At 42.5% G+C, this 104,124-nt stretch carries 77 protein-coding genes and 3 pseudogenes; 47 read left to right on the top strand and 33 right to left on the bottom strand.

The genetic code is table 11. From position 1 onward, the window contains the following. Window positions 1-30: 30 nt before the first annotated feature. The 5 genes from FD12_RS12635 to FD12_RS12615 form a co-directional block, all read right to left on the bottom strand. A complete protein-coding gene (locus tag FD12_RS12635; protein ID WP_056983381.1) occupies window positions 31-567 on the bottom strand; it encodes a hypothetical protein in 537 nt (178 codons plus the stop codon). Further along, window positions 551-1,375, bottom strand: coding sequence for a hypothetical protein (locus FD12_RS12630; protein WP_056983380.1), 825 nt, complete (start codon window positions 1,373-1,375; stop codon window positions 551-553). Before FD12_RS12630 ends, FD12_RS12635 begins: the two co-directional genes overlap by 17 nt. Before the next feature lie 373 nt (window positions 1,376-1,748). After that, on the bottom strand, window positions 1,749-1,943 hold the full coding sequence (locus tag FD12_RS12625) for a helix-turn-helix domain-containing protein (RefSeq protein WP_054747011.1): 195 nt from the start codon (window positions 1,941-1,943) through the stop codon (window positions 1,749-1,751). 157 nt (window positions 1,944-2,100) lie between these two features. Then, a complete protein-coding gene (locus tag FD12_RS12620) occupies window positions 2,101-3,441 on the bottom strand; it encodes an MATE family efflux transporter (RefSeq protein WP_054747013.1) in 1,341 nt (446 codons plus the stop codon). Between the two features lie 90 nt (window positions 3,442-3,531). Further along, entirely contained in the window at window positions 3,532-4,236 is a 705-nt protein-coding gene (locus tag FD12_RS12615; RefSeq protein WP_056983379.1) for a GntR family transcriptional regulator, read from the bottom strand. A gap of 516 nt (window positions 4,237-4,752) precedes the next feature. Between FD12_RS12615 and FD12_RS12610 the strand changes: the two genes are divergently transcribed. Genes FD12_RS12610 through FD12_RS12600 form a run of 3 tightly spaced genes read left to right on the top strand, consistent with a single transcriptional unit; the run spans window position 4,753 to window position 8,735 of the window. Further along, window positions 4,753-6,375, top strand: a complete 1,623-nt coding sequence (locus FD12_RS12610) for a mannitol dehydrogenase family protein (protein WP_056983378.1) — start codon at window positions 4,753-4,755, stop codon at window positions 6,373-6,375. A gap of 30 nt (window positions 6,376-6,405) precedes the next feature. Beyond that, window positions 6,406-7,830, top strand: coding sequence for a glucuronate isomerase (uxaC, locus tag FD12_RS12605; RefSeq protein ID WP_056983377.1), 1,425 nt, complete (start codon window positions 6,406-6,408; stop codon window positions 7,828-7,830). Between the two features lie 23 nt (window positions 7,831-7,853). Beyond that, complete coding sequence (locus tag FD12_RS12600) at window positions 7,854-8,735, top strand: aldose 1-epimerase family protein (protein WP_056983376.1); 882 nt, start codon at window positions 7,854-7,856, stop codon at window positions 8,733-8,735. A gap of 576 nt (window positions 8,736-9,311) precedes the next feature. On the opposite strand, the pseudogene FD12_RS12595 reads toward FD12_RS12600, so the two are convergent. Then, a pseudogene (locus FD12_RS12595) lies at window positions 9,312-10,751 on the bottom strand (MFS transporter). A 561-nt stretch (window positions 10,752-11,312) separates the two neighbouring features. Here FD12_RS12595 and FD12_RS12590 point away from each other — a divergent pair. The 3 genes from FD12_RS12590 (at window position 11,313) to FD12_RS12580 (ending at window position 15,733) form a co-directional block, all read left to right on the top strand. Continuing rightward, entirely contained in the window at window positions 11,313-12,305 is a 993-nt protein-coding gene (locus FD12_RS12590) for a D-isomer specific 2-hydroxyacid dehydrogenase family protein (protein ID WP_054747015.1), read from the top strand. A 217-nt stretch (window positions 12,306-12,522) separates the two neighbouring features. Next, the gene (gene gntK, locus FD12_RS12585; protein ID WP_056983375.1) at window positions 12,523-14,061 is read left to right on the top strand and encodes a gluconokinase; all 1,539 of its coding nucleotides are present in this window, start codon (window positions 12,523-12,525) and stop codon (window positions 14,059-14,061) included. Window positions 14,062-14,185: 124 nt separating this feature from the next. Then, complete coding sequence (locus tag FD12_RS12580; protein ID WP_056983374.1) at window positions 14,186-15,733, top strand: glycoside hydrolase family 30 protein; 1,548 nt, start codon at window positions 14,186-14,188, stop codon at window positions 15,731-15,733. 204 nt (window positions 15,734-15,937) lie between these two features. On the opposite strand, the gene FD12_RS12575 is transcribed toward FD12_RS12580, so the two are convergent. The 3 genes from FD12_RS12575 to FD12_RS12565 form a co-directional block, all read right to left on the bottom strand. After that, complete coding sequence (locus tag FD12_RS12575; RefSeq protein WP_056983373.1) at window positions 15,938-17,470, bottom strand: MFS transporter; 1,533 nt, start codon at window positions 17,468-17,470, stop codon at window positions 15,938-15,940. Between the two features lie 25 nt (window positions 17,471-17,495). Continuing rightward, window positions 17,496-18,797, bottom strand: coding sequence for a glycoside hydrolase family 28 protein (locus tag FD12_RS12570; RefSeq protein WP_056983372.1), 1,302 nt, complete (start codon window positions 18,795-18,797; stop codon window positions 17,496-17,498). 230 nt (window positions 18,798-19,027) lie between these two features. Continuing rightward, the gene (locus FD12_RS12565; RefSeq protein ID WP_056983371.1) at window positions 19,028-20,098 is read right to left on the bottom strand and encodes a PfkB family carbohydrate kinase; all 1,071 of its coding nucleotides are present in this window, start codon (window positions 20,096-20,098) and stop codon (window positions 19,028-19,030) included. A gap of 368 nt (window positions 20,099-20,466) precedes the next feature. Here FD12_RS12565 and FD12_RS14430 point away from each other — a divergent pair. From FD12_RS14430 to FD12_RS12520, 9 genes and pseudogenes are all read left to right on the top strand, one after another. Then, window positions 20,467-21,884: pseudogene (locus FD12_RS14430) on the top strand (glycoside-pentoside-hexuronide (GPH):cation symporter). 18 nt (window positions 21,885-21,902) lie between these two features. After that, window positions 21,903-23,447: a glycoside hydrolase family 43 protein gene (locus FD12_RS12555; protein WP_056983370.1), complete on the top strand. Its 1,545-nt coding sequence runs from the start codon at window positions 21,903-21,905 to the stop codon at window positions 23,445-23,447. A gap of 105 nt (window positions 23,448-23,552) precedes the next feature. Further along, window positions 23,553-24,767 carry an ROK family transcriptional regulator gene (locus FD12_RS12550; protein WP_054747023.1) on the top strand — a complete coding sequence of 405 codons (1,215 nt, stop codon included), beginning with the start codon at window positions 23,553-23,555 and terminating at the stop codon, window positions 24,765-24,767. Between the two features lie 257 nt (window positions 24,768-25,024). Continuing rightward, window positions 25,025-26,455, top strand: a complete 1,431-nt coding sequence (locus tag FD12_RS12545; protein ID WP_056983369.1) for a sugar porter family MFS transporter — start codon at window positions 25,025-25,027, stop codon at window positions 26,453-26,455. Further along, a complete protein-coding gene (locus FD12_RS12540) occupies window positions 26,452-27,129 on the top strand; it encodes an SGNH/GDSL hydrolase family protein (protein ID WP_056983368.1) in 678 nt (225 codons plus the stop codon). Before FD12_RS12545 ends, FD12_RS12540 begins: the two co-directional genes overlap by 4 nt. Before the next feature lie 192 nt (window positions 27,130-27,321). Further along, window positions 27,322-28,947, top strand: coding sequence for a tagaturonate epimerase family protein (locus FD12_RS12535; protein WP_054747025.1), 1,626 nt, complete (start codon window positions 27,322-27,324; stop codon window positions 28,945-28,947). An 18-nt stretch (window positions 28,948-28,965) separates the two neighbouring features. After that, window positions 28,966-30,387, top strand: a complete 1,422-nt coding sequence (gene uxaC, locus FD12_RS12530) for a glucuronate isomerase (RefSeq protein ID WP_056983367.1) — start codon at window positions 28,966-28,968, stop codon at window positions 30,385-30,387. Between the two features lie 208 nt (window positions 30,388-30,595). Further along, the gene (locus tag FD12_RS12525; protein ID WP_056983366.1) at window positions 30,596-31,624 is read left to right on the top strand and encodes a LacI family DNA-binding transcriptional regulator; all 1,029 of its coding nucleotides are present in this window, start codon (window positions 30,596-30,598) and stop codon (window positions 31,622-31,624) included. Between the two features lie 119 nt (window positions 31,625-31,743). Beyond that, on the top strand, window positions 31,744-32,916 hold the full coding sequence (locus FD12_RS12520; protein ID WP_056983365.1) for an acetate/propionate family kinase: 1,173 nt from the start codon (window positions 31,744-31,746) through the stop codon (window positions 32,914-32,916). Between the two features lie 80 nt (window positions 32,917-32,996). Here FD12_RS12520 and FD12_RS12515 read toward each other — a convergent pair whose 3' ends face one another. Then, window positions 32,997-33,830 carry an undecaprenyl-diphosphate phosphatase gene (locus FD12_RS12515; protein ID WP_056983364.1) on the bottom strand — a complete coding sequence of 278 codons (834 nt, stop codon included), beginning with the start codon at window positions 33,828-33,830 and terminating at the stop codon, window positions 32,997-32,999. Between the two features lie 213 nt (window positions 33,831-34,043). Between FD12_RS12515 and FD12_RS12510 the strand changes: the two genes are divergently transcribed. From FD12_RS12510 to FD12_RS12495, 4 genes are all read left to right on the top strand, one after another. Next, the gene (locus FD12_RS12510) at window positions 34,044-34,307 is read left to right on the top strand and encodes a type II toxin-antitoxin system Phd/YefM family antitoxin (protein ID WP_054747027.1); all 264 of its coding nucleotides are present in this window, start codon (window positions 34,044-34,046) and stop codon (window positions 34,305-34,307) included. Continuing rightward, window positions 34,301-34,567, top strand: coding sequence for a Txe/YoeB family addiction module toxin (locus FD12_RS12505; protein ID WP_056983363.1), 267 nt, complete (start codon window positions 34,301-34,303; stop codon window positions 34,565-34,567). The genes FD12_RS12510 and FD12_RS12505 overlap by 7 nt, the downstream gene beginning before the upstream one ends. Window positions 34,568-34,668: 101 nt before the next feature. Continuing rightward, the gene (locus tag FD12_RS12500; RefSeq protein ID WP_225427275.1) at window positions 34,669-35,049 is read left to right on the top strand and encodes a response regulator transcription factor; all 381 of its coding nucleotides are present in this window, start codon (window positions 34,669-34,671) and stop codon (window positions 35,047-35,049) included. 88 nt (window positions 35,050-35,137) lie between these two features. After that, complete coding sequence (locus FD12_RS12495; protein ID WP_054747029.1) at window positions 35,138-35,434, top strand: HMG-box domain-containing protein; 297 nt, start codon at window positions 35,138-35,140, stop codon at window positions 35,432-35,434. 206 nt (window positions 35,435-35,640) lie between these two features. On the opposite strand, the gene FD12_RS12490 is transcribed toward FD12_RS12495, so the two are convergent. Together FD12_RS12490 and FD12_RS12485 are read right to left on the bottom strand one after the other, a co-directional pair. Next, entirely contained in the window at window positions 35,641-36,204 is a 564-nt protein-coding gene (locus FD12_RS12490; protein WP_054747031.1) for a C40 family peptidase, read from the bottom strand. A 458-nt stretch (window positions 36,205-36,662) separates the two neighbouring features. After that, complete coding sequence (locus FD12_RS12485) at window positions 36,663-37,679, bottom strand: aldose epimerase family protein (protein ID WP_056983362.1); 1,017 nt, start codon at window positions 37,677-37,679, stop codon at window positions 36,663-36,665. Between the two features lie 320 nt (window positions 37,680-37,999). Here FD12_RS12485 and FD12_RS12480 point away from each other — a divergent pair, with 320 nt between their 5' ends. From FD12_RS12480 to FD12_RS12455, 6 genes are all read left to right on the top strand, one after another. Beyond that, a complete protein-coding gene (locus FD12_RS12480; RefSeq protein ID WP_056983361.1) occupies window positions 38,000-38,185 on the top strand; it encodes a hypothetical protein in 186 nt (61 codons plus the stop codon). A 66-nt stretch (window positions 38,186-38,251) separates the two neighbouring features. Beyond that, window positions 38,252-39,334 (top strand): GntR family transcriptional regulator, encoded by a 1,083-nt coding sequence (locus tag FD12_RS12475; protein WP_054747033.1) that lies wholly within the window; start codon window positions 38,252-38,254, stop codon window positions 39,332-39,334. 236 nt (window positions 39,335-39,570) lie between these two features. After that, window positions 39,571-40,956 carry a sugar porter family MFS transporter gene (locus tag FD12_RS12470; RefSeq protein WP_054747036.1) on the top strand — a complete coding sequence of 462 codons (1,386 nt, stop codon included), beginning with the start codon at window positions 39,571-39,573 and terminating at the stop codon, window positions 40,954-40,956. A 692-nt stretch (window positions 40,957-41,648) separates the two neighbouring features. Beyond that, window positions 41,649-43,073, top strand: a complete 1,425-nt coding sequence (gene araA, locus FD12_RS12465) for an L-arabinose isomerase (protein ID WP_054747038.1) — start codon at window positions 41,649-41,651, stop codon at window positions 43,071-43,073. 247 nt (window positions 43,074-43,320) lie between these two features. Continuing rightward, window positions 43,321-43,881 (top strand): sugar O-acetyltransferase, encoded by a 561-nt coding sequence (locus tag FD12_RS12460; protein WP_056983360.1) that lies wholly within the window; start codon window positions 43,321-43,323, stop codon window positions 43,879-43,881. Window positions 43,882-43,896: 15 nt separating this feature from the next. Continuing rightward, complete coding sequence (locus FD12_RS12455; protein ID WP_056983359.1) at window positions 43,897-44,754, top strand: aldo/keto reductase; 858 nt, start codon at window positions 43,897-43,899, stop codon at window positions 44,752-44,754. Window positions 44,755-45,150: 396 nt separating this feature from the next. On the opposite strand, the gene FD12_RS12450 is transcribed toward FD12_RS12455, so the two are convergent. Then, window positions 45,151-45,972, bottom strand: a complete 822-nt coding sequence (locus tag FD12_RS12450; protein ID WP_054747042.1) for a ZIP family metal transporter — start codon at window positions 45,970-45,972, stop codon at window positions 45,151-45,153. Window positions 45,973-46,169: 197 nt separating this feature from the next. On the opposite strand from FD12_RS12450, the gene FD12_RS12445 reads away from it, so the two are divergent. The 6 genes from FD12_RS12445 (at window position 46,170) to FD12_RS12420 (ending at window position 51,299) form a co-directional block, all read left to right on the top strand. Beyond that, the gene (locus FD12_RS12445) at window positions 46,170-46,829 is read left to right on the top strand and encodes a histidine phosphatase family protein (protein WP_054747116.1); all 660 of its coding nucleotides are present in this window, start codon (window positions 46,170-46,172) and stop codon (window positions 46,827-46,829) included. Window positions 46,830-47,015: 186 nt separating this feature from the next. Continuing rightward, window positions 47,016-48,641 (top strand): ABC-F family ATP-binding cassette domain-containing protein, encoded by a 1,626-nt coding sequence (locus tag FD12_RS12440; protein WP_056983358.1) that lies wholly within the window; start codon window positions 47,016-47,018, stop codon window positions 48,639-48,641. A gap of 138 nt (window positions 48,642-48,779) precedes the next feature. Continuing rightward, window positions 48,780-49,178: a hypothetical protein gene (locus tag FD12_RS12435; protein ID WP_056983357.1), complete on the top strand. Its 399-nt coding sequence runs from the start codon at window positions 48,780-48,782 to the stop codon at window positions 49,176-49,178. Between the two features lie 237 nt (window positions 49,179-49,415). Continuing rightward, window positions 49,416-49,733, top strand: a complete 318-nt coding sequence (locus FD12_RS12430) for a PadR family transcriptional regulator (protein ID WP_056983356.1) — start codon at window positions 49,416-49,418, stop codon at window positions 49,731-49,733. Next, on the top strand, window positions 49,726-50,358 hold the full coding sequence (locus tag FD12_RS12425) for a DUF1700 domain-containing protein (RefSeq protein ID WP_054747044.1): 633 nt from the start codon (window positions 49,726-49,728) through the stop codon (window positions 50,356-50,358). Before FD12_RS12430 ends, FD12_RS12425 begins: the two co-directional genes overlap by 8 nt. Further along, the gene (locus FD12_RS12420; RefSeq protein WP_054747046.1) at window positions 50,355-51,299 is read left to right on the top strand and encodes a DUF4097 family beta strand repeat-containing protein; all 945 of its coding nucleotides are present in this window, start codon (window positions 50,355-50,357) and stop codon (window positions 51,297-51,299) included. Before FD12_RS12425 ends, FD12_RS12420 begins: the two co-directional genes overlap by 4 nt. Window positions 51,300-51,425: 126 nt before the next feature. On the opposite strand, the gene gap is transcribed toward FD12_RS12420, so the two are convergent. The 4 genes from gap to FD12_RS12400 form a co-directional block, all read right to left on the bottom strand. Further along, window positions 51,426-52,448: a type I glyceraldehyde-3-phosphate dehydrogenase gene (gene gap, locus FD12_RS12415; RefSeq protein WP_054747048.1), complete on the bottom strand. Its 1,023-nt coding sequence runs from the start codon at window positions 52,446-52,448 to the stop codon at window positions 51,426-51,428. A 629-nt stretch (window positions 52,449-53,077) separates the two neighbouring features. After that, on the bottom strand, window positions 53,078-54,490 hold the full coding sequence (locus FD12_RS12410; protein ID WP_056983355.1) for an MFS transporter: 1,413 nt from the start codon (window positions 54,488-54,490) through the stop codon (window positions 53,078-53,080). Window positions 54,491-54,505: 15 nt separating this feature from the next. Then, window positions 54,506-55,744, bottom strand: coding sequence for a Fic family protein (locus FD12_RS12405; protein WP_054747052.1), 1,239 nt, complete (start codon window positions 55,742-55,744; stop codon window positions 54,506-54,508). 274 nt (window positions 55,745-56,018) lie between these two features. Continuing rightward, a complete protein-coding gene (locus FD12_RS12400) occupies window positions 56,019-56,888 on the bottom strand; it encodes a DegV family protein (protein ID WP_056983354.1) in 870 nt (289 codons plus the stop codon). A 703-nt stretch (window positions 56,889-57,591) separates the two neighbouring features. Here FD12_RS12400 and FD12_RS12395 point away from each other — a divergent pair. After that, a complete protein-coding gene (locus FD12_RS12395) occupies window positions 57,592-58,911 on the top strand; it encodes an MFS transporter (RefSeq protein WP_054747054.1) in 1,320 nt (439 codons plus the stop codon). 547 nt (window positions 58,912-59,458) lie between these two features. Here FD12_RS12395 and FD12_RS13950 read toward each other — a convergent pair. Both FD12_RS13950 and FD12_RS12385 read right to left on the bottom strand, forming a co-directional pair. After that, window positions 59,459-59,611, bottom strand: a complete 153-nt coding sequence (locus FD12_RS13950; RefSeq protein ID WP_156404079.1) for a hypothetical protein — start codon at window positions 59,609-59,611, stop codon at window positions 59,459-59,461. Window positions 59,612-59,832: 221 nt separating this feature from the next. After that, window positions 59,833-60,162 (bottom strand): hypothetical protein, encoded by a 330-nt coding sequence (locus tag FD12_RS12385; protein WP_054747058.1) that lies wholly within the window; start codon window positions 60,160-60,162, stop codon window positions 59,833-59,835. A gap of 213 nt (window positions 60,163-60,375) precedes the next feature. On the opposite strand from FD12_RS12385, the gene FD12_RS12380 reads away from it, so the two are divergent. Further along, entirely contained in the window at window positions 60,376-61,683 is a 1,308-nt protein-coding gene (locus FD12_RS12380; RefSeq protein ID WP_056983353.1) for a hypothetical protein, read from the top strand. 170 nt (window positions 61,684-61,853) lie between these two features. On the opposite strand, the gene FD12_RS12375 is transcribed toward FD12_RS12380, so the two are convergent. The 3 genes from FD12_RS12375 to FD12_RS12365 all read right to left on the bottom strand — a co-directional run bounded on the left by FD12_RS12375 (window position 61,854) and on the right by FD12_RS12365 (window position 65,651). Beyond that, window positions 61,854-62,684 (bottom strand): hypothetical protein, encoded by an 831-nt coding sequence (locus tag FD12_RS12375; protein ID WP_054747066.1) that lies wholly within the window; start codon window positions 62,682-62,684, stop codon window positions 61,854-61,856. Between the two features lie 13 nt (window positions 62,685-62,697). Next, on the bottom strand, window positions 62,698-63,513 hold the full coding sequence (locus FD12_RS12370; RefSeq protein ID WP_054747069.1) for a hypothetical protein: 816 nt from the start codon (window positions 63,511-63,513) through the stop codon (window positions 62,698-62,700). A gap of 392 nt (window positions 63,514-63,905) precedes the next feature. Then, a complete protein-coding gene (locus tag FD12_RS12365) occupies window positions 63,906-65,651 on the bottom strand; it encodes a phospho-sugar mutase (RefSeq protein WP_056983352.1) in 1,746 nt (581 codons plus the stop codon). A 328-nt stretch (window positions 65,652-65,979) separates the two neighbouring features. Between FD12_RS12365 and FD12_RS12360 the strand changes: the two genes are divergently transcribed. Then, on the top strand, window positions 65,980-66,999 hold the full coding sequence (locus FD12_RS12360) for a LacI family DNA-binding transcriptional regulator (protein WP_054747071.1): 1,020 nt from the start codon (window positions 65,980-65,982) through the stop codon (window positions 66,997-66,999). On the opposite strand, the gene FD12_RS12355 is transcribed toward FD12_RS12360, so the two are convergent. After that, window positions 66,980-67,819, bottom strand: coding sequence for a DegV family protein (locus FD12_RS12355; protein ID WP_054747072.1), 840 nt, complete (start codon window positions 67,817-67,819; stop codon window positions 66,980-66,982). The two genes, FD12_RS12360 and FD12_RS12355, sit on opposite strands and share 20 nt — an antisense overlap. 139 nt (window positions 67,820-67,958) lie before the next feature. On the opposite strand from FD12_RS12355, the gene FD12_RS12350 reads away from it, so the two are divergent. From FD12_RS12350 to FD12_RS12340, 3 genes are all read left to right on the top strand, one after another. Beyond that, entirely contained in the window at window positions 67,959-68,267 is a 309-nt protein-coding gene (locus tag FD12_RS12350) for a DUF7671 family protein (protein ID WP_186825949.1), read from the top strand. A 109-nt stretch (window positions 68,268-68,376) separates the two neighbouring features. Next, window positions 68,377-70,287, top strand: a complete 1,911-nt coding sequence (locus FD12_RS12345; RefSeq protein WP_082622268.1) for a S53 family peptidase — start codon at window positions 68,377-68,379, stop codon at window positions 70,285-70,287. A 13-nt stretch (window positions 70,288-70,300) separates the two neighbouring features. Further along, window positions 70,301-72,238, top strand: a complete 1,938-nt coding sequence (locus FD12_RS12340; RefSeq protein WP_056983382.1) for a S53 family peptidase — start codon at window positions 70,301-70,303, stop codon at window positions 72,236-72,238. Between the two features lie 392 nt (window positions 72,239-72,630). On the opposite strand, the gene FD12_RS12335 is transcribed toward FD12_RS12340, so the two are convergent. Both FD12_RS12335 and FD12_RS12330 read right to left on the bottom strand, forming a co-directional pair. Continuing rightward, complete coding sequence (locus FD12_RS12335) at window positions 72,631-72,852, bottom strand: P8 family protein (RefSeq protein ID WP_008855235.1); 222 nt, start codon at window positions 72,850-72,852, stop codon at window positions 72,631-72,633. Window positions 72,853-72,938: 86 nt separating this feature from the next. Continuing rightward, entirely contained in the window at window positions 72,939-73,316 is a 378-nt protein-coding gene (locus FD12_RS12330) for a glycine cleavage system H family protein (protein ID WP_056983351.1), read from the bottom strand. 124 nt (window positions 73,317-73,440) lie between these two features. Between FD12_RS12330 and FD12_RS12325 the strand changes: the two genes are divergently transcribed. From FD12_RS12325 to FD12_RS12315, 3 genes are all read left to right on the top strand, one after another. Further along, window positions 73,441-74,457 carry a lipoate--protein ligase gene (locus FD12_RS12325; RefSeq protein WP_056983350.1) on the top strand — a complete coding sequence of 339 codons (1,017 nt, stop codon included), beginning with the start codon at window positions 73,441-73,443 and terminating at the stop codon, window positions 74,455-74,457. Between the two features lie 202 nt (window positions 74,458-74,659). After that, entirely contained in the window at window positions 74,660-83,989 is a 9,330-nt protein-coding gene (locus FD12_RS12320) for a DUF7601 domain-containing protein (protein ID WP_056983349.1), read from the top strand. Between the two features lie 727 nt (window positions 83,990-84,716). Continuing rightward, window positions 84,717-85,748 carry a ketopantoate reductase family protein gene (locus tag FD12_RS12315; protein WP_054747093.1) on the top strand — a complete coding sequence of 344 codons (1,032 nt, stop codon included), beginning with the start codon at window positions 84,717-84,719 and terminating at the stop codon, window positions 85,746-85,748. A gap of 93 nt (window positions 85,749-85,841) precedes the next feature. Here the strand turns inward: FD12_RS12315 and FD12_RS12310 are convergent, their stop codons facing one another. Both FD12_RS12310 and FD12_RS12305 read right to left on the bottom strand, forming a co-directional pair. Then, window positions 85,842-86,768 (bottom strand): anti sigma factor C-terminal domain-containing protein, encoded by a 927-nt coding sequence (locus FD12_RS12310; RefSeq protein ID WP_056983348.1) that lies wholly within the window; start codon window positions 86,766-86,768, stop codon window positions 85,842-85,844. After that, window positions 86,761-87,252 carry an RNA polymerase sigma factor gene (locus tag FD12_RS12305; protein WP_056983347.1) on the bottom strand — a complete coding sequence of 164 codons (492 nt, stop codon included), beginning with the start codon at window positions 87,250-87,252 and terminating at the stop codon, window positions 86,761-86,763. The genes FD12_RS12310 and FD12_RS12305 overlap by 8 nt, the downstream gene beginning before the upstream one ends. A 176-nt stretch (window positions 87,253-87,428) precedes the next feature. On the opposite strand from FD12_RS12305, the gene FD12_RS12300 reads away from it, so the two are divergent. The 6 genes from FD12_RS12300 to FD12_RS12270 all read left to right on the top strand — a co-directional run bounded on the left by FD12_RS12300 (window position 87,429) and on the right by FD12_RS12270 (window position 94,862). Beyond that, entirely contained in the window at window positions 87,429-88,691 is a 1,263-nt protein-coding gene (locus FD12_RS12300) for a glycoside hydrolase family 28 protein (protein WP_054747095.1), read from the top strand. Next, a complete protein-coding gene (locus FD12_RS12295; RefSeq protein ID WP_054747097.1) occupies window positions 88,688-89,536 on the top strand; it encodes a GRP family sugar transporter in 849 nt (282 codons plus the stop codon). The genes FD12_RS12300 and FD12_RS12295 overlap by 4 nt, the downstream gene beginning before the upstream one ends. A 258-nt stretch (window positions 89,537-89,794) precedes the next feature. Continuing rightward, window positions 89,795-91,834: a DUF5776 domain-containing protein gene (locus FD12_RS14250; RefSeq protein ID WP_056983345.1), complete on the top strand. Its 2,040-nt coding sequence runs from the start codon at window positions 89,795-89,797 to the stop codon at window positions 91,832-91,834. Between the two features lie 67 nt (window positions 91,835-91,901). Continuing rightward, a complete protein-coding gene (locus tag FD12_RS12280) occupies window positions 91,902-92,201 on the top strand; it encodes a hypothetical protein (RefSeq protein WP_054747103.1) in 300 nt (99 codons plus the stop codon). Between the two features lie 468 nt (window positions 92,202-92,669). Further along, on the top strand, window positions 92,670-93,443 hold the full coding sequence (locus FD12_RS12275) for an SDR family NAD(P)-dependent oxidoreductase (RefSeq protein WP_056983344.1): 774 nt from the start codon (window positions 92,670-92,672) through the stop codon (window positions 93,441-93,443). 87 nt (window positions 93,444-93,530) lie between these two features. After that, a complete protein-coding gene (locus FD12_RS12270; RefSeq protein ID WP_054747105.1) occupies window positions 93,531-94,862 on the top strand; it encodes a gluconate:H+ symporter in 1,332 nt (443 codons plus the stop codon). Between the two features lie 269 nt (window positions 94,863-95,131). Here the strand turns inward: FD12_RS12270 and FD12_RS12265 are convergent, their stop codons facing one another. From FD12_RS12265 to FD12_RS14320, 6 genes are all read right to left on the bottom strand, one after another. Beyond that, complete coding sequence (locus tag FD12_RS12265; protein WP_054747106.1) at window positions 95,132-96,136, bottom strand: LacI family DNA-binding transcriptional regulator; 1,005 nt, start codon at window positions 96,134-96,136, stop codon at window positions 95,132-95,134. A 214-nt stretch (window positions 96,137-96,350) separates the two neighbouring features. Beyond that, window positions 96,351-97,325 carry a bile acid:sodium symporter family protein gene (locus tag FD12_RS12260; RefSeq protein WP_186825976.1) on the bottom strand — a complete coding sequence of 325 codons (975 nt, stop codon included), beginning with the start codon at window positions 97,323-97,325 and terminating at the stop codon, window positions 96,351-96,353. Between the two features lie 34 nt (window positions 97,326-97,359). Further along, window positions 97,360-99,108, bottom strand: a complete 1,749-nt coding sequence (ilvD, locus tag FD12_RS12255; protein ID WP_056983343.1) for a dihydroxy-acid dehydratase — start codon at window positions 99,106-99,108, stop codon at window positions 97,360-97,362. 477 nt (window positions 99,109-99,585) lie between these two features. Beyond that, on the bottom strand, window positions 99,586-100,854 hold the full coding sequence (gene ilvA / locus FD12_RS12250) for a threonine ammonia-lyase IlvA (RefSeq protein ID WP_056983342.1): 1,269 nt from the start codon (window positions 100,852-100,854) through the stop codon (window positions 99,586-99,588). A gap of 499 nt (window positions 100,855-101,353) precedes the next feature. Further along, window positions 101,354-102,067 carry a hypothetical protein gene (locus tag FD12_RS12245; protein WP_225427367.1) on the bottom strand — a complete coding sequence of 238 codons (714 nt, stop codon included), beginning with the start codon at window positions 102,065-102,067 and terminating at the stop codon, window positions 101,354-101,356. A 131-nt stretch (window positions 102,068-102,198) separates the two neighbouring features. Then, entirely contained in the window at window positions 102,199-102,333 is a 135-nt protein-coding gene (locus tag FD12_RS14320; protein ID WP_263862419.1) for a hypothetical protein, read from the bottom strand. Between the two features lie 478 nt (window positions 102,334-102,811). On the opposite strand from FD12_RS14320, the pseudogene FD12_RS12240 reads away from it, so the two are divergent. Beyond that, window positions 102,812-104,082: pseudogene (locus tag FD12_RS12240) on the top strand (thiamine pyrophosphate-binding protein); the annotation flags it as partial. Window positions 104,083-104,124 lie beyond the last annotated feature (42 nt).

Genomic DNA, 104,124 nt, shown 5'->3' with positions numbered 1-104,124 from the left:
CGAAAACCTACATTTCTTTCTGCCGAAAACCTACATTTTTAAACTGCCCTTGACATTCAAACAAAGCAAAATGATCAATGCAAGATAATCATTGACAAATATGGCTAGAATATAAAAGAGTTCACCTAGGAAGCCTAAAAATAATGCTGTATTGACCATCATTACGACTAGCGCAAAGAAAAATGACCACTCCAAAATTCCTTTTCCAACGAACAACTGATTACAGAATGAACCAAACAACATGTAGATTGAGCTGAAAAGAAGCACATCCACTGAAAGATTTTTTTCATACTGGCATAAAACGAATTGTCGTGATGTCCGATAATAAACGAGATACGGTCTTCGATTTACCAGCTCGTAACAAATAAAGATATTAGCAATAACTGGGCCAAAATAGAAGATTGAAAAGAAGCCGCCAGTTGTTGAAAATAAGGCTCTCCAGACGGCTAACCCAGTGGCATTTGGCGGGACACTGGTATTTTGAGTCCAATTCATAACTAAAAGAATCACCAGTGCGATAACGCCGATAATTCGATATATTAATTTTTTCTTAGTTGAGATAAACATACCTTCCTCTCAATTTCAGCCAAAAATTTCCAACAGCGATGATGCTGCTACATATGACAAGATAACTTATGAGGGCTGAAAAATAAGTTCCCCAATCATACTCAATAAAGGGCTGAATGAAGTAGGTTGAACTATTGGGCATTGCTACCATGAAGAACCAGATGCCCAAGGAAATTGGATGAACTAGGATAGGTTTCTTTAGTAAGAGTGCCAAGACGTGCACGACTACTGCAAAAAGGCCAAAGCTCATACTAACGACAACGATAAATGAAATATACGCTAAATTTGGATGAAGTAGTTCTAATTTTAATAAATGAGAATATTTAACCGAATCTTCTAAATCCATAAATGATTGACCATTATGAAACAGTAATTCCGCTATGACAAAGTCAAGGCCAAATAGGACGATGAAGAAGACTGTAAATATGGAAAATTGGGTAAGTTCGCTAACACCTAAATATTGTTTGAATTTTGTGTATCGGGAGGTGTAAATGTAATTGCTGTCATTTCGGTTATTATCAATGATTCGTTGGGCACTAATTAGGATTAAATATAAAGGTAAAAGCCAAATGATTATTATTTGTAAAAACTGTCCTGAAGTGTTGCCTGACAAAAAGGTGGTCATTGTTGGATGATAAATATTTTGGTAAGACAAGTGTCTATGTGTCTGTTTTGCGTAATTCCAAAACATATAATAGTTCCCATACCAAGTAATTAACTCCCCTAAAATAACAACAATGAATAAGAAGATAATGGTGAATATGCTTCGCTTTGAGCTTTTAATAGAATTGAGTTCAGATGATAGCAATTCTCTTTGCCTCCTATGTATGCTGAAGAAGCGGGTTCTTCAGCTTAAGTGCGCTTTCTGGAAATGACAGATTATTGCTATATTAAGTCATTAAGTCGCCTTAAAAATTGTTGCGTCCAAAAATGGATGATTCCTGCTGCCTTGGTGTAGAAATTGAGCATTCAAGAGCAAGAATTGTTTAAATAATCGATGACTATTTCTGTAAACATTATTAAGGCTAATCGATGTTTTGACTAGCAAGTATCGCTTGACACAAAACAATCGCTTAATGGCGCCTATGGACACCTGATTCATTATACTTATGAGGTTTTGAGACAAAAAATCCTAGAGAAAGATCATCTAGGATGAGGTATAAATATTATGATTTCCAATTCTAAAACAATAATTGATTGATGTCACAACGAAACAATCTACTAAGGATGACTAAGTTGTCGATATCTGGATAAGTATAGTTGTGCTCCCATTGAGAAATCGCTTGACGAGTTACACCAAGCGCAGTGGCAACGACTGCCTGTGATAATGCCTGTTCTTCTCGTAGTTTCCTAATGTTATCACCAATATTTAACATAAAACCTCCTACATCAACTTTAGCTAATCTTTACTTAATCATAGACAAATGATTTTTCTGTGAAAGATCATTGAAAGAAATGTAAAGATGATGTGAAGCTTGATTAGAGGAGCATAAAGCTTAATCACTTATTAAATTCATGTTGTTTGCGATTGGCCTACATCTCCCCCAACTGATCTTTACCAAACAATTGGCGGACCATCAACACGCAGTATATCAATGAAATTGCCCAAGCTAATGGATTTGAGTAACAGATTGCCACGAATCCCGCAGAGCCCATTGCAATGAAACTGCCAATTGAACGACCAAACAATTCGCCAAAGCCGGAAATGATGGCATACAGGCTGTGGCCCCAGCCTTGGAGCGTGTTTCTGAAAATCATGAGTAATCCATGGATGGGAAAGAAAAATGAAATGATCGTTAAATACTCAACGGCACTTTTGGTGGTGGAAGGGGAGCTGGATCCGAGGACCATTGTTACCAAGAAGGTTTTCGACAAATTTACGATTCCAAAAGCCACAACTGAATAGACGATTTGAATTAAAATCCCGTTAGTAATGCCCTGTTTGATTCGCTGACCATTGTGGGCGCCAAAGTTTTGAGCCTGATAGGTTGCCATGGCCGCCCCGACACTTTCCATTGGAAGGGTGAATAACTGTCGAATTTTGTCCGCAGCTGATTGAGCCGCAACGATGCTTGAGCCTAATCGATTGATGGCATCTTGCATGATGATGGCTCCGATTGCGGAGACACAGTATTCAAATCCCATTGGAATGCCGACACCACACATCCGTTTAATAGCAGTTAATGAAAAGTGCCAATTAGTTCGATTGAGGGACAATTTTGACTTGCCAACGAAGAATAAACTGATGTTGAGCAGGCCGCCGACAAACTCACTGATTACTGTCGCCCAGGCGGCTCCGGCAATTCCCATGTGGAATTCAAGAATGAAGGCCAAATCAAGAATGACGTTTAAAACCAGCGAAACGGTTAAGAAATGTAACGGGTGGATGGAATCGCCAAATGCCCGCAGTGCCGCTGCCGAATAATTATAGAGAATATTTGCAGGGATGCCGACAAACGAAATGATTGTAAACGCGAGCGTCATTTCCATGATATTAGCGGGCGTATTTAACAATTTCAGTAAGGGTGCTGCTGCGAAAATCATCACCGGTGTCAAAATGAGAGCAACAATTGCGCTTAACCAAATCCCATTCGTGAAGTAGCGTTTAGTAGCCTGATCGTCATGGGCACCGATACTTTGAGAGAGGGGAATACTATAGCCGATCGAGCTTCCCTGAATAAAACCAATGATCAAGAAGCTAAGTGGATAGTAGGCGCCAACCGCGGCAACCGCATCAACGCCGATCAACCGGCCAACGATCAACGTATCAATAAAGTTGTAGAGTTGCTGAAAGAGCGATCCACCAACCAGCGGTAACGAAAAGATAATCAGGCGGGTGAGGGGGTTGCCCTGGGTTAAGTCTTGTTTATTCATAGCACTAGCAAGCCTTTCATACAGATTTAATAGAACAGGTGGCCGAAAACGGCGAAAAGTTTTCGGCCACCTGTTCTGTAAGTAAATACGTTATTTTGCGTGAGAAGTTGATTTGGAATCGACATCCCCATCATAATTCCTGAAATAATCTGGATAAGCTTCCAACACCTGCCGTCGTTCCAGCAGCATCAAGTGCAGATGCTCGTTAACAAGATATTCCAAGTCATCGATATCTTTGCCAATCACCGCATCAAAAATATTTTTATGCTGGGTATAAATGGTGCTCCAATTTAAGTCCATTTCTTTCAGGCGAAGGCGACGGAAGCGATTGAGTTGAGTATTGTTGATCTGCAGCCAATCCCAAACAGTGTCTTTATTAACGACCTTGTAAAATTCGTGGTGGAAGTCCTGATCCAAATCAAAGAAACTGTCAGGATTAATTTCGCTGGCCGTTTTGTCCTGTTCAGCCAAGTTCTTTCTTAAAACGTTCAGTGAAGTCTCAGAAATGTTGGCTGCGGCATTCAACATGATCTTTGGTTCGATGCACTCCCGAACGAATCTGGCGTCCTTAGCATCTGCCATATCAATTCTGGTGATGTAGGTGCCACTTTGGGGAATCACTTCGATTAACCCTTCCCGTTCAATCCGGATAATCGCTTCTCGCACAGGGGTTCTGCCCAACCCAAGCTCTTGAGAAATTGTCTTTTCAGATATTTTTTGACCTGGGATGTAATCAAAGTGAATGATTTTATATTTAATTTCATGGTAAGCGTCACTGCGCATATTGTCCATCATCGTAATCTCCTTTATATCACACACATTATAGCATACTGATCAAGATTATTGAGGGGGAAAAAGGTTCCTGTTGACAATCTGATATATCAGAATATAATGAATCTGTAAGCGGATTCAGCATACTAGTGTATTAGTTTCACTTTGCGTTGGTTATGGTGTGTTGATTTGGGTGGATTAGAATAGGCTGCGTAAAGCTGAAGTTTGTGCGTAAGCACCTCGATCTCTAACCGCTTTGCTTCGCTCACTTGTATTAGGACAGCTGCGCTAGGCAGAAATTTCCACATAAGCACCTCAATCATAAATCCTCAAAACCAGGATTTATGATTGAGGAGACTTATGTTCCAATTTCTAAGCGCCTAGCTCCGCTCACTATTTTTAGGACAGCTGTGTAAAGCAGAAGTCTGCGTGTAAGCACCTCGCACAAAAATTCCCAAAACCGGAATTTCCATACGAGGAGCCTTACACTCCGACTTCTAACCGCTTTACTACGCTCACTCATTTTTTAGGAGGATTACAATGGTAGAAATCACCGATAATTATTTAACGAATAAAAAGGAATTTACCGATGCCGGCATTAAAGTTCCTAATTACGACATTAAAGCTAAGACTGGGGCAACCCGGTGGGTTCACTTTGGTGGCGGAAACTTATTCCGGGCCTTTCATGCCGCAATCGCAAACCAGTTACTTGATTCAGGCGACCTTGATTCAGGCATTGTCGTTGCCGAAACCCATGATAAGGGGGTTGTTGACGATGTTTACCGGAAGTTCAACAACCGAATTCTTCGCGTGATTACTCATGAAGATGGTCAATTCGAAAAAGAATTATTCGCATCAGTTTCGGATGCCCTATTCTTCGACCAAAGCAATCCTGATGGCTGGAAGAAGCTCTTCAAGATTTTTGAAAATCCAGCCCTTCAATTAGCAACCTTTTCAATTACAGAAAAAGGCTATAACCTTTGGGACAGTCAAGGCAACTTATTGCCAATGATTAAAGATGACATTAAAAATGGCCCTAAAGCACCTAAGAACAACATGGCCTCATTAACAGCATTGATGTTCGCCCGTTTTGAAGCCGGCAAGTACCCGATGGCCCTCTTGAGCACGGATAACTTCTCACAAAACGGCGAAAAGCTTGAAAAGAGTGTCTTGACCATCGCTGAAGGTTGGGCGGAAAATGGCTTAGTTCCTTCAGAATTCATCGATTACTTGAAGGACGACAAAGCTGTTAGCTTCCCACTTTCAATGATTGATCGAATCACTCCTAATCCTTCCGAAGCCGTTTCAGAAAAGCTCAAGGAAGATGGCTTCGATGACTACAAGATTTATCACACTCCAGGTCATACCAACATCGCTGCGTTCACCAACACTGAAGAGGTTCATTACCTGGTCGTTGAAGACGACTTTCCAAATGGCCGCCCCGCACTGGATAAGGCCGGTGTCATCTTAACGGACCGAGACACTGTGAACGATGCCGATGAAATGAAAGTTACGACCTGCCTGAACCCACTCCACACTGCCTTAGCCGTTAACGGCAGCTTACTCGGCTTTAACTCAATTGCCAAAGAAGTGAGCGATAAGGACATGTTGAATCTGATCAAACAAATTGGTTACGTTGAAGGCTTGCCAGTTGTGAAAGATCCTAAGGTTATCAACCCGAAGACCTTCATTGATCAATTGGTTAACAAGCGCCTTCCTAATCCATACATCCCAGATATGCCACAACGAATTGCGTCAGACACCTCACAGAAGTTGTCAGTTCGTTATGGCGTCACTATCCAACATTACATCGATGATCCTAACCGTGATCCAAAGGACTTGCATTTCATTCCACTTGTTTTGGCAACCTGGTGCCGTTATTTGATGGCTGTCGATGATCAAGGCAAGCCATTTGAACCAAGCCCAGATCCATTGTTGGCCGAATTACAACCTAAAGTAAGCGATATTAAGTTAGGTGAAAAGACCGACGTTCACGCCCACTTGAAAGATATTCTGGCTAACAAGTCAATCTTTGGCCATGACCTCTACGCAATTGGCATGGGTGAAACGGTCGAAAATTACTTTGCCCAACAAATTAGTGGGACGGGCGCAGTCCGCAAAACGTTGGAAGACACGTTGTCCAAGTATGCTCAAAATGTTTAACTAATACATTTCTAAGAGGAGACTTTATTTATGACTTTATTAAACGACGATTTCTTATTGACCACCCCAATGGCCAAGAAACTATTCCACGATCACGCTTCAAAGATGCCAATCATTGATTACCACTGTCATTTGGACCCAAAAGAAATTTACGACAACCGTAATTATGACAATATTACCCGAATCTGGATCAACGATGGCAGTGTCGGCGATCACTACAAGTGGCGCCTGATGCGAGCTAATGGGGTTCCAGAAGATTTGATTACCGGTGATGGGGATGACTACGAGAAGTTCATCGCTTGGGCCGGGACGATTGAGAAATCTCTTGGAAATCCGCTTTATGAATGGACTCATTTGGAATTGAAGCGTTTCTTTGGAATTGATGACGTCTTTAATAAAAAGTCGGCTCCTGATATTTGGAAGAAAGCCAACCAGATGCTGGCAACCGACGACTTTAAGCCCCGCAACTTAATCAAGCGGATGAACGTCAAGGCGGTCTGCACCACTGACGACCCAGCTTCTGACTTGAAATATCATAAGTTATTGAAGAAAGAAGAAGCTGACAACGGCTTCAAAGTATTGCCAGCCATGCGGCCCGATAAGGCGCTTCATTTGACGGATACGACCTTTGGCGAGTACTTGGATCAATTATCAGACATCTCAGGAGTTAAGATTGATTCATTCAAACACCTGATGGCTGCGCTTCGTCAACGCTTTGAATACTTCGAAAGTGTCGGTGGCAAGTTGTCTGATCATGGCTTGAACTTCTTTAGATTTGAAAAAGCCAGTGACGATGAATTGAATGATATCCTTGATCGGGCTCGCCAAAACAAACCATTGTCAACTTCAGATGTTGATAAGTATCAAACAATGTTGGTTGAAAACTTGATGAAATTGAACAAGGAATTCAATTGGACAATGCAATTCCACATGAACGTCACCCGGAATGCCAATAAGCCAATGTTTGAAAAATTCGGTCCCGATGGTGGGTTTGATTCCATGGGAACTCAACCAGATATTGCCCAGGAATTCATGAAGCTCTTGATTGACATGCAGACTGAAGACCAAATTCCGCGCACGATTCTTTACTCATTGAACCCTAACGACTGGATGGAATTGGCAACTGGCATGGGTGACTTCCAACAAGATGGTGTCCAGAAGCTTCAATTTGGGGCCGCTTGGTGGTTTAACGATACCTTTGATGGGATGAAACGCCAGTTAACCATCATGGCTGAACAAAGCCTGCTGCCTAACTTTGTTGGGATGTTAACCGATTCACGAAGCTTCTTGTCATACCCTCGTCACGAGTATTTCCGGCGAGTATTGTGCAATGTGATCGGCGAATGGGTTGAACGCGGCCAAGCTCCCGATGATGAAGATTATTTGGGACAAATTGTTGAAGACATTTCTTACAATAACGCCCACGACCAGTTTGGATTCTTTGACAAGGACTAGTTGTCAGAAGAGGAGTGTCGCTCATGCAAAAAATTGAAAATAACCGTTTTAGTGCAGAAATTGACGAACATGGTTGTCAGCTGACGCATTTGGTGAACAAACAAGGTAATTTTGACTATATCTGGAATAACGATATTTGGCCAAAGCACGCGCCAATCTTGTTCCCAGCAATTGGCCGGTCTAACGACGATGCCTATTTAATTGATGGTCAGAAGTATGAAATGCCCCAGCACGGCTTTGTTGCTGATTTTGATTTTGAAGTTGCTGACAAGCAGGCGGATCAAGTGACGTTGTCGTTGAAGTCCACTGATGAGACGAAGAAATACTATCCATTTGACTTTGGATTCGATGTCACCTTCGTCTTGACCGATCAGGGCTTAACTGTCAGCTTTGAGGTTCAAAACGATGGTGATCAGGATCTTTCGTACTCATTGGGTTATCACCCAGCCTTCAACGTGCCAATCAATCAAGAAGGTTCATTTGATGATTACCGCTTGGATCTGGAACCAGCCCAAGATTCATTGGAGACCTATGAAATTGTGAAGAAGCCGAATCCTTATCGTTCAGGTAAGGTGGAAAAGCTGCCGAACTACCGCAATGGGATCGTTGAGCTGGATCATGACATGTTTGCCAAGGGCCTCTTGATTATTAAGAACGAGGGCATTAAAACAGTTAAGTTGTATTCCCAAGCAACCGAGCATTCAGTCACCGTTGACGTGAGTGATTTCGATCACGTCACATTATGGACGAAGGAAGGCGCCAACGCACCATTCTTGTGTATCGAGCCATTTAACGGCTTACCTGATGTTTATGGCGACCTGGTTGAGCTGAAATCCAAAGAAGACAATCAACACTTGGATGCAAAGCAAAGCAAGCACTATCAGGTGAAGCTGAATTTGAAATAAACAGGGTCATTTAACTAAATTTTATGGCTGTTATGCCAGTTAAAAACCGTTATCCTCCAATCAGTCAGTGATTTGGGGATGACGGTTTTTGTTGATCAACACTATTTGAGTTAATTTGCATCTAAAATCAATCGCGATTCACGAACATGGCGGCTGGTGACAACCATCAAAGTGACGATGGCTGCCGTGATTCCTGCTGAATAGTATAGGCGTTTCCTGTTCATCTAATCCGCGTCCTTTCTGATTTTATTTCCGACTAAACTAGACGGTCCTCAAAGCAATCATATTGGAGGAGAATCATGAGGGTGATAGTTAAGTAAGGACCGTTTAGCCTGTTAGCGCTCAGTTAATCAATTGATTGAATCAACACTCCTTTCTTCATTGAATGACCTTAGAATAGCGGTTAGAGCTTAATTGAAGCTTAAAGCATTAGATTGTCTCCGGGAAATCTTTATTCTTAAAGGATGAGCATTTATCAGATGGTTTAACACCCCACCCAAAAAGCGTTCAAGGAAATAACTTCCCTGAACGCTTTTGTTCTTACATCATGGCTCAATAATTGTTTGATACAGTTACTTAGTCTTCAGTTTTTTTTTCTGCCTTTTCTTCAGCTTCTGTATTTTGAGTATGGATTTTTTCGAGGGTTTCGGCATTTTGCATGACCCGCTTCTTGTTCAATGGGTAAAGGAAGATCAAGACAAGGGCTGCTAATGCTAAGCAGGCAGTTGGGACACCGGTTGCTAAACTGTAAATTCGGTTAACAACTTGAGTGGATTGGGTAACACCACCACTCGTTGATGAAACGTAACCGATGAAGGTTAACATAAAGCCACCAAAGCCACCGGCGATTGCTTGGGCAACTTTACGGGCAAATGAATTAACCCCGTACACAATGCCGTCTTCACGGACACCGGTTAAGACTTCATGGTTGTCAATAACGTCGGTGATAAATGCCCAAACCATCAGGTTAAAGACACCGGCACCAAGGGAGCCAAGGAATAACATTGCCAGATAGAACATTGCACTGTGGGTATGAGAAACTAACAGGATGGCGTACATAGCGGCACCGAAAATCAATGCCGTAACGGTACTTTCTTTTCGGCCAAATCGTTGGGTCATCCAGTTACTGAATGGTGCCAGTAATAAGACGGTGGCGAAGTTGACGATTAAGGCTAAGGACATTGCGCCTTAATTCTGGAAGTAATCATTAAATAGGTAAGAAATTAAAGTTCCTGAAAGGTTTTGGTTCACAACTAAGATCAAATCAACAATAACCAAGATGATCAAGGCTTTGTTTTCGAGCATTCCTTTAACTAAACGGCCCATTGGAACTTTTTCACTTTTTTCAGTTCGAACCCGTTCAGTTGTCATATGGGTGGTTAATTGGTAACAAATGTATCCTAAGATGGCACAAACAACAACGACCCAGAAGAATCGGTTACCAGAAATCTTTTGTGAAGCCCCAACATACATGAACATTGGGATGATATAACTGGTAATGGCACTCCCTAGGGCAGAACCCATGGCACGGAAGGTTGACAATGAAGTCTTATCGTTGGGGCTGCTACTAATAGCTGAGGCCATTGAACCATAAGGGATGTTAACGGATGAGTAGAAAATTCCCCATGCCAGGTATGTGATAAATACGTAGGCTAGTCGAGCGCCCAATGCCCAATCTTTGACGATTGGAACAAATAGCAAAACCAATGAAATGAGCAGTGGGTATTTCATCCGGTTGATCCATGGCTTGAAACGGCCAATCTTGTGGAGCTTACTGTTATCAACCAAACGGCCAACAGTAATATCGGCAAATGCGTCAACAAATCGGGCAGTTATAAACAGCACCCCAACTTGGGCACCAGTTAATCCTAAAACGTTGGTATAGAAGATCATTAAGAACGAGTTAACCACGTTGAAGGAGAAGTTATTTCCAATATCGCCGAACATGTAGCCGATTTTATCCTTGATACTAAATGGATGAGCATCCACTAGCACCGTTTTTTGAGTTTTATCCAATTTAATCACTCCTAATTAAAATAATTTCTAAATAATGATGTATTGATAATGTCTGGAACCATATATAGTAGCAAAATTAAATTGTTGATTTTTACTTTCCAGAGTAACGACTCCTTTCTAAAACTGATACATCAGACAATTAGAATGATAGCACTTTCTGACACCGCTTACAACCAAAAACGCCATTATTTTTTAAGATAACCAGCAATTTGATATATCAGTAAAATAGCTACCTGAGATTCACTAAAGTTTAGTAATTACTACTAGATCAAGGGAAAAGACTATCAATACTTAGTGAAACGACATTTTAGGAGAGGCTTAAATTGTTGATTCAGCTCATTAAGGGATGCTTTTCTTCTAAACTTGCACACAAGAATTAAGTACCAAAAAGTAAAATCTGACATATTACTTATGAAAGACTTTCAGACCGCTGTTTTGATGAGGAAATATAATGAATCCGTTACCAATTGGATAAAAAAGGCTTTGACAAGTCCTGATTAAAGAACTAGTATATCAGTGTAAACAAAAACATCAATCTAAATCCTAAAGGAGAAATTTAAGATGGAATATAACATCGCAGTTGTGAACTCAAACAGTTTTGGTCAGGTATTTACTGAGCATTGGAAGGAACTTGAAGGCATTGGAACTGTTAAGCGCTTCATGCTGCCAACCGATATTGACGGCAAATCATTAGCTGAGAAACTTCAGGGATTCAACATCATTATTGCCAGTGTAACGCCATTCTTTAATAAGGAATTCTTTGATAACAAAGACGATCTATTATTGATTTCTCGCCATGGTATTGGTTTTAACAACGTTGATCTTGAAGCTGCCAAAAAGCACGGCACCCAAGTTGCGATCGTGCCACAAACCGTTGAACGGAATTCGGTTGCCGAAAACGAATTGGCTAACTTAATGGCTTTAGTTCGCCAGGTAGTGCCATCATCAGAACGCGAACGTGCCGGCCGTTACGAAGATCGGGCCCAATTTATGGGAAATGAATTCAGTGGGAAGACCTTCGGCGTGATTGGCTGTGGAAACATTGGTAGCCGGGTGGCTGAGCTGTTCAGTATCTTTGGCGGTCCAGTACTCGTAAACGATCCTCATCCAGCAGCTGACGAAGAGTGGTTCACCAACCACAACGTTGAACGGGTTGACCTGGAGACTTTACTCAAGCGCTGTGACTATATTTCATTGAATGCTTCTTTGGATGACAACAGTTTGCACATGATCAATTCCAAGACGATCAAGAACCTCAAGAAGGGTGCTTATATCTGTAATAATGCCCGTGGTGCTTTGGTTGAAGAAGATGCCATTCTTGACGCAATCAAATCTGGTCAATTATCTGGTTATGCGGCTGATGCAATGGAAGTTGAACCCGTTAAGGCTGGCCATCCATTCCTGGAAAATGACCGGATCTTGGTTACCCCACATACCTCTGCATACACTTATGAATGCTTGCACGGCATGGGCGAAAAGTGTGTGAGTGATGTCAAGGCAATCGTTGCCGGCAAACAACCAGGACGTGAGTTGACGCATACTTTAAGTGACTAGGTTGAATGAGTAAACGTGCTCAAAAAGGCTGACTCCAGCCGTATAAGCCACTCAAGCCAATATTGAAAAACGCAATATTAGCTTGAGAGACTTATCCACTGAGGTCAAAGCGCCCTTTTTCGCACTCTGCGCTCATTGTCGCACACTGCGCCGATTAACTGATATATCTGCTGACTATTTCTATGATATTAGTCAACATTAGAACGGAGATTATCATATGGATTATATTATTGGAATTGACGTTGGTACTACCAGCACCAAGGCGTTGCTGTACGATACCGACGGTCACATTTATGCAAAAGCAAATAAGGGCTATCCGCTCTATCAAGACACCCCTGATATGGCCGAGGAAGATCCTGATGAAATTTTTAACGCCACCGTTTCCGCCCTTCAGGAAGTCACTGGTAAGGCGAAGGACGGTCAGGTGATTGCGATTTCCTGGTCTGCCCAGCAACATAGCTTGATCGCGCTGGATAAAGACTTTAAGCCACTCACTCGCTCATTGACATGGGCGGACAATCGGTCTGGTCAATACGCCGCAGAGTATAAGGAAAATGGTCGCGGCTTTGATATGTACAAACGAACTGGCTTGCCGGTTCATCCGATGGGACCATTTTATAAGCTGCTTTATTTCAAGAACGAGCAACCGGACATCTTCAATCAGGCAGCTTATTGGGTCGGCATCAAAGAATATATTATCTGGAAGTATACCGGTGTTCTCAAGGAAGAAATCTCAATGGCGGCTGCGACTGGTTTGTTGAACATGAAGACCGCCAAATGGGATGACGTCGCCTTAAAAGAAGTCGGCATTAAGCGTGAACAGCTGCCGGAATTGGTAGATACGACGGATAAATTCCAGGGTATCAAGTCCGAATATGCTAAAGTGATTGGCTTGGACAAAGACGTTTACTTTGTCATGGGTGCCACGGATGGGGCCCTCTCCACTATTGGGGTTGGCGCAATTGAAACTGGTGTCCTGGCAATTAACATCGGCACTTCAGCCGCTGTGCGGACATTTGTCGACAACCCCCGGGTTGATCCCAAAGCTCGTTTGTACTGCTACCCGATTATGAAGGGTAAATACCTGATTGGCGGTCCTATCAATAATGGTGGGATTGTCCTCAACTGGGCTCATGATTCCCTGTTTGGTGGTGAACAGGAAGCGGCGAAACTACTGAACATTGACTCTTATGACATGTTGAGTAAGATTGCTGCAACGGTTCCTGCCGGCGCTGACGGGTTGATTTTCCACCCATATTTAGGTGGGGAACGGGCACCATTGTGGGATGCCAACGCCCGCGGCTCATTCTTCGGTTTGAACCGGAAACACACCCGCGCTCACATGATCCGGGCGGTTCTGGAGGGGATTATGTACAATCTCTATTCAGTGACCTTGGCACTCAAAGAAGTGACTGGTGATCCCAAAGCAATTTTAGCTGCTGGCGGATTTGCCCGGTCAACGCTTTGGACCCAGATGATGGCAGATATTTTTGAAAATGACATTATCATTCCAGAATCATACGAAAGTGGTAGTCTGGCCGCAATGTTCTTGGCCAAGATGGCTTTGGGGATGGAAGACAACCTTGAAGACATTAAGAAGTACATGGGTAAAGAAACTGTGTACAAGCCTAACGAGAAAGTCTTTGCTCGATATCGCAAGCTGATTCCAATCTACTTGCGCTTGAGCCGAGACTTATCCAAGGAATATAAGGGGATCGCTGACTATCAACGTGAATTTACGGATGATGACGAATAATTGAGCTTGATTAAAATTCCAAACTGAACAACTGATGGTAGTCAAGGCTACTTGGTGTTCCGGTTTGGAATTTTGTTTTGAGTGAGCTTGTAAACGCTTCATAAATAAAAGGAGATAGATAATAATGGCAAACACTGATTCAGAAAATCGATTTTCTACCGAGTTTTGGACTGCGACTTCTGGTGATTTGAAACAACGGCGTGATCATCTCGAAACGCCTAAATTTGGGGATCCGGAAACCGACGCCGCTAAGATTGTGATTGATCCATCTGAGCGTCATCAAGACTGGTTGGGTCAAGGGGCTGCGATCACAGATTCCGCCGCTTCACTGATTTGGGGTGCGATGGATAAACAGCAGCGGGATGCATTGCTGCATGAGCTATTTGATCCGGAGCAGGGCGGTTTTTCAAGCGTCAGAGTGCCACTTGGTTCATGTGATTTTTCCAGCCAAGATTACTACACTTATGACGATGTCCCATTTGGTGAACATGATTTTAAGCTGGAAAAGTTCTCAGTCGGTGAAGGAACTCCAGGCGCCGCTGATGCGACCAAGGATTTGAAATACATTGTGCCGGTTCTTCAGGAAATCTTGAAAATTAATCCAGCACTGAAGATTATTGCTTCTCCATGGTCGGCACCCGCCTGGATGAAGGATACCGGTCATTTGACATATGGTGGGCGGCTCCGATTTGGTCAGTATACCGGCAACGGCTATGGCAAAGAGTTTACTTTTGACGCGGTTTATGCCCGTTACTTCGTTAAATACATTGAAGCTTATCAACAATTAGGCATCCCGATTTATGGTGTGACGATTCAAAACGAACCATCTAATGCCGCTCATTGGCCAGCAATGATCTGGACACCTTCTGAAATCGCTGAATTCGGCTATCAATATCTGCGGCCGGCATTTGACCGGACGTTCCCTGCAACAAAGATCTACTTTTTAGATGACAGCTTTAGCGCATTGAATGAACCAATCACCGATAACGTCACGCCGGAACAGGCTGCAGCATTCGATGGTCTAGCCGTCCATACCTACAGTGGCCCTTATGACAACTTGTTCAACGCCAATCGAGCATTTCCTAATTGGCAGATGGTTATGACCGAACGTCGCTGCATGATGGAAGAATCAACGGAGAATGCGTCCCACATCATGCCAGGAATTATTGGCAACTGGTTGGTTCGAAATGGCTTGAATATGATTACCTTATGGAACTTAGCTTTGGATGAACGCGGCTTGCCAAATGCTGCGGATTCAACTGGCCGTGAAGGCGTGGTCACGATTGATCATACGACGGGGAAAGTCCAGCGGAATTTGGAATACTTCATGTTGCGAAACTTTGGTCAAGACGTGCCAGTTGGTTCGAAAGTAATTGGTTCATCAAATTACACCCCGGACGGCTTTAGCGGTGGCATTGGGTCAGTTGCTTTTGAAGCCCCAGATGGTTCGATTTCAGCTCATTTGTATAATCCAACTGGCAAACCACTAAAGGCTGCAGTAACTATAAGTGGTCATGGAACGGATTGGCAAAACGTTACGGTTCCTGCATGGGGAACGGTCACACTGCACAAAGCCAACCACGCAGTCAATGAATCTGAGGTCCCTGCAGATGATGAATTTAAGTTGAATCCGTCACCTTATAATACGGATGATGTGGCACCGGGAAAATAAGTGTGCGGAGCGCAATGGGCTGATGCGGTATCTAAACTGCTTTGGACTGAAACCCTGGTCTTGGGTTTTAGTTCAAAGTGGTTTAGATGTTAGCATCAATTTAATTCACTGCAAAAAGCTGGAATACCAGTAATGAACAAAATTTGTTCATTACCAGTATTCCAGCCTTTTTATAGTTTTCTGTTGAGATGGAATTAAGAAACTTTATTTCGTTGTATTCCAAATCTTATCCCATTTGTAGCCTGTTAAATCTTCAACGATAGATTTAGTTTGTGGATCAACATCATCTTTGTTACCACCGCTTTGAAGACGTTCAATTTCGTTGTGCAAAATCTTATGTGTCCGCTGGTTTAAGTTGAATCTTGCAACCATCCACCAAGCAATCCCAATTGAAATAATTGGAACGACAATAAGAACTATTAGAATTGCGTTCTGAGCTTGCAAAGTCTGGTGAAGTGATCCTTCTTGAAAGCCACCCCATTGAAGAATAAAGCCAAGCAGCGCAGAACCTAAAGCTCCAGTAAGCTGGCGAGTGAATGATTGTACCGCTGCAAACGTTCCAGTCCGTAATTTGCCTGAGACAATAGTATCGACATCGGGAACCAAAGGAATTACTTGCCAAGCAGTATATTCCAAAAATTGTCGACCGATTTGCCAAAGTACTCCCAAAACGATCAATGAAATAATTGTCGTTCCAGAACCTAAGTGGGAATGTTGTAATGACAGTACAAAGAATCCAGCCATTACTATAAATATCAAGCTAAATGAAGTTGACCAATTGATCTTTGGATTCTTTGTTTTAATTAAAATAAATGCGGCAATTGGTACAACAATCATTCCAACGAATGAAAGTGATGTGATACCTTGTCCAATTGTCTGGGAGAGTCCCAGAACGAAGACAACATAGTATAAAAATGCTGTTGAAAAACAATCTTTTGCAAAGTAAGTCATGAAGTATATGGATACCATATATCTAGCAGACTTATTGCGAAGCATTTCCCAGTAATCACGAAGGGAACCAATAAAACTATTTTCTTTTTCACCACTATTGGATCCGTTAGCGCTTTCAAAATTTTCCACCTCTTCAGGTGAATGTTCCCATGTTGAACGGTAAGTGATCAAAGTACAGATCGCATAAACTACACCAAATACAATCCCTGAAATTGTGTATGCTTGAGCTCCTTCTCCGAGAAAAGCGAGCAGGGTGGCAGGTAAGGCGGATACAGAAAATGTTGCAAATGCAGAGATAAACAATCGAATTGAAGACATTTTTACCCGATCATCAGCATTCGGTGTCATTTCAGTTGCTAATGTCTCATAAGCCGTTCCAATAATAACGTTAGCTGTTTCAACCATGACAAAAGCTATTAGATACCACCAGAAGCTACCGGGAACTACCATGAATAGCATCGGGAAGAAGAGGATTGTTAGGATGGCTCCCACCAATAACAGAAGGTGTCGTCTACCAAAACGTCTGCCAATTTTAGTTGAATATAATCTGTCCGAGATTGAGCCTGCTAGCATTGACATAATTGCATTTAAAAATTTTCCAATTAAAAACAGCATACCTACCGCCGCAGCCGAAAGTTTGCCATATGTTGTTAGGAAGAACATCAAGTAGGACCCTACTAACGTTCCCCATGAAGCTCCATTCATATCATTTATTCCATAACCAATAGATCGCCAAATAGAAATTTTATGAGGGGTATAGACCCATCGCTTTTTTTGATTTTCCATTTTTTCTCCAACTTTCTATTCTGGATTAACCCAGCTTTTTGCCATTAATCACTAAATTGCTAACATTGATTGTTTTAATATCTCGACTTGCATCATGGAATCTACCACCAGTTTCCTCTGCATAATTCGTTGGCAATAAATGATCTGGAGTTGCTAACGACCAGTTAAAGTTTTCAATATTAACATTTTGGATATGCGCTTCGGGTAGTCCCACGATAAAGGAAGCAGTTGCTCGGACATTTGTAGCTGTAATGTTTTTTATTTGAATATTCTTAATGTGTGGGGTTGTGTTATCAACCGGTTGAGGTTCTTCTGACAGAACAGTATCTTCTTCAGCTGGTAATACGCCAGGAGCAAAATATTGTTCAAGAGAAATGGGACACCAGCATGAGTCCATTGTTAGATCATGTAATTTTATGTCTTGAATCGTGCCGCCACGAGTACGACGAGATTTTAAACGGATTCCTCGGCGAGTTCCCTCAAAGGTGCAATTTGAGACTTCGACATTACTGATTCCAGCCGCTGTTTCAGATCCAATCGCAATTCCACCATGACTTGCAAGAATACGACAGCCAGTGACGTGAACGTTTTTAGTAGGTTGATTTACGCGAATTCCGTCCGCTCCTGAACCGGATTTCAAAGTAACGCCATCATCACCCACATCTAATAGACAGTTACTGACGGATACATTTTCACTTGAATCAATATCCATTGCATCAGTATTTATGGCATCTGCTGGATTAGAAAATGTCATATTTTCAATTTGAATATCTCTGGAATACACCATGTGTAGGGTCCAGAAGGGGGAATTTTTCAAAGTGATCCCCTCGATCACGATATTTTGGCCTTTCCAGAATTGAATTAGTGGAGGTCGTAAGAATTGGGTAGACGGACGACCGCCACCGCCAGTGCGGGTTTGATAGTCTGGATTAAGGTTTGCCAAACGAAGCTCATAATTTTCTCGTGGAAGGGTTCGGTCCTCATCTTCGATTTTTTTAAAAGTTTTCCACCAGTTTGATCCTGACCCGTCAATTGTTCCAGTTCCGTTAATTTTTACATTCTTATCATTGTTTGAATAAACGAGTGGATGCATAGCGAAACACTCAACACCTTCCCAACGTGTCCAAACGGGCGGATAAAGCATTGGGTCATCTTTAAATTTGATAATAGATCCTTCTTGTAATGTAAATGTTAAGTTTGAGGTCAATTCAATCGGACCAGTAATATGTTCTCCTGGAGTGATGATGACTTGTCCACCATTAGCCTCAGTGACTTTATTTATGGCTGTTTGAATATCTTTACCTGGATTTACTTCAATGACTAACATGACATTCCTTCTTTCTGTGTGACTTAGTCAGTTTTGGAGATTAAGATGTAGATCTTGTAAGCGCTTAATGATCACAATGGAAGAATAGCACGATTTTTTGGTTTGTAAACAAATGTTTATAGATGTAAACATTTGTTTACAAAAAAGGTGATATTTCAACAATTTGGCCCAAAATAAAAAGGCTGATGATTATCAGCCAAATCTGTACATTATGAATATGAGTCTTTTATTTATTGTAAATACCTTTCAAGAAAATTTGGAGTTAGATTGTTCACAACATTTAAATAAGTGCTCATGGTAGACTGAGCAGCCGCTTGTGTGATTCTTGCGGTTTGGGCTGCATTCAATTTACTCCGACGAGCATAAACGATTGTAGCTAAGGCAGCCGCACCCACACCATTAGTATTTAGTACTTTGTCAAGTGTAATTGGGAAATAGAATGAGTCGCTTTGTGTTTGATACAAAAAACCAATTCTTGAATCATAAATGAACACATTGGAAATTCCCATTGAAATGAGTTGATCGGCACTTTGTTTCTCAGTTTGACGATTATTAATAGTGATATTTGTAATGGCTTGGGACTCAGCAGAATTTAAAACTAATGTATCTAATGCAGCAATACCCTGCTTCAATCGAATTACCTTGTTAATAGAATCAGCGAGTAAAGGCTGATTAAATTGCTTATAGAGCCACTTAATTGTCATTTGCGGTAAATTCGGGTCTATGATAATCATCTTTGCATTTTTCAATATAGAAATTCGTTCTTTCAAAAAGTCGGGTGTGATTTCATCATGGATCCGACTATCATCTACACCAAAAATCCGTTTGGCATCTGGCTGATTAATGTATAAGTAACGAGAGGTGGGTTTACTTGATATTTGTTTGGAATAGGTAATGTCAAGCTTTCTTTTTTGTGCATCCCGCTTGAATTCTTCCCCCGCAGAGTCATTTCCATAAACGGATACGAAGTAGTTTGGTATTTCCAAATTGGTGAGATTGACAGCAATGTTGCGCCCAAGGCCACCCAAATCTGAATAAATTACGCCAGGATTGGACTTGTTTTCAAAAGCTTCCCTACTTGGAATGCCAAAAGTATCCAATGTGATTCCACCAATGACAACGACATAATTTTCAGGAGCGACGATATAGCCCTTACCCTGTAAATACCCTTTTTTAACTAGATTCGAAATGTGTGCTGCAACACCTGAACGAGTGATGCCAGCGAGCTTTGCAAGCTCATTCTGACTAATCATTGGGTTTTGCTTAATCCATTCTAAAATTTGCTGTTCGCGTGAGATCATTTGTGAAGCTCCATTCAATTAGTTTAATGTGGGAAAAATTTTAAGCTTTTAGCTTAGAATAATGAATTTGTATTTCTAATCATTATTGGAAATTACCTAGTCATTTCATTATACAACGATGCAATGAGAGCACCAATAATGAGTATTCATACCTCGGAGCAGATTTCTTAGTAAGTACAAGATAATGGAATTACAAATAAATCTGAGAATGTGAGTTAAATTATAAATATAAACAAACGAGCGAAATAAGCAAGAAATAATGGCTAAATATTAAAAAAACGCTTGAAAAGAAAACGCTTTCTGATATACTAATCGTTGTTAGTTAGTTTATTTAAATTAACTAAATAAATTATGGGGAGTGTTTATAAATGAAAGCTCAGGAAACACTGCAGCAAAGCAAGCACTTACGACCTATTGGTCATATAGGAGCCGGTGAGAAAATAGGATTTGGCCTTGGGGATTTTGCTTGTAATTTAATTTATGCAAGTTTGTCAACCTACTTACTATTCTTTTATACGAATGTTTTTGGAATTTCTGCTGGTGCTGCGTCATTGCTATTTTTGGTGGTTAGGTTTATAGATGCATTTTCTGATCCGATTATTGGTTTCTTTGTCGATAAATCCAATACTAAATATGGAAAGTACCGTCCGTTCTTACTTTACGGGGCAGTTCCGTTTGCTGTACTTGCGGTACTCTGCTTCACAGTTCCAGGATTTGGTGGAACCGGGAAACTTATTTATGCCTATATTACTTATATTATGCTGTCAGTTTGTTATACATTCGTTAATGTTCCCTATGGTAGCTTAACTGCTGCAATGACAAATGATCAGCAAGAATCCGTTAGTTTAACAACGTATCGGACCTTCCTTGCAATGTTGGCCAAGTAATCGTCGCGTTTTTTGTACCGTTTTTAGCAGACATGTTCACTAAAAATCTCGGGGCTGCAACTGGTTGGCAACTAACCATGGCAATTATGGGAATTATGGGTGGACTCCTACTTTGGGGATGCTTTTTCTCTACTCATGAGCGGGTTCGAGTTCCTGCATCTCACAATAAGATTAAGGTAAAAGATGTGTTTGAACAATTAATGCATAACCGTCCTTTGGTTATATTATGTATTTTCTTCTTCGTCATTTATGGCGTAAAGTCGATTGTTAGTGCAACTGGTATTTACTATGTAACGTATTATGTGGGCCGTGCTGATTTGGTTAAATGGTATTCTTTAGCCGGTACCCTTCCCGCACTGGCATTTATTCCAGCAATTCCCTGGTTGGCAAAGCATCTATCGAAATTTCAACTGATTATTGTTTCAATTGCTGCTGATATTATTGGAATGGCTGGATTGTTTTTCGCTAAGCCAGAATGGATTACATGGATCTTCATTTCACGAGGGATTGCATCAGTTGGTAACGGAATGATCTCAGCATACATGTGGGCCCTTATTCCGGAAACTGTTGAGTATGGCGAATATAAGACAAATAAGCGAATGAGCGGCGTAATTTACGCAATTATTGGTTTTGTGTTTAAGTGCGGAAACGCATTGGGAGGCATGATTCCAGGACTAGTTCTTTCGGCTACTGGATATGTGGCAACTACGTCTCATCAAACTGCTGGTGCTTTACACGGAATTGTAATCGCTACCACAATAGTTCCGATTATTATTTACTTCATCGCTATATTCTCAATGAAATTCTATAATTTGGATAAAGAAACATATAATAAAATCTCAGCCGAGTTGCAAGCTCGAAACAAGAAGGAATTGGCTGAAGAGGAAAATAATAAATAAAAGGTGTGAAGATTAATTATGGAGACAATTCAAAACCCAGTCTTAACAGGCTTTAATCCGGATCCTGTTTTATTTAAAGATGATCAACTATATTATATTGTTGTATCAACCTTTGAATGGCTGCCGGGGATTCGGGTATATTCATCAGATAATTTGGTAAATTGGTCTTATGAAACGTCAATTTTAAATGAGCCAAGACTTGTAAACTTACAAGGAAATCCAACAGGTTGCTCAATTTGGGGACCGTTTGCGAGTTATCATGATGGAAAATTTTACATTGTTTATACGAATGTAAATGCGACTAAAGTTCCTTTCAAAGATTGTGATAATTATATTATCACCGCTGATGATATTCATGGGCCATGGAGTGACCCTGTTTACGTCAATAGTTCTGGATTTGATCCATCTATTTTCTTTGATGATGGGCAAGCGTATTTCCTAAATGAAATTTGGGATTATCGCTTAGCCTCCCATAATAAACCAGCCGGAATTGTGATGCAGAAGATCAATTCCGAAACTTTAGAACTTGAAGACAAACCTAAATTAATATTTGAAGGGACGTCTGCAAGGAAGACGGAAGCGCCACAAATATATAAACATAATGGATATTACTACTTGTTATGTGCTGAAGGCGGCACCGAGGCTAATCACCAAGAAACGATTGCTCGCAGTAAAAATGTTTGGGGCCCATATGAAGTTGATCCTGATAATCCGATGCTCACATCAAAAGATGATCCGATTCTTCCACTACAGTGTGCAGGACATGCAAGCTTGATGGAAACTAGAGATCATGAATGGTATATGGCACATCTCTGTACACGGCCCCTTAAAGGAGACGATCCAATATTAGGACGAGAAACGGCAATTCAAAAAGTTGTTTGGACTGACAATGATTGGTTACGGTTAGCCAATGGAACAAACCGGCCAAGCTTAGAAACCCCAGCGCCTAAAGGAGTATCGGATGGAAAACCGATAAGCCATAGCTTTGTTGATGCGTTTGACGGTCAAACATTGAAGTACAAACACTGGAATACCTTACGTCAATTTGATTCCCATAAATGGCTTATACCAACGAGTAAGGGGTTGATAATAAAAGGCGGGCAGTCACCACAATCGGCATTTGATCAGCATATTGTGGCAACTAGGCAAACCGACTTCAACTGTCATGCATCAGTTAAACTAGAGTATCATCCACAGAGTTACTTGGAATTAGCTGGCATGACACTTTACCTAGATCTATCTAATTATGTACTGCTGATGGTTACGGTAAATAAATCGGGAAATCCTTGCGTTGTCTTGCAACAATCGATAGCAGGTGAATTCAAACAACTTAACGAAATCTCGATTACAAACAGTGGAAAATATCAATTAAGCATTCAGATCAATGAATCACAAGCAGAATTTTTATTAAGTGACATTGACAAACAATATTCTCTGGGCGCAGTTGATGTTAGCTTCTTATCCGGAGGCTATACAGGAAACTTCATTGGATTAGATGTGATTGATATGTATCGTCGAAATAGTACGCAGGCAGTCTTTACTGATTTTAAATATAGTGTCTAAATATCGTGCCATGAACTAAGCGAAGGCTTGGAAGAGTGATGACAGTATCATTACTTTAACCAAACCTTTTTTTCTTTTTGAAATAGTTTGGTGATATGATTGTTTATGAAAAGAAACCAACTAAAACAAATAATGGGATGGTGTGTGGTGATGGTTAACAAAGAGGAACGAACGAGGGGACACGTTTATAATTTCCAAAAAATATTAGCATTTATTTTTAATCATCGATTCACATCCCAATCAGAGATCTCTTCTGCACTTGAGATAAATAAGGCAACTGTTTCTAAAATATATAGTGAATTAAAACAAAAACAGTTTGTTAATGAGGTTGGTGCTGGAGTTTCTTCTCCAACAGGGGGGAGGAAGCCGCGTCTGATTGAAATCAATAAGACGTTTGGATATACGCTATGTGTTGAATTAACTGAACATGAAATAAAGGGATTGGCTTGTTATCTAAACGGTGCAACAATACAATTTCACCAATTACAAATATCTCGAGACTCTGATTTAATTGTGTGTTTGGATAAGCTTATAGGCATGTTTGAAAATATTCAGGGAACTCTAAATGGATTGCTTGGTATTTGTTTCGCGATTCATGGGAAAGTCCACAATAATCAAGTTTTGTCATCTTATCTCAACCTAAATAAAATTGATTTAGTAAATCATTGTAAGAAATATAACGTCCCGGTCATTCTTGAAAATGAAGCGAATTTATCGGCAATATATTCACGCGATTTTATTCGTGGAAACCGAGAAGAAAATGCCGTTACACTTAGCATTCATCAAGGAATATATGCGGGCTTCATATTAAATAATCGCTTATACAGAGGCTCCCATGGCCAAGTTGGCGATATTGGTAATAATATTATCATGTCATCTTTTCCGATAAGTAATGGGGAAAAGTTATTAACCTACCAAGATTTATATGCCCAAGATACTGTTGTCAATTCGATTGGTGAACTAGTGGGGCAAGCTAATTTGACCTTGTTTGATTTATCAAAACTTTATGAGGATCATAATGACGATGTAGTTGCTGGATTATCACAGTTTGCTAATGGAATATCAGAAATTTTGCATAATATTGCCGGAACAATTGCGCCAGACATTTTCTATATTAACTCTCCATTAATTCACCAAATACCCAGCATTCTTACTCAAATAAAAAAATATTTTGAACGGATTTCTGGTTATTCCCCACTCATTCAATCTATCCCAAATGTTCCTCTGGCAACTTTACTTGGTGGTGCGGCGTTGATGACACATTATATTTTAGAACTTGATGATCTAAAGCTAAATTTCTGGAATTATACTGAAGAGTAAATAGTGGACTATGGATTGCATCTTTTCAGGGTAAAGCTGGAAAGATAGCTTTGAGTAGAAATGTTATCGTGTGCATATAAAGGAGTGTGACAATCAAATGGATTATTACTGATTTGATTAATATACTTATGCTTTACGCATGAACACGTAAAAATAAAGCTTGACAGCGTGGATGGACTGACCTATTATTTTGCGTGTAAGCGTTAACAGAAAAATGTTAACGTGTTCATTATCAACAATTGAAAGGAAGGATATTCATGGATACTACTGTAAAGCCAAGCGGAAAAAATGGCAGTATGAAATATATTATTGCTGTTGTACTCATTGCCGCAATTGGTGGTTCACTTTTTGGATATGATCAAGGCGTGGTTTCTGGTGCTTTAAGTTTCTTCAGTGTTCATTTTAAAATGACACAGGCAGAGATTGGATTTGTTTCTGGGGTACTAGCATTAGGAGCTATGTTAGGGTGCTTAATTGCAGGATGGATGAGTGACCACGCCGGTCGAAAGCCAGTTATGATTACTGCTGGAGCACTTTTTACATTATCAAGTTTGCTTTTAGCACTATCTCCTTCGGTTTCATATCTTGTTGCCGGAAGAATCTTATCTGGAATTGCGATTGGAATGGCCTCAACGATTGTCCCACTTTATATTTCTGAGGTAGCTCCAGCAAGAATACGTGGAACTCTGGTCAGTGCAAATCAACTTGCGTTTGCAATTGGAATGACGACTGTTTATATTGTTAATGCTCTTATTGCTAATTTAAATATTTCTAGTTGGAATATTCAATTTGGATGGAGATTTATGTTTGGATCGGGTGTTGTGCCGGCTATCATATTCTTTGTTTTGACACCTTTTATTCCTGAAAGTCCTCGTTTCTTATTTAAGAGGGGGAAATCTGATAAAGCATTGAAAATTCTTACTCGAATGAATGGCGAAGCCACTGCCGAGGAAGAAAGTAAAGCGATTCAGGACCAGCTCCATCATGAAAATAAAGGCTTAATCCGAGAATTGTTCAAACCTGGAGTTCGATTTGCTTTGTTGATTGCGTTATTAGCCGCAGCATTTCAACAGCTAACAGGGACCATTGCGGTTGGGTATTATGCACCAATTATTTTCCAAAAAACCGGAATTGGAACTAATGCTTCTTTAATTGAAACTATTGGAATCGGCGTAGTGAAAATAATCTTTGTTGCGATTTTCATGGTTTATATTGATAAGCTGGGGCGAAAGAAATTATTAACTTGGGGAGCATTTTTAATGGCTGCAGCATTGCTGGCACTTGCATTAATATTTTCTGTAGGAAAGTTCAATATGCTCATGAATATTTTGATCATGGTAGGGGTTCTTGCTCACACTGCATTTTATGAACTATCATGGGGTGGTGGTGCTTGGGTTATCATTTCAGAAGTGTTTCCAACTAGTATTCGTGGTCGAGCACAATCATTAAGCTCACTGACAATGTTTCTTGCTTCATATTTTGTGAGTCAAGGATTTCCAATGATGCTCAATGGTATTGGAGCTACTTGGACATTTGTTATCTTTGCGGGTTTTTGTTTGATAATGATGTGGTTTGCTGCGAGAGTTCTTCCAGAAACGAATGGGAAAACATTGGAACAGATTCAATCTGATTTTACTCATAAGAATGCAAAACAAGTTACTGTCACTAAGGAGGGTGTGACGAAATGAGTACTATGAACTTATATTTTAAAGATAAGATTCTCAATTGTCTCGGTGATTCCACAACGTGGGGAGATAATGGAATTGAGTCAGGAGGTAATAACATTTCATGGACTACCCATTTGCAGGACATCCTTCCATTCAAAACTGTTAGAAATTATGGGGTACGGGCATCCCGAGTTGCCATTACGCCTGATCGTACTGATAGTTTTATTGAACGATATGATGAAATGGAAAAAGATGCGGACATTGTTACGGTGTTTGGAGGTATAAATGATTTTCAACATAATGTCCCATTAGGAACCATTGAAGATCAAGATCCACATAGCTTTTACGGTGCTTTGAATACTTTGATTAAAGGAGTCGTTTCGATGTATCCAACGCAACCGATAATTTTTATGACACCAACAAAAAATAACTTTAAACATCCAACTAAAAGGTATCCGACAACTCTGCAAGCAAATAAGTTAGGGCTTTTCCAAAGAGACTATGTGCAGGCGATGGTGCGATCTTGCGATTTATACAGTGTGCCTGTCATTGATTTATATACCGAAAGCGGTATTTCTCCGTTTTTACCAGAATATGTTCCTAAATATATGCCTGATGGAATGCACTATAGTGATGCTGGATATGAGCGGCTGAGCCATCGTATTGCCGGGGAATTGCTGAGGCTAGCTTATTAAAATGAGATTATTTTCCAATTAATGTTAACGTGTTCATTTAAATGCGATATACTTTAGTTGATTTAAATGTTTAATTTAATACTACCGGGAGATCGATCGGATGAGCACGGTAACATTAACGAATGATGTGTAACTGGGATTCATATTAGTACCCATATATTCATTAACAAACTGTATTAGGAGGAATTTATCATGGACTTACAATCACTATTATCAGATATTAAAGAAATTTTGGCTTCAAATGGCAAGTATGAAGATTTAAGCAATAAAGAAATTTATACTCCTTCAATTCAAGTAGATCGTCGCAACGTCTACTTCATTCTTCATCAGAAGAATAACGAAGGCATCATCGAAAAATCTTTGGTTGTGTACGAGAATCGTTTGACTGCCGGTGACTTTGAAGCTCTCGAAATTCTTGAAGATGTTGATTCAACTCTAATTGTTGGTGAACTCAATGAACATAACAACGATGCTTTAGCAAAACGGTTCCAGTGGATGCGACCAACTTCCCGCCGAAACTATAAGTACACCTTTGGCTTGGGAGATCGTCTGGGCAATGCTTCCAATGCTCATCTGCGTTTGTTCAAGGGCCGTGGCATTATGCCAGTCTTAGCTCAACAATCCATTCGGGAACTTGTCTTGATGCACCGGACCAACACCGACGTTTTCCAATCCGCATCTTGGGCTGTCTTTGAAGAGGGCTTCACGTACGGTTGGGGCGCTGATGGTGACCATGTTAAGACCCCTTATGAAGTTGATTACGCTGTTAAGATTGGCTGCTCAATGATCACCCTGGATTGTACGGAAGAAATTAACAACGACATCGTCACTTTGAACGATGACGATCTGGACAAGCGCTTCAATCAATTGGATCCAGATCAGATCAAGTACTTCAATGACACTTACTTGAACAAGACCTTTGACTTGGGCAACGGCCGTTCAGTTAAATTTACCAAGCATGATGTGGAAGAATCAGCTCTCACATTCTACGGCGCTATTCTCTTCGCAGCCGGCATTTACAAGAAGTTTGTGGTTCCTTACAATTTGGACTTTGAAATTTCAATGGATGAAACGCCTTACCAAACAACTAATCCAAACCACTTCTTCTTTGCCAACGAATTGCATCGTCGCGGAATCACCCCAACAACGATGGCACCACGGTTTTACGGTGAATTTCAGAAAGCTATTGACTACATCGGTGACACGAAACGCTTCGAGCGTGAATACGTTATTCATGAAGCGATTGCAGAACATTTTGGTTACAAGCTCAGTATCCACTCAGGCTCAGATAAGTTGTCTGTTTACGAAATTATTGGCCGAGTATCCAAGCAACATGGCTGGCATGTTAAGACTGCCGGGACTAACTGGTTGGAGGCTTTGCGGGTAATTGCCCATAAGGATCCGAAGTTTATGCTGGAGCTCTACAAGTTCTCGTATGAAAATTTGGATGATGTCAAGGACTTCTATGTCTTTAATGCCCAAACCGACGGCACGGCACCAAAGCCAGAGACAATGACCATCGATAATGTCATGGACCTCTTGGACAATGACGATGCTCGTCAAGTCTTACACACTATGTATGGCTCAATTATGAACCTGAAGCATAATTATCACTATGTCTATCGCGATAAGCTTTGGAACATTCTCTTGAAGAACCAGGCACTTTATGACAAGTACTTGAATATTCACATTGCTGAACATCTCGACTTGCTCCAAGGTGTTGTCAAGACGAAGCAAGAGGCCCAAGAAAAGCATGAACCAAAGACTGACATTTCAAAGGAAAGTGAAAAAGAACTTGAGGCCAGTCTCAACATTTAATAAGGAGGAATAACCGGCATGACGTTATTAAACGATGACTTTCTATTAGGAAACCAGACGGCAAAAACCTTATTTCACGATTATGCAGCTAAAATGCCAATCATTGATTTTCACTGTCACTTGAATCCTAAAGAAATCTATGACAATAAAAATTATCCGAATATCACTCGAATCTGGCTCAACGAAGGTACCTACGGCGATCATTATAAATGGCGCTTGATGAGGGCTAACGGCGTTGATGAGAAATATATTACCGGTGATGGTGACGAGTATAAGAAGTTCGTTGAGTGGGCGAAAACGATTGAGAACTCGTATGGTAACCCCTTATATGAGTGGACGCATTTGGAATTACGCCGCTTCTTTCATATCAATGAAGAGTTAACCAAAGAATCAGCCCCCAGAATTTGGGATAAAGCTAACGAATTATTGCAAACAGATGCTTTTAAGCCTCGTAATTTGATTAAGAACTCCAACGTTCAAGTGGTTTGCACGACTGACGAACCGGCATCTAATTTGCGCTACCACAAATTATTGAAGAAAGAAGAGGCCAACAGCGGCTTTAAGACATTGCCGGCAATGCGCCCAGATAAACTGATCCAAATTGATCGGGATGGGTTTGGCGAGTACTTGAAGACATTGAGTGCCGTCTCGCAAACGCCTATCAATAAATTTACCGACATCATTAAGGCTCTGCATCAACGCTTTGAATTCTTTAACGAAATGGGTGGTCGTCTCTCTGATCATTCACTATTGACCTATCATTTTAACGAGGCCAGTGAGGATCAATTGGATGAAATCGTCAAGAAGGGTGTTCAAAACAAGCCACTAAGTCAAACAGAAATTGATCAGTATTTAACAATGTTGCTGGAAAACTTGATGAAATTAAATACCGAGTTCAATTGGACGATGCAGTTCCATATCAATTCTAATCGTGACCTAAATCGACCGATGTTTGATAAAATTGGCCCAGATACCGGATACGATGCTGTTGGAACCCAACCAGACATTGTTGAGCATATCACCAAGTTATATACTAAAATGCAGGACACCAACGACGTCCCAAAGACAATCTTCTACTCGTTGAATAATAATGATTGGCTGCAATTAGCCACCATGATGGGATGCTTCCAAGGCGGCACGACCCAGAAACTTCAATTAGGGGCTGGCTGGTGGTTTAACGACACTGCTGAGGGAATGGACGATCAACTTCGGATCTTCGCTCAAGAAAGTCTGTTGCCACACTTTGTCGGGATGCTAACTGATTCGAGAAGTTTCCTGTCATATCCGCGGCATGAGTACTTTAGAAGGGTTCTTTGCAACTTCTATGGCAAGTTGGCAGAACAAGGTCGGGTGCCTAATAACACTGAAAAGCTGGGCAAGATTGTCCAAGATATTTCGTACAATAATGCGCATGATTACTTTGGCTTTTTAAACAATTAATACTTGAAAGTGGTATCAATTTTTAAAAAGCGTTTCGTTGAGCCGAAAATTGGTTGAAAAGATATAATTGAATAACTAAGAGTGGCATACGACCTATTTAAAAATATGGCGTATGTCACTTTTGTTGTCTGGGAGAATATTTGTAAGATAATCAATGATGATAATGGTAAAATTTATGTATCAAGTTATCGAGAAGGGAGTTGGCTTCATGAAAAATTTCGAGAAAGGTTCAGTGACAATCAGAACAATTGCCGAAATGGCGAACGTGTCGCATACAACCGTGTCACGGGCGTTAAATGGGAGTGAGTTGGTTAAGCCGGCTACCCGCAAAAAGATTGCGGAGATTGCCAAACAAATCGGCTACGTTCCCAATCTGAATGCAAAAAGTTTGGTCATGAACCGTTCCTACATGATTGGTGTCTTTTTTACCAATCTTGACACAGGGACTTCGGCCAGCTTCTTGACGGAAGTGATGCAGCAATCGCAAACAACCTTGCCAAAAAGCTATTCGCTCTCTGTTAATAGTATCGATCACGTTATGAATAGCCAAGGCGTTTCCGTTCAAAATTTTGATGGGATCATCGTCTTGAGCCAGTCAGAATCCGATGATGAATTTATTGATTACATTCACAGTATTGGCTTGCCACTGGTTGTTTTGAACCGCAAAATTGAGCGAAATGATATCACAAATTTCTCACACAACGATTTCTTGGGGGCCAAAAATGTTGTTGAGTATGCCATTCGAATGGGACATCGAAATTTTGGCCTAATTAAGGGAGTCAAATCCTTTGAGTCTTCTAAGCAGCGAAGTGAAGGTTTCTTCGAGGCTCTTAAGGAGCACCGCTTGGAAGTTGATTCTAATTTGGTTAAACGAGGCGACTATCTACCCCAAAGCGGCAACAAGTTAATGCGTCAGATCTTGTCTAGTGGCCAAGTGCCAACCTGTGTTTTCTGCGAGAACGATGATATGGCTGTTGGTGCTATCAATGCTTGCGTTGAGCTGGGGTATCGGGTGCCCGAAGATGTTTCCTTCATTGGCTATGATGACATGAGCTATTCGCAGTACTTAACTCCACCGTTGACGACTGTGCGCAAACCAACTTCGCAAATCATCAAAAAAGGGGTCGCTTCGCTGATGGACATTCTAGAAGTTGACGGGGATGCCAAAATTACCCAAGAAGTGATTGATCCGGAAATTATTGTGAGAAGCTCAGTACTAAATCGGAATGCGGATTAAATAGCCCACCAGATTCGGTTTCATTTGTATCACTTCTGCTCATTTCATAGTATACTTTTACTATGGTTGCGTTTTCATTCACAAGTGAAAACGGCGAATTAAATATTGGAGGTTCTATTATGGCCAAAGTTTTAATTGTAAACGCAGGAAGTTCATCACTCAAATTTAAATTATTTGATATGCCAAAAGAAACGGTGCTTGCCGATGGGGAAGTTGAGCGGCTGAATATGCCGGGCTCGATCGTTAAAATCAAGTATGGGGATGGCAAGAAGTACAAAACTACTGAGGATAAGATTGATTATGAGCGGTCCGCTGCCATCATGCTCAACAACCTGAAGGATCTTGGGGTGATCGATCATCTGCATGATATCGATGCCGTGGGTAACCGGGTGGTTGCTGGCAGTGACATCTTTGATAAAGTTGCCAAAATTGACGATGATGTTTTGCAGCAGATTGTTGATCTGGGTGAGATTGCCCCAATCCACAATCCAGTGGAAGCTGAATATATCAAGATTATTCAGCGGATCTTACCTGATACGGATCAGTACGCGATCTTTGACAGTGCCTTCTTCAAAGACGTGCCGGAAGTTAATTCGATCTATGGGATCCCTTACGAGTTAACCGAGAGATTCACCATTCGGCGTTATGGCGAACACGGCATCAACCACGGCTTCATCACGGGTCAAGCCGATGAGATGCTTGGGAAAAAGGACGCAAAATTAGTCACCCTCCATTTGGGCTCAGGGGCTTCTGTCGCAGCTGAAAAGGCCGGCAAGTGTTACGATACCTCAATGGGCTTTACGCCGATGAATGGGTTGGTCATGGGGACCAGGTCCGGTGATGTTGACCCTGCTCTGGTACCATTCTTCATGAAACGAATGGGTGCCAAAGCCGATGAAGTGATTGAAATGTTCAACGACCGTTCCGGCTTGCTGGGAGTTTCCGGTGTTTCATCTGACATGCGGGATCTTGAGAGCTCAAAAGATCCTAGAGCGCAGTTAGCACTCGACATGTTCGTCAACCGAACCGTTAAATATGCGGCAAGCTACATTACCGAACTCGGCGGCGTTGACGCAATCGTCTTCTCTGGAGGAATTGGTGAACATGATCAATGGGTCCGCGAGGAAGTCTGCAAGAAGCTCGAAATCTTTGGCATCAAGTTGGACGCTGAGTTGAATGATCAGCAAGCGCCTGGTGACCTCGGAACCAAGGACTCTTCGGCTCGAATCCTGTTAATTCCAGCCAATGAAGAGTTGGCAATGGTTCGGGATGTGCAGGGTGCCTTGAAGTAAGATGGATACTGTTTAATAAACAATAGGAGCATCTCATCGCAGGTACATATCTGTGATGAGGCGCTCTTTTATGTTTGCTGTTAGATTAAAACGCGTAGTCCAAAATACCCAATTACAACGATACTCAGGATAATCCGATACCAACCAAACGCCTTAAAATTATTGTGCTGGATGTAATTTAACAGGAAGCGGATTGCCAAGTAGGCAACGACAAATGAAACCAGCATGCCAGTCAACAGCACAGCAGTTTGGAGGCCGTCAAAGGTGCCGCCATGGTGAAAATATTTGTAGACTTTGAGCAGTGATGCCCCAAACATGGTTGGGATTGCCAAGAAAAACGAGAACTCAGTGGCAACGTATCGGGAAGTGCCAATCAGGATACCACCGAGAATTGTGGCCCCAGATCGCGACGTACCAGGAACCAGTGAAAGCAGTTGGAACATTCCGATAATGAATGCTGTTCGGTAAGACAGCCGATTAAGATCAGTAAACTGTGGTTTCCGGTTTGCGTTGCGGTTTTCGATCACAATAAACAGGATTCCGTATAGCAGTAACATTGCTGAAACGACTTCCCAGTTCATCAAGTGAGCGTCCATCCAGTCATTGAGCAACAAGCCAATCACGACGGAGGGTAAGACCGCAACGATCACCTTGAACCAAAGGACCCAAGTGTCGTGCTGTTCAAGATGCGTTTTCTTGGGGGACAATGGGTTCAGCTTGTGGAAATACAGAACGACCACCGCCATGATTGCGCCGAGTTGAATGACCACGTTGAACATATCAGTAAATTGCGTTGTTTGGCTCATTTTGATAAATTCATTGACCAGGATCAAATGACCAGTTGAGCTGATCGGTAAAAATTCGGTGATCCCTTCAACAATCCCTAAAATAATGGCTTTAATAATATCTAACATGATGTTGACTCCTAATCTGTTTGAATTTCATAAGGTAATCATGACATAAAAAGGAGTTATTGAGGGATGATTTACCAATTGTTTACAGGATTGAGGGGGAATTTTTACATTGTCTGAAGCCAAGCATCATTCCAAGTTGTAAGCTGTACTTTTTTAAACAATATTGTTGCGTACGTGATGTCCGTACGCTAAAATGACCTTGAGGTGATTAATTTGGAAAATTACACGCCAACAAGTGCTAGGAAAAATTTCTATAAGATTTTAAAGGACGTCAATATCCAGAGAAAGCCAGTCACGGTCACTCCCGCTAATGGTAATGAGGACGAAGCGGCAGTGGTCGTATCAAAAAGAGATTGGGAATCAATGGCCGAAACAATTTATCTAGAAAATACCGGGGAATTACCAAAAGCTCGTGAACGATCCACGGATGACAGTGGAACAACTAACATTGATGATATTGATTGGGATAAATTATGAACTATGAAGTTGTGATTCGAAACTCTGCTAAGGGAGATCTGAAAAAACTAAAGAAATCACTTTTGAAGCAACAATTTCTTCAGGTAGTTGCTGCCCTCAAAGAAGATCCATACCAGCCAACGCAATCCTTTGAAAAACTACAGCCGGCGAGTCAGAAATTTTATTCACGCCGCATTAATTCCCAGCATCGCGTGATCTACCGAGTTGACGATCAAAATAAAATTGTGACGATTTATGCTGCCTGGACGCATTATGAGTAACTAGAGGAAAATATAGTTTAATTAATGCTCTCACTATTTACGAATGTGGTGGGGGCTTTTCCTTTTGGAAAGCTTTTTGTTATGTAGATTAAATGTGCTCCGTGAAGACGATCATTTTAACCACGTTTGCCAACAAAAACTACTTTCAAACGGCAGTTGGTGCCCACGTCAATGGCTATCTCCTCAAAGACATCCCAAGTGATGACTTAATCCAGTCGATTCATGAGGTAATGGCTGGCAAAACAATTTATTCACCTGAATTAGTCAGCTCAATCCTGGGGGATGTCGACAATCCTTTGTCAGACAAAGAAACGCAAATCTTAGCTGAAATCAGAAAGGGCAGTTCAACGGCGGAAATTGCTAAGGAACTGTTCTTGTCAAACGGCACAGTACGTAATTACATCTCATCGATCTTGAGTAAATTAGGAGCTGCAAACCGAATTGAGGCTTTAAATATTGCGGAAAAACGCAAGTGGTTATAAATTTAATCCAATTAAGCCATTAGCAGCCATTAATTTGATATACTAACTTTAGATAGCGAGCCTTGATGTGGATTGGAGAGATGACTTTATGGCACTTCGGCGGATTTCAATTCTAGTTGCAGCCATTGCGTGTGTGATTTTGATGATATTTTCGGTGAACCTTGGGCTGTTGGCGATTGTTGCTTTGTTTGCTTATGTGACGTATCGGCTGTTAGTCAAGAAAGATTTTACAATCTTGGCAACCACCTCACTGGTGGGAAAAGAATACCAAAATTTGACTGAGGAAACTAAAAAGAAATACGAAATCAGAGCCACTCAAATGGGCTGGGTATGTCTAGCCATTACAATCTTAGTGGTGATCGTGGGTATCGTGATTAACGGTTAGTAGATTAGGCGAGATTGGGATTTTGATCTTAGAATTTAAATGAAAAAACGCCATGCATTCTCGCTTGGGAAATGCATGACGCTTTTTGACTTGAATGGCAGAAATCAGCTGTTTATTGCAAGCTTTCTCAATACAAAGAATGGTGAGTTAAGCTGCCTTACAGATGATTTGCCAACTAAAGGCTTAATGTTGTTGAAAAACTTCAATTATGAATTAACATGGCCCGCGAAGCTTGGCATGAAGGCACTATTAATTGTTTGAATTTCGACATTTTGACCTGGTTGAGGAGCGGCTACATATTGATTGTTGCCAACGTAGATAGCAACGTGGTACGAAGCGCCTTGACTGCCCCAGAAGAGTAGATCGCCGGGTTGAGCGGCAGAAACGGCCTCTTTAGTGACGTGGCTTTCTTGGGTGACAGTGTAATGCCCCAAGCTAATGCCGGCAGCCTTTTGGTATACATAGTCGGTCAGTCCGGAACAATCCATTCCTTTAAGTGACTCACCGCCCCAAACGTAAGGAATGTTTTGGTTGGCAAGTTGTTTGGCTAAGTTGACAACTGCATTGGCACTGGTGCTGGCATTATTGGCTGCTGGCGTCGTTGTTGTCGTTGAATTAGTTGTTGCTTTGGTGGGATAATTCGTCTGCTGATAGCTCGTTGACTGGCGAGCGGGATAGTTTGTAACTGTATCAGCACTCGCACTTGTGGCGGTTACGCCGAAGATGGCCCCGGCAGCTACCAAGCTCAAAATTGTTTTTGTGAATTTCAAAAGAACACCTCATTTTCTATTTTGTAGGTGTCATGATAATCCCCAAAAGTTTCAATTGAGTTACAGAAAATTTGTGATCCAATGACGAATCATTTCAGCCTGAAATAGTGTTAAAGATTTTATTGGGAAGTTTAAATAATGATTAAAATGGGTTGCTTTTGTTCAAAAAGCCAGAATTGGTATATGTCAAAACCAGCATGGCTTTGATACGATTCATTGAATAAACTGGCCATGTGAAAAAATGGCGAAATCAAAAGGATGGGATATTAGTCGGTTGAGAATTTATAAATGGAACTTGGCTTGCCACTCTTATATTGATAAAACTTGCGACAAACGGCTGATCCCGGCTATTTAACAAAAGAACCAACTATTCCAAAATCAGGAATAATTGGTCCTTTTCGTTAAATTCTGGGATCAAATCACCGTTTGTCCCAATCTAGAGTTGTTTCAATTCAAAATTAGAAGGTTGCTTTATAGCTAATTGAATAAGTCTTTTCTTCACCCTTTGGTAATAAGACGCTGCCAAAGCCTTCGTGATTTGGTGTATCTGGTAAGCTTTGAGCTTCAAGAGCAATTCCCATGTGAGGGACACCAGCGCCACGGTCGAACTTAAAGCCATCCAAATCATCTGGTGTGAAGACAACCAAAGCATCCCGGTTAGATTTGATTGCAACGCTGCGGCCTGATTCTGGATCAGTCAAGGTTGCAATTGGATCGGCTTCCTTGTGATCATTGATAACGTAAACTTCATCGTAAGTGTGGCCAACTTCAGCCTTCATGTCATCAATGCCCAGTTTGATGTTTTGAGGATCGCGGAAGTCATAAGCCGTGTCATCAACAGGAACCATCTTACCGGTTGGGGTCTTATCCTTGTTAAGTTCTAGATACTTGTCGGCGTTAATTTGAAGTGATTGACCATAGACATTTTGGCTGTCACTCAAATTAAAGTAGGCATGCTGAGTTGGGTTAAATAATGTATCAGCGTCACTCTTGGCGGTATAAGTAATCGTGACTTCATTGTCATCGTTCAAGCTGTAGGTAATCTTAACGTCAATGTTACCGGGGAATGAATCTTCGCTTGAGTCGATGTGTTTTGTGAAGACAATCTTGTCGCCGTCGAATGAACCGTCCCAGATTTGGGTGTTAAAGCCATGAGGGCCACCGTGCAACGTTGTCGTGCCTTCGTTAGCATCCACGTGATATTCCTTGCCCTTGATTGAGAAAGTTCCGTTGGTAATTCGGCCGGCAGTCCGTCCAATTGCTTGGCAGAAATACTGGTTCTTCATGTATTCTTCACTGCTTGGCATGCTTAACATGACATTTTCAGGTTGACCGTCTTTGCCCGGAATATTAAAGGCTTTCCAAGTAGCCCCTAAAGTAATTGCGGAAATTGAAACATCGTGATCATTCGTAACTGTAAACTTTTGAATCTCTTGACCCTTGTACGTATCAAAAACTTCTTGCTTAGTTTCCATCATCAATTCTCCTTAAATAATAAATTGTGGTTGTGTAACCGCTTTTATATGTATTATAATATTTTTTTGTATGGAGTTGCAATAGGAGAAAAGATATTTATCCGTATAAGTGTGTATGAATTGACCACAAAATATGATACTTTTATTATTGGAGAGTTATTCGAGAGTTGTTTAAAATTTAGGACAGCTGTGCAAAGCAACAATCTGCGCGTAAGCACCTCTCTCAAAAATTCCAAACCCGGGAATTTCCAAGAGAGGAGACTTACCCTCCGATTGTTGAGCCGCTTTGCTCCGCTCACTAAAAGAAGAAGGGAAGTACTATGCAAACTTTTTTACACGTCTTATCAGGGATCACTGATCTGCTGATTATTGTTTTTATTTTTTCTTGGATGTATGAATTTGCCAGAAAAGATCAGACAAAGCCGAATCACCATTTTGGTTGGTGGACATTGGCGGCAATTGCTGCAACGGCCGGGCTAATGTATTTAGCAGGACCGATTAAATGAGTGATAGGTACAGGTGGCCAGTTGAGTTAATAAGATTTCAAAATTCAGTAACGGGGGGATTCACTCATGGAAATTAAGTACGTCATGGTCAAGAAAAGTATCAAGGATAGCATTATTAATGGCAAGTACAAGATCAACGAGAAGATCCCAACTGAATCTGAATTGATGGGGATGTATTCTGTTAGTCGTTACACCATTCGTCGAGCCGTTGGTGATTTGGAACACGAAGGTTATATCTATCGAGTCCAGGGTGGTGGGATGTACGTTAATGATTGGATTAACCATAAGGTCCGTTCAGAACGTTCGAATCAAAGCGTGGGGGTGATTACGACCCACATTGCCGATTATATTTTTCCAAACATTATTAGCGGAATTGATCAAGTTATTTCAGCCGAAGGGTTGTCGGTCCTAATTGGCAATACTCATGACGAGTACGATAACGAACGCCATAATTTATTAAATATGTTGGACAACGATGTGGTCGGTTTTATTATTGAACCCACCCGCAGTACGCTTGAGAACCCTAACCTGGATGTTTATCAAATGATTGTGAACTCTGGCAAACCTGCCGTCTTCATGAACTCCCATTATCCACAACTTGATTTTCCGTACGTGGAAATTGATGATACCCAGGCTGAGAAAAAGATTGTGGATTATTTGCTGGATAACGGTCATGAACGGGTCTTGGGGATCTTCCAAGTGGATGATTTGCAGGGGGTTAACCGGATGAATGGGTTTATCAAGTCCTACCAGACCCATCCGGACGTATCGTCGTCTGGGGACATCATGATGTATCGATCTGGTGATGAGATTAACAGTGTTCTAAGCAAGATTAAGGATCGGGTAGATGTTCAATCAGAGAGCCGACCTACCGCAATTGTATGTTACAACGACCAACTTGCCATTGAAGTGATTGGCATGTTGAGTAAAGAGGGCATTTCAGTTCCCGGCGAAATTTCCGTGGCAGGGTTTGATGATTATGAAATTTCAAAGTTTGTTGATCCAAGTATTACAACAATGACCCATCCAAAACGTCACATGGGCGAAACGGCAGCCAAGTTGTTGCTTGATATGTTGGATAAAAATAAAGGTGACAACAAAATGCTGGATTCGGAACTGATTGTTAGGGATTCAACCAAGGGGATTTAAGCTAGTTGGTAAAACAAAACTGAATTTTACTAATAAAAAGAGTGCTGTAACCGTTGATATCGCGGTGCAGTGCTCTTTTTGATTTGTCCTGACGAATAATAAATTCTTGATTTATGCGTATGAATACCCTATACTGTCATTTGTAAGCGATGTCAGAAACCGTTTACAGTGTGCGCACAGTATTTTGTTTCTGCAATTTTTCTATTTTAGTAAATTAATCGAATGGGGTGCTTGAATTGAAGAGAGTTACAAATAATGGATTTATTTATACCTTCGGTGCCCTGGGTGGGTTACTTTTTGGTTATGATATTGCCTCAGTTTCTGGTGCAATTCTATTTATCCAAAAGCAACTTAACTTAGGACCATGGGAGCAAGGTTGGGTTGTTAGTTCCGTCTTGATTGGTGCCGTACTTGGTGCCTTGGGAACCAGTAAGTTTTTGGATACCTACGGGCGTCGTAAGTTACTCATTTGGGCTTCAGTCATCTTCTTTATCGGAGCCATTACATCGGGATTTGCACCGAACTTTGAAATCCTTGTTGGGACCAGAGTTATTCTCGGAATTGGTGTTGGGATTACTTCCGCATTGATTCCTGCATATCTGCACGAATTGGCTCCTAAACGGATGCATGGTGCGGTTGCGACGATGTTCCAGTTAATGATTATGATTGGTATTTTGCTGGCTTACATCTTGAACTACTCATTTGCTCATATGTATACTGGCTGGCGTTGGATGTTAGGCTTCGCTGCATTACCAGCTGCTATCCTGTTCTTCGGATCACTTTTCTTACCAGAAAGTCCACGATTCTTGGTTAAGATTGGTCACCTTGATGAAGCTAAGGGCGTTTTGCTCGATACCAACAAAGGTGATACCAAAGCCGTTGATACTGCGTTGACTGAAATCGAAGAAACTGCTAAACAACCAGTTGGTGGTTGGAAGGAATTGTTTGGTAAAGCCGTTCGACCAGCCTTGATTACTGGTCTTGGTGCCGCCGTCTTCCAGCAAGTTATTGGGAGTAACAGTGTGATTTTCTATGCACCAACGATCTTTACCGATGTTGGCTGGGGAGTGATCGCTGCTTTGCTTGCCCATATCGGAATTGGTGTTGTTAACGTTATTGTCACGATTGTGGCAATGCTGTTGATGGATAAAGTTGACCGTAAAAAGATGCTTATTTTCGGGGCATCTGGAATGGGTCTCTCATTAGTTGTGATGTATGTCATTTTGAAGTTTGATAACGGTTCTCAAGCTGCTGCCTATGTCAGTGCGATCGCTTTGACGGTCTACATTGCCTTTTACGCTTCAACCTGGGCCCCAATTACTTGGGTTCTGATTGGTGAAGTCTTCCCATTGAACATTCGTGGCCTTGGAACATCACTCTGTTCAGCAACCAACTGGCTCGCTGATATGGCCGTTTCATTGACTTTCCCAATGATGTTAAGTGCATGGGGACTCGACAATGCGTTCCTGTTCTATGCAATCATTTGTGGAATCGCTATTTGGTTCGTTCACAAGAAGTTTATCGAAACCCGTGGTAAGTCACTTGAAGAGATTGAACTTGATCTCCACAAGGCTGCAGGGATTAAAGAAGAAACTTCCGCAACCAATAATTCTAACAATTAATTAAAAACGAACCATTCTGGGCTTTGATGTCAGAATGGAAAATAAAAAATCAATTGTCCGTTGTTGGATGGTTGATTTTTTGTGTGGCTGGGGAATGGGGGCTTAGGTGCAGGATTGTAAGCCTTGGCTCACCTTTTTAGGACAGCTGTGCTAGGCAGAAATTTCCACATAAGCACCTCAATCATAAATCCTCAAAACCAGGATTTATGATTGAGGAGACTTATGTTCCAATTTCTAAGCGCCTAGCTCCGCACACTTGATTAGGACAGCTGCGTAAAGCAGAAACTTCCACCTAAGCACCTTCTACAAAAATCCCAAAACCGGGGATTTCTGCAGAAGGAGACTTAGGCTCCAGTCCCTAAGCGCTTTGCTGCGCTCACTTGGTTTAGGACAGCTCCGCAAAGCAGAAGTCTGCATGTAAGCACCTCTAAGAAAAATTCCAAGGGCAGGAATTTCCCTCAGAGGCGACTTACACTCCGACTTCTAAGCGCTTTGCTGCGCTCACTCAAAATTTTATGCTAACAAATTAAAAAAGTGATTGATTTATGCGTACAAATAATTTATAATAATTCATGTAAGCGATAACAGTAACTCAATTAATTGCTTATGTTGGCACAATTTGTTTGTTATAAATGCCTGGATGCTTGTGTTCAGACAGTAAAAAATATTTCATTACGAGGAGAGAAAACATTATGTTACAAGTTCCTGATTATGAATTTTGGTTCGTTACTGGTAGTCAACATCTTTACGGTGAAGAACAATTAAAGTCCGTTGAAAAAGATGCTAAGGACATGGTTGACAAGTTGAACGCCTCAGGCAAGTTGCCTTACCCAATCGTCTTCAAATTGGTTGCAACGACTGCTGACAGCATCACTAATTTAATGAAAGAAGTTAACTACAACGATAAAGTTGCCGGTGTGATTACTTGGATGCACACATTCTCACCAGCAAAGAACTGGATCCGTGGTACCAAGTTACTTCAAAAGCCTTTGCTTCACTTAGCAACTCAATACCTTGATCACATTCCATATGACACCATCGACTTTGATTACATGAACTTGAACCAAAGTGCTCATGGTGACCGTGAATACGGCTTTATCAATGCTCGCCTTCGCATGAACAACAAGATTGTTTACGGCTGGTGGGGTGATCCTGAAGTCCAAGACGAAATTGCTGATTGGGAAGACGTTGCAGTTGCTTACAACGAAAGCTTTAACATCAAGGTTGCCCGTTTTGGTGACAACATGAGAAACGTTGCCGTTACTGAAGGTGACAAGGTTGAAGCCCAAATTCAATTTGGCTGGACCGTTGATTACTACGCACTTGGTGACTTGGTACAATCAGTTAACGCCGTTTCAGAAGACGACATTGACAAGAAGTACAAAGAATTGCAAGACAAGTACGAATTTGTTCAAGGTGACAATGACAAAGACAAGTACGAACATTCAGTTCGTTACCAAATCCGTGAATACTTCGGTATCAAGAACTTCCTTGACAAAGGTAACTATTCAGCATTCACAACCAACTTCGAAGACCTTTATGGTTTGGAACAATTACCAGGCCTTGCAGCTCAATTATTGATGGCTGAAGGTTATGGCTTCGGTGCTGAAGGTGACTGGAAGACAGCTGCCTTGGATCGCTTGACTAAGATCATGACCCATAATGAAGGAACTGCATTCATGGAAGACTACACCCTTGAATTACAAAAGGGTAAGGAAGCTATCCTTGGATCACACATGCTTGAAGTTGACCCAAGTATCGCCAGCGACAAGCCTCGTGTTGAAGTTCACCCATTGGATATCGGTGGCAAAGCTGATCCAGCACGTTTGGTATTTACTGGCCGTGAAGGTGACGCAATGGATGTTACCATCTCTGACTTCGGTAACGAATACAGAATGATTGGTTACGCCGTTGACGGTCACAAAGCTCCAAAGCCAACTCCAAATCTTCCAGTTGCCAAACAAATGTGGACACCAAAGATGGGCTTGAAGAATGGTGCTACTCAATGGATCCATGATGGTGGTGGTCACCACACTGTTTTGACATTCAACGCAACTGAAACTCAATTCCAAGACTTAGCAACAATGTTCAACTTGACGTTTAACGACATCAAGTAGAGTGCGGAACCAAGCGGGAATAACCGGAGCATAAGTGTCTTGATCTGAAAATCCTGATTTTGGATTTACAGATCAAGTGCTTATGTGCAGGTTGTTGCTTGGTGGAGCACATTTCCGCTATGTCGCTTCAAACAACTCTTCAAACAAGGAACCATCCATATAAAACCTACGAAATGAGGTCGAGACAAGTCAATTTTGCCTCGACCTTGTTTCTGTACATAACCTTAAACTTAACTGGAGGATAACGATGACTTTAACTGAAAAAGAAAAAATGATTGCTGGTCAAAGGTATGTGAACAATGACCCCGAACTTGCCAAGGATCGGCGTCGCACCCGAAAATTAGTAAATGAATTTAACGATACGATGAAAACGGACCCTGATGCCGGTTCAGATATCATCAAGAAAATCTTTAAACGGACCGGAAAAAAAGTAGATATTCAAGCACCTTTCCAGTGCGACTATGGTTACAGCATTGAAGTTGGCGAGAACTTCTTTGCCAATTATGGTTGTACATTTATTGATGTTGGCAAGATTAAATTTGGTGATAATTGCCTGCTGGGGCCGAATGTTCAAATTTACACCGTCGACCATGCATTTGATGTCGCTGAACGAAACCGCGGCGTCGAAATTCCAGGACCAGTGACGATTGGCGATAACGTGTGGGCAGGAGGTAGTGCAATCATCACGCCTGGGGTCACGTTAGGCAATAATGTTATAATTGCCGCAGGTGCCGTTGTCACGAAATCATTTGGGGACAACGTCCTAATCGGTGGGAATCCTGCCAGAATCATTAAGAAACTAAAGTAACATTGGAGGAATTTGATGGATACGAAAAAAATCGATGCAAGAGTTAAGTTAGCCGACGGTCACACGATGCCCAATCAAGGCCTCGGGGTCTACAAGATGACTGAGGAACGGGAATTGATTGACTCGGTGAAGGCCGCCTATGATGCCGGCTATCGCTTGTTTGATACCGCTCAAATGTATGGCAACGAAGCCGCTGTTGGAAAAGCAATCAAAGAGTTGAACGTTGCTCGGGACGAGATTTTTGTAACCACTAAGGTGGCTGAAGCTAATCAGGGATACGACAAAGTGATGGGCTCTGTCGAAGAATCACTCAAGAAATTGCAGTTGGATTACGTTGATCTCCTGTTAGTTCATTGGCCAATTCACCAACACTTCTTTGAAACTTGGAAGGCCTTTGAAGCTTTGAAAGAACAAGGGTTAACTAAATCAATTGGAACCAGTAATTATGGCATGGTTCACTTGGAATACTTGGCAACCAAGGCAAATGAAATGCCAGTTCTGAACCAGCTGGAAGTGCACCCCTACTTATCTCAAGAGGCAATGACTCACTTTGATCGTGAAAACCACATTGTGACTCAAGCCTGGGCACCCCTTGGCCGGGGCAGAATTTTCGACGATCCAGTGATTTTGAAAATTGCCAAGCATCATGGCAAGTCAGCCGCTCAAATTATTTTGCGCTGGCACTTGCAACGGGGCGATTCGTTTATTCCCAAGTCCGTTCATCCAGATCGGATTAAACAAAATGCGGATATCTATGATTTTGAAATGACTGATGAGGAAATAGACTGGGTCAATGCGTTAAATAAAAATACGCGAATTAGCCAGGAGCCAGAAATGGTTTATGAGATTGGCCATCAATACCCACATCACTAAAAAACGGCTGTTAGTCTTCGATTCGATGGCATGGTGGATCAGTGGCATACCATTGTTTCTAAAAGAAACTGGTCATTGGATCATTAAACCAGGATTAAAATAAGTGACTTAAAAAGCGATCATTGGAATTCCAGTGATCGCTTTTTGAATGCTTCGATTGTTAAGAATTTGAGGTGCTTTGATTTCTAGTCCAGATTAGGATTGCGGGGTTATACGGAACTGCGGATTGGTGCTGTGGATCCGTTCATACTGAAGTAGTGGATTTTGTCTATATAGTGGAATCGTGCTTCGCAAAGCAATCACCTGCACATAAGCACCTCAATCATCAATCCCAAGCCCAGAAATTGATGATTGAGGACACTTATGCTCCGGTGATTAACCGTTTTACTTCGCACACTAACCTAATGCCACATCCAGCACCATCATCAACGTAAAGCCTGCCATAATACCAAAGATTGCCCAGTGTGATTCTTCTTTAGTTCTGGCGTGGGCTTCGGGGATCAGTTCCTTGCAGGCCACGTAAATCATTGCCCCAGCCGCGAATGCCAAGGCGTACGGCAAAATGGCATTCACCGATGCGACTAGCAATGCGCCCAAGACGCCGGCGATTGGCTCGACAATCCCACTCGATTGGCCGTACATGAACGCCCGAAAACGGGTCATGCCACTTTGACGTAAAGGGATCGAAACTGCAGCGCCTTCCGGAAAGTTTTGGAGGCCAATTCCGATTGCGACGGTCATTGCGGCTACAATCGCAGCAGTTTGGCTGCCATTTGGCGAAGCGCCGATTGCCCCAAAAGCAACGCCGACCGCCAGACCTTCGGGGATGTTATGCAGCGTAATCGAGAAAACCAGCAAAATTGCCCGTTTCAATTCCGCTTTCGAATTTTTCTCGTGACGATTATGTTTTAAATAAAGGGCCGGAATGATTTTGTCAGCCAAATACAGAAAGAAACCGCCGGCAATAAAGCCAATGGCAACGACCAGCCAAGGAATCCGATCCTGATTCTCAGCTAAGTTAATGGCTGGATCCAGTAGGGACCAAAAGGATGCCGCAATCATCACGCCAGCCGCGAATCCATACATGAGTGAAAGAGCGTTGTTGCGGATGGTTTTGAAGGCAAACACTAAGGCCGCACCCAAGGCAGTGACGCCCCAAGTAAAAAGGGTGGCGATGAGGGCCTGCTCCCAGGCAGAAAAGTTCAGTAAATTAATCATAGTAACCTCGCTTTTTTGATAGAGTAACTGTTATCTTAAGTATAACAAATTGCAACATTCTTAGGGGTTGGCCAAATGACGAAATTGTGGGTAGTTGCCGCAATTCAATTATTTTTGAAGATGATTTAAGTGATTAATGTTGCCTGATTAGATATACTTAAGTTGTGGACAAAATCTAAAGGAATGGGATGATTTTTTTGGCAAAGGTTACTGCATACATGGTGCGACATGGACAAACTTATTTGAATTTGTATAACAAGATTCAGGGGTGGATCGATTCGCCGTTGACGGACAAGGGTGTTCGCGATGCAGAGGGTGCTGGTGAACGACTCTCAAAGATTAATTTTGCGGCTTCTTTTTCCAGCGATTCAGGACGGGCAATCGATACCGCCAAAATTATTTTGCGGAAGAATCCACATAACATGAACATCGTCAGTTATCAGTATCCTGAGCTTAGAGAACAATTCCACGGTTACTTTGAAGGTAACGACGCCAATCAAATGTGGCAGTTTGTGGGTGCTCAAGTCAAAACAACCAATGAAAAAGAAGTCTTAAAAGACTTTGGTTTGGAACGGGCGCGGGACCTCATTCATCACGCCGATCTCTATAACCAAGCTGAGAACAATGACATGTTTTGGAAACGCCTGAACCGCGGCTTTGACAAAATTCGAGAGAATACCCATGACGGTCAACAAATATTAATCGTTTCTCATGGGATTACAATTCGTTCGATTGTTGACCGCTATGCCCCACAGTTGGATTTAGGCCAGCCAACCGATAACGGGAGTGTCACCAAGTTGATTATCTCTGACGATGATATTCAAGTTGAATACTTTAATAATCTCGGCGAGGTATAGTGTTGTTTAACGTCGCCGGATATGATATATTTGTTTGATAGTGCGACGAGACTCGGGGCAACCCGGAAGCCTAACAAAGCAGTCAATGATGAACGCTCTTGTTCGTTGTTGACTGCTTTGATTTATGCAGGCTGTCGCCAAGCAGGCGAAGTTTATTTTTTAGGCAAGAAACAGTGAGGTAAATCAATGATTACGATTTCAGACATGGGATTACAAATCTCAGGTAAAAAACTATACGACAACGTTAACTTAAAGTTCACGCCAGGTAATTGCTATGGCGTCATCGGAGCCAATGGTGCCGGCAAATCCACCTTCTTAAGATTATTAGAAGGTGAACTGACACCGTCAACCGGCGAGATTCATATTGATAAAAACGAACGGATTTCCAGCTTGAGCCAGGATCATTACGGCTTTGAAGACCAGACCGTCCTCCAAACTGTCATTCAGGGTTATCAACATTTGGCTGACATCATGGCTGAAAAGGATGCTTTATATGCCAAACCGGATTTTTCCGATGAAGATGGGATCAAGGCAGCCAATTTGGAAGCCGAGTTCGCTGAAATGGACGGCTGGAACGCCGAAGCCGATGCCTCGCAATTATTGCAGTCGTTGGAGATCCCTGAAGACCTTCATCAACAGCTGATGAGTGAATTAACGGAAGGCCAAAAGGTGAAAGTATTGCTGGCCCGGGCTTTATTTGGCGAACCCGATGTTTTATTACTGGATGAGCCAACCAACGGGCTTGATGTATACACAATTGAATGGTTGGAAAACTTCCTGGCTGACTATCCAAACATTACGATTATCGTTTCTCATGACCGCCATTTCTTGAATCAGACTTGTACAATGATGTGCGATGTTGATTTTGGTGAGATCAAAATGTACGTGGGTAACTATGACTTCTGGCTGCAATCCAGTCAGCTCGCTGCCAAAATGCGGGCAGATTCCAATGCCAAGAAGGAAGACAAGATCAAGGAACTTCAGGCATTCGTCGCCCGGTTTAGCGCCAATGCTTCCAAATCAAAGCAGGCGACTTCGCGAAAGAAGCAGCTTGATAAGATCTCCCTGGATGACATTAAGCCATCGTCACGGAAATACCCATTTATTCACTTTGAGCAGGAACGTCAGTTGGGCAATGATCTCTTACGAGTGGATAAAGTCTCCAAAACTATTGACGGGGTCACAATTCTTGATAACGTCACCTTTACTTTGCGCCCTGGCGACAAGACTGCTTTGGTGAGCCGAAATGATTTGGCATCAACGACTTTAATGCAGATCTTGGCAGGCACAATGAAACCAGATACCGGTGAAATTACTTGGGGCCAAACAGTGGAAATGACATCGATTCCAAAGGACTTCTCGGCGGAGTTCAATGACAACAAGTTGCGGATCATTGATTGGTTACGCCAATATGCCCAAAAAGGCAATGATGATGACGCGTTCTTGCGGGGCTTCCTGGGACGGATGCTGTTCTCAGGCGATGACGTGAACAAAGAAGTGAGTGTCTTATCTGGAGGCGAAAAAGTCCGGTGCATGCTGTCAAAGATGATGCTGCAGAAAGGCAACACGCTTCTGTTAGATGATCCAACCAATCACTTGGATTTGGAATCAATTACCTCGTTGAATGAGGGATTAGTTGCTTTCCCAGGGTCGATCATCTTTACATCTCATGATCATGAGTTTATCCAAACAATTGCCAACCATATTATCGAAGTTTCCAACAACGGGATTATCGATAAAGCTGATACGACCTATGATGAATTTATCAACCATCCTGATGTTCAAAAGAAATTGAGCGATATGTACGATTAGCCACCCAAAGCATTTCCAAAAAGGACGATCAGTTCCAGTTGAATAATGGTGAGGAGTCAAAATTTCCCCAGCCAAGCCAAATTCCCCTTATAATTCTGATAACAGCGTTACTTCAGGATTGCTTAAGGGGGATTTTTAATGTCACAGGAATTAGGAACCAATGATTTAGGCACTTATGACTACGTTGCCCGCGTCTATAACCAAAATATGCGGTTGACGGACTATCGGCTACCGGAGTCGGTTGAAGATGGTGCGGTGGTTCTATTTGATACCGACCAGATTAAACTGACGATGCAGATTAATCACCAACGGGTCGAAAAAATCACCATTGAGACACCCGAACCCCAGTCATCAACATATATGCAGGTGTTTGAAGGCTTTGAATTTGGCCTTGATGCGCTAGGAACCTGGATCAACACGTATCACCGGTCGACATCGCAACACGGATCCGCCGCTGACGTGGTGAATGGGATTTTGGCCAGTTATAATACGACCCCAGACAATGTTCTGACGGTTAGTTTGACTCGAGCAAAGTAATCGGCCGACTTTCTTTTAAACTATTTATAATGTTCGTTTAAGCCAATAGCCTAATTATTCCTTTTGATCGGAGTGACTGGAGCTGTTGGCTTTTTTGGTTCCAAATAACATCGTAAAACGACTTTTTTGAGAGGTTTGCGGTGATTAATCAGACTCATTGTTGACAAAAGGAGCAGAGATCGATATTATGTATATGAAATCATATTATATATAAAATAGTATTACAGAGGTGACAATATGGCTATTCAGATGAGTTCGGAGCTATTAGACGGTTGTGTCCTGGGCCTCTTAGTCCATGATGATTATTATGGCTATGCCCTTACTCAAAAAATTCAGGAATCCATTTCAGTTTCCGAATCGACGATGTATCCGGTCCTTCGGCGGCTGAAGAAGAACGATTTATTAACAACGTACGATCAGCCTTATCAGGGGCGAAATCGGCGGTACTATAAAATTACTGCAGAGGGAAAGCGGCAGTTAAGCGTGATTCAACAAGAATGGCAAGACTTTAAAGTTGGGGTAGATAAAATGTTGGGAGATGAAACGAATGGATGATTATATAACCGAATTAACGGCTTTGTTGGGGCAACTGGATCCCGATGAACGCAATGAAGTGGTTGATTTCTATACCGAATATTTACAGGATGGGAACTTCACCACTTACAACGATTGTGTTCGTGAATTGGGGACCCCACGGCAGCTAACCAGAAAAATTTTAGCTGACTATTCGATCAAGAACTTGGATGCTGGCAGTAGCACCCAGTCGCGAACGGCCAAGCCTAAGGAAGATATGAAGACAGTTTGGCTGATTATCCTGGCTGTTTTATCTACGCCAGTTACAATTCCATTGGCGCTTGGATTAGCAGGGTTGTCAATTGGCGTTTTCGCGGCAGCCTTTGGCATCATCGTTGGGCTCCTTGGCTTAATTTTTGGGGTCGTCGTCAGTGGGCTGGCCAGCTTGGTTATCGGCATCAGCATCTTACCGAGCGACATTTGGTTGGGCGTTCTCTACACTGGCATCGGCATTGCCTTTGTTGGCCTAATTATCTTGATGACACCATTATTTTCAGCCGCCTTTAACGGCGTGGTCCGTGGGGTCACCACTTTTTCTCGCTGGGCGTACCAGAAGATTGTGCCAAAGAATCGAGCTGAGAAGCATGGAAGGAGACGACAAAAATGAAGAAATCAATTGTGATTGGTTCAGCATTAACCATCATTGGTGTCATCATGGTCGCAGTTGCCCTCGGCCATACTGGTTTTAAGCCAATTGTTTGGGCCAATGGATTTAAGGTTGACGACGAGCAGGGCACGGCAATGAAAATGAAAACCAAACAGCTGAACCGGTCATTTGACCAACTGAATTTTACAACTGATAGTGAAGTGGTGGTTCAACCCGGCAACGTGAAGCGGCCGACAATTGCCTATCCGAAATTCAACACGGTTAGTCAGACGGGAAAAACACTCACAATTAAGGGTGAGCAGCAACATCACACCCGCATTATGGGCTTGAGTATTAGCAGCTATCAAAATGATGGCGGGAAGATAACGATCACCTTGCCGAAGCATACGCAATTAACCCATATTGATGGTCATAATGACAATGAAGTTTCATTAACCAACGTTGCTGTCAATCAACTTCAGTTGGCTGGAGATGCAGAAATTAATTTGGAAAACGTGACTGCCAAAGCCGCGCTTGAATTAAAGAATACCGATGATACCACCTTGAAGAATGTCACCGCGCCTGGAATTACCCAAAGTAGTGATGGTGGGGATCTAACTTATCAAAATTCGAATTTCACAACTGGAACGGCGACGATATCCACAGCCGGTGGTGACGTTTCGTTTACCGCCACCAAGTTGAAGGATGCTGTGCTTAATACGGATGGCGGCGATGTTGTTTTGGATAATAACCGGGTCAAAAGTTCGCTGACTGCCAGCACCGATGGTGGGGATATTGATGCAACGATTCCTAACCGCAAGCAGGTGCAGGTCAGTGCCAGCGCTGACGGTGGCGATGTATCCCTATTCGGTCAATCGGGCAACCATTCGTGGCAAATCGCTCAGAATAACCGGCCACTCTACCGATTAACTTCTGATGGTGGGGATATCACAGTTCGATAGAAATGAATTTGAGCATTTTAATCATCAGGTTTTAAGCATGAACTAACTAAAAAAATCCGCAAAATCAACGAACTTCGAGTCGTCGACTTTGCGGATTTTTAATTGGAATGAAGCTTATTTAAATGATTAGTTCAAGCCAGATACTTCAGCGAATTTCTTGGCGGTGCGGACCATGTTTGAAACGAAACCATATTCGTTATCGAACCAGGTTGCAGTCTTGACCACTTGGAAATCACCGTTCGAGGTTACTTCCGTCAAAGTTGGATCGTAAACGGCCCCGTGGGTGTCACCGATGATGTCTGAAGAAACAATTTCGTCATCGTTCCAGCCAAATGCTGGGTTGTTGTCAGTGTGTGGTTTGATGGCATCGTTAACTTGATCGGCGGTTACTTTAGTCTTAAGAACGGAAACTAATTCACAAACCGAGCCATCAACAACGGCAACTCGTTGGGCGTGACCTTGTAAGTGACCTTCAAGCTCTGGAATAACCAAGCCGATTGCTTTAGCAGCTCCAGTTGAATGAGGAATGGTGTTGGCAGAAGCGGTTCGGTTAGGTCGGAACTTCTTGCCTTTAGGTCCATCAAGAATCATCTGCGAACTGGTAAATGCGTGAATCGCTGTCATCGTGCCGACTTCCAAGCCAAATTCTTTGTTGAGGAAGTAAGCCATTGGTGCTAATGCGTTGGTGGTGCAAGAACCAGCCGAGATGATTTGATCGTCTGCGGTTAAGGTATCGTCGTTAACGTTATAAACAATTGTCTTCATTGGCCCAGCGGGTGCTGAGATCAGGACTTTCTTAACCCCGGCGTCCAAATGAGCTTGTGATTTTTCTTTTGAAGTATAGAAACCAGTACATTCAAGGACTAAATCTACCCCATTATCTTTAACCCAAGGAATCTGGCTGGCATCTTTTTCCGCGTAAACCCGGTACTTCTTGCCATCAACAACCAATGAATCATCCGTTGAAGAAATATCGTAAGGCAGGGTACCGTGGGTTGAATCATATTTGAATAAATATGCGAGCATTGACGGACTGGTTAAATCGTTGATTGCAACAACTTCCAAGTCCGGATCGTTGATTTCCAAAATACGGCGTAAAATCAAGCGGCCGATTCGTCCAAAACCATTAATTCCAACTTTTACCATAATTGAAGTCCCCCTTTAAAACAGTGAGCGGAGCAAAGCGGTTAGGAATCGGAGTGTAAGTCGCCTTGGAGGGAGATTCCCGGTCCTGGAATCTTTCTCCAAGGTGCTTGCGCGCAGATTCCTGCTTTGCAGAGCTGTCCTAAAAACAAGTGAGCGGAGTCAGGCGTCTAGAAACCGGAGTATAAGTCTCCTTGGGCAGAAATTCCCGATTTTGGAATTTTTGACCAAGGTGCTTATGCGCAGGTTTCTGCCTGACGCAGCTGTCCTAAAAACAGTGAGCAGATCCAAGCGCTTAGAAGTCGGAGTGTAAGTCGCCAGTGAGGTAAATTCCCGGTTCTGGAATTTTCCTTACTGGTGCTTACATGCAGACTTCTGCTTGGAGGAGCTGTCCTAAAACAGTGAGCGGAGTAAAGCGGTTAGAAACTGGAACCTAAGTCTCCTTCTGCAGGAATCCCTGGTTTTGGGATTTTTGCAGAAGGTGCTTAGGTGGAAGTTTCTGCTTTACGCAGCTGTCCTAAACCGAAGCAACAGTCAATGTAGCTATTTACTGATACTAAATAACCAAATTCAGATTAACTGGTTTTGAATTGAAATTCAAACAAAAAGCCTTGTGCACAATGGAAAGGTTGAAATTAATTAGTTTGGGGTGATTGATGCCGCCGCTGAATTCTAAAGTTGATAATGGTAGCGATAAGGGCGGCTGCACTCAAGAGGGTGGCGAGTAAGAAATCGTAGCGGCCACCGATAAACGAACGGGCAGCTAAATTGCCGGTGCCGTTGTTTTGACTGATTGCCATGACCGCTGCCATAATCCCAACACCAATGGAGCCGGCAAATTGTTGGAGCATGCTGAAAAAGGAGTTGACGTCAGCCGTATATTGCTCGGGAACGTTTAGCATTGCGTTGGAAATCGTGTTTGAAAAGCCCATGTTGAAGCCAAATCGGAGAAACGAATAAACCAACAGAATGATCCAGGCTGTTAGCAAGCTTTGGATACCAAAGAAAATGCCACCACCCAAAGTCATTGAGATCAAACCGAGGATAATCGGTAACGCGTAACCCTTGATATCAGCCAGATGACCGGCATACGGAGAAATTGCGGCACCGACTAATGAACCGGGCAATAAAACCAAGCCGGCGATAAATGGTGACGTATGCAGAACATATTGACAATAAACCGGAATCAGAAACGAAACGCCAATATTCACAAATTGCAGCACAAAATAGGTGAAGGCCGATAGGGAAGTTGACAACCATTTTAAAATTTTAATATCCAATAACTGCGAGGATCCGTGGGTATCCGAATAGATGAATAGTCCCAGCGCAATCAAGCCGATGAGAAATGGCAGCACGACAGCAGAACTGAAGACGGGATACTTGCCGGCCTTACTGACGGCGAAGACCATTGAAAATAGGGTGGTCGCCAACAATGCCAGACTTAAGATGTCAAAAGAACCGGTGCCAACTGGATCGATTCGGATGTAGTGGGAGCCAAGCCACCAACTAATTACGATGATCGGCAGAATCAGCCAGAAGATCATTCGCCATGACATGGTTGAAGAAACGGTTCCCCCATAGGTTGGCCCTAATGCCGGGGCCAGTGAAATGACCATCCCGGCCAACCCGGTCATTGAACCAATTCGCCCGGCTGGAATCTTGTTGAAGATGATATGGAACATCAATGGCGTGGATAATCCGGTGGCGATTGCTTGAATGAGCCGACCAGTTAGCAGTATCGAAAAGGTTGGCGACGTGGCACACATGACATCACCGATTACAAAGGCAATTGCCGCAAATAGATGGATCCGTTGTGACTTGAATTTTTTCAACAGGAAAGCCGTTGTTGCCATGACGATGGTGACCATCAACAGATAACCAGTGGTGATCCATTGAACCGTATCCAAGGAAACGTTGAAGATCCTGGTGAGCTCAGGAAAAGTCACATTCATCGATGTTTCGGTGAGGATTCCCGTAAATGAGAGTAGCGCTGCTGCTAGTAAAGCCAGCATTGTTTGCCGGCTAATTTTTTCGTTGTTGATTGTCATGATTTCATCTCTTCTTTATTCAAGATCGTTTTTAACAAGAAAGTCCTGAGTTAATTTTCGTGTGAGTGGCGAGTGCTTGGTTACTTCCAGAATATTGTCTTTGGTCAACGAGTCCAATATTCTCCTTGTCTTGGTATTGGCGATGTTAGTGGTGGCCAATTGGAGCTCTCTATCTTCAAGACCATCACTAATGTCATTAAACAGAAATGATTGGGCATAGATGAAGAGAACTTCTCTGACATTTTCATCAGTGAATGTTCGTTTAAGTGTTGCCCCAATTGCGTCTAATCGCCGACTATTTTCTCTGAATTTCTGGATTAAAGCAATCTGGCCTTTCGCAAGAATCTTCATCATTTCCAAGACGAAGAAGGTGATCTCACCCATATTACGTTCATCGCCGACCTCTTGAAAAGCAGAATAGTACTTATTTCGATTCTTGTTAATTTCGCTTGAAAAAGTAATGGCTGTCATCGGATCAAGCTTGTAGCCAATGTAAACACAGGCAATGTATCTCCCAGTTCGGCCGTTACCGTCATTGAAGGGATGAATATATTCAAAATAATAGTGGGCAATAAAAGTTTTGATTAAAAATGGCACGGTATCATCGTTGATAAATGAAATCCAATCAATGAGGTCTGGAGAAAAATCGGCTTCAAATTCTTTCGGTAAATGGACGGTATTGGTTTCATTCCCAATGCGAACAAAGCGGTTCCTGAAAAGCTTGCCATCAGGAATGCGATCCGGAGAAATTTCACCGGCCAACAAGAAATCATAGATTTTTCTAATATCTTCTAAAGATCTGATTTGGAGATTTTCGCGATTTTGAATTTTAAGATACATTTTGGCAAACGATTGTAATCGGCTCTTTTCTTCAGAACGATTTTGAGCCGCTGCAATTGCCTGATTAACTTCCTTATTGGTTGTTTTGACCCCTTCAATTTCATTTGTACTTCGAATTTCATTTGAGAGGGTGTTAAGAAACATCTGACTAGAGGCAATGCCCGGCAATTCAGCCATTAGTTTTGTGATTTCGGTAGAATTTTGCTGGATTTGATCCTGTAGCCTGAGGATCTCCTGGATGGGTAGTAGAAAGAGTGGAAAAACAGTTGCTTGCTTAATGCCCTTTCTCATCGGATTAATTTTGAGATTTGTGATGATGCTGGTCGGGGAGTTAAATCGATTTTGATATTCCGCTTTGATGTTAGCAGTCGGATGCTCATATTTAAAAACTTTCAAATTATGATAATTTGCCATAATTGATTTACCTTCTGCTTTCGAATTTTGATGATGATTGAAAACCTGAGAGTTTAGAATTAAGTGTATTTTGAAATAGTAGCCATATTTGCAATTCTTAGTAATTATATTATGCCGAGACTTGAAAAAATGGTGATATTTTAAAATTCAACTTAAATTTTATCATAGGTTATCTAAAATATCATAAAATTTAAAATCTCAGCGAATGGTGCGTGGCCAATTTCAATAAAGGGCGACAAAAAAGCGAGTGGTAATTCACTCGCTGTGGTTCAAGTTACTTGCTAAGTTTATCCCAATCAATATCCCAAACAACGCCCATGGCTTTTTCACCAGTGTGAACAGTGATTGCTGGGCTAATTTGATACGTGCTGATGGAGACGGTTGGAAATTCTTCATGGAATCGGTTAACCCAAGCTTCACTGAGCTTTGGATTGTTGGCGTCAACTACCGAAATTCTCATCGGCAGCTGAAAGGCAGGTTGACTTTCGGTGATGAATTTGACGATGTGTTCAAGTGACTGCTTCATCGTGCGATCTTTGGCCAAGGGAACAATTTTCCCAGCCTCATCGAAAGTTAACATTGGCTTGATTTTCAGTAGATTGCCAAAAAAAGCTGAGGTGTTGGAGATCCGACCCGTTCGCTGGAGATGCGATAAGCTGTCAACCACCAGACAAACGTGAATGGAGTCTCTCAATTGGGCTAGTTTTGGCATAATGGTGGCGGCATTTTCACCAACCAGTGCCAACTTGCCGGCAAGCAGTGCCAAGTCAGCTTCCCCCGCGCTGGCGATTTTCGAATCGAATGGGTACACCTTAATATTGGTCACTTGCTGGCTGTAGGCAACCAAGTTTTCGTAAAACGAGGTGATCCCAGAGGACAGATTGACACAGATGACCTCATCGAATCCCTGTTCACTGAGTTGGTCAAATGCTGCCTGCATCTGGCCCATTGTGACTTGGGCGGTTGTCGGCAGTTGATCAGTTTCAGCCAATTTCTTGAGAAAGGCTTCAGAGGTGATATCAACACCATCGCGATATTGCGTTTGACCAAAAATCACGGTGATTGGTAAAACGGTGATCCGGTATTTATTAGCCAGTTCCTTATCAAGATAGCTGGCACTATCAGTTATTACGGCTGTTTTCATATTCAAATTCCTCTCCTACGGGGTTCTTTATCATTCTAACCTTGATTTGAAAGGAATACAAAGGAAGCGCGCTTGAAAAATCAAAAAAAGTTGTCGCAAATTTGAATTATTTTAATTTTCTTATTTACTTTTCATAATCAACATGATAATATCTTATTCAACCCATGAAAAGAGGAAATCGACATGAAAAAAACTAATCTTACTTTCAACTTAAATATTATTGCCGTCCAGATCGTCGTCATTATTTAGATCGCGGGCAATGTTGTCATGCCCGCAAGACGCGGGCAGGATTGGTTTAGACACCAAGGACTGTCAAAACAGGCCTTGGTGTTTTTTTAAGCCTTAAGGGAGGTGATGCTTGATAAACTTTGCAGTAGAAATGATTCTCATTTAATTTTAATAATTAATGGTATTATTCAGAACTTTTCGTCAATCAATCGTTAGGACAGCTGCGCAAAGCAGAAACTTCCACCTAAGCACCTTCTGCAAAAATCCCAAAATCGGGGATTTCTGCAGAAGGAGACTTAGGCTCCAGTTTCTAACCGCTTTGTTCCGCTCACTAAACAAGGACAGCTGCGCAAAGCAACAATCTGCATGTAAGCACCTCCCTCGAAAATTCCCAACCCGTGAATTTTCAAGTGAGGAGACTTACACTCCGATTGATAACCGCTTTGTTCCGCTCACTAAATAAGGAGTGAATTTTATGGAAGAAACACCGACTACATACACCGCAACAAAAGCAACCAAACTGGAAAGAGACCCAATTAAGACCGTTATTATGGCATCAATGATTGGAACGGCTATTGAATTTTTTGATTTTTACGCATATGGAACTGCCGCAGCAACTTATTTCCCGAACGTCTTTTTCCCAAACGTAACACCAACGATTGCCATGATTTTGAGTTTACTGACTTTCGGCGTTGCTTTTGTGGCTCGGCCGCTGGGATCATTATTGTTTGGTCACTTTGGCGATAAATTAGGTCGTAAACGGGCCTTAGTTGTTTCATTATTAATGATGGGCCTATCAACGGTTGCCATCGGATTTCTCCCCGGATTTAAGGCAATCGGGATGGCCTCAATTGTTTTACTCTGTTTAGCCCGCTTCATTCAAGGGATCGGCTTGGGCGGTGAATGGTCAGGTGCCGTTTTAGTTGCCACTGAAAATGCCCCTAAAGGTAAACGCGCATTGTTCGGTTCCTTTACCGAGCTGGGTGCCCCAATTGGGTTCTTCCTTAGTAATGGGCTGTACTATATCTTGGAATCAACACTTAGCCAATCACAAATGGCCTCATTTGGATGGCGGATTCCGTTCCTGGCTTCAGCTATTCTGGTTGTCGTTGGTCTCTGGGTTCGCCGCAGAATGCAGGAGACCCCATTGTTCCGCTTGGCTCAACAACGTGATGAAGTTCAAAAAGCGCCGCTGGTTGAAGTATTTGCCAAGAACTGGCGCCAAGTTCTTCAAGGAACGATGGCAATGGCCGTTTCTTACACATTCTTCTTCCTATTGTCAACTTGGTCATTGAGTTACGCGACGACCGCGCTTGGATTTGATAATAAAGAATTCTTGTTACTATTGATGGGATCCGTTATTGCATTTGGCGGGATGATTGTTTATTCTTCAATCTTATCTGATAAATTTGGTCGCCGAAAAGTGCTGTTAACCGGAACGGTTGTCATCGTGGCCTTTGCATTTATCTTCCCATTCTTCTTCCAAGGCCAGCATAATGTATGGGGGAGCCTCTTCTTCTTGCTAGTTGGTTTTGTGGCAATGGGAATCGTCTATGGGCCTGTGGGGGCATTACTCCCAGAATTGTTCCCAACTAACACGCGTTATTCTGGTGCGGGAATTGCTTATAATATGTCCGCAATTGTCGGAGCAGCTTTCGCCCCAACGATTGCTTCCTGGTTGGTTGCAGAGTGGGGAATCCATGCCGTTGGTTACTATTTAGCGATCATGGCGGTGGTTTCAATGATTGCCCTGTTCTTTACTAAGGAAACTAAGGGAATTGATTATACAAAGTAGTGTAGTGTGCGCAGCAAAGCGGTTAATAACCGGAGCATAAGTCTCCTCAACCATAAATTCCCGGCTTTTGGGGATTTATGGTTGAGGTGCTTATGTGCAGGTTATTGCTTTGCGGAGCTGTCCTAATCTATGTAGCAAGTCAATTCTCTTGGTTTTGGATTTATGTCGGGCGGGGCTTATGTGCAAACTTCTGCTTTGCGGAGCACCATTCGGCAATGATGCCAAGAAATTCCCGGCTTTTGGGGGATTTATGGTTGAGGTGCTTATGTGCAGGTTATTGCTTTGCGGAGCTGTCCTAATCTATGTAGCAAGTCAATTCTCTTGGTTTTGGATTAATGGCGGGGTTATGTACAAGTTCCTGTTTCGTGGAGTTATCCTAACCTATGTAACATTGAAAGCCGTACACGCACACGCCAAGTAAGCTTGACACGAATTGTGCGCCCATTGGATCACCATCATTTCCTAGTAGTCATAAGCTCAATAAAATATACACTTAAAAGGACCTGCAATTCAACATTGTCAGGTCCTTTTAAGTTAACAGAAATGATTATTTGGTTGTAGAATTCTTCTTCTTTTCAGCTGCTAGTTTCTTTTTCATCTTCTTGACGGCAGGATCGGCTGAGTTCCCAATCGTAACTTGTGAGATCATTTTATCGATGGTTTTGCGTGCCTGATCATTTAAAGCATTGAATGTAATCATATTATTCGCTCCAATTCATAATTGTTAATATGATGCTGGTACTAGACTAGCCACTTGTTTGAGAGGGGCAGTAACCTCATGTAGGTAGCTGTTCTATCCCGTAATTAGCTTAATCATAGCATACTCTTTCAGACCTGGGGATAATCATTTATAGTTATTTTTGATCTTCATATGGTTGACCGTAGCTTCATTGTTCTTTAGCTTCTCTCTTTGATTTCGCTTCAGCTTAAATCAGGATTCAATATAAAGTTTCGAAAGAAGGTTATATCACGTAAACGGTCATACAAATTCAACACGTGTTTTTCTTCAACCTCCAAAGTCAATCTAATGATAGCATATTCCTTCAAATTTGGTTTTTTTGAGATAAACTGCTTAGTCAGTTCTGGATCATTCCAAAATCCATAAAGGCCATATCCAAGACTGCCGGGCTTTTTCCGATTCCCATCCGTGTAAAAGTGAGCCCAATCGATTGCAGGAATTTTAAGGCCGTTTGCCTGAATCTTTTGCCAGTCGGAAACTGCCGTTGCGTGGTAGATCGTTTGTTTTGCCAAATTATGCCACTCCTGTGATTCGTATCTAGGATGATTACTTGTTACCCATATAGTTATTAATTACGCAGAATTTTGGTTGATTATTTTAAGACCGTCTTTGGAATACTGTAGAGAATAATTAGCAAGCGTTAATCAACCATTTAAGCTTCAGTATGATAATATGGATATACAATTAATAATTAAAGCTACAAGCATCAAGAGGGGGATAATGATATGATTAGATTTGGGAAAATGGGGCTTGTCTTAGGTGGAGTTGCTGCCGGGATATTCATGTTTGCCACTAGTCAACAAGCATCAGCCAAGGCTACCAAGGTAGTTTCTAATGTTACTATTACATCTGCTAATGTCGATAGTAAGAACGTTGCGTTGACTGGGAAAAACAAGATTTATACCAAGGCAGGGGTTTTAAAAAATGCCAAGCAGGTTACTTCAAAGACTCAGTTGAAGAAGTTAAAGAATTCGCAGCGAGCTAAAGATTTCTTTGATGTCTATCGGATGGCCGTCACGAACAAACACCAAGTGTATTATAAGGTGGTATCGTTTGAAGGTAAGTGGCGAGGCTGGATTTACGGTGGCAGAGTCAAAAATACCTATCAAGGTGGGATTAAATCTGCCCAAACTACTAAGGTTGTTACATTATCCGACGATATTAAGAATTCCCAGTTCCAGTTAAAAAATTCAGGTAATGGTGGAACAGATAATACGTGGGAAAGCATTCCGTGGTCAAAATATCACGCTAAAATCCATACTAAAGATTCCAGTGCTTATGGGAGTGATAAGTTGGCAGTGACGGCTGCAAAACAACAAACCCGCCAATATTACAACACATACTATTATGTGACTGATGAGACCCATCCAGAATTTAACGGTTGGATTAATCGGAATGCGTTATCCAAGATTACGACGACGCCTACCACAAATCCGACTGTAATTAATCCTAATCCAACGGTTGTGACCAATACAGTCACTAATACGGTGACGAAAACGGTAACAGTTCCTGCAAAAAATGAACTTACGATTAACTACGTTGTTCATTCTCGAATTGGTACCCAAAAGAAAGAAGCATCCGATGCAATTATTAAGGAATATCAGCAAGAGTATGCCAACGCACTAAATGATGTGACCAAGGATCCCAGCAGTGCAGTTGATAAGTTATCAGCCCTGGGAAACGGACAGTTAGTAACTACTAGCACGACACCAAAGTATTATGCTAACGTTAATGTTTCGTTCGATAAGGATAAAAATGTTATTACGATTGATTTGAATTGGCGGCAGGAACCTATGATTAATGGTGCCACGGATAAGCAATTACGCATGGAACTGGGACAGGTGGATTCCTATGATCCTAAAATCGGAGTTACTGCCACTGACGCAATGGGAAATGATGCAACTTCAAAAATACAAATTAGTGGTGATGCCACTACCGGCAGCATGTGGTACGGAACGTACCACGCTAAGTATGTAATCGATTCTTATGGATTATCCACGAGTAAGACAATATCGGTCACAGTTACTAAGTAACATTTAATTTACGCTTGATTAAAAGGCATCTAAAGCAAATCTTATTGGATTTGTTCGGATGCCTTTTATGATCGCTAACTTTTCGAAGTAAGTGAATCAGATATTGGTTAAAAACTGCTAATTCAGACGCTACCTGGATCAATTTATCCAAAGAAGCATTACTCGCCATTTTACGGATAAACGGTCATACTCCCCACATAAAAGTCTTTGCCACCAACGTTATACCTGACAGAGATAACCGTGTTACTGCCATACTTTTGAACTTTCGAATGGTTCACCGTAGCCAAGTAGTGGTTGGTCTTGGTCATTTTCAGACGGTAACGGTACTTGCCGGTGCTACTGATTTTGGTCATTGGTAAGCCGGAAACTTCGGTCTTGGTGTAGAAGTACGAGGTGTTGCCTTTCTTAACGAACTTTTGGAGCTTGGCATAGTCAGCTGGCTTGGCGTCACCATCTGTGTATCGGGTGATACCGGTGAAATATTCCAGGTAACCGTCGTCAGTGACTCGAAAGGCATTCTGCTTCGACAAGAATTGGTCACTTGGCAGGGCCTTATTGCCTTCCCACACGTAAGGATCCTGAGTGTAATTATCTGGTGTTTTGGTATAGGCGAGGTAATTGGGTTGCTTCACGATTTTGAAGAGGCTCTTTTTCGCCCAAATGTAAGTGGTCATCTGTTGATTATGTTTGGACTCATCGACCACTTTTCGCAGCGGCCAGCGGAGGTTATCCATGTTAATGTTGACGTATGGTTTGCCAGTTGTAACACCCTTGCCAATTGAGCCGGCGTTAAAGACGGTGCCTTTTGGAATCGTAATGGGAATATCCTTAAAATAGGCGTTGGTCGTATGGATGGTCTGTTTTGTTTCCAAAAATAAATTATGAGACTTGCTGGTTAAATATTGACTGCTGGCGAATGTTGCGGTGGTGAAACTGATTGTTGCAAATAACGCCACTGCCAATGCCAGACCAGCTTTTTTGATTTGTTTAGTTGTTATCAAGTTCCTTGCCCCCTTATTTAAAGTTGCTGACACTATTAATTTCAAACCAGTCTTCTTTATTAATCCGTGAAACCCAGCTGGTCAGTACCTTTTGGACATCTTCGTCATTTGGGATGACCGTCACGTTACCGTATGAGGTTCCTTGAATGGTGAGCTGGTAATGGTTTTGGCTCAGCTTAACAAATGGCAGTTGAGCCACATCCGTTTTGAAGTTCAAAATGGTCTTACCGCTGCTGGTTGGGTGGGTCGCGCTTTGGACTTTAACACTGGTAGTTGGCTGTGGTGAAACTTTGAAGATATACGGTGAATTTTCGTAGTATTCTAAATAACCATCGGTCGTCACTCGAATTCTCGTGTTGGTTTGAGAAGCATAGTCGGCAGGGACAATGTAACCCTTCCAAAGGTTGCCAGTCTCGGTTTTGACCTTCTTCAACGATCGTTTGCCATCGGATTGGGCGGCGTAGTAGTCTAAATAAACTGGCTTTTCAATCTGCTTAAAAGTGGCCTTAGTGGCTGGTAGCCACCGTGAAATGGTGCTGGTGGCTTTTGACGAGAGCAACGGTTTTCGCAGGTTATAACTCAATCGTTCAACGTCGGTATAAACGTACTTCTTGCCAGCAATGGTTTTGACACCACCAACTTGTAATGGTGTGTTCTTAGGAATAGTTATTTTAACCTGTTTCTTGCTATTAGTCGTTTTGATGGTTTGTTTGGTAACGACAAAACTATTTTTGCTGATTTTAGCCTGAGCCGGTTGAGCTTGGAATAATGTTACCCCAAGGAACAATAGGGCACCGGTTGTGAGCTTAATCTTTGTTACTGATTTCAATGGAATATCCTCCTAAAAGATAAGTGAGCGTAGTAAAGTGGTTAGCAATCGGTATGTAAGTCTCCTCGAATAGAAATTCTGGTTTTTGGAATTTTTATTCGGGGTGCTTACATGCAGATTGCTGCTTTACAGATCTGTCCTAAAAAAAGTGGGTGTAGTAAAGCGGTTTGGGACTGAAACCTAAGTCTCCTACTGGGGAAATCCTGGTTCTGGAATTTTTGCAGTAGGTGCTTAGGTGCAAGCCCCAGCTTTACGGAGCTGTCCTCTAACCCTTCCATTCTACCAGTATCCACCCCACAACGCAGGCCTAACCTCCGCCAAATAAAAAAAGATCCGATTAACAGTCATCACCAGCAGGCTGTAATCAAATCTCATTTATCTTTAAATGCTCATTAGTTATTAATTAATTTATCAATCAACTTATCCAATTCGTCAACGTAGCTATTCAGCTTAGCGTCCACAGCTTTCTGGCTCTTGTCGACGACTTCAAGGTAGAACTTCACTTTTGGCTCAGTCCCCGACGGGCGAACCGCAACCCAGGTTTCGTCGTCCAACCAATATTTCAACACGTTGGATTTAGGTAAGCTGATGGTTGACGTCTTGCCATCCTGATCAGTCAGAATAGATGATTGGTAGTCGGCATGGCGGATAACCTTGTGACCGTTGATTTCAGTCAGCGGATTATCACGCAATTCAGCCAAGATGTGGGCCATTTTGTCCTTGCCATCAAGGCCATCGAATTCTTTAGCGATGGTCTTTTCTGCGTAGTAGCCATACTTCTGGAACATTTCCTGAACGCCGTCATATAAAGTCTTGCCCTGATTCTTGTAATAGGCAGCCACTTCAGCCAGCAATAGGACAGTTTGAATAGCATCCTTATCCCGGACAAATGGTTTGATTAAGTAGCCAAAGCTTTCTTCAAAGCCAAACAAGAAGGTGTGATCATGCTCAGTTTCGTAATGGTGAATGGCCTCAGCGATAAACTTGAAACCAGTCAGAACATTGTTAGTTGCAACACCAAACGAAGCAGCAATTTTCACGGCCAAATCAGTTGAAACGATGGATTTCACAATCGTGCCGTCAGCTGGTAAATCGCCGGCATTCTTTTTAGCGGTTAAAATATAATTCAGTAAGACGCTGGCAATTTGGTTACCACTCAACAATTGATAATTGCCATCAGGTTGACGAACCGCACAACCTAGCCGGTCAGCGTCAGGGTCTGAGGCAATTAAGACGTCGGCTGCTACTTTTTTGCCAAGTTCCTTAGCCAAATCAAAGGCTTGTGGGAACTCTGGGTTAGGAAATGGGGTGGTCGGGAACTCAGGATCAGCGATGGTTTGTTCCGGCACAACTACGTAATTCTTAAAGCCGGCTGCTTCCAATGCACGGCGGGCAATGATTTTACCGGTTCCATGTAAGGGGGTATAAACAAATTTCATGTTGGCGCCGACTTTTTTGATCAGGTCTAAATCAATGTTGACGGTCTTGACCTTTGCCAGATAGGCTTGATCAACGTCTTCGCCAATCAGATTCATGGTTTTAGCTTCCCGCAATTCTTGTTCAGGCGTTACCTTGATAGCGAACACGTCACTGTTCTTACGAATATAGGAGGTAATTAAATCAGATTCCTTTGGAGGCATCTGGCCGCCGTCTTCGCCATAAATCTTGAAGCCATTGTATTGCTTGGGGTTATGGCTGGCCGTAATCATAATGCCGGCATAGGTGTGGAGATGACGGACCGCAAAGGATAACTCCGGGGTCGGGCGGATGTCATCAAAGACAAAGGTAGGGATGTGATGATATCCTAATACTTTAGCAGATTCGTGGGCAAATTCCTTGGAGTGGTAACGGGAATCAAAACTAATTGCAACCCCCCGTTTTCGAGTAGCTTCATCCAACGTATCCATGAAGGATGCAAGGCCCTCGGCGGCTTGGCGAACGGTAAAAATGTTCATGCGATTAGTGCCGGCGCCCAGAATTCCCCGCATTCCAGCGGTTCCAAAGGATAAAAAGGTGCCAAATGCGTCTTCTTGTTGATTTGAATCAGTCTTCATTTGATCTAGATCAAGTAAAATATCTGCTGGTAAATTCGGTTGCTGTACCCATTGTTGGTAGGCTTCCTTAATTGTGTCTTTCACGACATGACCCTCCCTGTTTAGTCAGTCAGCTGATCCAAGTATCAAATTGCCATGAGGTTCAGTAACGAAAATGTTGATTTTGAAAGGTTCGTTGCCGATACTGATGAACAGAGCTTAACTTGGAGCAGCTGTCCTTGGTAACTCAGTTCAAGTTCATTATAGAAATTCATAGCGGTTACGTCAATAAGTTTACTAGCCAAAAACGTTATTATGACGGAATATCCTTGACTTATCAGGCTAAACAAAAGATAATTATTTTAGTAAATTAACTAAATTTGTTAATGGTCAGTTGAAGAAGGGATTATACTGTATTTGAAGGGGTGACATAATGGCAACAATTAAAGATATCGCGCATAAAGCCGGGGTGTCAATTACAACGGTTTCCCGGGTACTTAATTATGACAAGTCACTTTCAGTCAGTGACGCGACACGCAAGAAAATTTTTCAGGCGGCTGAAGACTTGGATTACACCAAGAAGCATCGGGTGAGCACGACTCGCGATAGCATTGCCGTTGTTGAGTGGTATTCCGAACAACAGGAATTAGATGACTTATATTATTTGTCGATTCGAATGGGTGCTGAGAAGATGGCCGATCAACTCCATTACAAGGTTAAGCGCTATTTTGCCGGCGATTCTTTGAATGCGATTGATCGAGACGTCAAGTCGATCATTGCAATTGGTAAGTTTAGTGACCAACAGATTCAGGCAATGCTCAAAGCGACCCGCAATATTGTGTTTGTGGATTTTGATACCTTAGCTAAAGGCTACAACTGTGTTGTCACCGATTTTGACAATTCGACTAAATCCGTGCTGGACTACTTTATTGATAATGGCTTGAAGCAAATTGGGATGTTATCAGGAATTGAGTATACCAATGATCACAAGTTGAAGATCGTGGATCCGCGCTTGGAGGTTTTTCGGAATTATTTGGAACACAAGTCCTTATACAACCCAGACAATGTTTTTATTGGGGACTATACGCTGCAGACTGCCTACAATTTAATCAATCAAGCGATTCAAAAAGACCGCGAAAGTTTTCCCAATGCTCTGTTTGTTGCCAACGATGCCATGGCTGTTGGGGCGTTAAAAGCCCTTCACGAAAATGGGATTGCGGTTCCTGATGATGTGAGCTTGGTCAGCTTCAACGATACCGCCGTGGCCAAATACGTCATTCCATCATTGACAGCAGTGAAAGTCAATACTGGCATGATGGGGGAAGTTGCCATGCAGTTGTTAAACCAGCTGAATACGTCAACGAGCGCAGAAGAAAACCGGACGCCCCAAAAAGTCGTTGTGGGCAACCGGTTAATTAAACGAGAAAGTAGTATTAACCCAGCAGATAAGTGACCCCAGTTGCTTCTGGGCCAATAAAAGTGGTCATCTCTGGATTGGTGGCAACAATTGAAATTGGGACAAACGGAAATTCTTCGTTCAGCATGTCATACAAGAACTTGGCCCGCTCATCGCTGCCGGAATGAAGAATTGACAGCTTGACGAGATTTTGGTCATGCATTTCCGCTAATTGTTTTTCCCAGAATTGATCGATAAGGTCTTCTTTTCGACTGCGGGTCACAAATGTAAAGTCATTATTTAAAAATTGCAATATATAAGAAACGTTCAGCTGTCTATCCAACATCCCCCTGATTTTGCCGACAATTTTGCGGTTAATCAGCTGGGGGTTATTTTGGACTGAAAAGAAGATTCGGGTATTGTTTTGGATACGTTTGAGCTTATCACAAACCTCGGCGATCTCCGTACCAGCTGCGAGCCATTTGGCGGCTGCGAGCACCTGGTAAGCCAAGCCCGCTGCCGTGACGCCACTATTAATAACAGTGACATTACTCGTGGATGCTTTTGCGGCAATGAGGGCATTTTGATAGGTGTTGGTCAACTTGTCACTTAGATGGATGGAAAGGATCTGGCTGCCATCTTTGCCGAGACGATTGTAAGTGTCAATCAGCTCTGGAACGGCGATTTCACCAATGGTTGGTTTAACCGAACACTTTTCAAACAGTTGGAGAAATTTTTCACTTTTGATTTTATTGACGTAACCGAACAGCTTGTTGTCTATCAGAATAGGTGGATTCATAACTGCAATGCCATAGTTATGAATGTCCGCATTAGATAGATGAATGGCTGAGTCGGTTACTATTTTTATCTGGTTCATTTAATCACCCCTTGATTGTTACGATCACAATATTTATTGTATATGAAGAAAACAGTTATGTCTGGATTTTACGAAATTATTAGAAATAAGTTCTAACTTTATTCATAATTAACTTATGTAAAATGAAAGGATGATGAATGTGAAAGGGAAGTATGAGGTGTTTCAATATATTGGTGTGCCCCTCGAAACCAACGATTCAGGTCAGTATCAGATCAAAACTGATGAGGAGGGGGATTTTAAGCTGCATAGCTGGCGCACCGGAAAGCATACCAAGGGCAAGTACAAACACATTGGCCAAGTATTTATGACGGAAAATAACTTGATGGTTGCCATTATTAAGGTCAACCCGGTGGCTTTTAAGGACCGTCATGAATTTACGCCGTTGCAGCGATTCACCAGCCAACAAGTTGACGATGCGATCATCGCCCAGGCAAAACAAAAATTGTGATCAGGTTGATTTAAATGATCTAAATTTAAGTATTCAAGGATCCTGATTGGTATAATTGCATTAATAAACAAAGAAAAGAGTGATTATTTTGAGGGGAAAGCAATTAATCATGGCAACGCTGAGTGGTTTTTTGGCGCTGGGGATAGGCGCAGCCATAACGGCCAGACCGACCCAAGCGGCAACCAAGCAAACCATTGTCAACGTGGCCTTTAAAGCAAGCAACGAAACTGATTTGACCAACTACGTTTATAATACGGTTGATCCGACTAGCAGTGATTATCAACACTATTTGACACCAACGGAATTTGCGGCCAAGTTTGGTCAACCAGATAGCTATATTCAATCTTTTAAGGACTATTTGAATAAATATCACATTCGGACTTATGCCTATCCGGGTAACTTGTCCTTGAAGTTAACGGGAACGGCAACCAATTTGCAACGGGCTTTCAACGCCAAGTATGTGCCGGCAGCTAAGAAGGGTTACCGGGCAACAACCAGCTACAAGCTGCCCGGTCAACTTTCCGATGAAGTTGTGGCAGTGATTGGTCTTTATTCTAAGAGTCCGGCGAAGAAAGCCACTAAGGCTACCAAGACGACCAAAGCTACCAAGAAAGCCAGTTCTCACAAGGCTGCAGCCGTTACCAGTGCGGCGGCTTCCGATGTAGCAACTTCTGACACGAAGCCGGACACCAATTTGACTGGCAATGCGTTCTCCAAGAAGTACGGCGCAGCGAAGTTTGCGAAGGCTTATCAGCTTAACCCATTATATGAAAAAGGGCTGCAGGGCCAAGGCCAGCGGATTGGGATTATCAACGCCAGCGATGTTCGGGATAGCGATTTATCGACCTACTGGCAACAGGCCGGGGTTAATCCGGATTTAAGCCGGGTTCGTCACATTTATACCGTTGATTCCAAGGCTCAGGCTCAACAAGCACTGAATAAGATTATGAGTGCCGGCCAAATGGAGGCAACCCTAGACGTTGAGTCCGCTTCAGCAATTGCCCCGCAAGCTGGGATTGATTTGTATACTGGTGATTCAACCGGCACACGAACCACATTGCCATCCTCATTCTTTGCCTCAGTGATGACTGCGATTTCAGACAATAACGATAAACAAATCACAACCAGCATGGCTCCCGGCTTCGAAATTCAGTCTGAATGGGGTGACCCAAGTTCAACTGTTAAACAATACAGCCACGCCTTTAACCTGGTCTTGGAACAGGCTGCTGTCCAAGGAACCACCGTTTTCAAGGCAAGCGGCGACCGGGGCCCTTATTCACTTTCTGGCGCCAAAGAAAATCACATCATGTCAACCTCGCCTTACCAAGTTGAAGTTGGTGGTACCACGTTGCCTTACCAAAAGATTATCGATGGTAAAGTGGTCACCGTTGAAAAAGAACGGGCTTGGGGCGATACCTATTCCAGACCAGCTTACGACACCAAGTACAGCAGCTTCAGTGGCGGCGGTGGCGGCTTCTCTGCTTTGAATCCAACCCCTCGATACCAACAGGGTGTTCCTGGCGTCAATACATTTAGAGCCATTAATTACTTAACTTTCAAGAATGGCAAGTATACATTAACTAAAAATCCGCACGTGATCGTTGGCACTGGGAATTCGCGAAATCTGCCTGATGTTGCCGGTAACGCTGATCCTAAGACCGGTTACGCGTCATTTGTTTCCGGACCAAAATATACTTACAATGCCAAAACGAAGAAGGCCGTCAAAGGAACCACCAAGATGTGGGGCGTTGACGGTGGGACGAGCTTTACTGCCCCACAGATGGCGGCTGCCAATGCGGTTATGAACAGTGGCCGTCAGACACCGATCGGCTTCTGGAATCCGCAGATTTACAAGTTTGCTCAAGAAACGGACAGTCCATTTACCGTACTGGATGACGCTGATAATAATGATAACTTGTACTATACCGGCCAACCGGGGATGCTTTATAACCAGGCAACCGGACTAGGAACCATCAATTTTGAAAAGCTGTTTGGCAAGTTTAATGGTGCCGCCAACTAAATTGAGCGATGGTATGATTCATAGACAGAAAAGAGTGATTATTTTGAGGGGAAAACAGTTAATTGTTGCGCTATTAGGTAGTTTAACGGTCGTTGGCGTGACAATGGCGGCTAACGTTAAGCCGGTTAACGCCGCCACGAAGAAGACGATCGTGAACGTGACTTTTAAGCCAACTAGTCAGTCAGAGCTGACAGACTATGTTTATAACACGGTTGATCCGACGAGTCGTGATTTTCATCATTACCTAACGCCGACTGAATTTGCGGCTAAATTTGGTCAATCTGACAGCTACATTCAATCTTTTAAAGATTATTTAGCTAAGTACCACGTTCAAACGAAGACGTATCCAGGAAATTTATCACTGAAGCTGACTGCTACTGAGGCAAATATGCGAAAAGCGTTTAATGCCAAGTATGTTGCTCCAGCTAAGAAGGGTGACTATGCCCGCGCAAGTTATAAATTGCCCGGAAAATTATCAGATCAAGTTGTGGCCGTCATTGGGCTTTATGGCAAGAGTCCAGCAAAGAAGACCAAAAAAGCAAGTTCCAAGTCATCCCAAAAAGCAATTTCAAGTCAACAAACGGCGTTGACTGCCGACTTGCCGACGACAACGACCAAACCGGATACTCAGCTTACCGGCAATGCCTTTTCCAAAAAATACGGAGCTGCTAAATTTGCGAATGCCTATCAGCTAAACGACCTGTATAACAAAGGTTTACAAGGACAAGGGCAGCGAATTGGGATCATCAGTTACAGCGACGTTCGGGATAGCGATTTAACCACCTACTGGCAACAAGCCGGCGTGAACGACAACTTAAGCCGGATTCACCGGATTTACACTGTTAATACTCAAACCCAGGCTCAGCAGACCCTAAACGAGATGCTGGGCGGCTTGCAAACTGAAGCAACCGTTGACGTTCAAGCAGCTTCTTCAGTTGCTCCGCAGGCGGATATTGATTTGTACGTGGATGATTCAAACGGAACCAAGACGTCTGATGCATCATCTCACTACGCTTCGTTTATGACGGCAATTGGTGACAACCAGGACAAACAGATTTCAACCAGTTTTTCGCCAGATCTTGAAGTGGCTGCTGACTGGGGCGACCCGAGTGCATCAATCAAACAATATAGCGATGCGTTTAATGTGATGCTCGAACAAGCGGCCGCTCAAGGGATCACCGTTTTCCGTTCCAGCGGGGATGGTGGCCGAACGGAATCCCCAAGTGCCAAGGAAAACCACGGGATGTCAACGTCACCCTATCAAGTCTTAGTCGGTGGCACGACCTTACCCTACGAAAAGATTATCAATCAAAAGGTCATTAGTGTGCCGACTGAACGGGCGTGGGGAAACGTTGACGCGACATCTGCAACTAATTTGAAATATGGAATCTTTGGTGCCAGTGGTGGCGGCTTCTCGGCTTTAAACCCAACGCCAAGATACCAACAAGGAGTTTCTGGCGTTAATACGTTTAGAGCGATCAATTATTTGACGTTCAAGAAGTTTAAATTTGTGGTTAACCCACATCCACATCTTATTTTTGGCACCGCGAATGCTCGAAACATCCCAGACATTTCCGGTAATGCGGACGTTCAAACCGGATATGCCAGCTTCGTTTCTGGGAAAGACATGACGGTCAAAATGGTTGGTAAGAAGCGAACCGTGGTCAAAGTGCCAACGAAGAAATGGATGATTGGCGGCGGGACCAGTTATACTGCCCCTCAGATGGCTGGTGCCAACGCGATTATGAATAGCGGCCGCCAGACGCCAATTGGCTTCTGGAACCCACAAATTTATAAGTTTGCCCAAGAATCGGATAGTCCGTTTACGACTCTTGACGGTGCTGATAATAACAATTTGTATTACACTGGCCAACCAGGTAAGTTGTATAACCAGGCAACTGGACTGGGAACGATTAATTTTGAGAAGTTGTATGGGAAGTTTGATTATTAAAGAGTGAGGAAACAAGCGCTTAGGGACTGAAATATAAGTTGCCCTCCTCAGAAATCCTGCCTTTGGATTTTTGAGGAGGGTGCTTATATTCCAGTCCCTGCTTGTTTTCTCACGTTTACTCAATGTAATGGAGAAATGATGGCCCGCAGCCTGAAAACGTCTGCCATTGTGTAAGCTGAATGTGTTCTACCAAGCAACAAGCTTGGGTTCCGCACTCTTAAACGTGCTCCACCAAGCAGCGACTTGCACATAATCACCTCAGCCACAAATCCCCAAGACCAGGATTTCCGGCTGAGACGACTTATGCTCCAATCTCTAACTGCTTGGTTCCGTACTCTAAAAAAAGCACCCGCGCAAATTTTGCGTGAGTGCTTTTTCGGTAGAGCCGAAAGCTACTTTTTGAGTAACTTCTCAGCATCAGCTGTAATGTCGTCAGTCGACATATTCATGTATGGCTCCATGTCTTTTTCAGTCTTCATGGTGTCATGATCATTTTTTTCCATGTAATAATCCCATAAAGCATCTCGTACTGGAAGTTTACTATCGCTCCAATCGAAAGCCTCATTCATTTTTTTGTTCAATAATGGGGATTCTGCACCGGGTTCTTCTGCCATAAGTAACTACCTCCTTTGTTGTTCTATAACCATTATAGTTCAAATTTTAATTTTGGCGCAAAAATTGTTTCAAAAATGTAAATGATTTACTTAGCCGGCTCGATTTTCATGATCCAGTTAACCTGAGGGTTCGGCTGATTCAAGCGATCAATATCCTCTCCAATTGCGGTATTGCGCTCGATCACTCGTCCAGAAATGGGGGATTTGAGTGTCTCAACCGACTTATCACCCTCAATATCAAGTAAATCGTCATCGGTCTCAATAATTTTGAGTTGGGTTGGGAAATCCGCAAATGTGATCTTGCCGATCTGTTGATACACGGATTCATCGATGCCAAGTAAATAATCACCATTTTCATCTTCGGCGTACCAAACACCATTTTTTACTTGCGGGTTGCGCAATTTTGGTGCTTTGCGACGCTTAAACAAATGAATTAATTTTTGCCAAATTGAAGTTGTTTCCATGTTGATTCCACCTAACAAGTGAGCGGATCCAGGTTGCTGCCTGGAGGAGCTGTCCTAAGTATTGTTTAGTTAAATTATAACGTATAATTGAGGATATAAGAAAGATTTGCAAGGAGGATTGGCAATGTACTTAATCGATAGTTCCAGAAATGGCAAGCCCATCTATGACGCCCGGGTTAACCAATCGTTAGACAATTATTTTGTCAATGATCTGAAGTTGCCCGGTCATGGGTTTCTATTTTACGTGAACCAACCATCAGTGATCATCGGGCGTAACCAGAATGTTTGGGCGGAAGTCGACATCGACTATTTGCATGAACATAACATTCAGCTAGTGCGGCGAACGTCGGGTGGCGGAGCGGTCTATCACGACTTGGGGAATTTTATTTTCGAGAATATTTTGACGGACAATGTTGATGACTTTGGCGACTATGCTCATTTTGCCGAACCGGTGTTGGCTGCCCTCCGAAAATTGAACCTTGATGTCAAAATGAAACCCAACAGCAGCGACCTGGTTTTGAATGGCAAGAAGTGGTCGGGGATGACCATGTTTAAGAGCGGGTCGGGGATGGCGGCCGGCGGGACAATTATGGTTGATTTGAATATCGAAAATGCCGGGAAAGTTTTAACCGAGGATCAGCTTGAGAAACAAAAGAGCTTGGGCGTTCGCTCAAAACGCAGCGAGATCGTGAACTTGAAGGATTATTTGCCAACCGGAATGACCAAGGCGGACTTTCGGGAGTATTTGTTGAAAGAAATCTTTGCGGTGAAGTCACTAGATGAGATTGAAACCTATCACATGACGGAGGCAGACTGGCAAACCGTGGATCAGCGATTAGCCGAAACATATGGAACCGATGCCTGGAACTATGGCCATAATCCCGGATACGCTGAGTATGCTGACACAGAATTGCCAGTCGGTACGCTGGGGTTAAACTGGACGATTGAGGATGGCAAACTTGTTCATCTTAAGTTCAATCCATTCTTTAAGGTGGCCGGCGACTTGAGATCAATTGAAGCCAATTTGATTGGTAAGAAGCCAAGCCACTGGAACGTGAGCCGGGCAGTTAAGAAAGCTGACGTTACAAATATTGATAGTCACCAATTGGTTCAATTCTTGATGGATCATTTAACTAAATAGGACAGCACCACAAAAACGTCTCGCAGAAATGTGAGGCGTTTTTTGACGTTATATTATAGGAAGAGATGCCTATAATTATTTCCTTATGTAAACAATTACTAATAAAATTCATAAAATCTTTAAAGAATGGGTAAAACTTATTGCTATCCTTATGGCATGAATAAGTTAGCTGTAATCGCATACAACTACGGAGGGAAATATAATGAAAGTACTTAAGAAAGGTTTTATCGTTCAATTTGTAGGAGTCCTGACCTTAGTGTTTGGGAACTTTTACACTGCTGGTGCAGCTGTGGCTGACGTGGTTTCGACCGATGAAATCGCCGCAAAGAATGCCAAGCTAATTGATGATAAGCGGCAGTTAGTGAGTAACGCTAAGGTGGGTGACAAGGCAAACTTGGCGTTCGATACGACTGTGGGCTCATTGTCACAGGCCGGTAAGGTTAAGTTTGAATATGATCAGGACGTTTTGCGGATTGATAAAAAGAAATACAAATTTCATAATGGCAGGACCCAGGTTGTTGTCGATATCGATGGCAAGGATTCCACTATTCAGTGGAAACACGCTGTTGGTCGGACTGACCTGGAAGTTGTTTTGCCCGTGAAATTTAATCAGGCAGTGGACCACCGTGAATTGACGTTTACGGTTGATGAAAGGGAAGTGAAGCTGCCGACGTTGACGGTGGTTGACAAGGATTCCAAAAAGAGCAAGGAAACCACTACGCCTGACAAAGGCAAAGTTGACGGCAATTTGCAGGACGATGATTTGGTAAATAAAGTGCTGGCGGAAGCTGAACGAGATGAGGCTGCCAGCGACCAGGCGGAAGCTGCAAAGCAGGCTGAAGATGCCAAGAAGCAAGCAGAAGAAGCTAAGAAGCAGGCAGATGCCAAACAGAAAGAGGCTGACAAGAAAGAGGAAGCCACTGAGCAGCCCGTGGCAGAAGAACCAAAGAAAGAAGCTGAAATTGACGAAAATTCCTCGCAAGCAGATGCCATTGACATGCCAGAAAAATCTGACGCTGACAAGGCCAAAGAGTTTGTGAAGGAAAAACGTGAGGCAGATGAGAAGGCGGCGGAGGAGAAGAGTCGCCAGGCGATTGAGGATGCTAAGAAAACCGATGATCAGTCATCAAACAATCCTGGCATGAATTCAACTATGAATAATAATGATCAAACGGGAACCAATCGTGAGAGTCAAACGCCTCAAGCACCAAGTATTGCTAATGTTGATGGTGCCAAACGGGCAGTGACCGGTGGTGATAGCACTGAAGCTGATCCTGTCAACGGTGAGGATGAAGGTGACGACCTAAAGAAAAAATTGCCAGTAATGCAGACGTTTGATAATGGCATGGTGAGAAATATTACGGATGAAATAAATGGGAGTACGAACCCCAAGTTCTTCGACTCGATCACTATATCATATAAAAATGCGGCCGGAGAGCCAAAAACAGAACCAATCGATCCGGTCCTGAATGATACGAAATCACTACCGGAAATTCTAAGAACAAATAAGAATGTTCAAATTGACTATAAATGGAATATTGCTGCCATTGAAAAGAATACCAACGTTGAAACAATTCAAAATGGTGACTATTACGAATTCAAACTTAAAGGCTTGAAATATAACTATGGCAGCAGTGGTAAATTTGACCAGTTTATTGAATATCAAGGAAAAACAATTGGTCGCGTTATGATGAAGGCCAGCAATGATTCTGAAGATGCAGACAGGGATGATGTGCAAAAAGTGACAATTGTCTTCTTGCCGGGTGAATTAGAAGGACAAGCAAACATTTGGTATGCTGCAAATTTTCAAACAGAAATTAACGCTGATGCAGAGGACATTACGTTTGGCGAGAATGTAACTAAAGATGGCCGAATTGAAGTTGAGAAAGAACTTATCAATATAAAAAAGGAAGGCGAATTTTTTAAGGATAATACGAGTGGAGTTACAGACTTAGACAAACTTGTATGGACATCTACCTTTCAAACTAAGGATGGTGAAAAGGCTTCTGAAGTAGTCCTTGAAGATACATTTGGGGAGGGTTATGCGAAAACGGACAAAGAGGGCGACGCTGTCTATACCTTTACAGTCTATTCGTCTGAAGATGATCCCGTCGAAATCAAGAAAGGTAGCGATAAATACGGCTATATTTTGACTTCGGACCCAACAGATAACAAACAGTTCATGTATTTCAAGAGTGCCGAACTTGAAATTAAGGACATCACTAAAATTGTTGTTGAAATGCAGACCCCGACAACTGATCTTACACGAGAAACATTTAAAAATAAGATAAAGGTGCAATCTGCTAGGGTTATTGACACGGATAAGAAATTGTCAACTCTTGATACCGAGGCAACTATCAGTCGAAAAAACGCCCAATTGAAAAAGACTGCTGAACGAGATAGCAATGGGAATATCAAATATACGGTTGCCTTTACGGTTAAGCATGGGCAGACTAATTTGACCATGACGGATACGCTGAATTCAACAAACTTCAAGTTTTCTTCAGATCCAAACGATTATAAGTTGTTTCGAGACGGAGTTGCACAATCCGATTGGCGCAAAGATGGTCCCACAATCAATGGGCAGACAATGACGATTCAGTTTAAACCTTCAATTGTGCCACCTAACGAAGGGGGAACTCGAACGTATCAGCTAACGTATCTGGTTAAGCCTAACGGATCAGTTGAGGATGAACATTACCTTAATTTGTCCAATCATGTTGTTTGGAATGATCACCAAAAGGGGCATTTATTTAAGCCAACGTTGAATGACAAAGCTTGGAAAGAAATTAATTGGCAAACAATGATGACTAGTTGGAAAATCTTGGTTAATCAATCAGATCGACCGGTTGAGAATGGTTTTACCATAAAGGATCCTCAACCTGGGGAAAACAATTACCTGGATTATAAGGCCTACTATGACAAGATTGCCCAGAAAAACGGGAGACTAAAATCAGAAGCGGTAAACTATCTTCAATTTTTTGATAGAGATGAAGACAAGATCGATTATGAAGTTACCAAAAATGGCGATGCGCGTTGGAAGTCGGCAGGTGAACCTTTCAAAAAAGCATTCACGATTAGGTATCAAAATGATCAGATTATTATTCATGTTGATCATTTACCAGCTGATAAGAAGGCCTTCAGTATTCGATTAATTGATATTCCAATGGATAAAGAAAAGATTTATGCAGCAAGCAACTCAAATAATGAATTGAAAAATATCTGTAATACCGCATCCATTGATTACGAAGGAATTGATGACGGTAATGTTTCCAGCTGTCAGGGTATTCCAAGTCAAATCAAGAAGAATATCACCAAGGCAGGAACATTTTCTAATCATTTTTTCAATGATAAGCTGATTGATTGGACGACTATTTTCAACTATCGTCAGTACTTTGGCAATAATGAGAAAAAGGCTTTAGTTGATGATGGAATTGATATTACCGATAAAGTTGGTCAGGATGTCATTAAAGATGCTGCCGGAGATTTGAAATCTAAGGACTTGCAAAAAATTGTGGATGTTTTATTGGATAAACTGGAAGTTTCGCTAAATCGAATTGGTTCAAATGGATATTCGATTAGTGATGAAACTAAGCTCAATAAGAATACGGATTACACAATCCGTGTTGAAAAAAATGATCCGAAGTCACCACAAGAAGTTCAGTTTATTTTGAAACTAAAGGAAGATGTCTACAATACAATTTATCAACAGGCTGGCAAAAAAGTCTTTAAACTGAACTATCAATCTGAAGTGACTGGTTTGGGGCTTGATGATGATAAGACTTATGAGCATTTAAAATCCTGGACCTTTAATAATGAAGTTGGAATCAAAGTTGATAACCGGGGCTTTAAAACAACTGCTAATCTGTCCTATACCGATAATGGGTATCTCTTGAATAAATCGGGTCAGCTTTTGAAGGATCCAATTACGATTCAAGAAGAAGATCATGAGCGAAAAGTTTCGGCTCTGAAATGGGACGTCGTGATTAATGGGAACAGTTTTAAACTAAATAATCCGGTAAAAATTAAGGATACGATTAAAGGTGGTAGTCACCATCATTTAAAGACAACCGATAAAAACTACGAATTAAAAATATATGAAGCAAAAAAACAATTTGTTGCCAATAAGTCAGGAGAAGTTGAATATGTAAAAGACGGTGATCCTCTAAGTGAAGGAACGGATTTTACGGTCAACTATTCCAGTGACTTGAATACCATGGAAATTGAATTTGATGGGAATTATAAGGTTTATGGGCCTTTAATGATTGAATACCATACTGTTGTCGATAACACTGTTGGAACGTCTTATAGTAACGAGATCGAATTAAAATTAAAATCAGGTGATTATTCACAAAAGGAAGAAGTTGTTTCTCAAGGAGACGTTTCTGGATATTTCACAAATTTTGCGGTTAACATTCAAAAGCGTGATGCCATAACCGGCGATCCACTAAAGGGTGTTGGCTTCCAAGTTAACAGGAAAGGTGATAGTGGTTCCTATGTACCTGTGAGTGAAATTAGAAAAACCGATAAGGATGGATTTGTATCATTTGAAGGCTTGTACGATCAAGCAACTTATCAAGTTGTGGAAGTGAGTGGCATTGAAAATTATGATGGAAACTTTATTTCCGATGACTTTACTATTAAAGATGCCCAAGGCACAGGTAACAATCAAAGTACATTCTGTATAGATGTTGAGAATGAACGAACCAGTCAATTACAGATTAAAAAGATTGTAACCAATCAGGAAAATGTTGTCGAGAATGATCAATTCAGCTTTACGGTTCTTGTGAACGATGACAATGGCAAATTGAATGATAACTTTAATGGGCAATTCAACTACCAAGTCAATGATGGCAGATCTGGCATGGTTAAATTTGTGAAAGGGAAATCTCAAGGCCTACCTGCAATCAAGCACAACCAAGTCATTACAATTACAGGTTTGCCACAAAGCCAATTTTACCAAGTGATTGAAATGAAGAATGGCTCGTATAACACGACTCATAAGATTTCAAACGTTCATCGTGTAAGTGTTAATGGTAATGAAAGCACGGAAACTGATACTTTTGAACTTGATCAAGGACAGAAGCCTAAAATTGGCATTGTTAAATTTACCAACGAGTACAAAACAACCCACTTCTCCTTCTCCAAGAAAATTGAAGGACCAAACGTCAACAACGAAGAGGATAAAAATAAACAGTTCGACTTCAAGTTGGAAGTGACCGACCAAAAAGGTAATGTTGATGAAGACTTCACTGGAGATATCAAAGGACTTAAGCACTCGGATGGTTCAGATAAAGCTATGTACTTTGTCTTCAAAGACGGTGTCAGTGATACGATGAAATTTGATAGTAATGGCAAAGAACAAGCAATTCAACTGAAGACTGGTGAAAACTACAATAACATTCAGTTGCCTGCTGACGTATACTTGAAAGTTTATGAAAAAAAGGATAGTCAATACACTCATACTGCCTACAAAATCAACGATGATAGTGAAAACGAAGCTAAAGAGGATGGAGAATACCACGTTGTTGGCCCTATCAGCGCAGATGATAAACACCTCAAATTCATCAATGAACAAAAAGAAAACTCCTTTGAATTTGAAAAATCTGTCAGTGGCGAAATTCCTGAAAGCATTAAAGAATTCACGTTTACTGTTGAAGGCGTGGACAAAGAGACACTTAACTCTGGTATCAAAGGTAATGAGTATACAGCGTTGGTTAAGAATGCTGGCAGTGGCACGACCGTAAATAATACTGGAAAAATTACTTTTGATGAAGATGGGAAGGCGACACGGATTAAGTATGGTGAAACTGACCCTGAAGACATCAAATTAGAACATGGGCAAAAGCTGGTGATCCTTGGATTACCAGAAAAGGCGACTAAATTTAAAGTTGTTGAGACAACTGATGGTAAGTTTGATACCTTTACTCATGTTGAAGGTGAACCACGTAAAGAAGGTAAAGATGCAACAATCGAATTGAATCGACCGCACGTTCAAAATTCGATTCTGTTTGAAAATATCAATGAGGGATATATCCCGTTAACAATCAAGAAGACGATTAGCGGTGTTGTCCCGCCGAAGCATGAGAAATTTGAGTTCGATGTCTTAATCAAGAATCCGGGTCAGAATTGGGGCTCTTCAAAAGAATTCAATGCCATCATGAGCGATGGAGATGAGGAATTCCAACTAGAATTCAAGAAGGACGGTTCTAATTATAAAACGACAATTAAGCTTGAGGCCGATCAATCAATCACAATATATCTCCCTAAAGGCTTGAATGTCGAGGTAATTGAAAAGACTGAAGGCTATGATGTTAGTCATCAATACGGCAACCACAAACAAAAGGGCAATTCACATGAGGTTGAATTGAACAATAATGACTGTGATCAGCCGTGTCTCCCACCTCTCATTTTCAATAACCATGTGCCGGGAACGGTTGTGGAGATTGAGAAACAGGTTGTGGGGAACAACCTAAGCCAGTCAGACTACAACAAGGCATTCAATTTTGATGTGATGGCCAATGATAGTGAAAATAAACCACTCACCAAAGAGGTTCAATACAAACTCGAACAAACTAATGGTGAGGTAAAGACTGGTTCAATTAAGTTTGAAGAGGGTAAAGTCGCAGCCGTTGATGGCAAAGAAACCACTCGGTTGAAAATCAAGAACGATCAGAAGATGACCATTCTGGGGCTTCCGAATGGCGCCAAAGTGATAATTACTGAAACAAATGCTTTTGGGTACAACCCAAGTTACATTGTGAATGGGAGTTCTGAGAAGCCAGGGAATAAGGCTGATTCATTTATAACGGACGAGGATAAGCCTTCTAAGGTTAAGTTCATTAATACAAAGAAGAACGTTGGTTTGAAAATTAGTAAGACTTTGGCAGGTGCTGGTATTAAGGAAAGCGATAAGACGAAAGCCTTTGACTTCAAGATTTCCGCGACTGTACTAAACGGGAACGCTAAACTGAACGGCAAGTTTAGTGCTTGGAAATATACCGATACTGGAACTGCTAAAGAAGACGTTACATTTAAAGACGGTGTTGCAACAGACATCACTTTGAAAGGTGATGAATCACTGGAGATTGGTGGGTTGTCCGCTGACTATTCATACATTGTTGAAGAAATAATGCTTGAAGGTGTGGAATACGTTGTTTCACACAAGGTGAATGGAAAAGTGGAAAGTCAGGGAAATTCAACTGATCCTCTTACGATTGCTGACCAAACTCAAGTAACTGTTGAATTCATCAATACCCGTGACGGGGCATCTTTAGAAATTGCCAAGTTATTGGATGGTAATGGCATTACTGAAAAAGATAAAGACAAGATTTTTGAATTCCAAATAAAAACTGACGAGAAAATCAACGATAGTTTATACCGAGCAATTAAGTTTGATGATCATGGGCAAGAGTCAAGTCAGGATGTTACTTTTGAAAATAGTAGTTCAAACACAATTAAGTTGAAGGCTGGAGAACGTCTTGTGATCTATGGGTTACCGACTGATATTGATTATGTTGTAACTGAAACTAATGCAGCAGAATTTGAGACTCATTACAAGATGGATGATACCGGATCGCATGAAGGCAAAGAAACTAAGGACTTTAAGCTGAAGAAAGACGACAAGACAACTGTCCTCTTCTTAAACAGTAAACAAGCCAGCTCACTAGTTCTTACCAAGACTCTCGCTGGCGACGGCATAACCGAAGAAGACAGTGACAAACGCTTCAACTTTACCATTACAGCAGATTCTCCTGAAGTGAATGGCGAATACGACGCTGTAAAGAAGACGGCAGCGGGTCGTAAAGAAGATACTAAGGTTGAATTCACAAAGGGGGTTGCGAACGTTGAACTTCGCGATACCGAAACGCTCACTATTTCCGGTCTCCCACTTGATGTGGACTTCACTATAAGTGAAGATGAAGAGACTGCTGAAGGTTTCGAAATTACTCACCGCCTCAACAACGGTCAAGTGATTAAGAAGAGTGAGACTACTGATTTCGATCTCCGCGAAGAGGGTGCCATAGTTGAGTTCATCAACACCAAGCATCTTCCAGAAACTGGCAGTCTGCTCATCCAAAAACAGCTTGCCGGATCTGGCATTACGGAAGCGGATGAGGATAAGACCTTTGATTTCCAAGTGTTGACGGATCTTGTTGGCGAATTCAAAGCAACTAAGGTTAACCAAGATGGTACTCAAACTAAAGATATTGAGATTGAATTCAAGAATGGTAAATCAAATACCATTAGCTTGAAGAGCGATGAGCGGCTCACCATTTCCGGCCTGCCACTTGAAACTAAATTCTCAGTAATTGAGTTAGGGGCAACCGACTTCCAGACTAACTGGCTGGTCAACAACGCTAAGAATCAAGATGGTAAGCAAACAACGAAGTTTGAGATGATGAATCAAGAGACCACCCCAGTCCTCTTCACCAACAGTAAACAAGCCCCCGACACTGCCAACTTAAAGATCAGCAAAAAGCTTGCCGGCGACGGCCTCACTGATACTGATAAGGACCGCGTCTTCAACTTCAGAATTTATTCTGGGGCAAGCGGCACCTACAAGGCAGTCAAGACCCAACAAAATGGTCACACCAGCAACACGACCATTAACATTCAGAATGGGCAGTCTGATGTGATCACGTTACGGGCTGATGAATCATTGAACGTAACCGGCTTGCCGATCGAGCACACTTACGCGGTTGGCGAACAATATGTTGGCGACTACGCTGCTTCCTACAAGGTAAACGGCAGCACGGTCACTAACGGTATGACAACTGATTTCTTCAAGATGATTGCTGACCAAAACGGTACGGTCGAATTTACCAACACCAAGGATGGCGACATCGGCATGGGATCATTCTCCGTTAACAAGTTCGTGAACGAAACTGGTGACCGCACTCGGGCCTTCAACTTTAGCTTAGAAGCTGTTGATGGAGCAGGTAATCCACTGGATGGGACCTTTAAAACCCAGATAACGACGAATGGCGGCACGCCAACCAGCGGCATGATTAACATTACTGGTGGTAATGCCAAGTTCACGTTAACCCATGGTCAAAGTATCAAATTTGTCTTACCAATGGGCGCCCGCTATGAAGTTTCCGAACAGGATTACACCAAGGATGGCTATGTGACGACCGTAACGAAACGCGGTGCGGCCTATACCGGCACTCACGTATTTGGAACGGCAACGGGTGACAATGATGCCATCAGCTACCACAACGATATCGAAGAAGATGAAGCTGAATTACCATTACCTGCTGATGAAGACACACCGGATTCAAGTGCAACCTTAGACGAACCGGATGCCTTACCAGCCAGTGATGGCACAAATGGAACCAGTGGCAGCAGCGGAACCAATGGAATCACCAGTCCCCAAGGCTTACCGTCAGCCGGGTACACCGGCAAGCAAGCTTTACCACAAACTGGCGAAGCAAATGACAAATTGTACACGATTATCGGGGCGATTGCCTTGGTTATGTTAGCGGTAATTGGAACGATTTACTATACAAAACGTAAGAATGCAAAATAGAAAGGAATGAATTGATGAGAAAAATAATAATCCAATGAAATGACAAAAAGGGGCTCTGGATCGCGACCGGAGCCCTTTTTGCGTTAGGCAAAAAATAATATTCATATTTATTTTTAAAATACTATTGACAATTTCTAATCCGCCTCTCATAATACGAGGTATCAATTTGAAAGAAGCTTTGGTTAACATTCTTCGACAGAAAAACCATTCGGCGGCTGAGAGATGGTGTTGAATTTAACGATTGTGACTTTCATGCTTTACCTCTAAGTTGGTGAGCGATGAGTAAGCCAACTTCGGACTTGTCCGTTAAAGCAGTTAACGAGTGGGCACAATGTGTCTATGAAGGTGGTACCGCGGCCAAATGTCGTCCTTTTATCAGAAATGATGAGGGGGCGACTTTTTTGTAGTATGCGGAACGCAATGGGCTGACGCGGTATCTAAAGTACTTCGGGCTGAAACCCTGGGCTTGGGTTTTAGTCCGAAGTGCTTTAGATGTTAGCGTCAATTGCGTGGAGCATCATTCGGCTATGTTGCCTAAATCTTCTGCCCGGCGGATCATCATTCGACTCGGTTGCCTAGAAAGAGGGCATATGCGGAAGTTTCCACCCAGCAAAGCATCACTTGGCACGGTTTCCAAAGATCTATCACCTGAGCCCACCACCGTCAACTTTAACGGACATTCAAACAGTTTTTACATAATAGTCAATCAAGAAAGGGAGTATTAGATATGAAATATACAGTATTAGGTGCAGGTGCAATGGGATTGCGTTATGGGGTATTGTTGCAAGAAGCAGGATTTGACGTGGATTTTGTCGACACTTGGGACGAGCAGGTTGAAACCATTCGCAAGCAAAAGGGTGTTTACGTTTCCCGGGATGGTCAAAATAAGCACCTTGTGCCGGTGAATGTCTATTATCCAGAGGAATACAAAGGTGATCCGGATGTTTTAATCGTCTTCACCAAACAGTATCAGTTAGCTGATTTCTTGAAGCGGTCTGCGCGTTTCTTTAACGACCGCCAGTATGTCGTCACTTGCATGAACGGCATGGGCCACGTTGACAAATTAAATCAATATTTTCCTAAAGAACGGCTGCTTGGTGGCACCGCATTAATCGGGACTGTCTTAAATAAAGCCGGTGACGTTGACTTCATTGGCCCTAAGGGAGCCGGGTCGATGAACATCGCCAACGAAACTGAAAAACCGGATGAAATGACCCATAAGATTGTCGATGAATTCCAACAGGCAGGCCTTAATCCCAACTTGACCACCAATTTCTTAGGCACTTTAATGGCCAAAGTCATCTTCAATTCCGTGATCAATACGCTTTGCACGATGTTTAAGATCCGGATGGGTGAGTATATTCAATCCCCAGTTGCCCAAAAGTTGGGCGTTCAATTAATTGATGAGGCCTTTGACGTCTGCGAACGAACCGGGATTACCCTACTCAATACGCGCCAAGAGGAGTGGGAAACCGTCAAATATGTCAGCACCGTTTCCAACCCACTGCACTTCCCATCGATGTACCAAGACATTTCCAAGAATCGCCAGACTGAGGTTGATTATATCAATGGTTACATCTATGATTTAGGCCTCAAGTACCATTATGAAGCCAAGACCCATGATTTCTTGAGAAACTTGGTTCATTTGGCTGAATTTGCCGGCACGTTTGACGTGGATGGTTATATGAAGTCGGTGTTGGACGCAGAAAATGCAAAGAAGACGCAAGCTAAGACGGAAAAGGTTGAGGCCGACGCCTAGGTTAGAGTTTATTTCTAAAAGTAAGTGAAAAACGAGATCCAGTTAGGACTGATCAATGTCAGTGGCTAACTGGATCTCGTTTTGGTTATTTGCTTAGTAAGTCGGTTTGATATAAGGAACCCGCTTAATCGTGGCTCCTACAGAACTTTCAGTAATCCAAGAACGGTTGCGTAAAGCCTTAAAGTTCTCACTTTTCCCCGTTACGATCACGCCAGCAAATTTAGCCTGTTTTAACGTTGGGTGCTGCTTGGCATATTTATGGGCATAGCCACTTAACGAGAAATTGTTATATGAGTGCAGAGTGGAAGCTGATACTTTTTTGAGCGATTTCTGGAAATAACGATAGTCTAAGCTGGATAACTTGCCCGCTGGCAGTCCTGACTGGATCCCCAAAAAGTTATTTTGTTCGAAGGTGGGGTCGGCCTTGCCGCTAACGCCTATCCAATACCAGGCGGCCCGAAGGTTATGGGGGAGCCGAGCCTGAATTTGTTGGTAAGTGAGAGGCTTCTTGAAGGTGATTGCGACTTCGGCAACGTATCCGGTCATCTTGGCAACGGCTGGCAGTTCGAAGGCTTTCTTAACGTTGGGCTTGGCAACGTTGTTATTGTAAAATAGTGGAATCTTTTGTTGGGTTAATCGGGTATAGGCCGCGGTCGGGGTGGTGTCGATCAGGCTAGTAGTGGGTATCGAGTTGAAGGACCAATTGTATTGCCCAACTATGGTGGACCATGGAATATGATAGCCGTCAATTTCCTTGTATTGATGACTGACAACTTTACCTCCCCAAAATGAAGAATCATCGAGTGCTTGGTCACTGATTTGAATGTTGGGAGCCGCAATTTCTTGAACAGTTTCCATTTTGTTACTCAGTAGCTGAGTCTGGTGCCCAGCGAGACTTTGAGTAAACTTGTAGCCAATTCCAAACATAATTGGCACAGTGATGATCACAATTAAGATGGTGATGAGCCATCTTTTTAACTTGACTTTAAATGCCATTTTTTCAAATTGTTTATTATCCATTAGAAGAATCACCTAACACCTTTCTGATTTTGCGTCTAATGCGGTACAAGCGCATCTTGATAGCGGCCGGACTTTTCCCAGCTTGAGTTGCAAGTTGGTCGATTGACTGGTTGTCGAGGTACTTTGCTTTCAACAGTTGTCGGTCTTTTGCAGCCAATTTGTGCAACACTTTGGCGAGCTGGTCATTTTGTTCGCTGGTGGTCTGAACAAGGGGCCGATCAGCTTTAGGGATCAAATATAATTGCAAGAGTTTTTTAAATCGGGCTTGGTGCCGATAGCGGTCAAAATATTGATTGCGCGCCATCCGATACATATAAGGCCGAATGTCGTTGGGTGGCAAAATGATGTCCATTTCGAGAATTTTGACAAAGACATCTTGAATGACATCTTCAGCCAACTCTCGGTCGGCACCCTGCTGGATCAAGTAGTGCATCAGGTCAATCGAGATATTTTTAATTAATGTTTCGTAACCATCGAGCTTCATGACAACCCCCTTTCACTAGGAATAACGAATGAGTGTCGGAAAAGTAACGGGTGGATTTAAATTAGAATCTGAGAGAATCCGTTCGGCAAAAAAAGATAAGCGCTTACAAATCAAATGAGTTACTATTTATGTAGATGCATAATCGGTTAATTAAACAGGTCAGTGGAGGCAATGCGATGAGAGTTAATATTTTGGATCATTATGAGTATGCCGCAATTCGCGATAATGCCACTCAGGCAATTCAAGAGGCAATTGATGCCTGCCATGCATTTGGCAATGGGACAGTCATTGTCCCCAGCGGCACTTACGTGATCAATGGAATTACATTGAAGAGTCATGTCACCCTTAATTTGATGGCGGGAGCGACACTGATCGGCTCGGGTGATGAATCCCAATACATATTTCGACCGGGACCGTTTGAGTTGAATGCCAATCAGACACCGATTTCTGGCTTGATTACGGCTAAAGGGCAACATAATATTGCGATTGTTGGTGAAGGGACGATTGATGGCAATTATCAGAAATTTGTCCTGCCGAACCAGCCCAAGGCCCTGCATTTGAAGTTCTACAAGTACCCGCGGCCGATGACCGTTTATTTTGAAGACTGTACCAATGTCATCTTAAAGGGTATCACGATTCAAAATGCCCCGTTTTGGACGGTTCATTTGGTCGGTTGTTTGAATACTGAGGCAGCGCGGTTGACCATTCATAATGAAAAACGGATGCCGAATACTGACGGCTTTGACATTGACCGGAGTAAGAATACAGTTATTCATGATTGTGAAATCATTACCGGCGACGATGCCATTTGTCCGAAGTGCACTGAGGAAACGGCCCGGTATGGCGACTGTACGGGGTTGATTGTCACTAATTGCCGAATCACGACCCAGAGCGCAGCGGTTAAATTTGGTAGTAGTAGTTTTGGCAACTTCGTAAATTGCCAATTTTCTAATCTTACGATCGAGGATACCAACCGTGGCTTAGCGTTTCAACTGCGGGATCCCGGTAGCGTTGAAAATATTTTGTTTGAAAATATTACCATCAAGACTAAGCATTACAGCAAGGACTGGTGGGGATCCGGCGAACCAATCTTTATCTCAATTTTACCGCGGGATAACCAAACAGATCTGACTGGGCAAAGGATTCGGAACGTGATTTTTAAAAACATTCAGTGTGACGCTGAAAATGGCGTCTTTATTGGCTCGGCCGCCGATGGGATGATCACAAATGTCTTGTTTGATCATGTCGAGATTCGCCTCAGGAAGGCATTAGCAGCCGCCACGGAATTTGACCTGCGTCCTTGGAAAGGGGTCGCAAAAGTTGGTGCGAAATTAGCCGGCATCAATTCTGTCCATAGCAATCACTATTCATTGCAGAATTTTAGGGTAACAGATATTGGCGGCCATCTTTGGAATGCACAGAAAGAAGGCCAGCCATGAATCTGTTAATTGGGATTGTGCCAGCCCTCTTCTGGGGAATTTTACCAATTTGGATGAGAAAAATTACCGGCGGCAGTTTCTTACAGCAATTACTAGGAACCAGTGTCGGCATTGTGATCACTGCGGCCACTCTCCAGCTCATCTTTGGTTTTGAGATTAGTTCTCATGATTTTTGGCTTTATTACTTATCAGGTGCCTGTTGGAGTGTTGGTCAAGGTGGTCAGTATCGGGAGTATGGTCGGCTTGGAGTGAGTACGACGATGCCCATCTCGACAGCCTTTCAGATCATTGGTAACTCATTGATTGGTGGTTGGCTGTTTGGTGAATGGCACGGGATTTCTGAGAATTTACTTGGAATTGGTGCCCTGATTGTGATTATCGTTGGCGTTGTTATTACCAATGGGTTGGGGACGATGACTTGGCGAAACTTTCCGGAATATGTATTTCTGTTGGTGACGACAGTCGGGTACTGGGGGTATTCAGGCTTCCCCCACTTTGCCAGTTCTGATGCTGGGATTAACGGCTTTTTACCGCAGTCATTGGGGATGCTGACCACGGCTGGGCTGATTTATGGATTTGGTCGCAAGAAATTCCCCGGGAACGATTCGCTTGGAATTCGAAATATTACGTCTGGCCTGATCTTTTCAGTCGCGGCGGCTACCTATCTCATTTCACTTGAGCTCAACGGGTTAGTAAGCGCATTTGTCTTAACGCAGTTAAACGTGGTGGTATCAACTATCTTAGGAATTGTGATTTTGAAGGAAGCCAACCGCCGAAAGGTCATCTCAGCTTCGATTGGGTTAGCAGTGTTGATTGTGGGGGCCGTGATGATAGTGATGATTTAAGCTTAATCATCATCATAAATGGTTCACTTAAAATGGCTAAACATTGACAAAGATAATTGGTTTGAAACGGGCCGTTACACTCCTACTCATGTTGACTCCTAACGGGATTCTCTCTCTTTCGATAATCGAAACTTTATATTTCACAATACCACTAAAATATGAAATAATAATCATGTTAATTAAAGATTACAATAAGGGGATAGATGCCGCTTTCGTTAATCATTTTCGTTGCGGCGTCCGCAATTGGAGGGGGAAATGATGAGTAAACATCAAGAAGTATTTAGGAGATATTTATTACTATTAGGACTGTTATTGGTTGGCTTCGTAATTGGGGGGATGCACTCGCAGACAGTGATAAAAGCAGCGGGGAATCCATTGGTTTATACTGGGACTAAACCCAATACGAATGTACCTACGTATAATAATCTTACACATGAGTTATACTTTTCTGTAACTGGTAAGGATGGAACCACGGCGAATTCTAATTACGCGGCTTTATCTGGATCAGGTGATCAAAATGACTCTGTTATTGAAAGCCAAACTTATCAGAGTGTTGTTGAGCATTTTAAAGCAACGAATATATCGGACAAAGCGGTTTTTGTAAATGAAATTATTTCCCTGCCAAGATACTATGGCAACACAAGTAACGTTGTATATGCGGGAGATGATGTGCCAAAAATAGTGACACATTATAATAGTTCAAATCAGTCTGTCTCTGATGTGGATATTTCGTATATGTATTTGAATGGTAATACAAGCGACTTACAAGATCTCTATGAATATCGAGTGATGGGCACACTACAGCCAGGAGATTCAATTGAGGTTAACACACCGCTGAAAGTTCTACCACGAACTAATAATTCGATTGACGGTATGCAAGTGAGTGATTTTAGTAATCAAAGAACTGCTGACGGTCAAGGATGGAATACTCAAGAATTTGGGTTACTTGCCCATTTTGGTAAATATGTCAGCCCTCTAGATTATTGGAATCCTGAGAATCAGAATGTATTCATTGCAACCATTGATGATAGTGATGGATTACCAATTCTTGCGAAAGATGTTCAGGATCTGATGCCAATTATTTCTAGGAATCTGGATGCCTTTACGTATTCAAACATTCGTGGTGAGACAATTCCAGCAGGCGGGGCGGCGTACACTGGCTCTACTGTGACGATTCATTTAGCTAAACTAAAAGGATTAGATGGTCAAACACCGCTTACCGATGAACTTCATAATGAAGGTTATGCCTATAATATTTTGCCCGACGGGACTGAGCAGCCTACTTATACCTTTACGCTAGGAACAGGCGGATCGATTTTTGGGGATAATGGGGCAATCATCATGAATGAAACTAAGTATAATGGGCGGACATTGGGGGATGCCTATCTATACATGCATAAGTTAATCGATGCCAAGAACGAAACTTATCCCGTATCATCAAAAACAACCTGGGATCCGAACGCTTATAAAGATGTACAGTTCTATGATATAAATGGTAAGAAAATCGATAAACCGGCGAATGCATCTTATACGGTTCAAAAGATTGACGCTAACGGGACAGCCACAAAGGTTGCCAATAATGAAGTTGACATGACCAAAGATGGTGTTTATCAGGTTACTTATATCTATCCGGTTACTGGCAGTGTTACAGTCAAAAAGACAATCACAATCACAGTTGGTAAGGGTAATCCGACGCCCGTTGTTCCCGGTGGCGGTGGTTCATCATCAACGCCAACAACGCCAGCAACAACGCCAAGCAATAACAGCAACTTTTCAAATGGTACCAAGAACACCACGGAACCAGCGGTACCAAACTACGCTGCTAAAGAAGGCGCCGCAGTGTACGCTACTAAGAAGATTTATCTTTATAAGAATGCAACTTTCAAGAAAGCACAGCGCATCGCCACTTATCCAAAAGCCAAACGGGTTAACCGACCAATGTTCGTAGTAACGGATTACGCTCGATCAAAGGGTGGCGTCCTGCGTTACAAAGTTCGAGATGTGAACCACGGCAGCAAGACCGCCGGCAAAGTTGGCTACATCACTGCTAACCGAAAGTATGTGGTGCCGGTTTACTATGCTTCCATGCCAAAAGATAAGAAGATAACGGTCATTTCTAAGAAGGGCGTCAACGCCTATCGAAATGTTAACCTCACTAAAAAGGTTAAGCATTACAAGAAGGGTGCCCACGTAAAGGTTAAGAAGATTGTTAAGCACAATTTAACCAGTCGGTACGTTTTAAGCAACGGTGATTATATTACAGGTAATAAAAAGTTGATTATTCAGGGAAATGATTAATTGAATCGAAGATCGAGCAGCTCATCGACTTGATGGGCTGTTTTTAGTACAATGAGCTTCGTAAGCAATGGCCGACAAACAGATACGTGAGGTGATCATCATGGTAAAAAGGGCCAATCGCAAAAAGACATATTCTACGCACGCGAGTGAAGAGCTGGGCGATAGAGCTCAAGACTATCTGAAGAAAGATCATTTGACATCAGAAAATTATCTGCGGGATTCAATTGAGAAAGCTGCTAATCATGAAGTGGCGTTTATTGATTTTTTAGATACGCCTGAAGCAATGGCAGCAAAAAAAGAAGCTAAAGCTGGCGATGGGAAGACTTATGATTCCCTAGAGGATCTGTGGCGAGACTTGAATGCATAATCATTTAAGACAGAGGACGGACTTGACATTTTGAGGCTTGATCATGCAAGCAGAGATAGTGTTGAAAAACCTAAAAGGCTTCTCATGATTGCTAAATTGGCATACGACATATAGTAAAATAGGTCGTATCGTATTTTCTAAAGTGATTCGAAATGGTAATGAATTGAAGTGAGCGAAGGGCAAGCCTTATCCCCTTCTTGGGAAAGAAGTCTTCAAGGACATTGGTGGCTTAGCCAAATTAGAATAGTTCAATTGAAAGTAGCAAACATCATAGATTTTATACAGAGAAGGCCTCAGGCGAAGAACTAATCCTGGAGACCTTTTTAATTTTTAAAATATAAGCGCTTGATTATTTTGCCGGAATGAGTTACATTATCCTGGAAGGTGTATCGATACACCAAATTCAAAAATGAATTGGCCATTCATATGTGATCTAAGTACGTACTAACGATTTGGAGGATGAGACTCATGGCATATTTTGATCAAAATAGTTTTTCATTAAAAGGGAAAGTTGCCCTGATTACCGGAGGGGCAGAAGGATTAGGGAAGAATTATTCAATCGCGTTATCACTGTATGGTGCTGATATCTTTATTGTCAGTCGAACACAAAAGGGTTGGGAAGAGACGCAAAAGATTGTTGAAGACAATGGTCAGAAAATTGGGTTTCTTCAAAAGGATATTACAGAGCCTGGTGCCGCCAAAGAAACAGTGGCGGCCGTTGTTAAACAGTTTGGTCACTTGGATATTCTCGTCAATAATGCCGGGATGCAGCTTCGAAACGACGTGTTAGATTTCAAAGATGAAGATTGGCAGAAGGTGATCAACCTTAATTTAACTGCCCTTTATTACATGTCCCATGAAGCGGCTAAGGTAATGGCCGGCCAAAAAAGTGGCAAGATCATCAATATTGGCTCGATGCAATCTTATCGGGCTGGCAAGTTTATTTTTCCTTATACCGCCAGCAAGCATGGGGTTCTTGGGTTGACGAAGGCTTATGCCGATGCACTGGCTGAATATAACATTCAAGTAAATGCTTTGGCACCAGGTTATATTAAGACCAATATGACTAAGGCCCTTCAAGACGATCCGGTCCGGGGGCCTGAAATTAAAGGGCATATTCCATCTGGTGAATGGGGCGTCCCCGAACAATTGATGGGGCCAATGGTATTTTTAGCCAGTCAAGCATCGGATTATGTCACAGGGGTCATGTTACCTGTTGATGGGGGCTATTTACTCAGATAATCCAGATTATTGAGAGAGAATTTTAAGCGATTAGTAAAGTTAATTGTGATATCAGGCACTTATTTATCTTGAAAGGATGTTTTAGGTATGCCATTACTAATTGTTGCGATTGGCGTTGCCCTGTTGGTTTTCTTGATCACAGTGGTTAAGCTCAACACATTTCTATCGTTAATTATCACATCGTTTGTTGTGGCTTTGATGTTGCAGATTCCAGTTGCGAAAATTCCCTTAAGTATTGAAACTGGAATTGGTGGTCAGTTGGGGCATTTGGCAGTTATCTTTGGCTTTGGTTCAATGCTTGGTAAGTTGGTTTCCGATTCAGGGGGCGGTTATCGAATCGCCCACACGTTGATCGATAAATTTGGCAAACGCCATATTCAAATTGCGGTTGTTTTGGCTTCATTTATTGTTGGTTTGGCCTTATTCTTTGAGGTTGGGTTAGTTGTTTTGCTACCAATCATTTTCGTGATTGCCAGAGAAATTGATTTGCCATTGATGTATTTAGGAATTCCAATGGCCGCCACGTTGAATGTGACTCACGCATTTTTGCCGCCCCATCCAGCACCAACCGCAATTTCTGGGATTTTCCATGCGGAATTGGGGCAAGTATTGCTAATTGGGATTATCGTTTCAATCCCAACAATTATTGTTGCGGGACCGTTGTTTAACATGTTTTTGCATAAAGTGTATCCAAAGGTTTACCGTCGCGATATTAATATCAGCACGTTGGGAGAGTTTAAAGAATTTAAAATTGAAGACACGCCAGGGTTCGGGATTAGTGCTTTAACGGTGATGCCAGTTATTTTAATCGCCTTGGCAACAATTTGTGAATTTCTCCTGCCAAAAGGGAATCCGATTAATGAAACGATTCAATTTATTGGCGCTCCAGATGCGGCAATGCTGATTTCGCTGGTATTTGCCGTCTATACGATGGGACTTGCCCGTAGTAAGAAGATGGCGGAGATCAGTAATTCTATGGTCGTTGCCATCAAGCAAATTGCAATGATGCTCCTGATTATTGGTGGTGGTGGAGCGTTCAAACAAGTTTTGATGGATGGCGGAATTGCCAAATATATCTCAGATCTCTTTACCCAGATGAATCTATCACCATTGATTGCTGCCTGGATTGTGGCTGCGCTGCTTCGGGTTAGTTTGGGATCGGCCACCGTTGCTTCATTAACGGCGGCTGGATTGGTGGCCCCATTAATTGCTCAATCCGGTGCCAATCCTGTGTTAATGGTATTGGCAGTGGGTGCCGGCTCAGTATTTGCTGACCATGTTAACGATGCTGGCTTCTGGATGATTAAAGAATACTTCGGCTTAACTTTAAAAGAAACCTTCCTGTCTTGGACAACGTTAACGTCGGTCTTGTCGGTAACCGGGTTATTGTCAGTATTAGCAGTTTCGGTATTTGTCTGATTTGATCAGCTAAGAAAGCGTGCTAGAAAAACAATATGAGACTGGGATAGGCGATTTGATCCCATAATTTAAGTGAAAAAAGTAATGAATTCTGGTTTTGGAATGCATTACTTTTTTGCTTAAATGGCGGGGATCAGCCGTTTGGCGCAGCTTTTATCCAAATGGCTACGGCGATCTAGGTGAATGATCATCGATTGAAAATCAATATATGTCCCGGCCTTATTTTGGAACGGTTGTTGAACGATGCTTGAGCGATAGCATGGGGAACTTCAAAATGAATGACCATCAACCCGAGTTGCCGGGATCAATTTTGTGCTTGGCTTTGTACCATGGGGATCTTCAATCGAAGCCAGGATCATCGTTGCCGCGCGACGGCCGATTTCCTTTGGATCCTGTTGCATTAAATCAATCCCACCATTCACAAATTTTGACCAGTCCCAGTCATCAAAGCTGGCAAGGCCAATTTGGGCAGGAAATGTCAGTTTCAATTCCTGAAGCGCAGCGAGGGTTCTAAATAATAATGGCCCCATTAGAGAGATAATAGCAGTCTTCTTTGATCCATTTGCGTTATAATGTTGGATTTGCTGAGTCAGCCAGTTTTCGGGATGACCCGCTAAGTTTAGTTCGGTCACAGTCGCAGTGGTACCGGTAACGGTCTGCTTAAATCCTTCAATTCTCGGAACTTGGGCGGAAATGTCTACGGTGGTCCTGCTAATTAATAAGAGTTGCTGATAGCCGGCACAGATCAACTCAGCGCCCAGCTGTTTGCTGGCCTCAAAGTTGTTGGTCATGACCTTACCAACTGACTTTGGTTGGTCAACGAGGTCTCGGTCAACCGTGACGAATGGGACCTGGTTATTTAAAATGAATTGATAATCGGCAAATTTAGCTTGGCTTGGCTGGATGATTAAACCATCGACTTCTTGCTCAAGAAGTCGATTAATCCCTTTGCGTTCCTCTTGCGCTGAGTTGTTTGCGTTCAATAGGAGAACGCTGTAATCACGAGGTTGAAGCACTTCGTAAATTCCACTAAACAGCAGTGAGGAAAAGACATTGGAAATATCGCCAACGACCAGACCAATTACTTTGGATTGGTTGGTTCGCATTCTTCTGGCTGACGCAGAAGGATGATAATTGAGTTCTTTGATGACTTGGGTAATTTTTGCTTGAGTTTCAGAACTCATTTTTGCAAAGTTACCATTAAGGTATCGAGAGACTGTGGTAACCGAAACGCCAGCCTCTTTGGCGACGTCGGAAATGGTTACGCTTTTCATGTTGAACGACCATCCTTACTTATTTTGATAGTTTCATGATAACCCAAAACAGTCCGGGAATGATAGATTGCGGGGAATGTTAATTAAAAACCAACAAGAAACCCATCAAAGTCGATGAACTCGAATCCACTTTGATGGGTTTCTTCCTATTATAATGATCTTTTTCTATGTGTCCCGATCAGGGGGTAAAACAATATGTGTTCTCAATACTAAGTTAGTTATTATTGGCAACTGGTGCATTAACGGTCTTGTGAACTTCTTCAGTGGTATGTTGACGCCACCAGGAAGAAAGAACTGAACCGGAAATGTTGTGCCAGATTGAGAAGATCGTTGATGGAATGGCCGCTGCTGGAACAAAGTACTTCATTGCCAGCGTAGCGCCCAAGCTGGAATCTTGCATGCCGACTTCGAAAGTAATGGCCTTTCGTTGTGGCTGGTGAAGACGAATCAGATGACCAAAGACGTAGCCAGGTGCATAGCCACTTAAGTTATGGAGCATTACGACTGGGATCACCAAAGCGGTTTGAGCGGTGAACAGATCATCGTGGTTAGCCGCAAACACAGCACCGATGATCGCAAGAATTGCAATTTGAGAAATCAGTGGCAAGACCAAGTTAACCTTTGCGGCTTGCTTACTGAAGAGACTGTGAACAACAACCCCTAAAACAATTGGGATCACAACAATCTTTAACGTACTCAGGAATAGAGAGGTTGTTGGAATGGCAACATAACGGCCTGCGTAGAATTGAAGTAAAAATGGCAGCATGATTGGTGCTAACAAGGTTGAAAGAGCTTCGATTGAAACGTCCAAGGCAACATCACCTTTAGCTAAGTAGGCCATCACACTAGAAGAAGTTCCACTTGGGCATGAACCAACTAAGATAACGCCGACTGCGGTTGCGCCAGTTAAATGAAAGATCTGGCAAAGTAAGAATGCGATAAAAGGCATGATGACATAATGGGCAACCGTTCCGAGGATAACGGGAACCGGTCGTTTCAAAATCCGGGCAAAATCTTCTTTACTTAATGTCAGTCCCATTCCAAACAAGATGATTCCTAATAGATAGGAAGTGTTTGGGGCGATCCATAAACTTGCTTGGGGTAAGAAATAATTCACCGCGGCCCATAAGATGACCAATAACGTAAACCATTTACTCATCCAATTACCAACTTTTGATACTGCTTGCATAAGCATTCCTCCATATTATATGTGTTTATTTGTGCTACTCGTTAAACATTTCTTCATAACTCTTCATCACACCACCGGTATTGGCAGAAGTAACGAGGGCTTCATAGCGAGCTAAGTAACCTGAACGGACCTTTGGCTTGAATTTAGGTAAAGTTTTTCGGCGTTCAGCAAATTCTTCGTCAGAAATATCAACTGAAATATCGTGATTATTTAAATCAATCGTAATCTGGTCGCCATTTCTGATGAGGGCGATGTTCCCACCTTCAGCTGCTTCGGGTGAAATGTGGCCAACTGAAATCCCACGGCTGGCACCTGAGAACCGACCGTCGGTGATCAAACCAACCACTTTTCCTAAGCCCCGGCCAACGATACTTGAAGTTGGGTTCAACATTTCTGGCATACCAGGGCCGCCTTTAGGACCTTCGTAGCGAATGACAACAACGTGACCGGGTTTGACTTCACCAGAATCAATTCCGGCAACGGCGTCATCATGGGAGTCGTAGCAAATTGCCGTTCCCACAAATTTACCCTTATCACGGATTTCTGGATCAACCCCACCGACCTTGATAACGGCACCGTTTTGCGCGATGTTGCCATGAAGGACGGATAGACCACCCACCTTGGAATAGGCGTTATCAACAGTATGGATAACTTCTGGATTCTTGGTATGGGCACCGGCAACATTTTCTCGTAAGGTCTTGCCAGTAACGGTCATGCGATCTGGATGAAGCACGTCGCCTTTTTCGATTAATTCATTTAAGATGGCAGGAATACCACCGGCGGCATGGACGTCTTGCATGGTCCAGTGAGAGGATGGGGCGATCTTAGCGAGATATGGAACCCGTTTACTGATCTTGTTGATATCGTTCAAATCGTAATTGATGCCTGCTTCATGCGCGATTGCTAATCCATGAAGCACTGTATTGGTTGAGCCGCCCATTGCCATGTCCAAAGCGTAAGCATCATCAAAAGCTTCCTTGGTCATCAGATCACGTGGTTTGATGTTGTTCTTGACCATGTACATGACTTGTTTAGCTGCTTTTTTAACCAATTCCTTCCGTTCGTCCGAATCGGCAAGGGCTGTTCCGTTGTAAGGAAGGGCAACTCCTAAGGCTTCCATTAGGGAGTTCATTGAGTTGGCCGTGAACATACCGGCACATGAACCACAGCCCGGACAGGCATTCTTTTCATATTCCAGCAGGTCGTCTTTGGAAATCTTGCCACCCTTGAAAGCACCAACGGCTTCAAACATGGTTGAAAGGGTGGTTGCCCGACCTTTAGGATCAACTCCGGCTCTCATGGGGCCGCCGGAAACGAAGACTGATGGGACGTTGGTTCTTGCGGCAGCCATTAACATTCCTGGTGTGATCTTGTCACAGTTTGGCATGAATAAGACGCCGTCAAACCAATGGGCGTTAATCACCGTTTCAGCAGAATCTGCGATGATTTCCCGACTTGGTAATGAATAACGCATGCCAACGTGGCCCATTGCGATCCCATCGTCAACCCCGATCGTGTTAAATTCAAACGGAATGCCGCCAGCTTCACGAATGGCGCGTTTGGCGATATCGGCTAACTTGCGCAAATGGATATGGCCAGGAACAATTTCAATATAGGAATTACAAATGGCAATGAACGGCTTTTTCATGTCCCGTTCGTTCTTAACCCGTCCAGTTGCGTAAAGTAGGCTCTTTGCGGGTGCTTGGTCGACACCAACTTTGATTTTGTCACTCCGTTTGTTGATGCCGTCGCCTTCTGCATTAAAATCTAGTGTATCTGACATGTAACCTCATCCTCTTTCTTATGTACTTTTGATCTTTTCAACTAACTGAAATCAAAGATAGAAAAAGGCCAAGAGCTGTGTTGAACAGCTCTTGGCCTGGAATACCAACGCTGCCCGCTGTGATGGCGGGCAATCACAAATTACCCGCCTATTTAATGACAATCACGACGAGGACAATAATTTGTAATAATAAATTGTTGGTATTTTTCATGGTTTTGACTTCCTTTCAGCTATATGAGAATTGATGTTAGTTTATTATAATAAAACTAATCTGTAAACAGTAAATTTTAATAATCGGTGGTTCAAGGATTTGTTTGACTAATTGACCAATAAGGAGATTCTTCTAATAAATAAGTAACGGGACCATGGTAGGTCTACATTTTGCGAGTGATTAATTTTACACAATTAAATAACGGAATTGTTATCAAAAAACTAATTAAACCGAAAAAATAGTTATCGTAGTACAAGTGAGTTATCTTAAACCAGCATTCGGTATAACATCTGGTTTTCCTGCAGGTTGATGTAGTTCGGGTCAAATTGCTTTAATCGATCCACCAGACCAGCCAGATTCTTGGATTGGCCCAACCGAATCCCGATTAAAACTGGTCCTGAGCCGCTATTGACTTTTTTGGTGTACTCAAATTTGGTGATATCGTCATCGGGATTTAGGATTTCGTTGACAAACTGACGGAGGGCACCAGCGCGTTGAGCAAAATTCACGATGTAATAAAGCTGCTGCTGATTGTAGATAAGGGAACGTTCTTCAATTTCCTGCATCCGGTTGATGTCATTGTTTCCACCGGAGAGAACACAAACCACGGTTTTACCGGCAATTTGTTCCTGATTGAGTTCCAAGGCGGCAATGCTGAGCGCGCCTGCTGGTTCCGCAACAATTGCTGATTTGGTATATAAATCTAAGATGGTGTTGCAGACTTGGCCTTCGGGAACTTGGCAGAGGCGATCAACGTTTCGTTTAGTTGTCTGATAGGTGAGGCCGCCAACTTTTTTCACGGCGGTTCCGTCCACGAAGGTATCAATTTCGGCGAGGGCAACTGGTTTATGCGCATCAAAAGCTGCCTGCATCGAGGAAGCCCCGGTCGGTTCAACGCCAACAACTTCAGTGCTCGGATCACTGCCTTTAACGTATGTACTGATGCCACTGATCAAGCCACCACCGCCAATTGCAACGTAGACCTGATCGATATGAAGATCAGCCTTTTTAGCATCGGCCAGTGCTTCAACGGCAATCGTTCCTTGACCCGCAATCGTATTGGGATCATCGAAGGGGGCAATAAATGTTTGGCGATTGGTCGTACAAAATTTGGTTGCCGCCGCAGCACATTCGTCGAAGGTGTCACCGATCAATTGGATATGGGTGTTACTGTCACCAAAGTATTTTACCTGATTGATTTTTTGAGCCGGCGTCGTGGTTGGCATGAAGATGGTGGCGGGAACTTTCATCTTTGCACAAGTCCAGGCGACTCCCTGGGCGTGATTCCCCGCACTGGCACACACCACCCCGCGTTTTCTGGTTGCTTCTGGGACTTGAGAAATGGCGTAATAGGCACCGCGAAGCTTGAACGATCGGACCAACTGTAAATCTTCCCGCTTTAAATATACCTGACAGTGATAACGTTCGGACAAATAGGAATTGTACTGAAGTGGCGTATGGTTAACGATTGGCGCCAGTACCTCATAGGCTTTTTGGACATCTTCTTTGGTTAATACTTGGTTCTCAACTAACATGGGATCATTTCCTTTCTGGAACTATTTTTTTGGTGAACAGGGGTGGAGATGGCAAAATAGACAAAAAAATAGACTGAGGGCAAGTTTCGCTTGCTTTCAGTCTGGGGTGGGGCAGGGTTCATTCTTTGTTGGGGCTGTGGTATATGGCTTGGGTGGGCTGATGAATCTGCTCATAAGCACCACAACTACAAATCCAAAACCGGGATTTCCAGTTATGGAGACTTATGAACTGATTGCTAACCGCTTGGTTCCACACTCTAAACGTGTTCCGCAAAGCAAGAACCCTGCCCATAAGCACCACCAACCCAAATCCCCAAAACCGGGATTTAGGTTGGTGGAGACTTATGCTCCGGGTTCTAGGCGCTTTGCTTCACACTCTAGTCGAAATGTGTTCCACCAAGCAGCAATCTGCTCATAAGCACCGCAACTACAAATCCAAAACCGGGATTTCCAGTTACGGAGACTTATGAACTGATTGCTAAGCGCTTGGTTCCACACTCTAGTTTTCCATATACAACTGCAACACATACGACGATCCCGTTGCTTGCGTGCACTTTTGCGCCGCTTGCTTGGGATGGTACGTATCCAAAATGAATGCCGGACTGATTCTTTGCGTATTGCCAAATGTCATTTTCGCATTATCTAACGCCAAACCAATTTCTTGGTTTGGCACCATAATGGCGCCAATGATCGAAATATCCTTTGACGAGATATTGCTGATGACAATTTTGGTGATGCCGGCTGAATGAGCCGCTTCAATTCTGCTTTGAAGGCCTGCCAAACCATATTCTGAAAAGCCTGTCAGATTGGCGATGGCCGTTGTGTTTGTTTCTGCAAGAGCGGTTTGAGCTGCTGCCAATTTTTCCGTATAGGCATCTTCCGAAAGTAAAATCGGTGTCGATTGCTTACTGCTATTGGTTGAATCTGAGATTAATAAGTTGTTTGCGCCTGCTTGGGCAAGCCGGCTGGCCGTACTGGCAATACTGTCTGGTTGGCCAAACGACGTATCTGCAAACAAGTCCGCTTGGGTTGTCATTCGCAAACAGCGAAGGTAATCAGCATAGATTCCCAGCCCCAACCTTTGATGGCTGTTGGCCCCAAATAACTGGTTGGCAACTGATTCCTGATCTATGTAAAGTTCGTTGAAGCCTTGAGATTCAAAGTATTTGAGCATTGGTGCATTGGCAGCTGCTGGAATTATGTGAGTTGTCATATTCATCATTCCTTTCTAAAATCATTCTGCAAGTAACACAAAACGCCCTCTGATGCAATTTCCAAAGAAATTGCTCAAAGGGCGTTTATAACGCGGTACCACCTTTATTCACGATCAAGCTTTCGATCGCCTCAAACGACATGATCTAAAATCACGACCGGATAATGGGCGGCGCCAGATCCAAATTCATTAATTGGAGTTACTTTCATTTGGCGATTGCTACCCTGTTCCATCAACCCAGAGCTCTCTGTTAAGCAGTCAGTCAAGTTACTTTTTCCTGAATTTGGTTCACTTGTTTACTAGTTTCACAAAATATATCACAGGCAACAAAAAAAGCAAGCCTTAAATTGCGACTTGCAGATGTGAAAAAATTTTTTGAAGGAAAATCTTCATATAATGCGCCAAATTAGGGATTTGAGAATTAAAATTTGTGCTTGACTTTCGTTTTTTAGCTAGTATTGTCAATAGGCAATAATTAAAAGCAGCTGAGTTAGCCGCAAAATATTTGCTGAAAATTATTTTTTGATAATCATTTCACATCGGAATTCTCCAGCCACATCAGGCATTTGAGCATTCCACAAGATTACAAAATGATTAGTTAAAAATGAGAATGTATTAATTTAACTGTTGCTAATTATGAAATGACGTGTTAATTTGATAAGCATCACAAAAAAATTATGAATTGATTAGGTCAAATCGGATTGGAAGTGATGCCACGATTTTTTGAAAGGAAGTGAGTCGCATATGCTACTAGAGGAATCCCAAACTGAGCCGGTGGTTGAAACTGGTGCGGAAATTTTGATTGATGCTTTGGCGGATAACGGGGTTGACTCGTTGTTCGGCTATCCCGGCGGCGCAGTGTTACCGTTATACGATGCGCTTTACACCAAATCATTCAATAACATATTAGCCCGCCACGAGCAGGGAGCGATCCACGCCGCAGAAGGTTATGCCAAGACAACCGGCAAAACCGGAGTGGTCTGCGTTACAAGTGGTCCCGGAGCCGGAAATGTCGTCACCGGGATTGCCGACGCGATGATGGATTCAGTCCCACTAGTTGTCCTAACTGGTCAGGTGACTCGGTCGGCAATTGGAACCAATGCGTTTCAGGAATTAGATATTGTCAGGGTCTCCAAGCCAATTACCAAGGCGAACTTCCAAGTTCAAGACGTCAATAACTTGCAGGCAACTGTGAACAAAGCGTTCAAAATTGCCCAAAGTGGTCGTAAAGGACCGGTGCTCATTGATTTGCCAAAGGATGTTTCTGCAGCGAAAACCAGTTTTACAACTAACACAGATCAAATATACAAAGCCGGCGGTTGTAAGCTTCGGCAAAAGCAGAAATCAACTTTGAAAGCGGCCCTTGATCAGCTGGCGCAAGCATCTCGACCACTGGTTGTGATCGGAGCGGGCGTTGCGGCAGCTGGTGCCACGCATGAGTTTCAGCGATTCATCCAGAATTGGCAATTGCCAGTTGTCTCCACGCTACTCGGGCTGGGGAGTTTCCCCAACCATGATCCCCTATTTCTGGGAATGGGTGGCATGCACGGTACATATAGCGCCAACATGGCACTCGCGGATTGTGATTTCTTGTTAAACATTGGATCCCGGTTTGATGATCGGCTCATTCCGAATGCCGGTGAGTTTGCCAAGGACAAAACGATTGTGCACATAGATATTGATACCAATGAACTTAACAAGATTCTACCGGCAGACTTTTCAGTCAGGGCCGATGCGAAAGCAGCATTAAAAGCCATGAACCGACTGCCGGTTGGTAACCGAACCAGTACAGATTGGTTGGCAATTAATGAAATTCGCAAGCAGTCGCGGACCAAACCCAGCATTCACACGACTGATCAATTTGATCCAAAAGCAGTTATTCCGCCGTTGGTAAAGCCACTAATGGTGAAGCAATCGTCGTGACTGATGTCGGTCAGCATCAAATGTGGGCCGCTCAAGCTTACCCGTTCAAATATCCCCGCCAATTGGTCACTTCTGGCGGCTTAGAAACTGTTTGAGATCTCTAAAAGCGGCGTAGGAAAACTGAGACAAACGCT

This window comes from Lentilactobacillus rapi DSM 19907 = JCM 15042 (assembly GCF_001436255.1).
Classification (GTDB): Bacteria; Bacillota; Bacilli; order Lactobacillales; family Lactobacillaceae; genus Lentilactobacillus; species Lentilactobacillus rapi.
The sequence above is the reverse complement of the archived record's forward strand: the minus strand, read 5'-3'. Positions and strand labels throughout refer to the sequence as shown.

Bases quoted from the DNA above. Each gene is read 5' to 3' on its own strand.
- FD12_RS12575 (WP_056983373.1), bottom strand. From the start codon at position 17,470: ATGGAAAATCAAAAAAAGCGATGGGTCTATACCCCTCATAAAATTTCT.
- uxaC (WP_056983377.1), top strand. From the start codon at position 6,406: ATGACTTTATTAAACGACGATTTCTTATTGACCACCCCAATGGCCAAG.
- FD12_RS12520 (WP_056983365.1), top strand. From the start codon at position 31,744: ATGGCCAAAGTTTTAATTGTAAACGCAGGAAGTTCATCACTCAAATTT.
- FD12_RS12565 (WP_056983371.1), bottom strand. From the start codon at position 20,098: ATGATCTCACGCGAACAGCAAATTTTAGAATGGATTAAGCAAAACCCA.
- FD12_RS12320 (WP_056983349.1), top strand. From the start codon at position 74,660: ATGAAAGTACTTAAGAAAGGTTTTATCGTTCAATTTGTAGGAGTCCTG.
- FD12_RS12380 (WP_056983353.1), top strand. From the start codon at position 60,376: ATGATTAGATTTGGGAAAATGGGGCTTGTCTTAGGTGGAGTTGCTGCC.
- FD12_RS12410 (WP_056983355.1), bottom strand. From the start codon at position 54,490: ATGACAATCAACAACGAAAAAATTAGCCGGCAAACAATGCTGGCTTTA.
- FD12_RS12330 (WP_056983351.1), bottom strand. From the start codon at position 73,316: ATGGAAACAACTTCAATTTGGCAAAAATTAATTCATTTGTTTAAGCGT.
- FD12_RS12275 (WP_056983344.1), top strand. From the start codon at position 92,670: ATGGCATATTTTGATCAAAATAGTTTTTCATTAAAAGGGAAAGTTGCC.
- FD12_RS12615 (WP_056983379.1), bottom strand. From the start codon at position 4,236: ATGATGGACAATATGCGCAGTGACGCTTACCATGAAATTAAATATAAA.
- FD12_RS12455 (WP_056983359.1), top strand. From the start codon at position 43,897: ATGGATACGAAAAAAATCGATGCAAGAGTTAAGTTAGCCGACGGTCAC.
- FD12_RS12550 (WP_054747023.1), top strand. From the start codon at position 23,553: ATGAAAAGAAACCAACTAAAACAAATAATGGGATGGTGTGTGGTGATG.
- FD12_RS12450 (WP_054747042.1), bottom strand. From the start codon at position 45,972: ATGATTAATTTACTGAACTTTTCTGCCTGGGAGCAGGCCCTCATCGCC.
- FD12_RS12310 (WP_056983348.1), bottom strand. From the start codon at position 86,768: ATGGATAATAAACAATTTGAAAAAATGGCATTTAAAGTCAAGTTAAAA.
- FD12_RS12540 (WP_056983368.1), top strand. From the start codon at position 26,452: ATGAGTACTATGAACTTATATTTTAAAGATAAGATTCTCAATTGTCTC.
- FD12_RS12270 (WP_054747105.1), top strand. From the start codon at position 93,531: ATGCCATTACTAATTGTTGCGATTGGCGTTGCCCTGTTGGTTTTCTTG.
- FD12_RS12280 (WP_054747103.1), top strand. From the start codon at position 91,902: ATGGCCGACAAACAGATACGTGAGGTGATCATCATGGTAAAAAGGGCC.
- araA (WP_054747038.1), top strand. From the start codon at position 41,649: ATGTTACAAGTTCCTGATTATGAATTTTGGTTCGTTACTGGTAGTCAA.
- FD12_RS13950 (WP_156404079.1), bottom strand. From the start codon at position 59,611: ATGATTACATTCAATGCTTTAAATGATCAGGCACGCAAAACCATCGAT.
- FD12_RS14250 (WP_056983345.1), top strand. From the start codon at position 89,795: ATGAGTAAACATCAAGAAGTATTTAGGAGATATTTATTACTATTAGGA.
- FD12_RS12525 (WP_056983366.1), top strand. From the start codon at position 30,596: ATGAAAAATTTCGAGAAAGGTTCAGTGACAATCAGAACAATTGCCGAA.
- FD12_RS12495 (WP_054747029.1), top strand. From the start codon at position 35,138: ATGGCACTTCGGCGGATTTCAATTCTAGTTGCAGCCATTGCGTGTGTG.
- FD12_RS12340 (WP_056983382.1), top strand. From the start codon at position 70,301: ATGATTCATAGACAGAAAAGAGTGATTATTTTGAGGGGAAAACAGTTA.
- FD12_RS12305 (WP_056983347.1), bottom strand. From the start codon at position 87,252: ATGAAGCTCGATGGTTACGAAACATTAATTAAAAATATCTCGATTGAC.
- FD12_RS12610 (WP_056983378.1), top strand. From the start codon at position 4,753: ATGGTAGAAATCACCGATAATTATTTAACGAATAAAAAGGAATTTACC.
- FD12_RS12425 (WP_054747044.1), top strand. From the start codon at position 49,726: ATGGATGATTATATAACCGAATTAACGGCTTTGTTGGGGCAACTGGAT.
- FD12_RS12400 (WP_056983354.1), bottom strand. From the start codon at position 56,888: ATGAAAACAGCCGTAATAACTGATAGTGCCAGCTATCTTGATAAGGAA.
- FD12_RS12345 (WP_082622268.1), top strand. From the start codon at position 68,377: ATGGCAACGCTGAGTGGTTTTTTGGCGCTGGGGATAGGCGCAGCCATA.
- uxaC (WP_056983367.1), top strand. From the start codon at position 28,966: ATGACGTTATTAAACGATGACTTTCTATTAGGAAACCAGACGGCAAAA.
- FD12_RS12295 (WP_054747097.1), top strand. From the start codon at position 88,688: ATGAATCTGTTAATTGGGATTGTGCCAGCCCTCTTCTGGGGAATTTTA.
- ilvD (WP_056983343.1), bottom strand. From the start codon at position 99,108: ATGTCAGATACACTAGATTTTAATGCAGAAGGCGACGGCATCAACAAA.
- FD12_RS12325 (WP_056983350.1), top strand. From the start codon at position 73,441: ATGTACTTAATCGATAGTTCCAGAAATGGCAAGCCCATCTATGACGCC.
- FD12_RS12475 (WP_054747033.1), top strand. From the start codon at position 38,252: ATGGAAATTAAGTACGTCATGGTCAAGAAAAGTATCAAGGATAGCATT.
- FD12_RS12315 (WP_054747093.1), top strand. From the start codon at position 84,717: ATGAAATATACAGTATTAGGTGCAGGTGCAATGGGATTGCGTTATGGG.
- ilvA (WP_056983342.1), bottom strand. From the start codon at position 100,854: ATGTTAGTTGAGAACCAAGTATTAACCAAAGAAGATGTCCAAAAAGCC.
- FD12_RS12435 (WP_056983357.1), top strand. From the start codon at position 48,780: ATGTCACAGGAATTAGGAACCAATGATTTAGGCACTTATGACTACGTT.
- FD12_RS12440 (WP_056983358.1), top strand. From the start codon at position 47,016: ATGATTACGATTTCAGACATGGGATTACAAATCTCAGGTAAAAAACTA.
- FD12_RS12535 (WP_054747025.1), top strand. From the start codon at position 27,322: ATGGACTTACAATCACTATTATCAGATATTAAAGAAATTTTGGCTTCA.
- FD12_RS12405 (WP_054747052.1), bottom strand. From the start codon at position 55,744: ATGGCAAATTATCATAATTTGAAAGTTTTTAAATATGAGCATCCGACT.
- FD12_RS12580 (WP_056983374.1), top strand. From the start codon at position 14,186: ATGGCAAACACTGATTCAGAAAATCGATTTTCTACCGAGTTTTGGACT.
- FD12_RS12430 (WP_056983356.1), top strand. From the start codon at position 49,416: ATGGCTATTCAGATGAGTTCGGAGCTATTAGACGGTTGTGTCCTGGGC.
- FD12_RS12570 (WP_056983372.1), bottom strand. From the start codon at position 18,797: ATGTTAGTCATTGAAGTAAATCCAGGTAAAGATATTCAAACAGCCATA.
- FD12_RS12260 (WP_186825976.1), bottom strand. From the start codon at position 97,325: ATGCAAGCAGTATCAAAAGTTGGTAATTGGATGAGTAAATGGTTTACG.
- FD12_RS12620 (WP_054747013.1), bottom strand. From the start codon at position 3,441: ATGAATAAACAAGACTTAACCCAGGGCAACCCCCTCACCCGCCTGATT.
- FD12_RS12300 (WP_054747095.1), top strand. From the start codon at position 87,429: ATGAGAGTTAATATTTTGGATCATTATGAGTATGCCGCAATTCGCGAT.
- FD12_RS12590 (WP_054747015.1), top strand. From the start codon at position 11,313: ATGGAATATAACATCGCAGTTGTGAACTCAAACAGTTTTGGTCAGGTA.
- FD12_RS12395 (WP_054747054.1), top strand. From the start codon at position 57,592: ATGGAAGAAACACCGACTACATACACCGCAACAAAAGCAACCAAACTG.
- FD12_RS12600 (WP_056983376.1), top strand. From the start codon at position 7,854: ATGCAAAAAATTGAAAATAACCGTTTTAGTGCAGAAATTGACGAACAT.
- FD12_RS12265 (WP_054747106.1), bottom strand. From the start codon at position 96,136: ATGAAAAGCGTAACCATTTCCGACGTCGCCAAAGAGGCTGGCGTTTCG.
- FD12_RS12460 (WP_056983360.1), top strand. From the start codon at position 43,321: ATGACTTTAACTGAAAAAGAAAAAATGATTGCTGGTCAAAGGTATGTG.
- FD12_RS12515 (WP_056983364.1), bottom strand. From the start codon at position 33,830: ATGTTAGATATTATTAAAGCCATTATTTTAGGGATTGTTGAAGGGATC.
- FD12_RS12480 (WP_056983361.1), top strand. From the start codon at position 38,000: ATGCAAACTTTTTTACACGTCTTATCAGGGATCACTGATCTGCTGATT.
- FD12_RS12420 (WP_054747046.1), top strand. From the start codon at position 50,355: ATGAAGAAATCAATTGTGATTGGTTCAGCATTAACCATCATTGGTGTC.
- FD12_RS12485 (WP_056983362.1), bottom strand. From the start codon at position 37,679: ATGGAAACTAAGCAAGAAGTTTTTGATACGTACAAGGGTCAAGAGATT.
- gntK (WP_056983375.1), top strand. From the start codon at position 12,523: ATGGATTATATTATTGGAATTGACGTTGGTACTACCAGCACCAAGGCG.
- FD12_RS12355 (WP_054747072.1), bottom strand. From the start codon at position 67,819: ATGAACCAGATAAAAATAGTAACCGACTCAGCCATTCATCTATCTAAT.
- FD12_RS12635 (WP_056983381.1), bottom strand. From the start codon at position 567: ATGTTTATCTCAACTAAGAAAAAATTAATATATCGAATTATCGGCGTT.
- FD12_RS12245 (WP_225427367.1), bottom strand. From the start codon at position 102,067: ATGACAACTCACATAATTCCAGCAGCTGCCAATGCACCAATGCTCAAA.
- FD12_RS12360 (WP_054747071.1), top strand. From the start codon at position 65,980: ATGGCAACAATTAAAGATATCGCGCATAAAGCCGGGGTGTCAATTACA.
- FD12_RS12545 (WP_056983369.1), top strand. From the start codon at position 25,025: ATGGATACTACTGTAAAGCCAAGCGGAAAAAATGGCAGTATGAAATAT.
- FD12_RS12625 (WP_054747011.1), bottom strand. From the start codon at position 1,943: ATGTTAAATATTGGTGATAACATTAGGAAACTACGAGAAGAACAGGCA.
- FD12_RS12555 (WP_056983370.1), top strand. From the start codon at position 21,903: ATGGAGACAATTCAAAACCCAGTCTTAACAGGCTTTAATCCGGATCCT.
- FD12_RS12335 (WP_008855235.1), bottom strand. From the start codon at position 72,852: ATGGCAGAAGAACCCGGTGCAGAATCCCCATTATTGAACAAAAAAATG.